We start from the raw sequence: 112,408 nt of genomic DNA, 5'->3' as shown, positions 1-112,408 counted from the left end.
GGCGGCGTTTCGAGGGTGAGATCGCAGCTCGCGGCAGCCCTGCTTGCAGGGCGAAACTGCCGGAGCTGCCCCTCCGTGGAGGCGTGGACCCGACCGGCGGCGTTTCAGGCGAACAAGGCCGCGAGGTACGAGGCGACAAGCACCGCGCACACGGCGGCGGGTACGACTTTGGCAACCGGGTCGCCCTTGCGCAGGTGTACGACGACAGCTCCGGCGAGCAGCAGGAGAAGCCCGACCCCCGCGACGCCGCCGAGGGGCGGCACTGCGAGGCCGAGCGCCACGCCGGCGGCTCCTGCCAGTTGCAGCACGCCGATGCGGCGGTAGGCGGCGACGGAGAAGCCGGTCTCGGCGGCCAGCTCGCGCGCCTTCGGCAATGCGAGTGCATTGAGCACTCCGATCGCCCCGAAGATCAGGGCGATGGCGCAGGCGAGGGTGATAGTGAGGATCATGCGGTATCTCCAGGGTGCCGGCGTCGCACGCGGCGTGGGCATCAAGGGTGACGGCCTGCTGGGGGGCGGGTCGCCGCGAGACCGTTACGGGTGTGCCGCCGCGGTGATGCCGAGACGGCTGCCGAGTCTTCGCATGGTCAGACCTCGATGCCGCCCCCGTCCAGAAGGGCGATGGCCGCCTGGACGATCCGCTCTTCGTGCAGGGCGTCGCGGGGCATCCCCGCGGTCGTAAGCGTGGGGCTGCTCGGGGCACTTTCTTGCTGTGGGAACGAGGCCGCGGTGTGCGGCTTTGGGGGCGCATGAACCGTACGTCGACGAGGACGGGGTGTCGTGCGCGTCGGCGCGCGGTTCATGCGTGGGGGCCGTTGCGGTAGGTCAGCCGAGAGATCCCGCGGGCCGGATGCTGCGCAGCAGCCGTACTCCGGACTCGCGCAACTGGTCCTTGACCTCGTCTAGGCCCAATGCCGGTGACTTACTGATCGTTTCAGAATGAGTTGAGCTGTGGTCTTGCACTTGGCGATCTTGATCGGCAGAGTGTCCGGGGTGCCTGCTGATCTTGTTCCTGATGACCTGTGGGGGCGAGTGGCGCCGTTGTTGCCGCCCGCTCCCGAGCGGCGCCGCCGTCACCCCGGACGGCTGCGTGTTCCGGACCGGGCCGCACTCGCCGGCGTCATGTACGTACTGCGGACCGGTGTCGCCTGGCGTGATGTCCCCGCGGAGACCGTGGGCTGCTCCGGGGTGACGGCCTGGCGTCGGCTGCGGGACTGGACCGAGGCCGGCGTCTGGCCGCGCTTGCACGCGGCCCTGCTGACCGAGCTGCGCCGCGCCGGCCTGTTGGATCTTGAGCACTGCGCTGTTGACGGCTCGCATGTCCGGGCCCTGAAAGGGGGGATCACGTCGGCCCCTCGCCAGTCGACCGCGCCCGTCCCGGTTCCAAGCACCACTTGATAGTCGACCGGCACGGAACCCCGCTCGCCGTCACGCTCACCGGCGGCAACCGGCACGATGTCACCCAGCTGCTGCCGCTGCTCGACGCGGTTCCGCCGATCCGGGGGCTGCGAGGACGGCCCCGCCGCAAGCCGCGGTACCTGTATGCCGACCGGGGCTATGACTTCGACAAGTATCGCCGCCTGCTGTGGAAGCGTGGCATCAAGCCCATGATCGCCCGACGTGGTGTCGCCCACGGCTCCGGGCTCGGCAAAGTCCGTTGGGTGGTGGAACGGTCCTTCGCCTGGCTGCACCAGTTCAAACGACTCCGGATCCGCTACGAACGACGCGCCAGCCTCCATCAGGGCCTGCTCGAACTGGCCTGTAGCCTCATATGCCTCCGTCGCCCACGCACTTCATTCTGACATGATCATTAAAGGTCCGCGTGCTGCGGACCGGTGTCGCATGCTGGGTGAACTACGCCGTCGACCGCCACGGAACACCGCTCGCCGTCCCGCTCACCGGCAGCAACCGCCGCGACAGCGCCCAACTCCTGCCACTGCTGGACGCGGTCACACCGATCCAGGGACTTCGCGGACGCCTCCGGCGCAAGCCCCGACGCCTGGATGCCCCGTCAGGTCTGCGCTCAGCCTCTTCGGTGACTGCGGCGAGGGGCGCCGGTGCCGGGCGTGCGGGCCGACGCAACGTTCTGAGACTCGCTCGTGTATGCCGTGCGCCTAACGCCGAGGCCGCCCCGTGTCGGAAGGCCGGACACGCGCATGCGAAGGGATGACCGGCCCGAATCAAGTGTGGGGCCGGAGCCGGTCGTTGAGTGCGGCACCGACGTCGGGGCAGTTCTTCCGGATGGTGTCGAGGAAGGCGCGCAGCACCGGGGAGTGATCGCGGGCCGCGAAGGACAGGACGAGATCGGGCAGGGGCGTGCGCGGGGTCACTTCACAGAACCGCACTCCCGGACGCGGGACCGCCTTCATGCGGGACGGCCCCAGGCCGACGCCCACACCCGAGGCGGCGAGGCCGATGATCGTGTGCACGTCCCTCGCGACGGTCGCGCCATCGAGAGCCGATGAATCCGTGCCCAGCAGGGTGCGCAGTCCGGCGACTACAGCGGGCTCGTCCTCGCCGGCCGACACGATCAGCGCCTGTCGCCGCAACTGGTCGACACTTACCGACTGTTGACCCGCGTACGGGTGCACCGTACTTACCACAGCGATCACGTGGTCGCGTCCGACCGGGACGGACACGAGATGCTCGGCTCCGGCACCCCGTGGCGGGCCGAGGGTGAGGGCCACGTCCAGCTCCCCGGCGACGAGAGCTGAGCTGCTGCGGCTGGTCGCCATCTCGTGCAGTTCCAGTCTCACGTCGGGCCGTTCACGGCCGAACCGGCTCAGGACGCCCGGCAGCGGGTCGAGCAGTGCCGAGGCGATGAAGCCGAGGCGCAGACGTCCCGTCTCGCCGCGCGCGGCCCGGCCCGCGTCGGCCGTGGCCGCCGCGATCTCGTCGAGCGCCCGGCGTGCCCGCGCGAGGAACGCCTCACCGGCGGCGGTCGGGAACACCCCCTGACGTGTGCGGTCAAACAGCCGGGCCCCGACCTCGCGCTCCAGGTCGGCGATCTGCTTGGACAGCGGCGGCTGCGCAATGCCCAGCTCGCCGGCCGCCCGGCCGAAGTGTTCGTGCTCGGCGAGAGCAACCGCGTACCGCAGGTGTCGCGCTTCCACGACTCGCCCTCCATCCCATCGGCTGCTGGCAATACCTCAAAGATATTGCCATGCCACTTACCAGATCTATGAATGGATGGCGCTGTGGTTCCTGTCTGGAATGGAGCCATGAAGTACGTATCTCTGACCGACACCGTCTTCGTTTTCGTGCACGGCGCCTGGCACAGCTCCGGACAGTGGGCAGCGACGCAGCGCGCGCTGGCCGGACTGGGCGCTGCGAGCGTGGCCGTCGACATGCCGGGGCACGGCTTCGATGCACCCCTGCCCACCGGATACCTGCTGCCCGGCCAGCCGGGCCTGCTGACCGAGAAGTCACAGCTAGCCACCCTGACGATGGACGACTGCGCCGAGGCAGTACTGAGCGTCCTGCACCAGGTGCGTCACCATCGCACTGTCGTGCTCGTCGCGCACAGCGCGGGCGGCGGTCCCGCGTCCCTGGCCGCGGAGCGGGCGCCGGAGCTGGTGGACCGGATGGTCTACCTGTCCGCGTTCGTCCCGGGCGGGCGGCCGCGGTTCTTCGACTATCTGGGCTCACCCGAGAACGCCACCGCGCTGGGCCAGAACCTGAACCTCGGCGACCCCGAAGCCCTGGGCGCCGTACGGATCAATCCGCTCTCATCGGATCCCGCCTACCTCGACGAACTGCGGGAAACTCACTACCACGACACCCCCCTGGACCGCTTTGACCGGTGGCGGTCCGCGCTGACCCCTGACCTGCCCCTGGCGATCCCGACGACTCCAGTCACCCTGACCGCAGCACGGTGGGGACGAATTCCACGAACTTTCCTGCGCTGCGCCGAGGACCGGGCACTGGCACCGGCCGCGCAGGACCTCATGATCACGGAAGCCGACCGGGCCTTCCCCGGTAACCCGTTCACCGTGCATACCCTGCCCGGCAGCCACAGCCCGTTCGCAGCCCGGCCGGGCGAACTCGCCGCGGCCCTCGCCTCGTGAGCCGGCATCGGCCCGTGAAGGGTTCCCCGTCCCTGAGCGGGGGACGGCTCGCGGCCGGTGGCGGCGGGCGGCTCGTACTGCCGGTCGTGCTGAGCGCGACATTCGTGCAGTTGCTCAACGTCACCGTCGCGCAGATCGCCGCCCCGGCGATCCGGGCCGACCTGGGTGCCGGCTCAGGTGCCGTGCAGCTGATCCTGGCCGGGTACACCCTGACCTACGCCTGCTTGCTCATCACGGCCGCGCGCCTCGGCGACCGGTACAGCTACCACCGGCTGTTCGTGCTGGGCACCGTCGTCTTCATGGCCGGTTCAGTAGCGGCCGCGTGTGCTCCCGATGCCACGTTCCTCATCGCGGCCCGGCTGGTCCAGGGCGCGGGCAGCGGCTTGGTCGCCCCGCAGGTTCTGTCGATCATCCAGGTCGTCGTCCCCGCTGCCCGGCGCCCACGGGCTCTCGGCCTGTTCGGTGCCACGATGGGAGTGGCGTCGCTGGCCGGGCCGCTGATTGGCGGACTTCTCGTCGGCGCCGACCTCTTCGGTCTCGGATGGCGCTCGGCGTTCCTGGTCACGGTGCCGGTGGCACTCGTCTCGCTCGCGGGCGCGACCGTACTGCCTCGCACGCGAGGCGCGGCCGGGCAGCGCGTGGACGGGGTGGGCGTGTTGCTGACCACCGTGGGCTTCGGCTCGCTGGTGCTGCCGCTCGCGCTGGGAGGGGAAGCCGGCTGGCCCTGGTGGACATGGGCCACGCTGGCCGTGTCCGTGGCCGTTCTCGGCTGCTTCGCGCTGACTCTCCCGCACCGGCCGGATCCCCTGGTGCATCCGTCGCTGTTCCGCGACCGGAGGGCGCGTGCGGGGGTGCTGCTGATGTTCGTGTTCAACTCCGGGGTGCCGTCCTTCACGTATCTGCTGTTCCTGCATCTACAGTCGGCCATCGGGTATCCCGCCCTCACGGCCGCGCTGACGTCGGCTCCCTTCGCGGCTGCGGCCGTGCTGGGCAGCCGTGGCGCACCCGCGCTGGCCCGCCGACACGGGTCGGCCGTGCTCACGGTCTCGGCGCTGGTATTGGCGGGGACGGCCCTGGCTCTCGCGCCGCTCATCGGCACGGCGGCCGGACGCTGGGCGGCGTTGCCGGTCCTGGCTCTCGGCGGCGCCGCGTTCGGCTCGTTCACCGCCTCGGTGTTCGCTCTGGTGCTGGCGAGGGTGGACGGCTCCGCGGCCGGTTCTGTGTCCGGGCTGTTGCCCACGGCTCAGCAGCTGGGCGGGTCGATCGGGGTGGCTGCGGCGGGGCTCGTCTACTTCGCACCCGCCGCCGGCCCGGGCGCCGCGTTTCGGCACGCCATGATCTACGAGGCCGCCGTCTTCGCCGTCACCGCGCTGATCAGCCTTCGGATGCGCGATCGGAACCGACCAGCCGCGCCACGGGCAGATTCGGCGCGTGCTGCGGGGATGTTCGAAACACCTGGATCGTGAGCCCGGCGAAGCGCCGGGATGCGAGGCAGCAGGCTCGTAAGCCCAGACGCCGAGCCGGCCTGCGGCCTCATCTGCCTCCGCCGTCTGCGAACCTCATTCTGAAACGATCAGTTAGGTTGTGTCGGCTCTGGTGATCGTGATGACAGTCGGGAGCGGTGGTGGCCAGTCTCGGTGTTGGGCGCGTTTGAGGGGCCAGTTGGACATCTTGCGTTTGATGACGCGCGGGAAGGTCCGCTGGCGGCGTTCGGGTAGCAGACGTTCGGTGATCTCAGCCAGGGTGCGGGTCAGTGCTCTGGCGAGTCTGCCGGGGGGAAAGCGCCGCCTGGGCTGGGACCTGGCGGCGCACGACCCGCAGACTGCGGGTGAAGGAGAGCCGGTCGGGGTCCAGGCCCTCGTGGAGGGCTGCCTGGTGCATCAACTGTCGGATCGCGTGGTGGACGAGCAGGAAGCCGTAGACCTCCTGCTCGACGCCCCACGGGTACTTCGATCGCAGGACGAGCTTGGGCCCGCGCTGGTGGGTCTTGATCTCGTCCAGCGTGGTCTCGATCTCCCAGCGCTGTGCGTAGAGCGCGGCCAACTCGGCGGCGGGTGCCTCCTCGGGGTCGATGAGGGTGGTGACCAGACGGTAGACGGTGGTGTCCCCGGTGCGGGCCAGGGTGTATTCGATGACTCGGACGGTCACCGGGTTGCGGCGGCTCCTGCGGTCGGGCTCGGCGTGGACCGTGCTCAGGTAGGAGCCGTCGTCGAGGACTCGAACGACGGGCAGGTTCGCGCTCTTGCGCACCCGCCACAGCAGGTCCGCTCCGGTGGCCCGCGCGTGCTGCCACAGCTCGAAGCCGTAGAAGCCCCGGTCCGCCAGCAGCAGCATCCCGGCTTCCAGACGGTCGAACAGCCGCCGGGAGAGCGTCTGCTCGCTGACCGACAGCGGGCCCACCTCAGCGGCGAACACCGCGTGGGTGCCGCACTCGGCCAGCCCCACCACCCGGGCCTGCGGGAACGCGCCCGTCCCGCGACCTGTACCCGGACGGCCGAAGAAAGCGTCGTTGTCAGCGGTGTCCGCCAGGTCCAGCGTGCTGCCATCGACCGCCACAACGCGCCAGCGCTGGTACCAGGCGCCCGCCGTCTCGGGCACCGCCACCGGATGGCACACCCGCGCGAACAGCAACCGCAACGGCTCGACACCCAGCCGACGACGGGCCCGGCCGATCGCGGCGGTCGTGGGCACCTGCCACGACCGCCGCCCGCCCCCCAGCCCCTCACCCAGCAGCCGGGCGACCTCCTCATAGCCCTGTCCGAAGAACAGGCACATCGCCAGCACGAAGTACACGACTACCCGCGCCGGCAACAGCCGTCTCCGCTTCTCGACCCGCCCGGTCTCCGCGATCACCTCATCGACCAGACCCGGCGGAAACGCCTGCGTCAGCACCCCGATCGCGATCCGATCCGACAACCGCTCACCCGCAGGCGACTTGACCTGCCCCACCCTCGCCACACCACAACCAACGAGAGCGACAAGACAAAGTCACCGGCATTGGGGCTTGGTCAGGTCCGTATGGGTGTGGGGATGTCGCGGTGGCAGGTGGGGCAGGCGCCGGCCCAGGTGGCGAGGAGTAACTGCAGCTCGCGGACGACTTGGTAGAGGCTCAGGCCGGCGCCGCGTCTTTTGGGGCGGTCGCCAGTCTGCGCAGGGTGCAGAACGCGTGGGCGAGGGAGACCAGCGTGACATGGTGGTGCCAGCCGGTGAACGTACGGCCCTCGAAGTGGGCCAGGCCCAGGGCCTGCTTCATCTCGCGGTAGTCGTGCTTGATGCGCCAGCGGAGTTTGGCCAGCCGGACCAGGGTGGTCAGCGGAGTGGTGGCGGGCAGGTCGGAGAGCCAGAACTGGACCGGTTCGGCCTCGGTGGCGGGCCATTCGGCCAGCATCCAGCACTCGGCGAGTTCCACGCCCTGGGTGGCGTCGCGGATCTCCCGTCCGGCGGGACGGATCCGCAGGGCCACGAAGCGCGAGTACATGCGCTTGTAGCCGGTGCGGCCCTTGCCCGGCCGCGAGCCCTCACGCCACTGCACCGGACGTGCCGCTTTCCGGCCGGCCTCGATGACCAGGGCTTTGACCGAGCGGGGCGGGTCGGGATACTTGGGCACCGGTGGCCGCCCGGTGCCGCTGTAAGGCGGCGTGACCGGGCGGGCATCGGCGGGGTGGGCGGTGGGTGTGGTGGAGATCCCGACCACGTAGTTCAGGCCGCGCCGGTTCAGCCCGAGCCGGAACGCGACGCTGTCGCCGTAGCCCGCGTCCGCCAGGACCAGCGGGACGTCCACGCCCCACGAGCGGGTTTCGTCGATCATGTCGAGCGCGAGCTGCCACTTCTCGACATGGCCCAGGTCTGCCGGGATACCGCAGCGTTCCCGGCGGGCGACCTTGACCGGGTCCGCCAGAACCGAGCCGGGATCCCAGGACTTGGGCAGGAACAGGCGCCAGTTGACCGGTGCGGAGGCGTGGTCGCGGGCCAGGTGCACCGACACTCCCACCTGGCAGCTGGTGACCTTGCCCGCGGTGCCTGTGTACTGCCGTGACACGCACGCGGAAGCGTCGCCGTCCTTCAGGAGTTGGGTCGGGGACGGGACGCCGTGCACCGTTTCGGGTGTCGGTCTTCCCGTCCCCGCCCGCCGAACCGGACGTGCCCGTTGGCCGAGCATCCGGCTCTCCACGCGATCCGATGAGTCAGGCGAGGTATTCGCTGACCTGGCCGACGAAGGCCACATCGTCGTGGGTGGTCCGGCGGAAGCGCGCTCCGGCCGGGTTCACCTCGTCGACGTTGTAACGCGTGCTGATCTGCGCTCCGCGATAGCGGTAGCGTTCGACCCGCATCCTCGCCGGGCTGTAGAGGACGATCCCACCCTCGGTGATGCAGTCGGCTCCGAAATACAGCCGCCGCAGCCGTTTCCAGGTCATCCGGGGGTGCTTGCGGCGTATCCAGAGGATCATCCTCCACCAGGCATAGTGGCCGAGGTAGGAGAACGTCTTCTTCGATGCGCCGTAGCGGAAGTAGGCAGCCCAGCCCCGCAGGACCGGGTTGACCGTCCGCAACACCGCCTCCAACGAGAGCAGGGTCGTGCCCCGCCGCCCCCACATCATCCGGCCCCGCCGGGCGAAGGCCCTGCGGTTCGAGATCGGCGCCCGGGTCGTCTACGCCCGCCTCGTTCATCACCCGGGCAGCCGCCCGAACAACTTCCTCCTCAGGGCGCTGAGGGAAGGCCGTTGACCGGCCTATGGCGGAGGAGCGAGGGCGGTGAGAACGACGGGCGAACGTGATGGGCCGACGAATGCAGGAGGCCCTAGCCTTTTCCCTTCGGATAGCTGCGGCTGATGCGCGGGTCGCTGTGCCAGGTCTTGAACCGCAGGATCTCCTCACCAGTGACGCGGCAGATGGTGTATTCGTCCTGGCGAAAGAAGTCAGCTACGGCGAGGTCGTCGTTGTCGGGAGGTGACACCTCGTACTTATCGCCCAGCTTCTTGGAATGGGACTTCATGCGCTTGCTGCTCGTCTTGATGTTCAGTTCCTCCCCATATGTCCCGCTTGCTTTCGCCCCGATTCCGCCGTATGAGAAGCCGGCTTCCGCAGTGACGCTCCAGTGCGTCTTTTTGTCTACTTCTTGCCCGTACTCCTCTGAAGTGCCTTCCATTACTTCCCAGTACTTCAGCTCCTTGACGCCGCGTGCGTAGATCTTGAAATTCTTATCCGACAGGTGCCAGCACGACTCCCGCCGCATAAGATAGTAGGGCGAGTTTTCCCCCTGCCACTCCTGACTGTGCTTTCCATCGGTGACGAGGTAGTAGGGGATGGCGCAGACTCCCGCCAACTGCGTGCCCTCCACTGGGTCCTCCGGAGGGGTTTTGTGTACGTTATCGTAGAGCGCGCACTCTGGCGGCTGCTTCTTGTTGGTGATCAGATCGGGAAGCGCAAGGCTGCGCTTGGGCTTCTCCTTGTATAGGTTGATGACGCTTTCGTACGTGGAGATTTCCCTGAGGCCGAAGCTGGCCGCCGTCTGCTTGCTGTCACAGAAGTAGAGGATTTGGCGGTTGCCCGTCTCTTCTTTCACCGCCAGGTACTGCGCGCGCCCGGCGTTAAACAGCAAGTAGCTGCCTGCCTCTTCCGGGATGAATTGCCAGACCGCCGCATCCAACTTGTCGCCCGACATTTCCCAGACAGGCCGTGTCCACGGGAGGTTGTTGTGCGCGGTCGCGAGGTATCCGGGGCGGCAGGATCCGGTAGCCCCGCCCCGGACGACGGCCAGAATGCACTTCCCCGTCTTCTTGTGCGCCCAGTGGACGACGAGGTGAGCGGGTGAGGCGTCCTCGGTGTAGTCCACCAGCGAGTTGGTGCCGTCGAACACCCAGCCACTGTGCGTCAGTGTGTAAACCTTCCCGGCCTGCGGCAGCTTATCCTCGTCGACGTGCTGCTCGCGGACATCCGCGACGGATTCGTGCGTTACCATGCCGTTTTCTCCATAGGTTTGCGAGTGATGGTGGCCGGATTGAGGCGGCGTCGGGACGGTGTATGTAAGTCCCAGTCGGGCCTTCGAGTGACGGCTCCTCTGGCGCTGGTTGAAGCGGTTCTCCTGACGGCCGGTCCGACTCAGTGACGACGCTATCCATCAGTCGGCCGGGACTGCGACCCGGCTAGGGCATTCGTATACATTCCTTTGCGCTGGTCGAGCGTTCTGTAAATTTCGGGCGACCGCTCGGTCGCCTGTTCTCCACGAAGCAGCTGCGCTCCGGCTACCCTTGCTCGCGCACGCGCTGACTGGTTGTGGGCCGGGCGTTGGTGCGGAGCCAGAGCAGGAGCCTGCCATGCGCCGTTCTTTCACGATCAACACCGAGCCGCACATCGCCGAGGTCGGCGACGTCGAGCTCGCCTTCCTACCGGAGGTCATGGGCGACGAGTTCCTGGACCACTACGAGCAGCTCCGGGACGCGCAGGCCACCCTCGGCGTCGACGTCGGCGACCTGGCCAACGTCGACCCGAAGCAGCTGCGCCAGGTCACCGCCGCGCTGCGGACGTTCCTGTGCCGCGTGATGCTCCCCGAGTCCGCCGAAACCTTCACCTCGATGCGGATTCCGGACCGGGTCCTCATCGAGCTGCTGGAGTGGGTCGTGGAGCTGTACGGCGGCGGGGCGCGCCCTACTACGTCGTCCAGCGGCTCTGCGCCTGCATTGCCGAGTTCTGGGACGCGTGGGAGGGCGGCCTCGCGCTCCAGGGAGTAGACGTCCACTCCTGGCCGCTGCCGCGGGCACGCTCGTCACGACGAACCCGGACACGGCCTACGACGGCTGCGTGACGCCGAGGGACTGCCTGGAGGACCCGCTGTGCCCGTCGCCGGCGCTGCCGAGCCGCGTGCCGGTCGACCCCTGCTACCCGACCGGGAGCGCCACGTTCCGGCGGACCGTGCTCTCGGTGCCGACCTCCAGTGTCCCCAACTCCTTGGAGATGGTGCCGGTGCTGGAGCTGGAGGTCGGCTCGAAGGATCTGCGCCGCCTGGTTGTGCGCTTCCGGGCTTCCCTCACCGGGACGGACTGTGCCGACCCGCTCGCCGACCCGTGCGCGATCTGCGGGGACATCCAGATCCCGTTCCTGCCCGCCGGGTCGGTGCTCACCGTCGACGGGCGCACCCAGCGGGCGCAGCTGGAGTGCGCGACCGCGAAGGTCGGCTCCTCGACGGCGGCGCCGACGCTGTACGGCGCGAAGGGAGCCGCCTTCCAGTGGCCGGTGTGGCGCTGCCCAGAGGGCATGTGCATCGAGATCCTGACGACCTCGGCGACGACCGGGGCAGGCACCCGGGCCCGCGTGCTGATGGTCACCAGGTCGGACGCGGGGTGACGTGACATGGGCGTTCTCGGGTGTCCTCAGCAGTACGGAGCGGTGATCCACTGGCGGGGCGGGTCCCGGCCGTACACCTCGCCCCGGGTCGACAGCCTCACCTCGGTGGCGTGGAACCGGACGGTCAACGACACCTCCGAGGCCACGATCACGATTGCCAAGGCGCGGGCGCCGGAGTGCTGCGGCCTCCTCGGGGACGTCGAGCCGTACATCCACGAGCTGTCGATCTACCGGGACTCGGATCTCGTGTGGCAGGGGCCGATCAAGCGGGTCGTCGAGACGAGGAGCACCTGGCGCATCGAGGCGAAGGACGTCACGGAGTACCTGGAGCGGACGATCACAACGAGCACCGGGTCGTCAGGAACGGCCCCGGGTCCATCGCACCGGCCTGGCCTGGTCTGCAGGGCACCGCGTTCACCTCCGGCATCGACGCCGCCGCGGAGATCACCGGCAGCTCCACCGACCTGTACCTCTTCAAGGGCGCGGACTTCGTCCGCTACAACGTGGCCACCGAGAGGATCGTCAACGGCCCCAAGCCGATCGCCGCCGGCTGGCCGGGTCTGCAGGGCACCGCCTTCGCCTCGGGTGGCTTCACCGAGGCCGTGAAGGTGCCCGACACCTCCACCACCGACGTCTACCTGTTCAAGGGCGCCGAGTACGTCCGCTACCACATCGGCTGACCCGCACTCCCGGGCGGCCGCGGCCTCGCACCAGGGGGTGCACCGGCGGGCGGCTCGCCCCAGCCCATGGCAGTTCACCGGCGGAAGGAACCCGCTCACCGGTCCCTGCTATTCGACCCCGGCCGCCGGTTTACCGACGGGCCGGGTGCGCCTGGGCGACGCCCTCTTCCGCGAGGGCGTCGCGCCAGGGAGTGCGCCGGAGGGGCGCACCGAGGCAGTCGCCGCAAGCCCCGGCAGCGTCCCGGCTGCCGCGTGAGCGCCCCTGCCACCGAGATCCGGTCTCCGCACCACGGAACCTGCTGCCGGGAAACCGGGGTCACGACCAGGCCTGGCGACCCGCCCTGCGGGAGGGCCGCCGTGTCACGTCAACTTGGCGGGGGAGACGGTGAGCGTGGCCGAGTTCCGCTGCGTCGCGACCGGGGACTCGGCGCCCACGGATCCGGCCGTGACCAGCGCGTAGGCGTGGGCGAGGGTCTCCAGGGCGGCGGCCCCGTGGCCAGGGTTCCTCTCGGCGACGGCCTGCGCCTCGGAGCCGATGGCGGCCAGGAGCTGCTCGCGGGCCTGCACGCCGGCGGGCGAGAGCGGAACCCGCTCCGCTACCACCAACGGGATCTGCCGGATCCCCTCGTCGATCGCGGCGTTCCCGGCCGGCACCACGGTGTCGTCACTCACGTGTCTTCCTCCAGAACAGAAGCCGATCTTTCCTGGTCACCGTAACCACCCCGCTTGCGGCACACCCGACCTGCCGGGGCGCGACCGAAAACATGGCCAGAACCGTGCGACGTTGTCCTGTGCCAACGAACATTGATCGCGCGCCATTGAGGTTTGAGCGCCCTGTCAGGGGCTGCCGGCTGGTGTGTGTAGTCGCGCCCGAGGGGAACACGCAGGCGCGACTACGCGCTGAAGGGCTATTCGGGACGGACCTGTGCGGCCTGCATACCCTTCTGGCCTCGTTCTGCGACGAAGGACACCTTCTGCCCCTCCGTGAGGCTCTTGAAGCCGTCAGTCTCGATGGCCTTGAAGTGAACGAACAGGTCGTCGCCCCCACCGTCAGGGGTGATGAAGCCGAACCCCTTCTCGTCGTTGAACCACTTCACGGTGCCGGTCTGTCGGTTGCTCACGCTGCCGCCGATCTCTCTGAGGGTGATGATCAACCCCAATCACACCACCCTTGCCACTCCGGCGCAGGCAGATCGGGCCATTGATCCAGCGTGATCAACCTTCGATGGCACAGACTCGCGTTCGTCAGACTCCGATGGCACGTGATCAAAGTTCGTTGGCACGGGACAGACGCCGCGGGTCAGCGGCCACTCGTGGTAGCCGACGACCTGCTCGTCCAGCAGCGCACCGGGGACCCGCAGCAGAGGACGCGCCAGGAACGTCAGGCCGCGCTCGATGGTGGCCACGGTGACCTTGAGGCGCTCGGCTCGCTTCTCGCTCGCGTTGATGTCCTGCTTCGCAAGGGCGCCCTGCAGGACGCCGTTCAAGTGGTCGAAGGCCGCTCCGCCGCTCATGGGAGCGTACGGGTACCGGAGCGCTGTCTGTGAGCGCCCGGGCAGAAGTCCGCCGGGAACCGTGTTGCCAGAGGGTTGTCGGTGGATCGCTGCCGAGGCCCTGCGGCGGTCAGCTCTGCGGTCGCATCACGGCCGCCACGGGATCGTGAGCGCGGGCGCCGGCGTCTCCCGCAGCGTTCCGCCGCTGCTCATGGTCATGTCTCCGCGCTGGAAGTGCATGACGCTGGCCGTCACTTCGCTGAGTATTGTGGCCGGCTGAGACGCGGCCAGAGGCGAGGCGTTCAGCGGCACGACGGTCCACTGGCCCTATGCGGCGGGAGCAGGAAGCTGCTCGCTCAGGTACTCCGGCACCTTCCCAGGGGCGAGCCGGTACCAGCCGGTGTCGGGAGCGGTCCACGTGTTCGACATGCCGGTCATCTTCTCGCACCGCCATCCGCATCCGCTGGCCATTTTCAGCTGGCCGCGAGGGTCTGCGGGCGGTCAGCTCTCGGAGCGGAGCTTCCGGGCCACAGCCCAGGGGTTGTCCTTCTTCTGGTTGATCTTGCGGAAGTAGCGCTGCATCGCCTTGCTGTCCTTCGCCCAGTCGCCGAGCTCGGCGATCTGGGCCTCGGCGACGCCGGCTTCCTTCAGCTCGGTGGCGCCGCCCGCGCGAAGCCCGTGCGCAGTGACCTTGGCGGCCGTGGGCGCGTTGAGCAGCGCGTTGAAGCCGCGTTCCGCTCGCTCGGCTTCGTTCAGGTCGGCAATGCGCCGCTCTGCGGCTTTCGCCCGGGCTTTCACGTAACCATTGATGGCCTCACCGCTGAGGAAGGACAGCTCGGTCCACTGCGCGTCGGTCAGCTCATGCGGCTGCCGTGGGTCGCACGCGCCGTCTTCGTGCAGGGGGCAGGTCTGCGGTGTGAGGCGTACGGCCAGGCGGCCGGCCTTGTCGAGCGCGCGGAACGCGGCCTGCGTCTCGGGCTGCCGGATTCGGCGGCCGTACTCCAGCCAGGCGCGCATCCGGCGGACGGGGCACAGGTGCGGGGCGTCGTCGCGGGCGGGCACCCAGCCCTCGTACACCGAGCCGTCCTTGCGGGTCTTGCGGTCGACCAGGCGGACCTCCATGCCGTCGGGGTAGGGCGTGAGGTGGGTGACGACCAGGCGGGCAAGCTCGACTCGACGGGTCAGCAGGTGGAAGCCGAGGGTCAGGATCGCCGCATCCCGTAGGTCTGCTGGCCGGCCGCGGTCGTCACAGACTGCGAGCATGACCTCCAGATCGGCTTCCCGAACCGCTGGGGACTGCTTCTCCGTATTCGTCCTCGACCACTTCATGCGGAACGCCGCGATCATCTCGCGAACTTTCAGGGTGCCGGGCCGGGTATGTCCTGGGGTCTCTTGTTCCTGCCAGGTGACGACAGCGCTGGTGTAAACCTGGACCGTGTTCGGGTCGTAGGTGCCACTACGGATCATCCAGCCGACGTACTCGATCAAGGTGGCGGTCGTGCACGGGAGCGCGACCCGGTTGTGCTGCGCGCACCACCGCTGGAACAGGCTGACCTGGTTGTTCTTGTTGCGGGCGGTGTTGGGTTGGCGTGCGGCCTTCAGCAGCTCCTCGGTCTCGGGGGAGATCACGAAGTCGGCAAGAGTGTAGGTCGGCGCGACGGCCTGCGGCAGCGGCCGGCCGGCGACCAGCACGGTGTCGCGGTGGAAGCCGCTGAGGTCCAGGCCCAGGGGCTCGCGTACTGCGGGAAGGGCTTGCTGATCCTCGTCCAGCAGTTCGGCGTCGACGACGTCGGCGAGAGGTGACTGGTCCAGGTTGGTCACGAAACCTCCTGTGCGACGGGGCCGGGCTTACCGGTGGGCGGTGTTGGTGTGTTCGGGAGGGCCAGTGCGCCCGGTGGCGGGCCAGCTTTCAGGACCACGTCGTTGACGTCGGTTTGGCGTTCTGCTCAGCGCGTCAGCTCGTAGGTCTGCTCGTAGCGCTTCCACGCGTCCTCGAAGGCGTCCATCACATCGAGGCACGCATCCACGGATTCGAGGTACTCGTTGTAGAACTCGAACGACTCGACCCCGTCCTCGGGCTCGGGCCACTCGTCGTCGTCCCGCACGTCGCGGGCGAGGTCGCCGACGGGCGACTGATCGTCAACCAGGCGCAGGAGCCAGGCGGTGAAATCCAGCGGTCCGTCGGACACGCGTACTCCCTCGGGCGTCGTGACACCGGCCCGGACGGCCAGCATCCCTCGTCGGGGGCCCGCCGCGCGGTGCGGGCAGGCTGACGGGACAAAGCTTCCCACAGCGGTTGCCTCGTATATTGCCCGTTATATGAGGCTAACGATGGTTAACTCACGTCAGAGGCCCCCGACGTCGGCGTGGCGCGCCACGAGGGAACGCACGCCCGGCCGCGGTGCTGGCCACAAGCACGTATGAAATTTCGTACGTGTCCATCGAGCGGCACGGTCGGGCCCGAGGGCCGGCCCGTCGCTCGCCGCCTCGACGCCGGCCAGACCCTAGAGGTCGCCCGCACCGACACGACTGCGTGCGCAATGCCAACCGCCTGTTGTTCGAGACGAGTTGCGCGCCGCCAGGCCCTCGGCTACACCTGCCCCATCACCTACACTCAGGCTGGCGAGACTGGCGCCAGCCTGCGCGCCGCCGGCCGGCGCGTCCTCGCCCACCGACCGCCCCGGCCCGGCTGGCACTGCAGCAACCGGTCCCGCCGCCCGCACCCTCTGGGAAGCGGTCCAAACTGACAGCGGACACCTTGCGCGACTTCGCATCGCAACACTGCACCGGAAGTTCCGCGGAAGAACAGCGAACGCTGTGGATCGTAGAAATCTCGGCGGACGACTTGGAACGGGAATTGTAGACGCCGTTTGTCTAACTCCGAGCTTCCGGCTAGACTCAACTGCATTGAAACGCTCGATGTCGTCCGCCACCGACTTCGAAACTTCTTGTCACGCGCCACAGTGAATCAACCAGAACGATCGAAATCAGTTTCTCTGAAAACTGGAATGCATCGTCCCCAATGACTTCCGGTATGGATCCGCCGGAGAACATGGTGAAGTGCCGTCCGGGCGGACTCCGTGGCAGGAACGGCCCGGACGGCAGGCAAACCGCCAACGGCGGCAATCACCCAAGGCGCGACCGAGGATGGCCATCCTCGGTCGCGCCGCCCCCTTACAGCAGGCGAAGAATCTCCCGCAGCAACTTCAAGAGCTCAATGGCGATCGCGCACCACTGCCGGCGGCGTCCCTGGTCATCCTTGGGGTCCGGCTCATCGCCACCCGCCCTCGTCCGAACCGTCATGGAACGCTGCTCCCTCCGAGATGGACGCGCAAGCCGCGTCCGGGCTCTGGACCTGAATGAGCCCAGAATGCGTGGAGGGTCCAGGGGCGTAAACCCTGGAATGCAGTGCCATGGGTAATCGTAGAGCCCCCTGTGGGCGGCTAGCAAATGCACCCCTGGCGCTATTCGAAAGCCTTGAAAAGGTCGGACAAAATCAACCCTCTGACCTGCGGAATCGTGAATTCCGTAGCGCCGCCGTCAACGCCGCTGGGGAAGGGCGTGACACACACGCGAGCGGGCCGGTAAGCAGGTCCCCGGCGTGCGGAGTGCGGCGGCAGGCAAGCTGCCCCTGGAGGGATACCCCCCGTCCAGGGGCACGGTCGGGGGCACGGCACACCGCCGTGCCCCCGACTCGTTCAGCGTGCGGTGTTGCCGTGGACGACGGTGCGGCCCGGGTAGCGGGCGTCGAGGTATGCGCGGGCGGCCTGGAGGTCTCCGACGACGCCGACCGTGGTACGGCCGGCCTGGTCAGCGCCGGTCTCGAAGACCTGGAAGCCGGGCTCGTGGAGGCCCTGGATCGCGGCTTCCAGGGGGTAGTCGTGGCCGCGGCGCCACACCAGGTCGGAGGTGATGGTCCCTCGCACAACCCTGGTCTGGCCGGGGAAGCGCTGGTTGAGGGTACGGCGGGCGTCGTCGAGGCTGCCGATGACGGCGACGGTCTGGACGACGTCGCCGGGGTGGGAGGTGACGTTGTCGACGTGCCAGGTGGCGGGGCCGACGCCGGCCTGGTGGATCGCCTGCTGCAGATCGGCCAGGGCCCGCCCCTGGGGTGGTGGGGTGTGGGCGGCAGCGGCGGCGATGGTGGCCAGGGCCCGACTGGTAATCGCGACGTTCACGATGGCGGCCCCTTTCGTTAGGCGAGCGAGATGCCGAACTTGTTCATGATCGCGCTGATGGGCACGAAGAACACGGTGTCGTAGCAGGTGGTCGAGGCGGCGACGTCGGAGCCCCAGCCGCAGACGATGGTCTGGCCGCCGCCGGCGCTGATGATCCCTCTCGCCTGCATGTCCTCGCCGCCGTTGACGCTGGCGACCACCGGGCCGCCGGAGTCGCCCTGGGCGACGGTGATAGTCCTGTCGTGGGTGCGCACCGCGGAGTCGAGGTCGCTGTGCCAGACGCCGTTGATGGTGCTGGCGACGTCGGTTGCGGTGATCTTGAGGCCGCAGTGCACGCCGGACATCGCCCCCGAGTCGCACACGAGGGCGCCGGTGTTGTTGTGGCCGGCGCCGAAGACCCGCTTCTTGTAGTCGGTCTTCAACGACCACACGCCGTCGTAGAACTGCCCCGAGGGCGTTCCGTGGATGTTGATGACGGTGGTGTCCAGGGCGGTGTCGGAGTCGCTGGCCTGTCCCACCTCGGTTCCGGTGCCGGTCTTGTAGGTGCCGGAGGTGCCGCAGTGCGCGGCGGTCAGTAGGACTGCTGTCTTACCGCGCCACCCGCCGAACCCGCTCGTGCAGAAGGCGTTGCCGGGGGTGGTGAGCTCTGCGCTGGCGCTCCAGGGGCTGGCATCAGAGTGCCGGTTGGCGTGCTGCGGGGCGACGGCGGGCTTGGCCTGGACCGGTACGTTGGCCAACTCGGTGGCTCGCTCCGCGACCCGGCGCTGCTCGGCCTCACCACCGGTCCGTACGGCTGCGGCGGGGGTGTAGGCGACGGTCAGGCCGGTACCTTCGGGCGCGGGGGCGGCCAGCGTCCACGCCGCCCCCACTTCGCCTGCGGTGGCGGCCGCGACCAGGCGGTCCCGGACGGTGCGCAACTGTGCGAGCGTGTACGGGGCCGACTTGAGGTCCGCGATGATCCCGGCCGGTGGATGCTGCAGCAGACGGGTGACGTACGCAGGCGGGGTGTCGTGCCAGTAGACCGTCAACCGGCCGTGTTCCGGGTCGAGGGTGAGGCCGGCGTAACCGGGGATGGAGCACGCTCGGCCTCCGGCAGCGGAGCGATCGCGTTCGCCAGGCGCTCCAGCGTCTCCTGACGCCCCACCACATCGCGGCTCACCGAGACCGCGACCGATGGCGTCTTCGGTGCGGGGGTTCTGGCGGCAGCTGGGTGGGCAGTGGTTAGGGCGGTGAGCATGGCGCCGCCGATCAAGGCCGTTCTCCTGCGCACGATCCGCCGCCCCTTCCTCTGCGGGCAGGACCGATGCGGGGCCTGCTTCGCGAGGTGCGGTGGGCCCGCACCGTACCCAAGTAGTCCACGCCGCCCAGCCGGTCCGCCAGCCAACTTGCTGGTAGTCACTCAGACGAGCGAGGCTCCTACCCGGAAGGGCAACCCCGTCCCAGCACCGACTTCGCCGACACCGCTCCTCAGCGGGGCGGGGAGCCAGCTGGCACCACGGTGCCGGGCCGAAGGGCGCGCGTTGCCCGGGTAAGGTGGAAGGCGGCTGGACACGGCCGTTGGTCGAGTTGTAGGCCCCGGAGAGCGTCATCACCACCGACATCCTGACCCGCGCCCCGGTCACCCTGAGCGCCAGCAACGACCCAACTCCGGTGGAGAAAGCCGTCACCGAGGGCATCGCCGCCGACTTCGAGCCCGAGACGTTTCTGTGGATCGTCTTCCGCCGCCCCGACGGTGGTGCCAGGATCTGGTACTCCTGGACCGCTGGCGGCGCACCGCTGGGCAACCGCATCGACCAGGCCGCTCTCACCGCCGAGCTCGACTGCGCCGACTGCTTCCACATCTGCCCTGCGTCCGGTCCGGAGGATGGAACGGCCCCTACCCGCGGGAACTCGCGGTCTGCTCTGCCGAGTTGATCTTTAGAGCCACCCGCGGTCCCAACGCGCCGGCGGGGCCGTCGACGTCCGATTACGGGACAGAGCCGTTGATTGGGCGGCCTTGACTATCCGGTGCCGTTGCTTCGAAGCCGACGGCAGGTGTGCGGGTTCGGCGGAGGGTCTCACCGTCGGGGTCGGCTGGTTCGAGTTCGATGGCGCGGCGTAGTTGTTCCATGCGTCGGGGTAGGGGGTGCCAGCCGGGTTCTGTGGCCATGTCGGCGTTGAGCTCGTGGATCGCGCGGGCGTAGGCCCGGGCCAGGCCGCGGAAGTGCAGCGGCAGACCGGGGCGGGGGTGGCCGCTGGGGGCGGTGCTCACCCACAGCGCGTCGGTGGTCTCGTTGTTCGGGCCGGCGGGTTGGGTGGTGTCGCGTGCGACGAGGTGGCTGCGGACGGTGAGCCAGTGGCGCAGCGCGGCCCGGGTGGGCCCGGACAGGGCGACGGTCTCGGTGGCGGGTGTGGTGCGCGGGTTGCGGTGCTGGGGGAGGCGGGTGAGGCGGATCGTGCCGTGGTGCAGGTCGAGGTCGTCCGTGCGCAGGGCGCAGAGTTCGCCGGCGCGGCAGCCGGTGTCCAGCACGGTGCCGATGATCGCGAGGATCCGGCTGCGGGACGCGGACCGGCCGAGGCGGGCAGAGTGTCCCAGGTGGCCGAGGAGGATGCTGCGCGGGCGGGCGGCGACCACGGGCCGGAGCGCGACCTGCGGCCGGTCGCGGTCCGGGAACGTGACGGTGAGGCCGGCCCGGGCGGTGAGGATGCGGAGGCAGTCCTCCCGGACGCGCATGGATGCGGGTGAGGCTTGGCCCGGTCGTGCGGTGGGCTTGCGCCGCAGCAGGCCCCGCTCGGCGGCGGTGAGATAGGCAGCGAGGGTGTCCGGCGCGAGAAGCAGGGCGAGTGAGCCGGCGGCTGTCTTCGCGATGGCGCCTCGCTCCAGGGCGGTGCGCAGTTCGCCGGCGATCCAACGCAGTTGCTTCGCCCGGGAGGTGCCCGTGGGCGGTTCGCAGGCCCGCTCGACCAAGGCGTCCAGCGCCGCGATCGAGGGTGCCGCTGCCGCTGTGACGTCCGTCATGGGGTCACCCTAGCGACGGGGACGGTCGGACCGGCGGGTTCTTTCCGTCGGCGAGCTCTTGGAACCACTTGCGGGGTCCGTCTAATAACTGGCTTGAAGCAAGATCATCGGTGGGGTGCGGGCGGCATGGTGGCTGTCTCCTCCGGCGCAGCCCGTCCGGGGTGGTGACCGTCCTTTGGCAACGAGGGAGGGGGCGTGCCGGGGCGTCCGCAGGCCCTCACGGCGGCACCCTCCGGGTGGGCTGCCGCTGCGGGTGCGAGCCGTCGAACGTTGCGAACCGGAAGGACTGCGAAGTCCCGGCACGGGGCAACGTCGCGGCAGTGCGGTCGGCACCGAATCGACGATCCGGGCTGGGCGCCGTGGTGGCGACTTCCGCAAGCTCCGCGAGTGCGTGGCGTGGACCGTCCTGAAGGGTCTGACGGAGCGTCAGCAAAGTCAGCATTAGGTCAGCATTGGTCCTGGCAGACGCTGTCACAGATGGTCGAACCGTGTCATGCGTCGAGGGCGGAGGCGGGTGTCGACAGGGCCGCTTCGGGGTGGGCGTAAGGGGGCTCCGGCTCGGGGGTGCGGTGGACCCGACCGCCGCGCCCCCGATCGGCAAACACCCAGGTCAGCGCGCGCGTCCGCGCGGTTTCAGGGGGATTCCGGGGAGTTCCGGGGCGGGCAGGCGGCCGCCCGGGTAGCCGTCGACGGCGCCGAAGCGGTCGGGGTTCGCGGAGCTCATCCATTCCTCGCGGGCTCGGGTGATGTCTTCCTGGGACCGGCCGATGAAGTTCCACCACATGATGATCTGTTCCTCGAAGGGCGTGCCGCCGAGGAGGACGAGGCGGGCGGGAGTGTCGGTGCTGTTGGTGACGGTGAGGCCGGTCGGGCCGGGGGCGAGGTAGCCGAGGTCGCCACGCTGGAGGGCGGTGCCGGCGAGGCGGACCTCGCCGCGGTCGACCAGGACGCCGTGTTCGAAGGCGGGGTCGACGGCCAGAGTCACGGTGGCGTGCGGACGGAGGGTGAGTTCGGCGCCGAGGAGCGGGGTGAAGGTCGGCACGGGGGAGGTGCGGCCCGCCAGGGTGCCGAGGAAGACGCGGGCCTCGCCGCCGTCCAGGGCGACCGGCTCGGGGACGTGATGGTGGAAGTCCCGTGCGGTGTGGCGGTGTTCGTCGGGCAGGACGACCCACAGCTGGACGCCGTGCAGCACCGTGGTGGCGGGGGTGGAGACCTCGGAGTGGCAGATGCCGTGGCCGGAGGTCATCAGGTTGAGCTCGCCGGGGCGGACGAAGGCGTGGACGCCGAGGCTGTCGCGGTGCTCGATCTCGCCGGTGAAGAGCCAGCTGACGGTCTGCAGGCCGGTGTGGGGGTGCGGGGCGACGTCCATGCCGCCGGTCAGCGCGACGTCGTCGGGGCCGTAGTGGTCGACGAAGCACCAGGCGCCGATGAGCCGCCGCGAGCTGTGGGGGAGGGTGCGGCGTACCGTCATCGCGCGTGGACCGCCGAGCGGGACGTCCCGGGCGGACAGGACCTCGACGTACGGGACCTGCGCTTCCTGCGCCTCCTGCGGCATCTGCGGCTCGTGCGACTCGTGGGGTCGAGCGGTGGGGTGCGGCCCGGTCTCGGCGGTGCTCACGGCTGTGGTCCCTCCCTGTGCGGATTTCGGTTCAAGATAGTTCTAGATTCAACTATTATGGCATGGCAGAGTGTCGAACGGCAGTGAGCCGACAGTGTCCGTGGGAGTCGAGGAGTTCAGGTGAGTGATGTGACGGTGGTCGCGCCGGAGCGACGGGTGTTCATCGACAAGCGGAGCCCCAAGGCCTACCAGGCGCTGCTGGCGGCCGCCGAGGCGGCTCGGGAGGTCGCGGCCGAGGCCGGGCTGGACCGGCGGCTGGTGGAGCTGGTCAACCTGCGGGTCTCGCAGATCAACGGCTGCGCCTACTGCCTGAACGTGCACACCCGGGCCGCGCTGCGCGAGGGCGAGACCACTCAGCGGTTGGGCGTGCTCCCGGCCTGGCGGGACACCGAGCTGTTCACCGCGCGGGAGCGGGCGGCGCTGGCCCTGGCGGAGGCGACCACCGACCCGTCGGACGCCGCCGCGCAGCAGGCCGCCTACGTGCTCGCGCGGGAGGCGCTGACCGAGGAGGAGATCTCGGCGGCGATCTGGGTGGCGATCGCGATCAACGCCTTCAATCGGGTGTCGATCATGAGCAAGCACCCGGTCCGCCCGACTCCGGGGGTGTAGGCCCGTGCGGGGTGGCCGGTCGGCTCCCCCGTTCGGCGTAGTGCCTACGTTGGTCGAAGTACGACCGGTTCCTTCCGCTGGAGGATGACGGAGTATCAGTCCTGCGACCAGGCTGTGGTCCAGAGGCGGGCGCGTGCCCGCCGTGGACGAGGGGGTCGCATGGTGCGTCGTACGGTTTCCGGGGTGGCGGCGGCAGTGCTCTGCCTGGCGCTGGCCGCACCCGCTGCCTCGGCGGGCGCCGTCGAGCGAGGCGGGGCAGGCAGGGGAGGCCGGGGAGGCGAGGCTTCGCCGGTCACCGCGGTTGCGGACGGGGGCAGGGCCGCTGCCCGGATGGCGGCCCTGAAGGCGGTGACCGGGGCCGGGGCGGCCGCGGCGATCGCCGAGGTCAGGGACGAGGACGGGGTCTGGCGCGCCGGTACGGGCATCGCCGACCTCGCCACCGGTGCCCCGGTGCGGGCGGACGGACGGTTCCGCGCCGGGAGCATCACCAAGGTCTTCACCTCCACCACCGTGCTCCAGCTGGTCGGGGAAGGCCGGATCGGCCTGGACGACCCGGTCGAGCGGTACCTGCCGGGCACGGTCCCGAACGGCGGGCACATCACGGTCCGCCAACTGCTCAACCACAGCTCGGGCCTGTGGGACCCGACCAACGAGAAGGGTGGGCTGTTCCCGGATGCGACGGACCCCGCAGCGATCCGGGGCTGGCTCGACCGCGGTGGCCTGACCTGGACCATCACCCCGGCGCAGGTGGTGGCCGCCTCGGTGGCGCATGCGCCCAACTTCCCGCCAGGGGCGAAGTTCAGCTACTCCAACGTCAACTACACCCTGCTCGGCATGATCATCGAGCGGGTGACCGGGCACGGCTACGCCCAGGAGATCAGCGCGCGCATCCTGCGGCCGCTCGGGCTGAGCGGGACGTACTTCCCCGGGCGGGCCACCGACATCCGCGGCCCGCACGCCCACGGCTACTGGACGCTCGCCGAGGGCCCGACGCCGGACGGCCGGAGCGACCGGGACGTGACGGTGGCCAGCGTCACCTGGGCGAACTCGGCGGGCGAGCTGATATCCACGCTGGGCGACCTCAACCGGTTCGAGCAGGCCCTGCTCGACGGGAAGTTGCTGTCGCCCAGGCTGATGCGGGAGATGAGGACGACCATCCCGGTGGCCGAGGGGCAGCACGCGCTGGAGTACGGGCTGGGGCTGGCCCGACTGCAGTTGTCCTGCGGGCCGGTCTACGGGCACGACGGCGAGGTGTTCGGATACAGCTCGCAGCTGTGGAGCTCCGGCGACCGGCAGGTCGCGATGTCCGTGACGTCCAGGGGCGACTCCGGACAGGCCGTGGCGCAGCTCATAGCGCAGGGCGGCTTCCTGGAGGAGGCCTTCTGCGGCGCCCACCGCGGCGGGGGTGATGCCCAGCCGAAGCTCGGCTGAGTCCAGCCCCGCCCGGGAGCCAGGGGTAGGACGGCTCGCTGCCCGTCGTCAGGCCGAGCGGCACTGCTCCGTGAGGTAGTCATGCACCGGGGCCACCGGGGCCAGGGTCAGGTCGGTGACGATGTGGCTCGCCGAGACGACCTCCAGCACCGGCAGGTCGGACGAAAGGGCCGAGTTCCCGGAGGACCTGCTCCACCGTGTGGTGGACGGGCTGTTCCACCCCGCCGCCCGGTAGGGTCCCGCACGCCGGCCGTTGGCGCCGCGGCGGTGCGCGCCGACCTCGGGACGGCGGAGGCGGAGAATGACGGGCGTGACAGACATGACGCTCAACCTCTGGCGCCAGCCGCTCGGTCCGGTGGCCGCCGAGGTGCTCAGCTCGGTGTGGGACCGCGACGAGCTGACCGTGCTCATCCTCGCCGAGGGGGCACTCTCCGAACTCCCGCCAGGCATCAGCAGGCTGGGGAGACTGCGCACCCTCGATCTCGGCCACAACCTGTTCACCGAGGTGCCCGTCGAACTCACCGGGCTCACCTGGCTCAGGGACTTCCTCTACCTGCACGACAACCGGCTGACCAGCCTGCCGGACTCGATCGGACGGCTCACCGAGCTGCGCTACCTCAACGTCGGCGAGAACCGGCTCACCGAACTCCCCTTCTCCATCGGAAAGATGGCCGAGCTGGTCGAACTGCGGGCCCAGCACAACCGGCTCACCGCGCTGCCGGAGTCCATCGGCGCGCTCGGGGAGCTGCGCGAACTCTGGCTGCGAGGCAACCGGTTGACCGGTCTGCCGACGTCCTTCGGGCTGCTGTCCGAACTGCGCGAGCTGGAGCTGCGCGAGAACGCCATCGCCGAGTTCCCGGCCGTCCTCGCCGGGTTGCCGCGACTGCGCCGGATCGACCTGCGCAGCAACGAGATCGCCGAACTGCCTGGCTGGCTGGCCGACCCGGCCGTGCTGCCCGCGCTGGAGAAGCTCGACCTGCGGTGGAACGACGTCCAGATGCCGGAGCGGGTGCGGGAGGCGCTCGCCGAGCGCGGCTGCGTCGTTCTTCGGTGAGCCGGTCCGATTCGAGCCGGCCCGATCGGAGGCGGCTCGATCCGAGGTGGCCTGATCCGAGGCGGCTCGATCCGGGCCGGTTTGCCGGGATCCCGCCCAGGAAGATCAACGCGCTCGCCGAAGAGCTGCTACCGTGGAACACATGAAGCGCGCTGCACTCGTGACGACGACGCCGGAACAAGTCCCGGCGCGCTGACTGCTGACCAAGTCCGAAGCCCCGGGGCGAGTGCCCCGGGGCTTCGTCGTTCCCGGCTCCACTCGCCCCGCATCCCGAGTGGAGACCACTCCGTGAACGAGCAGCTCAAGAACGACCACCTCAACGACGGCCACCTCAACGACGGCCACCTCAGGAACGACCACCGCAGGCTCGGCCGCGAGCTGGACCTGTTCGACACCGATCCGCTGATGGGCTCCGGACTGCCGTACTGGCTGCCCGACGGCGCCGCGATCCGGCACACCCTGGAAGAGTTCATCCGCGGCCGCGAGCGCCGGGCCGGCTACCGTCACGTCTACTCGCCGGTGCTCGGCAAGCGCGAGCTGTACGAGATCTCCGGCCACTGGGACCACTACCGCGACGACATGTTCCCCCCTATGGAGCTCGGCTCGGAGGAGATGGTGCTGCGTCCGAGCCTGTGTCCGCACCACGCGCTGATTTTCCGCTCCCGCTCCCACAGCTACCGGGAACTTCCCTTGCGGATGGCCGAGTTGGGCGGAATGTACCGCTCCGAGCTGTCCGGTGTGCTCGGCGGTCTGACCAGGGTCCGGGCGATCCAGCTGAACGACGCGCACGTCTTCTGCACCCCCGAGCAGGCCGCCGACGAGGCCGTCGCCGCCCTGGAGCTGATCCGCGAGGCGCACCGCGCGCTCGGCGTGGTGCCCGTCCGCTACCGGCTCTCGTTGCCAGGTGAGGGCGGCAAGTACGTCGCCGATCCCGGGCTCTGGCGGCGGGCCACCGCGCTGCTGACCGACGTGCTGGAGCGTTCCGGGGTGCCGTTCGAGGCGGCGGAGGGCGAGGCCGCGTTCTACGGTCCCAAGATCGACGTGCAGATCGCCGACGGCGCCGGGCGCGAGTTCACCCTCTCCACCGTCCAGATCGACTTCCACCAGCCCGAGCGCTTCAACCTCCACTACATCGGCCCGGACGGCGCCAAGCACCGCCCGGTGATGGTGCACCGCAGCGTGATCGGCAGCGTCGAGCGGGTGGTCGCCCACCTGATCGAGCTGTACGGCGGGGCGTTCCCGGCCTGGCTGGCGCCCGCCCAGGTGGTGCTGCTGCCGATCTCCGACGCCGAACTGCCGCAGGCCGAACGCCTGCGGCAGCGCTGCCTGGACCTCGGGCTGCGGGCCGAGGTGGCCGGTCCTGAGCACGGCAGCCTCGGCGCGCGGATCCGGGAGGCCCGGCTGGTGCCGTACCAGGCGGTGGTCGGCGCCAAGGAGGCCGTGGACGACCGGGTCGCGCTGCGGCTGCGGGACGGCCGCCGGCTGGAGCCGATGCCCGCCGAGGAGGCCTGGTCGCGGATCGGCGGGCTGGTCGCGGACTGCAGCGCCGAGCTGTGGCGGGCCGAGCCCGCCCGGTGAACCGGGGGCATACGTACGACTAGTGCGGTGTCCGGTGTGTCGGCGGGGCCGGGGGCGGCGGCCGCCCGTCGAATGGGCGCGGCGGCCGAGTCCACGGCCGTCACTGTCCCCATGGTTCCGGAGGTACCCATGCGCAGACCGCGCAGGCTCGTCGTTCCCGTCCTCACCGCCTGTCTCGCCCTCGCCGGGGCGCTGGCCGCCGCCCCGGCGAGTTCGGCCGGGCTTCGCCCGCTGCCCGTACCGGAGGTGCAGTACTGCGCCGCCGTCCTCGGCCACCTCCCCGGCGCCGACGGCGTCTCGCCGGTGCTCGGCCGGGCCTGCTCGCCGGACTCCGCCGCCGACGCGCTCGCCCGGGCCGACCACCGCCCCCGCACGGCGGAGCAGCCAGCCGACCGGACGCTGCTGCTGGAGGAGTACAAGGACGTCAACTACGGCGGCGGCGTCATCTACTCCTTCTTCGGGGACGCCGGCGGCTGCGACTCCACCGGCTACCACCTGGTCAACTACTTCGGGGTGGCGCTGAGCGTCTCCTCGATGAAGGGCTACAACAACTGCAACACCGTCCACCTCTGGTCGACGCTGGGCAAGGAGGAGACGCTGGGCCTGCCGGCCTCCTACCTGGGGCCGGACTTCAACGACGCGGTCCGTGAGCTGCAGGTCTTCCACGGCTGAGCGGCCCCGGGTTCGGCCGGCCGCCGGGGGAGGGGGCCCCGAGGAGGGGCCTCGGGGGAGTGGGCCTCGGGGGAGGGGCCCGGGCCGGCCGGACGTCCGGGCAGGCGTCGGGTCCGACGTACGGCGGGCCGTGGACGGTCAGTAGGACTGCAGCTCGATCAAGTACCCCTCGGGGTCGCGTAGATGGGCGCTGCGCAGGGTGGGGCCCCACTCCGGGCGGTCGGTCGCCGGGGCGACGAGCGCGCCGCCGTGCCGGAGGCAGAGGGCGAGCGCCTTGTCCACGTCGTCGACCCGGAACACCAGCATCGCGCCGTCCTGAGCGGGGGCGGTGGGGTGGGCGGGCAGCCCGTCGGTGCCCAGGGCGGCGGCCATCGCGGCGCGGTCGTAGAGCGCCAGGGCGGCCTGCTCCTCGACGTCCCAGTTGGCGTACGGGCCCTCGGGGGCGCCCCTGACCAGGTCGGCTCCGGTGAGCGGGGGCAGCACCGCGCGGTAGAAGTCGAAGCACTCGGCGAAGCGGGTGACGAGCAGGCGCGGGTAGAGGGCGTCCACGGTCGAACTCCTGGCGTCGAAAGTAGTGGGTCGACACCCACTATAGGAAGAGACCCTAGAATGCCGCCATGGCCTCCGAGACCCCTGCGCCTTCCGACGGGCTGCCGCCGACCCTGCTGGAGCTCAGCACCTTCCTGCTCGCCCGGATCGGCCGGACCGCGCGGGCTCGGCTCGGCGAGCAGTTGTCCGAACGGGGCCTGCGGCTCTGGGACATGGCGGTGCTCGCGGCGCTCGCCGACTTCGGGCCGCAGGCCCAGCGGGACCTGGTGCGGCGGCTGGGCATCGACCCGAGCGACCTCGCGAAGGTCGCCGACCAGCTGGGCGCGGCCGGATACGTCGAACGCACCCGGGACCTCGCGGACCGGCGACGGGTCTCGGTCTCCGTCACCGCAGCCGGGCGGGCGCTGCTGGCCGAACTGGAGGAGCAGGCCCGGGCGGTGCAGGACGAGGTGCTGGCGCCGCTGGACGAGGATGAACGGCGGGTGCTGCAGGGGCTGTTGCGGCGGGTGAACGAAGGGGCGGCGCTGCGGCGAGGGCCGGCGTGAGCTCAGGCGGTCGGCGGCGCCGGGCGGCGGGCGCCCGCGAACTCGCCCGCCCAGCGCGGGAGGTCGAGCGCCTTCTCCACCTGCGTGACCAGCGTGCCGGTGCGCTCGGCGTGGATCATCGCGCCGTCGCCCGCGTAGATGCCGACGTGGTGCAGCGGCGCGTCGGGGCGGGAGAAGAACAGCAGGTCGCCGGGGGCGAGGGCGTCGCGCTCGACCGGCGCGCCGCGGTTGAACTGGGCGACGGTGTAGTGGCCGAGCTCGACGGTCCCGTGGCTGGCGCGGTACCAGCAGTAGAGGGACAGGCCGCTGCAGTCGAAGCCGACCGTGCTCTCGCCCAGGCACACGCCGTTGAGGTAGCCGTTGTCCTGGTCGCAGAAGCCGAGGCCCGGCCCCAGTCGGTCACCGCCACCCCAGGCGTACGGGACGCCGATCTGCGCGGCGGCGACGGCGGCGACCCGCCGGCCCAGCGCGGCGGCGGTCTCGGACGGGGCCGCGGCGTCGGCGGGTTGGGCCGCGGGGCCGAGGGCCGGGACGAGGCTCGCGCCGAGCGCGAGGCCGAGTACGCGGCGGCGTCCGACTCCGGAGGCCTGGTCGTGGCCGGGCGGTTGGTGCTCCATCGGTCGGCTCCCGGGGGCTGTCGGCGGCGTCGGCCGCGGTGCGGGTCGCCCTGGTGGCGTGGGCGGGAACCAGGATCGCGGTCCGGCGGCTCGGTCCGCCATCACCCGCACAGGTGAATCACGCGAACACGGGCCTTGGCGGGGCCGGGAGTTCACCGTAAATCGGTTTGACGCTCGTTCGTGAGGGGCCAACGATGAGCGCGAACGTTCGGTCACAATCCTTGGAGGGCCTTATGAGCAACGCCGTCAAGCTGGTCCGCAGCGCCCGTCTGACCCCGGCCGTCGACTACGCCTACGCCGCGGTCGTCGACGCCCCGGCCCGCTCGCTCTGGCTCGCCGGGGCCTGCCCGTTGGACGAGGAGGGGCGTACGGTCGCCGTCGGCGACTACGAGGGCCAGACGCATCAGGTGATGCGCAATCTGATAACCGTGCTGGAGGACGCGGGCGCGGGGCTCACGGACATCGCCCGGACCACCGTGTACGTGGCCTCCAGCGATCAGGCGGACCTGGTGAAGGTGTGGAACGTGTACCGGGAGTACCTGGGGGAGCACGACGCCCCCAGTACCCTGCTCGGCGTCACCGTGCTCGGCTACAGCGACCAGCTGGTGGAGGTGGAGGCGGTGGCCGTGCTGCCGTGACGGCGGTGGTGGGCCCGATGTTCCGATGCCGACGCCGTGCGGGCGGCAGCGGTTCGGGCCGCAGCGGTGCGGACGGCTGCGGTTCGGACGGCTGGGGTGCGGGCGACTGCCGTTCAGGAGGATGTGCCGGCCAGCAGGGCGTCGAGCTTCCGGTAGCCCTCGACCACGCCGTGCTCCATGCCGCTGGCCAGGATCGCGTCCCGGGCCGCCAGGCTGTCGACCACCGACAGCACGGTGACGCGGGTGCGGCCCTCGCCGACGGGTTCGAAGACGGCGGTGTCCAGCGAGACGCCGTCCGGCACGCCCTCGAAGGTGAAGGTCTGGACGAGCCGGGTGGCCGGGCGGACTTCGTGGAAGGAGCCGTAGAAGGCGGCGACCTCCTGGCCGTCACGGTGCATGGAGTAGCGGTAGTGGCCGCCGGTGCGGCCGTCCCAGTCGTCGATCTTCATGTCGAGGTCGTCGGGGCCGAGCCACTGGGCGACCAGCTGGGGTTCGATCCAGGCCCGGAACACCCGCTCCTGCGGGGCGTCGAACTCGCGGACGATCCGGATGGTGGGCAGCGTCGGGTCCGCTTCGATCCGGGTCTCGTGGGCGGGGTTGGCGGTCATGACGGGGCTCCTTCGGCGGGTTCGGGGGCGGGGTTGTGGTCGGCGTGTGGTTCGGGTTCGGGTTCCAGTCGGTCGCGGTGGGACCGGGTGCCGGCATCCGTCGGACCGGGCGGGTCCGGGGCCGGACGGCGGTCCGGGGCAGCGGGTGTGTCGGTGTCCGGGTCGGGGTCGCTGTCGCCCATGGCCGCGAGCACGGCGTCCAGGCGGCTGAAGCGTGCCTCGGCCTGGCGGCGGTAGCGCTCGATCCAGCTCGTCATCAAGTCGAACACCTGCGGCTCCAGGTGGCACGGTCGCCGTTGGGCGTCCCGGCTGCGACTGACCAGCCCGGCCTCCTCCAGCACCTTGAGGTGTTTGGAAACGGCCTGCATGGACATCGCGTAGGACTCCGCCAGTTCGCCGACGGTCGCGTCCCGGACGGAGAGCCGGGCGACGATGTCGCGCCGGGTCGGATCGGCCAGGGCGACGAACGCCCGGGAGAGCTGGTCGACGGCCACCGCACACACCTCTGTTCATCCTCAACCACTTGGTTGAGAACAACGGTACTCCGGCTGCGCCACGTATTCAACCGATTGGTTGTGGACTCCCTTGGGCAGTGCCTGCCGACAAGAAACCGATCGTTCGGTTTGCTTTCGTCGGTCGCGGCGGGAGGGTACTCGTCGGCGGACCGTCCAGGAAATCCGGCTTCCGGGTGCTCCTAGCCCAGGGGTGACGGCCCGTTGGGGCTCGCACAGAGGGGGTGGCGGCTGAGGGAGCAATGGAGTTGATGATCCGACATCGTCTTGTCGCGCGTGAACGGCCCGTAGCTAAGATGCGGGGTGTTTGGTTTTGTTTCCGGAGCTCAGGGCGGGGTGGTTGCGGTGGTACGGCAGGAACGGGCGCTCCGGACGCGTCGGCTCATCCTGGAGGCCGCGGCGTCGGTCTTCGACGAGTTCGGGTACGAGGGCGCCACCATCGGGGAGGTGGTCTCCCGGGCGGGCGTGACGCGCGGTGCCGTGTACTTCCATTTCGCCTCGAAGCGTGATCTCGCGCAAGGTGTCGTCGAGGAGCAGTTCGTCCAGGACGGCGTGCCGGAACGCAACTGCAAACTCCAGGAGTTCGTGGACACCGGGATGGTGGTCGCGCACCTGATGCCGCGTAACCCGCTACTCAGTGCCGGCGCCCGGCTCTCGCTCGGCCACGACGCGTTCGACGACTTCGGCGGTGGGGCGATCCCCGGCTGGATCAGCCGGATGGAAGCGCTGCTGGCCGCCGCCGGCGAGCGTGGCGAGTTGCTGCCGCACGTCGTCCCGGCCGACACCGCGTGGCTGATCACCGCTGCCTGGACGGGTGTTCAGGTCCAGTCGCACAAGCTCTGCGGCCGGGCCGACCTGGAGCAGCGGGTGTCCGGCCTGTTCCAGCACCTGATGCCGAGCGTCGCGGTGCCCGGCGTGCTGGGCTCGCTGCAGATGGGGCCGGACCGCGGCGCCCGGGTGGCCGCAGAGGTCGCGGCGGCCCGAGTGGCGGACGAAGTCGGCGTGGGCTGACCGCGCCGGCCCGAAGCGGCTCGGGCGCGGCCGGAAGTGCCCCTGGTCGGTGCCGGGTTGAGCGGCTTGCGGTCTCCCGCTCGTGGGACAAGACCGGGGCCCGGAAACAAGGCTGATCGGTTTGTTTTGTGCCGACAAACCGCGCGCTCCATCGGGCGTGGTGATCCGGACGGCCCTCACCGCGGACGCGACGGCCGCACGTGGCAGGCGGCAACCGGTCCGGCCCAGCAGCCGCCCGGCACCTTCGTGGGGCAGGCGGGGGCTTCCACGGCCGCCGGGCCGACGCCGTACCGGATTTGCTGCCCGGCGCCCACCGGGCCGGCGAGTGTTGACTCGTCCCGCCGGGCGCCTCCGGGCGGGTGCCGCGCCAGGCCGACAACGCCGCAGCCGGCCCGCCCGGGCCCACCCGGTGTGCGCCCATCCTGCGGACAGGTCGAATGTCAGTGCGGCTCGCCATGATGGCGGTATGAAGGACGCAGCCACCACGGCCACCCCCGCCGCTCTCGCCTCTCCGGAGGCCTACGCCGACGCCGTCGCCACCGCCGTACGGGCCGCCGCGGCGTACTACGCCGACGGCTCGACCACGCTGGGGGACGACGAGTACGACGCCCTGGTCCGGGCGGTCGAGGCGTACGAGCGTGAGCACCCCGACCAGGTGCTGCCCGAGTCGCCCACCGGCAAGGTGGCCGGCGGCGCGGCCGTGGGCGACGTCCCGCACAGCACGCCGATGCTCTCGCTCGACAACGTCTTCTCCGCCGAGGAGCTGGAGTCCTGGGCCGCAGGGCTGGAGCGCAGGCTCGGCCGGCCGGTCGCCGCCTGGTGCGTCGAACCCAAGCTGGACGGCCTCGCGGTCGCCGCCCGCTACCGGAAGGGCCGCCTGCACCAGGTGCTCACCCGGGGCGACGGCCTGGCCGGGGAGGACATCACCCACGCGGCCGACGCCGTGCTGGGCCTGCCCGCCCGGCTCGCCGAGCCGCTCGACGTCGAACTGCGCGGCGAGGTGCTGCTCACCCACGAGCAGTTCGATCAGGCCAACGCCGTGCGCACAGCCCACGGCGCCACCCCCTTCGCCCACCCGCGCAGCGGCGCCGCCGGCACCCTGCGCGCCAAGGACCGCCCCTACCGGGTCGAGCTGACCTTCTTCGGCTACGACGCCCACGGCCTGCCCGGCCTCGGCCACGCCGAACTGCTCACCCGCCTCGCCGAACTCGGCGCCAACACCGCCGCCAGCACCCAGGCCGCGCCGCTCCGCTGCGCCACCCTCGCCGAGGCCGAGCGGCGGATCGAGGAGATCGCCGCCCTGCGCGCCGCCCTGCCGTTCGGGATAGACGGGGTCGTGGTCAAGGCGGACGCGGTCGCCGACCAGGAGGCGGCGGGCTCCGGCTCCCGGGCGCCGCGCTGGGCGGTGGCCCGCAAGCTCCAGGCCCAGCACAAGGTCACCCGACTGCTCGGGGTGGAGTGGAACGTCGGCCGCACCGGCATCATCGCGCCCCGCGCGGTGCTCGACCCGGTGGTGATCGACGGCGTCACCGTCACCTACGCGACACTGCACAACCCCGCCGACATCGAGCGCCGCGGGCTGATGATCGGCGACCAGGTCTTCGTCTACCGCGCCGGGGACGTCATCCCGCGGGTCGAGGCGCCGCTGGTGGACGAGCGCACCGGCGCCGAGCAGCCGATCACCTTCCCCGAGGTCTGCCCGCGCTGCGGCGACGCCATCGACCGCGCCGAGCAGCGCTGGCGCTGCGTGCGCGGCCGGGGCTGCCAGGCCGTCGCCGCGGTGATCTACGCGGCCGGGCGCGACCAGCTCGACATCGAGGGCCTCGGCGGCACCCGGGCCGTCCAACTGGTCGAGGCCGGACTGGTCGCTGACCTCGCCGACCTGTTCACCCTGACCAAGGAGCAGCTGCTCACCCTGGAGCGGATGGGCGACACCAGCGCCGACAAGCTGCTCGCCGCCATCGAGACCGCCCGCACCCGCCCGCTGAACCGGGTCTTCTGCGCGCTCGGCATCCGGGGCACCGGACGGACGATGTCGCGCCGGATCGCCGCCCACTTCGGCAGCATGGCCGCGATCCGGGCCGCCGACGCCGTGGCGCTGGCCGGCGTGGACGGCATCGGGGTGGAGAAGGCGGCCGTGATCGTCGCCGAACTCGCCGAGGTGGCGGGCCTGTTGGACCGTCTGGTGGAGCAGGGCGTGGGGACGCAGGTGTCCGAGCCGGTCGTCGCGGCGGCTGCGGCCGGCCTGGCTGCGGCCGTCTCGGGCGAGGGCGTCACCGGGGAAGCCGTCACGGGCGAAGGCGTGGCGGTCGGCGGCGCGGCGGCCGGTCCGCTGGCGGGGCAGAGCGTGGTGGTCACCGGCAGCATGACCGGCGCCCTGGCCGAACTCTCCCGCAACGAGATGAACGAGCTGATCGAGCGCGCGGGCGGCAAGGCCTCCTCCTCGGTGTCCAAGCGCACCAGCCTGCTGGTCGCGGGCGAGAAGGCGGGCTCCAAGCGCGCCAAGGCGGAGGAGCTCGGGGTGGCGATCAGCACCCCGGAGGAGTTCGCCGTGCTGGTGGCCGACTTCCTCGGCTGAGCCAGCCGCCGAGCCCGCGGCCGGAGCGCCTCGGCCCCGGTGTCCTGACCGGGAGCCCGGGCCGGGGCAAGGAGGTTGATCGCACGGGGGGTGATCGCACGCGGGGGTTGATCGCATGCGGTGTTTGATCGCGGGCGGGGCGGGTGCGGTAGGGTACCGACGCTGAACACGACCGCGAGCCAGGGAGGTGAGACCCATTACCGGTATGTCCGAGCGGGTGCTCCCGGAGCGCGGCCGTGCGGGCGCACCGCGCGCGTAGCGCGGGTGCACCGACGCGGCGTCGGCCCTGGCGGGAGCCCTGACGGAGTCCTCCGTTCTCCTCCCGTCGTCCCCAAGGGGTCCCCTTGCCCGTCTTCTCCTCCGCCGCTCTCCGTTCCTCGGTCGTCTCCCAACTGCGCTCCGCCGGTTGCGTGTTCGCTGAGGACGAGGCGCGCATCCTGCTCACCGCCGCCACCACGACCGCCGAGCTCGCCGGAATGGTCCGCGCCCGCGCCCAGGGGCGGCCGCTCGAACACGTCGTCGGCTGGGCCGAGTTCGCCGGTCTGCGGATCGCCGTCGACCCGGGCGTGTTCGTCCCACGTCGGCGCAGCGAGTTCCTGGCCGCCGAGGCCGCCAGGCTCGCCGGACCCGGCGCGGTGGTGGTCGACCTGTGCTGCGGCAGCGGCGCACTCGGGGCCGCCGTCGCGGCCACGGCCGGTCACCCCGTCGAGCTGTACGCGGCCGACCTGGACCCGGTGGCCGTCCGCTGTGCCCGCCGCAATCTGGCCGGGACGGGCGCCGGGGTCTTCGAGGGTGATCTGTTCGCCGCCCTGCCCGACGCGCTGCTCGGCCGGGTGGAGGTGCTGATCGCCAACGTCCCGTACGTGCCGACCGGCGACATCGAACTGCTGCCGCCCGAAGCGCGGTTGCACGAGGCGCGGCCCGCGCTGGACGGTGGGCCGGACGGGCTGGACGTGCTGCGCCGGGTGGCCGCGGCGGCGCCCCGGTGGCTGGCGGCCGGTGGGGCGCTGCTGTTCGAGACCAGCGAGCGGCAGGCGGACGGCGCGCTGGCGGTGGCGCGGGCGGCCGGTCTGACGGCGGGGGTGAGCCGCGCGGAGGAGCTGGACGCCACCGTCGTCACGGCGACCCTGGGCTGACCGGCGACGGATCCCGCAGGGCGGTCCGTCCGCCGCTCCGGCCACCGGAACCCCGTGCCGGTGGCCGGACGGCCGGAGGAGCGGACGGCCGGGCGAGCGGACGGCCGGAGGAGGCCCGACGAGCGGTCAGATCCTTGCGCCGTACACGTGGTCGACCGGGATGGTGAGCAGCACCCGACGGTCGGCGACCATCGTCTCGCGGTACTCCGCCCAGTCCGGGTGCTCCCCGGCGGCCCGGCGGTAGTAGTCCACCAGCGCGTCGACCTCGGGTCCGTGCGGGTCGGTGCCCGGGCCGGTGAGGGTGGCGACACCCTCGGCGGTGGCCCAGGACCGACCGTCCGGCCCGGTCACCTCCAGGCTGACCCGCGGGTCCCGGCGCAGGTTGGCGGTCTTTGCCAGCCCCTCCCGGGTGGAGATCAGGATGACGTTCGCCTCGCGGTCGTAGAAGGGCATGATCGGGGAGAGCTGGGGCCGTCCGTCCGCCTTGATGGTGGCGAGGATGCCGAGGCGGCTCTGCGCGAGCAGGGCGTGAGGATCGTGAGCAGTGGTGGTCATGCGGGCCATCATCGGGCTTCACACCGGTGTGAAGGTCAAGACCCGGCAGGCGTGTCGCACCCGTTGACCCCGAAGGGCGGGGGTCCGGGGAACCGCCCGTGGCGGCGGCCGCCCGGGGCCAGGGTTTGGAGACGACGGAGTGTGACGATCCGTCACCGAGTGCTGATCCGAAGCGAAGGAGTACCGCACGACGGCCGCTGACCCCCGCCTCCCGCCGCTGCCCGCCGCCCGCCGCGCGGGTCAGGCGGTCCCGAGCTTGTGGACGGCCACGGCGAGCGCCTCGGCCGTCCGCCGCACGTCCGCCTCCGTGGTGCGCCAGTTGCTGAACGCGGCGCGCAGGGCAGGCAGGCCGGCGTAGCGGGTGGGGGTGAGGAAGGCCTCGTCGGAGATCTCGGCGGCGAGGGCGGCGAGGCGCTCGGGCGTCGGGTCCTCGGCGAGGGTGAAGCACACCACGTTGAGGCGTACCGGGGCGAGCAGTCGCAGGCCCTCGATCGCGCCGATCGCCTCGCCGAGCGCGTGGGCGCCGGTGGTGCAGCGCTCCACGATCTCGCGGTGGCCGGCCCGGCCGTAGGCGCGCAGGGTGAACCAGGCGGCCAGGGCGCGGAGCCGGTGCGAGTTCTCCGGGGTGAGGTGCACGAGGTCGGGGTGCTCGCCGATCGGGCCGAGGTAGGCGGCGGCGTTCTGGAAGACCCGGGCCTGGAGGTCGCGGCGGCGGGTGAACTGCACGGCGCTGTCGTAGGGCACGTTGAGCCACTTGTGCAGGTCCACGCAGACCGAGTCGGCCCGGTCCAGCCCGGCGACCAGCTCCGCGTGCTCCGGGGAGAGGGCCGCGAAGGCGCCGAAGGCCGCGTCGACGTGCAGCCAGAAGTCGTACCGTTCGCGGAGCGCGGCGATCGCGCGCAGGTCGTCGAAGTCGACGGTGTTCACGGTGCCCGCGTTGGCGACCACGATGCACGGGCCGTCGGCCTCGGCGAGGGCCCGCTCCAGCGCCGCCACGTCCACGGCCTCCCGGCCGGGCAGGGCGGGGACGGCGGTCAGCGCGGTACGGCCGAGGCCCAGTACGGACAGCGCCTTGGACACGCTGGAGTGCGCACTGCCCGACAGCACCCGCACCCGCCCCAGCGCGGCGACCCCGTCCTCGGCCACGTCCACCCCGAGCCGCTCGCCCAGCCACTCCCGGGCGATCGCCAGCCCCACGGTGTTGGACATGGTGGCGCCGCTGACGAAGGTGCCGCTGTGCGCGGGGGAGAGCCCGAAGAGTTCGCGCAGCCAGCCGACCGTCTCCCGCTCCAGATGCTGACCGGCCGGGTCCAGCGAGGAGTTGGAGTTCTGGTCGGCGGTGGCGGTGAGCCAGTCGCCGACCAGCGCGGCCGGGGTCGCCCCGCCCGTCACGAACCCGAAGTAGCGCGGCCCGGCACTGGCCGACAGCCGCGGCTCCCAGCGCTCGCCGAACTCGGCCAGGGCCGCCCGCAGGCCCCCGCCGTCCTCGTGCAGCGGCCCCGCCGGCGTCGGCCGGTCGGCCTGCGGCGGGATCACCGGCCGCTCGTCGAGTCCGGCGAGGAAGCCGACCGCCCGCTGCCGCGCCTCCTCCAGGAGGGCGGGCAGTTGGTCGAGGTCGGCGGCGAGGTCGGGGTGCATGCGGGTTCTCCGTTGATCGGTTGTCAGGCCGAGGGTAGCGACGCACGGAGACCTTGTCGCGGGCCAATCCGCGGCCGGTGGCCTGGCGTGCGCCCGGGGTGGGGCCCGCTCGCGGGTGGTAGCGGTGCGTGAGGATTCCCCGGCCGCGGTTGGGGAACGCGCGATGCGACCGAAGGAACCGGTACGGGACGAGGAGGCAACGGTGAACGACATCGCGCAGGGAGGCGCCGGAGGTGTTCCGCTGCACCACGGCTCCGACCAGGACGGCCGCGACGATCCCCGCGCTCCGGGGACGAACGGCCGGGGCGACGACGGACCGGGCGGGGCCGGTGCGTCCGGGCAGGCCCCCGAGGACCCGGTCGAGGACCAGGGGGACGCGACCACCGCAGAGCCGGGCCGGGCGCGCCGGCTCGGACCCGACGAGTTGGAGGAGACGGACGGATCGGAGGAGGCGTGATCCGCTCGTCGGACGCCTTACGGAGGCCTGACGGCCGTGGCCGGGTACCCCGGCCACGGCCAGGCCGTCGGACGACCGGCGCCGCGCCGGGTGCCGCGAAGTGCGCCGCGTCCGGTCCGCACCGGGAGGGTTTGGCCCGTTCTCGCGGCGGTAGACGCGTGCCCGGGGCGGCTTCGAGCACCGGACCGCACCGGCCGCTCCGTGCCGAGACGAGAACCGTCCGGTCGACTTCGGGAGGACCCTGTGATCGTGCCCCGTGTCATGGCCCGGCCGTCCGCGGCCCCGGCGGCGGAACGGGACGGGCGAGTACGTCGTGACGGCTACGCCCGGTTGAGCGCCGCCGATCTCGGTATCGACACCGAGGCGCTGGCGGCGGACTTCGTCGGCCTCGCGGACGCCTACCGCGACCTGCCCCCGGACCCGTACGCACGGCGGACCAACCGGTTCCGCCGCTACTCCCACGCCGTCCACCTGCCGTGGACCGGGGAGCTGTCCTACATCCCGGGCGCTCCCGACGACGAGTTCGGCACCGCCACCGAGTACTGGCAGGACGAGCACAACCCCGAGTACCCGCGGATGCGCCGTCGGCTGCCCGACATCCCGCCAGCCCTGCACCGCAACCGCCTGCTGGACGCCCTGATCCGGGCCGATCTCGATCACGCCCTGTGGCTGGATGACCTGCACCGCGTCCCCGTCTACGTGGGCGTCCACCTGATCGCGCTCGCCGTGCGGGACCGCGAGCAGGTCGCGGTGTCCTCGCCGAACTGCCTGCACCAGGACGGGGGTTCGCCGGCGACGTTCACCTTCGCCCACCTCGTCGGGCGGCGCAACGTCGAGGGCGGCGAGAACGTCATCGCCACTCCGGAGAGCGCCGGTCGGCAACCCGATGACCTGCCCCCCGGGGCCGTTCACGACCGGTTCTTCCTGACCGAGCCCCTGGACGGCTACGGAGTGCACGACCGGCGGGTGAGCCACTACGTCGGCCCGGTCCGTCTCGGTGACGAGGAGGGCGACGGCCGGCGCGAGATCCTCATCGTCGGCATCGCCCCGTACGAACCCGGGCTGTAGCCGGGACGAGGACTGGTCCAGCGCGCAGAACGACGGCTCGGCGATCCTGGTCGCCGAACAGGGCGTGGCCGTACGGCGGTTCGGCTACGTCCCGGGCGAGGAGACCGCGCATCTGGAGCTGGGTGCGCCGCTGCCCTACGAGCAGCGGCGGCGTGCCGAACTGGGGCTGCCTCCGCTGGGGTCGGGCCACGTGGACTCCGAGGAGCAGGCCGACGAGTGGGTGTGGGAGCTGTTCGAACTGGCACCCCGCCTGGCCGGGGAGCTGAGCCTCGACCCCGGTTCGATCGGACCGGACACACCGGTCCGGGGCGCCGGCGTGCTGGCCCTCACGGAGTACGGGCGCCGACCGGGCGCGGCGCGGTGACCGGAACCGTCGGCGAGGACGCTCAGCGCACGCGCCGGGGCAGTTCGGCCTGCCGGACCGGGCGGCAGGCCAGGGCGTGGGCGGCGCCGAGGCAGGAGAGGCCGCCGCAGGCGAGGAAGACCGGGGCGGTGCCCCAGGCGCCGATGGCGGCGCCGACCGCCGGGTAGCTCAGCGGGGCGATGCCGACCATGGTGAGCATCACGACGGAGGTGACCCGGCCGAGGTAGGCGGGGTCGGCGGTGGTCTGGACGAGGGCGCCGTCCAGGCTGCCGAAGACGCCCGCGCTCAGGCCGACGAACGCGGCGAGCACGGCGGCCGACCAGAGGGTGGGGGCCACGCCGATGGCGGCCGCGCCGAGGCTGCCGAGCAGCAGGGTGACGGCCATGGTGAGGCCCGCCCGGGGCAGTCGGCCGGCGACGGCGAGCAAGGTCGCGCCGGCGGCGGCGCCCGCGCCGAAGCAGGCGACGATCAGGCCGAGGCCGGACGGCCCCCAGCCGCGTTCGGCGTTGAGGAGCACCATGCCGACGTTGAGGGTGCCGACGAGACCGAGTTCGCAGACGGCGCCGACCAGGACCAGCGGTCCGAGCAGGCGGTGGCGCCGGATGTAGCGCAGGCCGTCGAGCAGCTCGGCGCGGGCGGTGCCGCAGCCGCCGGGCGCGGCCCCGCCGTCGGGCGGGTCCAGCGGCCGGATCCGCACGGACAGCAGCAGGGGCAGCGACAGGGCGAACAGCCCGCCCGCGACGGTGAAGGCGACGGCCGGCCCGCCGAGGCCCATGGCCAGGCCGCCGATCGGCGGGCCCGCCACCTGGCCGAGGCGCATCGCGAGCGAGCGCAGACCGGTGACCCGGGCCAGCTGGTCGGCGCCGGTGATCCGGGGCGGCAGGGCGCCGACGGCCGGGACGAACAGGGCGTCGACCGCGCCGAAGACCAGGGCGACCGCGACCAGCAGCCACAGAGCGGGCGTGGTCAGGGCGACGGCGGCGGCGACGGCGAGGATGAGCAGGCAGCGCAGCGCGTCGCTGCCGAGGATCACCCGCCGCGGGTCGAGGCGGTCGGCGACCACCCCACCGCCCAGCATCAGCACCGCCCGGGGCAGCGCACCGGCGGCCATCACCAGGCCGACCTCGGTCGGGCCGACGGCCTTCTGGGCCGACCAGCCGAGGGCGAGGAAGTAGACGGTGTCGCCGACCAGCGAGGCGGTGTAGGCGGCGAGCCAGCGCAGCACGTTGGCGTCGCGGTGCGCGGGCAGGGCGGGGCGTATGGACCGCGGTGTCACCGACGTGGCCATGGCGGCGGGCTCCTGTGGATCGGCGGATGCGTCAGGGGCGGAACGGGAAGCCGTACAGGTGGACGGACACGTGCTCGCGGTTCGCGCTGTCACCGGCCGCCTTGGCGGCTTTGCCGCGCTCCCGCCAGCGGCGGCCCAGGGCCTGCAACTCGTCGTTCAGTTCGGCGAGTTCGGCGGCGGTGAGATCGAGCAGCCACTCGGAGGTGAAGGCCGCGTCCGTCCACTCCCGGCCCCAGGCGGCGCCCTGGTCCAGGTAGGTGCGGACCTGGGCGGCGCGGCTGTCCAGCAGGCCGCGGGTGACGGCGCCGACCGCCGCCGCGCCCTCGGGCGTACCGGTGAGGTCCGACTCGCGGAAGCCCCAGCCCTGCTCGGAGGCGACCTGCCACCACCGCTCCCGCCCGTCGGTGCTCTGGCCGGTCGCCTCGACGACGAAGTCGAGCTCGGCCAGCTTGCGCAGGTGGTAGCTGACCAGGGACGGCGCCTGGTCGACCTGCTCGGCGAGCTGCGAGGCGGTGGCGGTGCCGGCCGCGTAGAGCAGGCGGTAGAGCTGCATCCGCAGGGGGTTGGTGAACGCCTTGAGGCGGGAGAGATCGGTGATCAGCTCCGGCTCGGGGATTTCGGGCATGCCTCCAATCGTAGACAGGAAAGGAAAGTTGCGCAATGAAAACTGCGCAATAAATCTTTCGGACTTCGGACTTCGGAGTTCGGACCTGGCCACGGCCTCGGGCGAGCCGCCGGGCGGCACCGCCGGTGTGGGCCGGTGCTCCGCCCGGGTGCCGCCGGTCGCGGGAACACGCCGGGCGCCCGGGGCCGGATCCGGGCGAACCGTTTGTCCGGACGGGGCCGGGGTTACCCGAGGAGGGCAGCCCCGAGAACGAGGAGTCCATCGCATGCAAGAGCCCGGCCCGCTGAAGAAGATCGCCGACAAGGTCGTGGACGTCGTCCAGAACGCGGCCTCCGGGGAGCGTCCGGAGATCCCCGGAGCGCCCGGCGCGGCCTCGCCGAGCGTCGCGGAGCCCGTCGAGCCGAACGGTCCGCTGCCTCCCAAGCCCGACCAGGCCGCGCCCCGGCCGGTCACCGCGACCGGCCGTGACACGGGCGCCGGAGCGACCGTCCGCTCCCAGAACGGCCAGTTCCTGACCAACGCGCAGGGCGCCCGACTGCCCGACAGCGACCACTCCCTCAAGGCCGGCCCCCGCGGCCCGGTGCTGCTGCAGGACCACCACCTGCGCGAGAAGATCACCCACTTCGACCACGAGCGCATTCCCGAGCGCGTCGTCCACGCCCGGGGCGCGGCCGCGCACGGCGTCTTCCGCGGGTACGGGACGGCCGGAGCCGTCTGCAAGGCCGCGTTCCTCGCCGAGGACGTCGAGACGCCGGTGTTCGTGCGCTTCTCCACGGTGCTCGGCTCGCGCGGCTCCGCGGACACCGTCCGGGACACCCGCGGCTTCGCGACGAAGTTCTACACCTCCGAGGGCGTGTTCGACCTGGTCGGGAACAACATCCCGGTGTTCTTCATCCAGGACGCGATCAAGTTCCCCGACGTCGTCCACGCGGCCAAGCCCCACCCGGACCGGGAGATCCCGCAGGCCCAGTCCGCGCACGACACCTTCTGGGACTTCGTCACCCTCCACACCGAAGCCACCCACCACACCCTGTGGAACATGTCCGACCGGGGCATCCCGCGCTCCTTCCGCACCATGGAGGGCTTCGGCATCCACACCTTCCGCCTGGTCAACGCGGACGGCGCGAGCACCCTCGTCAAGTGGCACTGGAAGCCCAAGCTCGGCGTGCACTCCATGGTCTGGGAGGAGGCCCAGCTGGTCGCCGGGGCGGACCCGGACTTCCACCGCCGGGACCTCGCGGACGCGATCGAGGCCGGGGCCTTCCCCCAGTGGGAGCTGGGCATCCAGACCTTCCCCGACACCCCCGAGCAGACCTTCGAGGGCATCGACCTCCTCGACCCGACCAAGATCGTGCCGGAGGAGCTCGCACCGGTGCGCCCGGTCGGGCTGCTCACCCTCAACGCCAATCCCACCAACTTCTTCGCCGAGACCGAGCAGGTCGCGTTCCACCCGGGGCATCTGGTGCCGGGGATCGACATCACCGACGACCCGCTGCTGTCGGGGCGCCTGTTCTCCTACCTCGACACCCAGATCACCCGGCTGGGCGGCCCGAACTTCGCCCAGATCCCGATCAACCGCACCCACGCCCCCGTCAACGACATGCTGCGCGACGGGTTCCACCAGCACGCCGTCCACTCCGGCGTCGCGCCCTACAAGCCGAACTCGCTCGACGGCGGCTGCCCGTTCTTCGCCGGGGCCGGAGAGCACGCCTTCATCGAGTACCCGACGCCGGTGGCCGCCGCCGCCAAGGTGCGCGAGGCACCGGCGTCGTTCGCGGACCACTTCAGCCAGCCGCGCCTGTTCTGGGCGAGCATGAGCCCGGTGGAGCGCGAGCACATCATCGCCGCGTACACCTTCGAACTCGGCAAGTGCTACGAGCAGGCCGTCAAGGAGCGCGGCCTCCAGGTGCTGGCCCGGATCGACGCCGACCTGTGCGCCCAGGTGGCCGCCGGCCTCGGCCTGCCCGTGCCCGAGCCCACCGAGCCGCCCGCACCGGTGCAGCCCAGTCCCGCCCTCTCCCAGCTCGGCCGGACCTGGCCGGTGGACGGGCGGGTCGTGGGCCTGGTCGCCGGGAACGACCACGGAGCGCTGGCCACCGTGCGCCGGGCCGTGCTCTCGGCCGGCCTGGTCCCCCTGGTGATCGCCGGCGTCGGGGGCGAGCTGCGGACGGGTGGCGACGGCGAGCCCCTCGCCGTGCAGCGGACGTTCGACACCGCCCGCTCGGTGGAGTTCGACGCGGTCGTGCTGGTCGGCGCCCCGGTCCCGGCCCGGGGCGCGAACCCCGCCCGCGACGCCAAGGCGGGCACCCCGCAGCCGGACTCCTCCGGCATCGACCCCCGGCTGGTGCTCATGCTCACCGAGGCCTACCGCCACTCCAAGCCCCTCGTCGCCGTGGCGGGCGGGCAGAGCGCGCTGCAGGCCGCGGGCATCGCCACCAACGCCCCCGGCGTCCTCGCGGGCCTCGGACCGGACGAGGCAGTGCGACCGCTCATCGAGCTGCTCGCCGGCCACCGGGTGTGGGACCGCTTCCCGCCGTCCTCCGACCTGTAGGCCTGCCGGCACGGCCGTCCGGCGCGGTGCCGGTCGCGCGCCCGACCGGGTGGCGAGGTGGGGCTCGTCGGCTCAGCGCCGCGTGCGAACAGCAGGCCGGGCGGTGACGCTGGCGAAAGCCGGCCGTACATCCGACGCCGGATCGGCCGGGCCGCAGACCGGGAGGACACGGGACCATGGCTCTCCGTCATCCGTCCGAGCGCAGCCGTGACGGGCGGGGCCGGTTCGAACGGTTCGCGGAAGCCGCCTCGAACCTCACCAGTTCCCCGCTCTTCTACCTCTTCTCCGTGCTCCTGGTGCTCGCCTTCGCGGCCGTCCACGCGGCAGGACTGTCCCTGGAGTGGCAGATCCTGGTCGGGGACATCATGACCGCGCTCAACCTGCTGCTCCTGACCCTGCTGAAGAACGCCGAACGCCGCGCGGAGCACGCCGTCCAGCGCAAGCTGGACGCGATCGCCACCGGTCTGCTGCGGCAGATCGACGGGCGTGACCCGGGCGATGCCCGCACGGCGCTCGAAGAGGCCATCGGCATGGAGGAGGAGGTCTGAGCCGACCTGCCGTCCCGCACCGGGCCCCGGCCGTGGCCGCGCCCGGGCCGGGATCGGGTGCGGGTCGTCCGGTCGCGGCGTCTGCGGACCGGGTGAATACGCCCGGGGCCGCGCAAGGTCCGGAGCCCGGGCGCCGATGGTTGAAGAGCAGGTCCGGACCGCTGGTGGTTCGGCCGACGACACGGAGGCGGATTCTGATGGCTCGGTTGCTACACACTCGTCCCGCGGCCACCGGCGCCCACCGGCGTACGGCGCTGGTGGCGGCCGTGCTCGGGTGCGCGGTTCTGGTGGCCGCCGGCTGCTCGTCCTCCTCCCCGTCCCCGTCCGGCTCCTCGGCGACGGCGAGTCCGCGCCAGCCGGAGGCGAGCTCCTTCTCCGGGGAGCTTCCTTCGGCGCTCGCATCGGCGAAGGCGTCGGTGCTGGAGTCGGTGTCGGCCGCCGCGGCCTCCGCGTCGGCCGCGGCGGCCTCGTTCGAGGCTTCCGTCTCGGCGCAGATCGCCGCCGGACGCGACGAATCCAAGGCCGTACTGGACAAGACGCAGGGCGCGGGGAACGCGATCTCGGACGTCACGATCACGGGACTGCCGAAGGCACAGGCGGCGGGCTTCAACGCGGCGCTGGTGACGGTGCTCAACAGCACCTCTGCCAAGGCCTCGTACGCGATCAAGGTGGAGTTCTCGGACCAGAGCGGGAAGGTCGTCGACACGACCTACTTGAACGTCAAGGACCTCGCGGCGGGTGCGACCGCCACGCCCACGGCATTCAGCTCGCTCGACCGGGACCAGGCCCTCGTTCCGCGGGTGGTCCAGGCCCAGCGGTACTGACCCCGACCGCCCGGGTGGCCGGCTCCGCCGGTCCGGGCGTCCTGGTCGACCGTGCCCCCGTCCGCAGCCGCGGACGGGGGCACGCGGGCTCAGCCCGCCGCTCGGGGCCCTGTTCGGTGAAGACCGCCCGGGCAGCTCGGATGATCTTCTCCGCGTTGCGGGCGGCGGCGTCGGCGCGCAGCAGCCGGGGGAGTCGGCGGCCATCCCGGCAGTCTCTCCGAGCGCCGCTGCGGCGGCGCCGATCAGTACCGCGCCCGGCGGTACGCAACTTCTTCGCCTTAAGCTGGTGTCATGAGTTCGCGACCGACCACCCGCCCCGGCGGGCGCAGCGCCCGTGTCCAGCAGTCCGTGCACCAGGCCGTCCGTGATCTGGAGGCGGAGGTGGGCCGGGACGCGCTCACCGTGCCGCTGATCGCCGCCCGCGCGGGGGTGACGCCGTCCACCGTCTACCGGCGCTGGGGGGACCTGCGGGAACTGCTGTCCGACGTGGCCGTGGAGCGGCTGCGCCCCGACGTGCCGCCGGCCGACCAGGGCAGCCTTCGGGCGGACCTGGAGGCGTGGGCCGTGCAGTTCGCCGAGGAGATGGGCTCGACGGCCGGGCGCACGTACATCCGCGACGCCCTGCTGGGCGACCCGGAGCAGGGCAACGCGGTCCGCTGCTCCGACTACGCCGCCGAGCAGTTGAAGGCCATCGGCGTGCGCGCGGCCGGGCGCGGGGAGGCGGTGCCCGACGTGGAAACCCTGCTGGACGTCGTCGTCGCCCCTCTGATGTACCGGATCCTGTTCCGTCCCTCGGACCTGTCCGCGGCCTACACCGACGGCCTGGTCGCGGCGGCGCTCGGCCGCATCGCACCACCTCGCATCGCCTAAAAGCTAAATATTTGCGTTCCGGCTGGGCGCGGGCCTAGAGTGCTTAATGCAAAGTATTCGCCTTAAGGCTCTGAGGTGCTTCCATGACCAGCGTCACGGCCTTGCCATCCCGCTCCCGCCGCCCGCCCCTGCTGAGCCGCCGCGGCGCCTTCCGGCTCCATGCCTCGATCCTGGTCGGCCTGCTGGCCGCCTCCAGTGCGCCGACCCCGCTCTACGCGATCTACCAGGCCGCCTGGCACTTCTCGGCCATGACGCTGACCGTCGTGTTCAGCGCCTACGCGCTCGCCCTGCTGGTGGCACTGCTGACCGCGGGCACGCTCTCGGACCACCTCGGCCGGCGCCCGGTCCTCGCTGGAGCGCTGCTGGCCGAAGCCGTCACGATGGCCCTCTTCGCCACCGCCCAGGGGGTGCCGGCGCTGATCGCCGCCCGGATCCTGCAGGGCCTGGCCACCGGCGTGGCCACCAGCGCCGCCGGAGCCGCCCTGCTCGACTTCGAGGACCCCGACCGCCCGGGCCGGGCAACGGCCGCCAACGGCGTCACCCCCGTGGCCGGCATGGCGATCGGCGTGCTGGCCGCCACCGCCCTTGTGCAGTACGCCCCCGCCCCCACCCGCACCGTCTACCTACTGCTGCTCCTGCTCTTCACCGCGCAGGCCGCCGCCGTCCTGCACACTCCCGAGACCTCCCGCCTCAACTCCGGTGTCTGGCGCTCACTGCGTCCCGCGATCACCGTCGCCCCCGCCTCCCGGCCGGCCATGGCGCTCGCCGCGCCCGGCATCGTCGCTGTCTGGGCACTGGGCGGCTTCTACTCCTCCCTCGGCCCCTCGCTCGCCCGGCTCATCGCCCCGCACGCCGACCGCGCGACCGGCGGCCTGGTCTTCTTCACCCTGACGGCCGCGGCCGGCCTCGCCGGCCTCGCCGCCCGCGCGCTGCCCGCCCGTACCGTGAGCCTCGCCGGCAGCGCGCTTCTGATCCCGGGGGGCCTGCTGACCCTGAGCGGCCTGTACCTGCACAGCCTGCCCGCGCTGTTCGTCGGCACCGCCTCGGCGGGCGCGGGCTTCGGCGCGGTCACCCAGGGGGCCCTGCGCCTGCTGCTGCCTCCGGCCGCCCCGGGCGAACGCGCCGGCACGCTCGCCGCCTACTACGTCCTCAGCTACCTGGCCATGAGCATCCCCGCGGTCGTCGCCGGCCTGCTGACCAACCTGTGCGGCCTGGGGACCGCCGTCTCGCTCTACGCGGTGACGGTCATCCTGCTGACCCTGATCGGCCTCGCCCGCGCCCTGCGGCAGCAGCGCACCGCCTGATCGAACCCCAACCCCCCACAACCCAAGGACCTTCCCATGAGCACGCCCCGTCGGACCACCCCCGCCACCAGCACCGGATGGAGCCTCGGCGACATCACCGTACGCCGTGTCGACGAGATCGAACTGCCTCGGCAGACCGGACCCTGGCTGCTGCCGGACGCCACCAAGGAAGTGCTGGACGAGGCGTCGTGGCTGCGCCCGGACTTCGCCGATGCCGACGTCCCCCGTCTGGCGAGCCACAGCTTCGCGGTGGAGACGGGCGGAGTGCGGATCGTCGTGGACACCGGCATCGGAAACGGCAAGACCCGTGCCAACCCGGCGTGGAACGGTCTCGACACCGACTTCCCGGAGCGCCTGGCGGCGGCCGGCTTCCCGCCCGAGTCCGTGGACCTGGTGATCACCACGCACCTGCACACCGACCACGTCGGCTGGAACACGCGCCTCGTCGGCGAGGACTGGGTCCCCACCTTCCCCAACGCCCGCTACCTCACCGGCCGCACCGAATGGGACCACTGGGCCGCCACCGACCTGGACGAGGCCCGCCGCCAGATGTTCCGCGACTCCGTCCACCCCGTCCGCGACGCCGGACAGTACGACCTTGTGGACGTGCCCGAGCAGGGGCACGAGGTGGCGCCGGGCGTCCTCCTGGTCCCTGCCCCGGGCCACACCCCGGGGCAGGTCGCCGTGGAACTGCGCGGCAGCGACCGCCGGGCGCTGATCACCGGCGACAGCATCCACCACCCCGTCCAGCTGTCCCACCCCCACGTGAACAGCTGCGTCGACATCGACGCCGCCCAGGCGGTCCGCACCCGCAGCCGGCTGCTCGACGCCCTGGCGGACACCGACGCGTTGCTCCTGGGCACCCACTTCCCGCGGCCCACGGCCGGCACCGTCCGCCGGGAGCGCGGCCGCTACCGGCTGCTCGCCGAGCCGGGCGCCGAGTTCCCGGCCGGCGCGGCCTGATCACGGGGCTGCTGCCGCCCCTTGCGCCGGCCGCAGAGCGGCCGCGGCGCCCGCAGTCCCCCGAGCAAATCCCTGGCCTTCACGGCCTCGGCCACCCGCCACTCCGACCGAACCCCGACCGAGAAGGAGAACACCCATGTCCACCGTCGAACTCACACCACCGGAGGCCGCCCGCTGGGCCGCCCGCGCCGGACTCGTCCTGCCCGCCGAGCGCCACGCCGCGGTGGCCGCGGTCGCCGACCACATCCACCAGGTCGTCGCCGTCCTGCGCGAACTGGACTTCGCGGACGTCCCGCCGGCCGCCGCCTACCGCGCCGGAGAGGAGAACCACGATGCAGCCGTATGAGCTGTCCCTCGCCGCAGCCGCGGACGCGATCCGGGCCCGGCGACTGTCCCCCGTCGAACTGGTCGACTCCGTCCTCGACCGCATCGGGAACGTGGAACCGCACCTCGGCGCCTACGTCACCGTCACCGCCGAGCGGGCGCGCCGGGCGGCGGCCGAGGCGGAGCACGAGGTGGCCCACGGCCGCTACCGGGGACCGCTGCACGGCATCCCGATGGGGCTCAAGGACCTGATCGACGTCGACGGGATGCCCACCACGGCCAGTTCCCGTGTCCGCGCGGGCCACCGCGCGGGAGCGGACAGCACGGTCGCCGCGCGCCTGGGTGCGGCCGGCGCCGTCCTGCTCGGCAAGACCCACACCCACGAGTTCGCGTTCGGTCTGACCACCCCGCAGACCCGCAACGCCTGGGACCGCACCCGGGTCGCAGGCGGCTCCAGCGGCGGCTCCGCGGTCGCCGTCGCCTCGGGCGCCGCGACCTTCGCCCTGGGCACCGACACCGGCGGGTCGATCCGGGTGCCCGCCGCGCTCAACGGGGTCGTCGGCCTCAAGCCGACCTACGGCCTCGTCCCCCGGCACGGCGTCACCCCCCTCTCCTGGTCCCTGGACCACGTCGGCCCGCTCACCCGCACCGTCGAGGACGCGGGCCTGGTGCTGACCGCACTGGCCGGACACGACGCCCGCGACCCGGCCTCGCTGCTCGTGCCCGCCGCCGACTACCGGCCCGGCCCCGACACCGACCTGACGGGGCTGCGCGTCGGCGTGCCGCGCACCTACTACTTCGACCACGTCCACCCGCGGGTGGAGGCCGCCGTCCGGGACGCCGTCGGGCGGCTGGAAGCCCTGGGCGCGCGGCTCGTCGAGGTCGACATCCCGATGGCCCGCTACGTCCGAGCCACCCAGTGGGGCCTGATGGTGCCGGAGGCCGCCGCCTACCACGAGGGCACCCTGCGGACCGTCCCCGAGCTGTACCAGGAGGACGTCCGCATCCTCCTGGAGGCCGGCGGGCTGATGAGCGCCGGCGACCACATCCGTGCCCAGCGCTCGCGCACGCTCATGCGCGCCGCGTGGGCCCGGATGCTGGCGGAGGTCGACGTGATCGCGGCCCCGAGCGTCCCGATGCCCGCGGTCGGAAGGGACGAGGAGACGGTCACCTGGCCCGACGGCACCGTGGAGGGCGTCTCCGACGCCTACGTGCGCCTGAGCGCCCCGGCCAACATCACCGGGGTGCCCGCCCTGACCGTCCCGGTCGGCCAGGACCCGGCCGGCCTGCCGATCGGCCTGCAACTGCTCGCCCGCCCCCTCGGCGAGCCCGTGCTCCTACGGGTGGGCCACGCCTACGAGTCGACGCAGCCCGCACGGGCCCTGGCCGCAGCGGCCTGAGCAGGGTCGGTGCCGGCCGTCCGAGGCCCAGCGGTCAACTCCCCGCAGCGGCTAGCCTGTTCCGCATGACGACCACCCGCCCCGCGAACCCGGCGCCCGCGAGCCCCGGCGGCCCCACCGTCCGCGACCGCCTGCTCGCGCTCGGCTCCCCGCGCGCGGCGGCGGCCGTGCTCACCGGGACGAACGCGCTCTACCTGCTGCTCGTGGCCTTCGGGAACGTCACCGACTTCGCCACCAACCAGCGGTTCGTCCAGCACGTGCTGGCGATGGACACCACCTTCCGCGACCAGGACCTGATGTGGCGTGCCGTCACGTCCCCCGGGCTGCAGAACGCGGCGTACGTCGCGATCATCGCCTGGGAGGCGCTGAGCGCCCTGGTGCTGACGGCGGGGGCGTTCGCCTGGTGGCTGCGGCCGGCAGTGGCGCGTCGGCTCAGCACCCTCGGCCTGCTGCTGATGCTGCTGCTCTTCGGGGCCGGGTTCATCGGGATCGGCGGGGAGTGGTTCGCGATGTGGCAGTCGAAGGCCTGGAACGGCCTGGACGCGGCGATCCGCAACGTCACCCTGGCGGGACTGGCCCTGCTGGTGGTGAACCTGCCGCAGCGCACCCACGCCCCGGTGGACTGAGCGAACCCGCGCCCCGGCGGACTGTGGGGACCGCGCCTCCGCTGCCCGCGGCGGGTCCGGACGGACTCAGGCCCTAGGGTGGCCGGTATGCCGCTCGTCGACGTGACCTACGCGCCCACCGTGCCCGAGTCCTCCCTGCGCGAACTGGGTTCGGTACTGCCGCATCTGGTGTCCCTGGCGGTGGAGTGCCCCGAGGAACCGTACGACGGCGGTCTGCAGCCCGGGGACGTCGAGATCCGCTTCCGGCCGCTGGGCCCGCTGGACCGCAGCGGGCTGGCGGTGGTGATCGAGATCAAGTCGAAGTGGTTCGCCAGCAGGGCGGCCGACCGGCAGGAACGGGTGGACGCGCTCCACGAGGGCATCCGCGCCGCGACCGGGCTCGTCGACTTCGGCGTCTACCTGTCACTGCCGGTCGCCGCCTGGTCCCAGGGCGACTGACGCCGCCGGACGGACCCACGGGGTAGCGGCCGGAGCGGACATCACGTCCCCTGGAGGAATGGCCGACCCGACACCGCCGCTCAGCCCCGTCGAACAGCTGCTGGAACGGTTCCTCGCCTCGGGGCGCACCCTGGACCCCCGGGACGTTCCGGCCATCGCCCAGCACTACACCCGGGCGCTCGGCATCGGCTCCGGCACCGTCTACCTCGTCGACATCCAACAACACCGGCTCGTCCCCCTCACGGGCGGTCCGGGACTGCCGATCGACGGCACCAGCGCCGGCTGGGCCTTCCGCACCGCCTCCCTGCGCGTCACCGAGGACGACAACGGACTGGTGGCCTGGTTCCCCCTGTCCGACGGCGCCGACCGGCTCGGCGTCCTGTGCCTGAGGACCGACCGCCTGAACCGCGAGGCGCTGCACCGCTGCCGACTGCTCGCCGCACTGCTCGCCATGGTGATCACGTCCAAGCGCGACACCAGCGACAGCTACGCCCTGGGCACCCGCGTGGAGCGCATGAGCCTCCCCGCGGAGATGCTGCGCGCCTTCCTTCCGCCCCGCACCGTCCGCACCGACAGGGTCGTGTCCACCGCCGTCCTGGAGCCCGCCTACGACCTCGGCGGGGACGCCTTCGACCACTCGCTGGCCGCAGGCGTCCTGCACGCCACCGTCCTCGACGCGATGGGCCACGACCTCGCCTCCGGCCTGACCGCCGCCGTCGCCCTCGCCGCCTGCCGCAACGCCCGGCGCAACGGCGCCGACCTGCCCGACCTGGTCGCCACCATCGACGACACCCTCCAGCACTGGCTGCCCGACCGCTTCGCCACCGGCATCATGCTGCGCCTGGACGTGGCCGCCGGGGCACTGGAGTGGATCAACTGCGGCCACCCGCCGCCCCTGCTGATCCGCGACCAGCAGGTCGTCGCGGATGCCCTCGCCCGCGTCTCGGAACCGCCCCTGGGGCTGGGCGCGCTCTCCGATGGTCCCCGCACCGCCCAGACCCTCCGGCTCCAGCCGGGCGACCGGCTGCTCGTCTACACCGACGGCGTCACCGAGGCCAGGGGTGCCGGCGGCGAACTCTTCGGCCTCGAACGCTTCACCGACTTCGTCATCCGGGCCACCGCCGCCGGCGAGGAGGCCCCCGAGGCGTTGCGCCGGCTCATCCACGCGATCCTGGAGCACCAGGACAACCCGCTCTCCGACGATGCCACGATCATGATGATCGAGTGGCAGCCCGCGGCCCCCTCCCCGGTGGACGCCTTCTTCACCGATCCCCCCTGACCTCGGCTGCCACGGTCGTCGACGGCCTCCCCCCTCGTGCCCGCCGGCCGCGGCCGGGGCCCGGAGCCAGGAGGAGGTGGTCTGGGGTGGCATGCGGCGCGCAGCCCGTACAGCAGGCGGTCGGCGCCGGTGGCTCAGCGTGATGGAGGTCGGCCGGTCGGTGAGACTCCCGGGGATCGCGTGGTGAGTGCGCTCACACGCGAATGCGGTGTACGACGACGGATAGTGGTGTCCGGCCCCGCCCTTTCGAGGACTGATCGGGGAGGAGGCGGGGGGCGGCTCGCGCAGATGCAGAGAGGGCTACCGGCCGGCCACCCGCTCGATCTGCTGCCCCGCCGTCGAATCGGCGCCAGGGTCTCCGGCTACGACGGGGGATCGTGCTGAGGGGGTCTTGGCGGCCGCGGATCCGGTCTGGCAGGTTTGCATTCGTCGTCGGCCGCACCGGCTCCTGTCCCGCCGGATGCGGCTAACCGCCGAGTCACGCCCCGCGACCGTTCGGCCCCTGTCCGGCCACGGTCGAGGCGGGGCGTGACACCGGCCCAACCCGATTGAGGTCTTGCTCTACATGCCCGCTTTCAAGCTCCGTATGCGTACCTCTGCCGCGATTCTTGCCGGCGCCGCCGGTGTGACCGCCCTGGGTGCCGCCGTGGTCCCCACCATGGCCTCGGCCGCGGACGCCTCCCCGCAGGCCGTCGCCGCCCAGATCGTCCCGGCGAACCAGCTGGCCTCGTTCAGCCAGATCATCTCGCACGAGTCCGGCTGGAACGTGACGGCGACCAACCCGAGCTCGGGCTCCTACGGGCTGGGCCAGGCGCTGCCGGCCTCCAAGATGGCCTCGGCCGGCGCGGACTGGAAGACCAACCCGGCCACCCAGATCAAGTGGGCGCTGGACTACATGAACACCCGCTACGGCAGCCCGAACGCCGCCTGGGCGTTCTGGCAGACCCACCACTGGTACTGAGCCGACCACATCGGCTCCTCCCGCCTCGGCGGTCGGACAGGGGTCGCCGGGGTGACCGTCGAGGGCCCGGGCCCGCGCGAACGAGCGCGGGCCCGGGCCCTCGTGCTTCCCTCACCCACGCCCGACGGCCGCGAACACCGAGCCGTCCTGCGAGCCCGCCGCCCAGGGCGGTCACGTCTACGGGCTCGACGAGCTCAGGCACTGCCTCGCGCACGGCTGACCGGCGTCCGGCGGGTGGAAGTAGGCGGTGACCGTCTTGCCGTTCTTCTGCAGCCGGGTGTGCCAGTGGTCGGCGAGCGCGTCGACCAGCGCCAGGCCGCGCCCCCCGGTGGCTTCCGGCGTCGCCGTCCGGCGGCGGGGCAGCCGGCTGCTGTGGTCGTGGACGCTCAGGTGGAGGCAGCGTCCGTCCCAGGTCAGCACCAGCTCCGCGTCGCTGCCGGCGTGGACGTGGGCGTTGGTGGTCAGCTCGGACACGGCCAGCACGACCGCGTCCGCGACGGCCGGGGCGTCCCGGTTCCAGCCGAGGTCCTCCAGGTGTCTCCTCGCCCACTCCCGGCCCGCCCGGACCCCCGCGCCGAGCGGAAGCCGCCGGGCCCATCCCACTCCGCCGCTACTGGACATGAAGGCCTCCCTCCAGGTAGGTGCGAGGTTCGTCTGCCCGCATCCGGCGACCGCATGCGACCGGGGTCACCTCCCGTCCGCTGACCCGTGCTCAGGAACGCTGACGCGTCCTGCCGGTGGCGGTCCCGCGCTCGGCGTGCCGGAGGCGGGGCGCGAGCCACCGGCATGGAACCCGAGCGCGCGGGAAGGCGGTCGTCACGGAGCGCGTCGCACGGGCGACGCCGCGACACGAGGAGAGCCATGAGCGTCAGCACGATCTGGGAGTTCCGTTCCGAATCCGGCCACGTCTCGGGCACCGACCTGGTCGGCTTCCACGTCGAAGCCTCCGACGGCCCGATCGGCAAGATCGACAAGCACTCCGAGGAGGTCGGTGCCTCGTACCTCGTGGTGGACACCGGCCCGTGGATCTTCGGCACCCGGGTCCTGCTGCCCGCGGCCACCGTCGCCAGGGTCGACCAGCACGAGAAGAAGGTGTACGTCGACCGGACGAAGGACGAGATCAAGAACGGCCCCGCGTTCGACCCCACCCACGGCACCGGTACCGACTACCAGGCGGGCTACAACGCCTACTACGGCCCGTTCTACGTCGGTCCCTTCCTCTGACCGGCCCGCCGGGGCTCCGGTCCCCGGTCCCGGTCGCGCCGGCTGACCGGACAGTCCGTCGCGTGGGTTCAGCAGGCCTGTTCGGCAGCCGGTGCCGGTGTGCGGGGCGCTTCCCGGACGGTGGGGAGCAGCAGGACGGCGAGATTCGCCGTGCCCACCAGGGCCGCTCCCAGGAACAGCGGCGCCGAGGTCCCGGTGGCTGCCGCGAGGGGTGCGGCGATCGCGAGGCCGAGCGGGCGGGCGGCGAAGGAGATCAGGGTGTCGAAGGATCCCACGCGGCCGAGGGTTTCCTGCGGGATGCGGCGTTGCACGGTGGTCTCCCACAGCGGGTTGAGGACGCCGACGCCGAACATCCCGGCGAAGTAGGCGGCCGCGACGACCGGGACCGGCAGCACGAGGGCGAAGGCCGTCAGCGGGAGTGCGAACACGGCGGCGCCGACGGCGACGCCGACCAGTGGCTCGCGGATCCGCAGCCGGGAGGCGGCCTGGACACCGGCCACCGTCCCCACCGTGCCGACCTCGGCGATGACGACCCAGGCGGTGTCCCCGCCCGGGTGGCGTGCGGTGATCATCGGGCCCAGGGTGAGGAGGACGCCTGCGGTCAGGTGCCACACGCCGTGGCCGAGGACGTTGGCCAGGAACCAGGGATGACGGCGGGTCTCGGCCCACCCCTCGCGCAGCTCCCCCAGGAAGGCGCTCCGCTCGGCGCGGGGGAGGGAGCGGTCCAGCCGCAACCCGCCCAGAGTGGTGGCGGACGCGATGAACAGGGTGCCGGTGAGCAGGGAGGACCAGCCGGCCCCCACCAGCAGCATCAGACCGCCGGCGGCCGCGGGAGCCGCGATCTGCGCGAGCCCCTGCGCGGCGCCGAGCCGGGCGTTGGTCCGAAGACGCGCCGGTCCGCTCACGACGGCGGCGACCAGCGTACGGACGGCCGGTGTCCCGAAGGCCACGGCCCCGCCCGTCACCGCCGACAGCACGGCCAGATCGCCGATCCGCACCCGGCCGACGAGCAGTTCCGCGCCGATCGCGAGTTGCGCGGCGGCGCGCGTCAGGTCCGCGGCGAGCACGACCCGTTGCGGCGGGAAGCGGTCGGCGACCACGCCCGCGACGGGCAGCAGGACGAGCATGGGGAGCAACTCGCAGGCCAGCACCAGTCCGAGGTCCGTGCCCGAGCCGGTGCGGACGACCGCGAGGGTGAGGGTGGTCGGGATCAGCGCGGTCGCGAGGGCGGCGACGGTGCGCCCCACCAGTAACCGGCGAATCGGAGAGGTCATGACGCGCACGGTACTTCGTGCCGGTCCGGCCGCCCGCGGCGGGCCGTGTCCCGTCACGCCGTCACCCGTCAGCGGGTGAGGGTCGGGACGGCACCGCACTCGGCGTGCTCGACGTGGACACCGGGCAGGCCGCGGGACCAGGCGGTGGCGATCGGTGTGAGCTGGGCGCGGGGGAGTGGGGTGGGGCCGAGACCTACCGGGAAGTGGATACGGCCGTCGCGGGTGCGGTAGGGGCGGGGCCAGGCGTGGAGACGGGTGGCTCCGGCCTCCTCCAGGGCGGCGAGCAGGGTGCGGAGGCGGCCGCGGACGGGGCCGGCGGACCCCTCGTCGGCGCTGATCACGGCCCAGGCGGCGTGCCGACGGTGCAGCGGGGGCGGGGAGAGCAGGGCGGGCCAGGGGTCGGGGTCGGTGGTGGTCAGCTCCCAGGCGCGGTAGAGCTCCTCGGTGATCAGGTCGCGGGTGTCCGGGCCGACCTGGGTGGTGCAGCTGCGGACGGGGGCGGAGGGGGTGAGGACGGTCAGCGCGGCGGAGCTGCGATCGGTGAACTCCCCGGTGAGGGTGACCGGTTGGCGCCAGTCCCAGGAGGCCCAGGTCTCGGTGAAGCGCTGGAACAGGTCGTCCTCGGAGGCGTCGGAGGCATCGGAGGCGTCGGGGGCATCGGAGGCGTCGAGGGCGTCGGGGGCCGACAGGACGGTGCGGGCGGCGAGCACCGACCAGGCCAGCGAGGGCAGTTGGCCGAACGGCGCACCGTCCAGCCCGCGCGCCCGGGCCCAGGCCTTGACCTGCCGGGCCAGCCGGACGAAGCGGGGGTGCCGCTCCCCGAGTACCGACAGGATCGCCTCGGCGTCCGTCACCGCGCTCAGCGCGACGGCCGCCGCCTCGCCCAACTCGGCGCGCCGGGGCACGGCTTGGGCGGGATCCAGGGCGCCGGTGAACACCAGGGCGAGGTCGACGGTCAGCCCGTCCGTCTCCAGTCGCAGCCCCGGCACCCGGGCGCCGCGCACCTCCCGCACCTGCCGGGCCTGCGGCACCGCGGCCCTCACCCGGGCCAGCACCCCGGGCAGGTCGGCCGGGCCCGGGAGCGCGGCCACCAGGTCCAGGTCGCCGCCGTCCAACTGGCAGCCCAGGCGCCGCGAGCCCACCGTGTGGACGATGCCTTCGGGCAGCGCCGAGGCGATCCGCCGGGCCAACTCGTCGGCAACGGCGGTGCGTTCGGGTGCTTCGGCGCGCAGCGACACCGCCGGGTCCTCCGGCAGCAGCCGCACCTCGCCCGTGCCCAGTGCGACCACCGCGCGTGGGCGCATCGGCTCGTCACCCCGACGGGAGAGCACCACCAGCTCGCCGACCCGGGCGTCCGTGCCCGTCAGTCGGGCCGCGCAGTCCGCGGCCACCCGCTGCGGGTCCGCGCTGCGCCCGAGGCTCAGGTGCGGGGTGAAGCCCTCGGCGCGGCCCCGGCAGCGGGGGAAGCGGCGTTCGAGGGCGTGCCGGAGTGCGGCCCAGGGTTCCGGTGCCGCGGCGGCCGGGTCCAGCCAGATGGTGGCGTCCTCGCGGTGCCCGAAGGTGTGCACGCCGTCCAGCCGGGCGGTGAACGGGGAGACCTCGGCGGCGGCCGCGCCGAGCAGCGGCAGGGCGCGGTCGAACGCGGACTCCGGGACGAAGCCGAACAGCAGGTTGACGTGCGGGGGCCAGCGCCGGATCTGCGGGTCGTGGGCGGTGCGCAACTGCTGGATCGGCGGCCAGAGTTCCTCGGGCGGCAGCCAGGCGACGGCGGTCCGGGGGGTGGGCGCGGCGTCCAGCGTCTCCGGGGAGGAGGCGTCGTCGAGGGTGAGGTCGACGGCGACGCCGTAGTGGTCGGAGGGGTGGAGCCCGTCGGGGGCCGGCCGGTCGCCGAGCAGGGTGGCCGCGGTGGCGCGGGCGCGGTCGGACCGGTGCAGCACGCGGTCGATCCGGCCGGGCCGGCCGGTGAGTGAGGAGACGGCGGCCAGTGGGTTGGCGGTGGGGTCGAAGGTGGGGGTGTCGTCGGCCGGGCCGTGCACCTGGGTCCAGGCGTCCCGCAGGCCCAGGGCGGCGGCGGGGCCGTCCGGGCCGGAGCGGGCGTCGTTGAAGTCCCCGAGCAGCAGCAACTCGCCCTCGACGGCGGACAGTCCCTCCGCCAGCCGGGCCAGCTCGGCCTGGCGGCGGGCGGGGCCGTCCGTCGAGTGGTCGCTGCTCAGGTGGACGGCGGCGACGGTCAGCGGGCCGTCGGCCGTCCGGGCGGTGACGGCGATGACGGCCTTGTGCGAGCCGAGGACGTGCCGTCCGGCTTCGAGCACCGGGAGCCGGCTCAGCAGCAGCAGTCCGTACTCGGCCACGTCGCCGCCGGACGGGTCGCCGCCGAGGGTGTAGCCGTCGCGGACCCAGGGGGCGGCCAGCAGCTGGGCGGCCAGGGCCGGTTCGACCTCCTGGAGGGCGATCACGTCGGCGTCGGCGGCCTCCAGCTCGGCGAGCAGCAGCGGCCGGCGGCGGGCGGTGAAGATCCGGTCGGCGTCGTAACGGTCCCACAGGGTGTTCCAGGTGACCACGCGAAGGTTGTCCGAGCCGGCCGCTTCGGTGCGGGCCTCGTGCGGCTGCCAGCCGCCGTCCGGCCGCCAGGCGTACGGGGTGACGGTGGTGAAGAAGGGTGAGGGGAGGTGGCGGGGTTCGCTGCGGCGCCCCGCCTCGGTGGTGTCCAGGACGTCCACGCCGGTGGTGCGGTCCCACACCACGACGCCGTCCGCCTCGACCCAGCGGACCCGGTGCCAGGGAACCTCGCCGGCGGCGGCGAAGGCCTCCAGCGGGACGCGCTTGGTACGGTCGTCGCGCTGGCGCACGCCCAGGGTGAACCGGGCCGGGTCGAAGCGGGCGTCCCAGCGGATGCGCTGGCAGACCTGTTCGATGGGGCGCATCACTCCTCCTCGGAGTCGAGCGTGCCCGCCGTGTCCTCCACGGTGCCACCCGGGCCGACGTACCAGGTGCGGTGCGCCTGGCCGGGGTGTGGCGGGCTGAAGCGGTGCAGTTGGGCGGTGAGCACCTCGGACGGCACCGGGTGCGGGCGGACGGCGTTGCGGCGCAGCAGTTCCTGCTCGCCGACCATCAGCACCACCTGGGTGACCAGGGCGTCGCGGCGCCGGGCGATGCCGTGGACGTGGGAGCGCTGCTCGCGGTTGAGCGAGGTGGCGTCCCAGGCCACGGTGGCGGCCGGGTCGGCGAGGGCCGCGTCCAGCCGGGCCAGTCCGGTGCGCAGCACCTCGGGGTTGTGGCGCTGGTCGGAGCGCGAGCCGAGGGCGGCGCGCAGGTCGTCCAGGCTGATCCGGGTGGAGACGCCGGGCAGCGCGGCGGCGAAGGTGCTCTTGCCGCTGCCGGACGGCCCGCTCAGGTGGACGAGCCGGGGGAAGCGGCCGTCCCGCCAGCGCCAGGTGGCGGCGACCGCCTCCTCGACGGTGGTGATCCGGCCGAGCGCGTAGGCCTCGCGGGCCTGGGCCCAGCAGCGGTCGGCGGCGTCCGGGGCGAGGTCGGCCAGGGCCTCGCGCAGGCCGGTGCGCAGCCAGGCCAGCGGGTCGGCGTCGAGCAGTCCGGCGTCCTCGGCGTGCAGGGCGGACCAGGCGACCTGCTCCCGCTCGGCGGGGCCCGGGGCGGCGGTCGCGGCCACCGCGTGCAGGACGCCGAGGTCGGCGGCGGCGGTGAGCCGGACCAGGCCGGCGCGACGCTCCTCGTCCGGGTACGGCTGCTGGAGGCCGGAGTGGAGGGCGACCAGGTCGGCGACCCGGCGGGCCAGCGGCAGGCCGAGGCGGTCGGCCAGCCGGGGGGCGAGCTGGGGTGCGGCCGGTCGGGGGGCGAGCTGGGGCTCCGCGGGGCGGGTGGCGAGCGGGGAGGCGGTGGTTCGGTTCCGATGGGTGGTGCGACGCAGCGCGGTGGCGAGCACGCCGGCCAGCCGGGCGTCGCCGGTGCGGCCCAGCTCGTCCAGCCGGGCGGATACCTCCGCCAACTCCTGTTCCGGGCAGTCGAGTTCTGGGAACGCCAAGGCTTCGGCCAGCAGTGGGAGGTCCGGCAGCTGGCCGGCGCGTACGTCCCAGAGCGCGGCGTTCGGGCCGAGGCCGTTCTCCACCACGGCGGCGTGCATCCAGTGGGTGTCGGTACGGACGTGGTGCGGGCGGACCCACTTGGCGATCCGTTCGCCGAACTCGGCCCGGGGGAAGCCGCGGACCGTTCGGACGACGTAGCCCTCCTGCCGGTCCAGGTCCAACCGCAGGGCGCGCAGCGCCCGTTCGTCGTAGCGGCCGCGCCAGAGCACCCGGGGTGTCGGGATCCCGAGGCGGCGCAGGAAGCGGACGGTGTCGTCCCAGTCCAGGCAGCGGTCCCGGTCCGTCCAGACCGAGAAGCCGTGGAACCAGCTGTCCAGGTCGGTGTACGGGATGGAGTGCCGGGCGAACAGGTTCTCGCCGCAGACCCGCCAGCCGGCCGGGATCCGGGGACCCACCCGGCTCTGCAGGCCCTTGACCCAGGCCCGGGACAGGTGGTGGGCGGAGTCCAGCGAGCGGGCGTGGAGGCCGTCGGCGTAGAGCGTGGTGTTCTCGCCGTCCAGCTTCTCGGTGACGACGACCTCCGCCCCGGTCAGGCCGGAGAGGTCCCCGGTCCTGATGTCGTCCGCCGCAGCCCCCGGTGACCAGGGGAGATGCGGCGTCCGGGGGTAGTGCACACGCATGTTCCGCTCCCTGCACGTCCTTGATCCGGCGGCCACTGTAGGAGCGGACGGAAAGGGCGGGCCACCGAATATCGGACTGCCGTGCGGCTCAGTCGATGCGGTGCTCGCGCCAGAAGGGCGTCAGGTCGACGGAGGTCGCGGCCTGGGCGGCGGCCTTGAAGTCGGCGGTGGTGGAGACGCCGTACCAGTGCGCGCGGGCGTAGTCGCGCAGCAGGGTGGCCATGGTGTCCGCGCCGATCAGGCGACGCAGTTCGTGCAGGGCGCAGGAGCCGTGGTCGTAGATGACCGGCACGTAGCGGTCCGGGTGGTTGTCCCAGTAGCTCATCGGGTTGGTGAGGCGTTCGTCCGCGGACCGCCAGGGCGTCCTGGCGGCGCAGCCCTCGCCGGTGTCGCCCATGGCGACGGCCATGGCGTACTCGGCGAAGGACTCGTCAAGCCAGGGCGCGCGGTACTGGTCGTCGCCGACGATGCCGTACCACCACTGGTGCGCCAGCTCGTGGATCACGGCGGAGGGCCGGATCCAGTCGAGGACGAAGCCCGGGTACTCCATACCGGCGAAGTCGAACCGGTTGTCGAGCACCAGGGCCAGGTCCCCGTACGGGTAGGCGCCGTAGCGGGCGGAGTGGGCGTCGATGGTCCGCAGGGAGAGGTCCAGCATGTCCTGGGCGTCCTTGGCGGCGATGTCGGCGACCGAGTAGACGGCGATCCGGACGCCGCCCGGGGACCGTCCCTCGATGCGGCTGAACGGACCGGCGGCCCAGGCGAATTCGCGGACCTTGCGGGCGCTGATCCGGGTGACCGTACGGCCGGGCTCGCCGGGGGTGTCGACGGCGGTGCCGGTGGCGGGGACCAGCAGGCCGCTGGGGTGGTCGAGGGTGACGGCGAAGTCGGAGCTGAGGCCGTAGAAGGACTCGCCGAGTTCGGAGTACGGGTCGAGGTGCCAGCCCGCCTGGTCGCGGACGGCGAGGACGGGCAGGGCGTTGCCGATGAAGCTGAAGGCGCCGTCGCGGCCGAAGCGGTCGATGCCGTCCGGGACGTCGACGGTGAGGTCGAAGTCGACGGTGCCGGAGGCGCCCTGGGGCAGCGGGCGGGGGAGGGGGACGCGCAGGGCGGTGCAGTCGACCTCGTAGCCGTCCTGGGTGGCTTGGGCGTCCTGGGTGGCCGGGATGGTTTGGGCGGCTCGGCCGGCCTGGGCGGCCTGGGTGGTGTTCAGACCGGTCACCCGGACGGACGGGCGCGCGCAGCCGCCGCGGAAGTTGTCCCAGAGGCGCAGGTAGACCTCGTCGAGGGGGGCGGGCGAGGCGTTGCTGAAGGTGATCCGCTCGTGGCCGCGCCAGTGGGCGCCGGTGGCGTCGCTGCTCAGATCGACGGTGTAGGCGGGGGTACCGGGGGTGCGCGTCGGGTCGGTGGCGGTGGCAGCGGGGGCAGCAATGGCGGTGGTAGCGGCGTGGCCGGGCGGGGCGGTGGCCGCCGTCAGCAGCACGGCGAGGACGGCGAACAGGGGGTGGAGGCGTCGCACGCCGTGGTCTCCTGTCGTTGGAAGGGAGGAACGGTGGGGAAAGCAGGGGTGGTGCCGGGCGAGGCGGCGGTGGACGGTTCGGCGGGCGGCGACCGAGTCGCCGACACCGATCGTGAGAACGGCCTCGACCCCCCTGGGGACACGCACCGGCTCCTCCGTCGGAGTGATCCGCCGGACCGTGGTGCCGACCTTTCGTCGGAAAGCGGCTCCTGTGCTCAGAGCATGAGACCGCGCAGAGCGTCGGCGACCTGCGCGGCGCCGGCGGTGCCGACCGACCTCGTCATCGCCGTCCAGTCGGGGACGGAGTTGCCGGGGTCGGACGTGCCGGGGTCGGACGCGCCGGCCCCGGACCCGTCGGCCAGGCGTTTGAGCTTGTCGATCAGCCCCTGCCGTACGGCCTTCGCGGTTCGGTGGCGGCCGAGGTCGGCGGCTCGGGCGATGCCGCCGTAGATCAGGTCGAGGGCCTTGCCCACGCCGTGGGTGCGCAGCGCCAGCACCTCGTCCTCGTCGAAGACCTCCGTCGGCCAGCGGAGGCGCACGTCGGTGCCGAGTGCCCGGCTGTGGAAACGGCCGTTGAAGATCTGGCTGAGGTTCTGCGGCGGCAGGCAGAGCGTGGGGGTCCCGAGCTGCCCCGCCTCCAGGAGGGTGGTCAGGCCGGGGGAGGTGAGCAGTACGTCGCACTCGGCGAGGCGGCGCAGGAAGTCCTCGTGGGGGAGGGCGCCGACCGTGGTGGTGGCCGGATGCGCGCAGGAGTCCACCAACTGTGCCGCCAGCCAGGCGGGCAGGTTTCCCGCGATGTGCACCTCGGTGATCCCGCTCGCGGTGAGCGCCTCCAGGGCCGGGGGCAGGACGAGCCGCGGATAGCCGGCCCAGTCGGTGAGTCGGGGCGCGCGCAGCCCGCCGAGGTTGAGCAGGGCTCGACGGGGGTGCCGCGTCGGCGCGGTGCTCCGGGAGACTCCGCCGTCCGCGATCACGGCGTCCACCCAGCGCAGATGGTGTACGTCGGCCAGCACCCGGGCGCCCTCGCGCGGAAGCTCCACGCACCGCTGGGCGCAGTACACCTCGGCGTCCAGCGGGAGGTCGGGGCGGTCCCCGTCCGTCCACAGGAACGGCAGGCTGTCGACGAACACCACCGGCACCCCGCAGGCCTGCAGCGCCTTCGCCAGCCCGCCGTCCAGCACCACCAGCGCCGCCTCCACCCGCTGCGCCTGGACGATCCGTCTCAGCTCCGCCTCCGACCGGGTGTCCGGGAGGTCGAACCAGCGCTCCACCGGCTGCTCGGCGAGCACCGATCTCCCCAGTCCGGAGGCCAGCCCGATGAATCTCAGCCGGTCGCCGCCGGTACCCCGGAGGGCGGACAGCACCGCGCTCAACTTCCCCGAGCTGCCCCAGCCGAACTCCACCCCGGCCACGGCAACCGTCCTGGTCTCCGCCTTCGCCCGCATCCGTGTCAACTCCCCCGCCCGTACCGGATCTCCTGTCGTCCGTATTCGTACCAGGCGAGAGGTCCCGGCTTGGTTCGACTACCTATCGAAAAGTGAAAGCTAACCACCCCACCAGGTGAAGCTGCCTGTCGGCGTATTGACGAAGGGCGGTCCAGTGATCGGGCAGGTCGCCCCGCCGTGCCAGCAACACGCGGGCAGGAACGTCCCTGCGCTCCGCGGGCGCCGTCCCGGGCTGCAATGGGCGCCGACCCGGGCCGAGCGCCGACCGCAGACCACAGGAGAGAGCCGCCCGATGGAGCAGCCGACGACCGCCGACACCGATCCGGTCCGCGTACTGGAGACCGCGGGCACCGACTACCGCCGGGCCTTCGACCTCTTCCTCGCGGGCACCGACGAGAAGCCCCGCACCCACGCCCGGCTGAGCGAGATCGCCACGTCCCTCCCGCACCGCCGGGTCCTGCTGGACCTCGGCGCCGGGGACGGCCGCACCACCGCCCACCTCGCCCGGTACTTCGACCGCACGATCGCCGTCGAGCCGAGCGCCGCCATGCGCGAGAGGCTCGCCGCCGCCTGCCCGGACGCCCTGGTCCTTCCCGAACCGCTGGAGCGCGCGGCCCCGCCCGAGCCGGGCGACCTGGTCCACCTCTCCCACGTGCTCTACTACGTCCCGGAACCGGACTGGTTCCCCACCGCCACCCGTGCCCTCGGCTGGACGGCACCTGGCGGTGCCCTGCTGATCGTCCTGCAGAACCCCGACAGCCCCTGCATGCGGATGGCCGCCCACTTCACCGGCGTCCGCTACGACCTGCGCCCCCTCCTGGACCGCCTGCGCGCCGAGCATCCTTCCCACGACTACGCCCTGGAGACCCTCACCCTCCACTACCGCACGCCCCACCTCGCCGATGCCGTCGACGTCGCCGAATTCATGGTCAACGTCGCCGATCTCGCCACCCTCGACGCCCGCCCGACCAGGGCCGCCGTCGCCGCCTACGTCCAGCAGCACTTCGCCCGTCCCGACGGCGGCTACGCCATCGGCCACACCCAGGACATGCTGGTCGTCCGCCGCGTCCGGGAGTGACCGCCTCTCATCGCGCCGGGTGCCGGGCGCGGTTGAGGGGAGAGTCCGGCGGGGCGCTGGAGGATCCGGAGACGGACAGCGGCTCCGACGGGACGGTGTCCTTGGCCACGGGCAGTGGGATGGAGAGCACTCCTCGGCCCTGACCTCCGCGTGGAGTCCGGCGTGTGCGGGTTGGGGGAAAAGTTTGGCGGGGCGCCCGGGAAGTCTTGTATGGTTCGTCGCGAATCATCCAGAGGGGTGGAGGGACCGGCCCTACGAAGCCCCGGCAACTCCCCGTTCGACCCGGCGTCCGAAGTACGCGCCGTGCCGTCCGGGATCAGTGCCAACTCCGGCCTGTCGCCAACGTGGCGCGGGAAAGATGAGGAGACACGGTGCTCTCTGTGCTGTCCTTCGCCCGGGCGCTTCCCGCCCCGGCCCTTCCGCGTACCCGTCTCGTGCCCGGCGCAGGCAATCGGCCGCATTCGCAGGCCCGTCCTCGCTGACCACCCCGCTCCCCTTCCCACCGGAGCGTCCGTGAGCCGGACCCACCCGCGGCCCACGGGATTCGAGACTGGAGTACCCGTCCATGGAGAACATGGAGATCACGAGCGGCGTCGGAGTGCTCGACAAGATCACCTCGATCCTCGGCACCCTGGAGGCCGGTCCGGCCACCCTGGCCGGACTGGTCGACGCCACCGGCCTGGCGCGGCCGACCGCCCACCGGATCGCCGTCGCACTGGAACACCACCGCCTGCTCGGCAGGGACGTGCAGGGCCGGTTCGTCCTCGGCCCGAGACTCGCCGAGCTCTCGGCGGCCGCCGGTGAGGACCACCTGCTGGCAGCGGCCGGCTCGGTCCTCACCCAGCTGCGCGACCTCACCGGCGAGACCGCCCAGCTCTACCGCCGGCAGGGCGACGTGCGGATCTGCGTGGCGGCGGCGGAGCGCCTCTTCGGGCTGCGCGACACCGTGCCGGTGGGCCTCGCCCTGCCGATGAAGGTCGGGTCGGCGGCCCAGGTCCTCCTCGCCTGGGAGGAGCCCGAGCGTCTTCACCGCGGCCTCCAGGGCGCCCGGTTCACCGCCACCGCGCTCAGCGGTGTGCGGCGTCGCGGCTGGGCCCAGTCCATCGGCGAACGTGAGCCCGGGGTGGCCTCGGTGTCCGCACCCGTGCGCGGCCCGTCCAACCGGGTGGTGGCGGCGGTGTCCGTCTCCGGTCCGATCGAACGGCTCACCCGCCACCCCGGCGCCCGGCTGTCCCAGGCCGTGGTCGAGGCGGCGGCCCGGCTCACCGAGGCCCTGCACCGAACCTGACCAGCCCTCCCCCCGGCGTCTCCTACTCCTCCTCGTCCAGCAGGGCGGCGAACCGCGCCAGTGGGTCCCCGGTGAAGGGGCGCAGCGCGGGGGCGAGGAGGCGCGCGCCGGGGAACCGCAGGCCGCCGAGGAAGGCGAAGCGGGTGGTGCGGTCGGTCTCCGGGCGGGCCGCCATCCCGCCGAGCACCAGGCGGCTCTGCATCAGGCACCAGCCGGGTGCGAGGTCGATCCCGAACGTCGCCCGGAGCCGGGTGTGGCCATGGATCCGGGCCTGGAGCGAAGTCGTCGGCAGCGAACCGGATGGTGCGGGGCGGACGAGTCGCACCGTGCGGACGTCGGGGATCCAGAGCGGCATGGTCCGCTCCAGGTCCTGGGCGAGCGCCCAGACCCGCTCGAACGGCGCGTCGAGGACGGTCTCGCCGATCCGAGCCGCGCCGGGCGCGGTCGCGGCGATCACGTGCAGCCGCCGGACCGGGTCGAAGTCGGCGACGGGCCACTGCGGCATCGGGGTGTCGGTCACTGCTGCCACGCCTTTCGGAAGCTGAGTCGGGCCCGGGAGAGCCGGGACTTGACCGTCCCGGGCGCGACCGCGAGCAGCGCCGCGGTCTGTCGTTCGTCCAGCCCCTCCAGGTCGCGCATCAGCAGTACGGCGCGGTGCTCGGGGGAGAGCCGGGCAAGCACGTCGCGGATGTCCGCGGCGAGCTGGGGATCACCGGGCGCGGGGACCTCGCCGAGTTCGGCCGGCCGCGAGCGTGCCGCCCGGTTGGCGCACCGGACCGCCTCCCGGACCGCGATGGCCCGGACCCAGCCGTACAGGGCTTCGGGGTCCTGGAGTTGGCGCAGTTTGCGGAAGACCACGATCAGCGCCTCCTGGGTCGCGTCGGCGCCGTCGTCCAGCGCGATCGGGCCGCAGAGCCGCCGGACGTACGGGGTGATCAGGTCCAGCAGTCGGCCGACCGCGAGTTGGTCGCCGCCCTGGGCGGTTCTCACCAGCTCGGCGAGGCCGGGCGGTGGCTCCTGCATGGTGCTGTCTCCGCTCTTTCCACTGCTGACGGTCGTGGGTCGTGGGTCGTCGACCGGCGACCGGGTCCGGGGTCCGGGGTCCGGGGTCCGGGGTCCGTAGAGGGAGGACCCGAAGCGGCGAAACGTTCCCTGCGGATTTCGCCCGGAGGCAGTGTTCCTCGTCACAGGAACGGATCGCCCGGCGGGGCGCTCCTTCGGGTGTTCGAGCGTCCTGAGACCCCGTGAGGTGACGGCATGAAGTCGACGAAGATCAGCAACAGGGCCACCGCGGTCGGCGCGGTCCTGGCGGTGGACGGCCTGGTCCACCTCTACTGGGCCACCGGCCGGACCTGGCCGGTGGACGGCACCACCCGGCTCTCGCAGCTGGTGCTCAACACCCAGGTGCCGTTCACCCCGCAGGGGCTGGTGCCGCTCGCGGGGATGCTCTTCTCGGGCGCGACGCTGGTGCTGGTCCGGGGTGGCCGGCTGCCGGCCCTGGGTCGCCGGCTGCCCGCCCTGCTGCCGCGCTGGGGGAGCCGGGCGGTGGCCTGCGGACTGCTCGCCCGCGGCGCGGTCGGACTGGTCTGGGTGACCGGCGCCTGGGCGGACCCGGGCGACACCTTCTACTGGCTCAACCTGCTGCTCTACACCCCGCTGTGTCTGGTGCTCGGCCGGGCGGCCTGGCAGGTCGCAGCCGCGGGGACGACGCCTGCGGGCACGGCGCCGACGGGCACGGCGCCGACGGGCAGTTCGGCTTCGGGCATGGCGCGGGCCTGAGCCTCCCGGACCCGGACCCGACCCCAACCCGAACGGCGCCCCGCGGCTCCGCCCAAGAAGGCAGGAGCCGCGGGACGCCGTCCGTCCGCCCGGACCGACCGTGTCAGCGCCGCAGGTGCTGGACGGCGCGCGGGCCGGCGACGGGCGCCGCGGCGCGCGCGGCCTGTGCGCTCGGCGCGCCGCCGGCCGGGCTGCGCAGGGTGCCGGGCTGGAAGCGGCCGCTGTACACGTCGGTGGAGTTCAGCGGCTGGGCGTCGTTGGCGGTCACCATCACCGGGCGGATCTGGCGGCCGTCGTTGATCAGCGACTGGTAGTCGCCGAGGAAGTGGCCCCCGGCGAAGGGCGCCTGGAGCCAGTCGAACACCGGCGAGATCTGCCGCTCGACCGGGCTGTCCTCGCCGCCGCGCGGGAAGCTGAGCAGCCAGGCGGCCGTGGGCAGCGTGGTGGTGTTGCCCGGGGTGAGGTAGCGCAGGTCGTAGTAGCTGACGGCGACGGTGCCGTTGGCGGTCACGGTGATGGACGGGGTGAACGCCGGGGCGCCCGGGGCCTGGTTGATCCGGGTCGGGCCGCTCCAGGTCCGGCCGCCGTCCGTGGAGTGCACCAGCTGGATCGCGTCGTACTGGCCACCGGTGAACTCCGAGCCCTCGTAGGCGAGATAGAGCTCGCCGGTCTGCGGGTCGATGGCCACGCTCGGCAGTCCGGCGCCGGCCCGGAGGGACTTGGTGGCGTCGGCGGGCGCGTTCGGGTCGACCTCGGGCACGGAGGTGTCGGCGGCGACCCGGACCGGCTGGCTCCAGGTCCGTCCCTGATCCGTCGAGGTGACCATGCCGAAGTGCACGTCGCTGACGGTGGTGGCCGTCCCGTCGGTGAAGGTGATCGAGTCGAAGAAGTCGTACAGCGTGTCGGTCCGCGGGTCGACCACGATCTGGTTGCCGATGGTCTGGGTGTTGGGCGTCGTGCTGGTGACGACGAACGGCTTCGCCGGGCTCCAGGTACGGCCGTGGTCACGGGTGATGGAGATGTAGCCCGGCCCGTCGAAGTAGGGCACAGGGCTGCTGACCTGGTCGATCCGGTCCCAGACCTGGTAGGCGACGCCCGGGTGCACCGGGTCGGCGGTGACGGCGTTCTTGTCGTCGGTGATCGCCGGGTCGTTGTCGCCGATCAGCTCGGTGACGTGCTGCCAGCTGCGACCGCCGTCGGTCGAGGTGGCGGCCGCCACCGAGTTGCGCGGCGTGGTGGCGTCGAAGACCAAGGCGCTGGCGTAGGCGGTGCCGTCCGGGCCGAAGCTCACCCAGCCGTCGGAGGCCCGCTGGTAGGCCAGCCCGCCCGGGGCGCAGTGGGTGAACGGCAGAGCGGTCTGGGTGAAGTGCACGCCGTCCGTGGTGTAGCTCGAACTCAGGCCCCGGGCACCGCCGTTGGACCAACGGTCCTGCTGGTAGATGGTGATCGTGTTGGCCGGGTCGAGCGGGTTGGAGGCGGCGTACGGTTCGTCCTCGGCGGACGGGTGGTTGGTGCCCGGGCCGTCCGCGGAGAGGTCGCAGGTGGCGTACGGATCGCCGGGCGAGATCAGGGCGAGCGGTGGGCGGGCCGCACTCGCGCCGTCCGTGCTGCCATCGGTGGTGCTCGCACCGGCCGGTGCGCCGCCCGCGGTGGCGGCGAGGACGAGTGCTGCGGTCACGGTGGCGAGCGACGTTCTGGTGCGGAACTGCATGGAGGCCCCCATGGTCGTCGGCGGCAAACTGCCTGGTGTCCTGGGTGGTGCTGCGCTATTCCGGTACCGAACGGGAGTTGATGTTCGGTCGGCCGCGCGAGTCTATCCAGGCACGGGAGTCGCACCAACGGTCGGGACACGCTTCTTACCGTTCCGACACCACCCGCGTGGCCGACGGGCCTCCGGCGCGACAACCCTCCCGTACGACAAGGCCCCCGTAGGACAATGCCTCTGTACGACAAGGCCCCCGGTACGAGGAAACCGTCGGCCAGGGAGGGTTACCGTCCGCCCTCCCGCAGTGCACGTTCGACGGTCCGCAGGGCGGTGGCCGACTGCTCCCAGCCGTGCCACCAGAACAGCCCGCCGTCCCGGCTCGCCTCGGCGGCCAGCGCCGTCAGGTGCGCCCACGGGCCGGCCGGGATGCCGAACTGCGGTCGAGCGGCGAGGAGTTGAGCTTGCCCGGCGTCGACCGGCACCATGCCGACCAGCGGGAACGGTTCGTCGTCCGCCGTCCGCCCGGTGCCGTGGAGCATCGGGTGCAGGGTGATCGGGTCGAGCAGCAGGGCGAGGTCGGCGGCCGGTACCGGCTCCGGCCCGTCCTGCCAGCTGAGGCGCCGACCGCTCAACTCGGCCTTGTGGACGGCCAGTCCGTCGATCGTGACGCCGCCCTCCGTGATCCGGAGCTCCGCGCCGCCCGGCCGGGACGGCAGCCGCAACCGGTAGCCCCCGTACAGGCATGGCGGCACCTCGGGGAGCGCGCCGGCGAACGGGACGGTGACGCCGTCCACCGCGAAGCCCGTCGGCCCGAGCAGCACCGCCGCGGTGGCGGGCTCGCCGCCGACGGTGACGCCGACCCGCGGGCGCGGGACCGGGCCCCGGACGTCCGGTGCCACGTCGACGCGCACGCCCTCGGAGGCGTACCCGCCGACCAGGTCGGCGAGCGTCGGGAGTTCCGGCAGCGGGTACTCGGTCAGGGTGAGCTGTGGCAGACTTCGCCGTCGTTGGCGCGGCGTTCGGTCGTTCCGCCCAACGAGGCGAGACAGTAGACGGGATCTTCGGCCGGACCGACCCAAGGCCGTGCCGATATCGGAAGCCGGGCGTGTATCGCCGCCCGACCGCCCACTCGTCCGCAAGGAAACACATTGGTGACCGACACCGGCACGTCCTACCGTGATCTCCGCGCCCTGGTGATCAACTGCACGCTCAAGCGGTCTCCGGAGCGCAGCCACACCCAGGGGCTGATCGACATCAGCACCGGGATCATGGAGCGCCAGGGCGTCGAGGTCGAAGTGCTGCGAGCGGTGGACATCGACATCGCGACTGGCGTTTGGCCAGACATGACCGAGCACGGTTGGGAGACCGACGAGTGGCCGGTCATCTACTCGAAGGTGATGGCCGCAGACATCCTCACGCTAGCGGGACCTGTATGGCTAGGAGATAACTCCTCAATCATGAAGAAGGTCATCGAGCGGTTGTATGCCTGCTCGTCGATCCTCAACGACCATGGCCAGTACGCCTATTACGGCCGGGTCGGTGGCTGCCTGATCACCGGCAACGAGGACGGTGCGAAGCACTGCGCGATGAACGTGCTCTACAGCCTCCAGCATCTCGGCTACGTCATCCCACCTCAGGCCGACGCCGGCTGGGTCGGTGAGGCCGGCCCTGGCCCGTCCTACCTCGACTCCGGTTCCGGCGGCCCGGAGAACGACTTCACTAATCGCAACACCACCTTCATGACCTGGAACCAACTCCACCTTGCCCACATGCTCAAGGATGCTGGCGGGATCCCGGCTCACGGCAACCAGCGCTCCGAGTGGGACGCCGGCTGCCGCTTCGACTTCGAGAATCCCGAACACCGCTGACGCGAGGCAGAACGGGCGGGAGCACGGCCGGCGAACGGTCGCTCTGCCACGATCGGTTTGCAGGGTGCGGTCCGTGACTGCGCATCAACCTGACGCCGCCGGTCTCCGTCTCCGACGACGTCTACGGCCCCTACTGCGGGGAGTGTCACACCATGGGCGGCCCAACCTTTACAAGCGGTACGGTGGCATCAGGGGAATTCGGACGGGGAAAACGTCCGTTGGAGCGGTGTAGCGACGGCCACTCGGTGGTTCGGTTTCAGGCTACTGAACTTAATTGGGTGATGTCGTAGCCGGTCAGCCCGCTGCCCTGCGCGTATCTCACGATCCAGGGCTACCGGAATGAACCGGCCACCGTCGACATACCAATCAAGTTCAGTAGTCCGATGTCAGCGTCCTTGAAACCTTTCGTGCAGGGCGCGCATGTTGTGGATCACGAATCGATCGTCGTCATTTCCCACGGCGAGAAAGTCGTCAAGGTCCGGCCACTCGATGAGTTCGCTCAGCAGGGCAGCGGAGCGCATATCGCCAACCAGCAACGCCTCGGCACAGGCGTGGCCGGCGTTGCGGAGGAGGTCGATAACGGAGTGGCGAAACAGGCGGGGACCCTCAGTTGATAGCTTCCAGAAGCGAACCTCCTCGATGGCTTCACGCCACTTCGCCTGCCGGGCGAGAGCCTCAATCATGAAACGCCGGGTTTCCCCTGCAGTCGGGCCGACCAGTCCGTCGGCCAGTAGCTTCCGGCAGCACCGCTCTGCTTCGGCATACTGGCCCTGATGGATCAGCTGATTCGCGTGCTCGATAGTTCTGTGGCTGGTGGAGTAGGTGGACGGTTCGATTCTTCCCTCCAAATCGGCGAAGGCGAGCGCCAGCGGTGCAAGCCGTGCTGCCTCGGCCTGTGGCAGATGCGCGTACTGAATCGCTATCCGTGAGTCGATGGCCAGCTTGAGGGCGGCCTTCGGTGCGTCGAACGCCCATGCTCTGGCTTGCTGGAGTATGAACTCCAGGTGATCTACTGCCTCTTGGAAGGTGGTCGTGAGGTTGGCCTTCAGGTCACCGCCTATCTCTTGGGCCTGGATATAGATCAGGGCCAGGGATTGTCGAGTCTGTACAAGCAGCACATCATTTGTGGGGTTGAGGCGCCCCAGGTGCTGGAGTTCGAGGTTGTATAGCGCCTCTGCGCGGAGCACATCTCCCTGAGTGTGATAGGAGCCGGCGAGATTGCCATACAAGTGGGCAACGCGTGTGCTGGAGAAGCGCATCTGCTCGATGCGGGACAGTAAGGTCTCGGCATGGGGGGTGATCGCCCGTACCCGTTCGAGTTCTCCGAGCTGCATCGGCCAGTAGAGCCAGCGCTCAAGGTGCCCGAGGAGCCGGTTCAGGGCGGCGGGCAGGTCGTAGTTCGCCTGCAGCCGTGCCCGGAGCAGGGCCTGGCTGACAGTATTGACGGCGAAAGTTCGATCCGCGTCTGGCAGGGTTGTCCCGAGGGCGGTGGATGGCAGCGGGAGGTCGTTCTTGACCAGTGAGAATCGATTGAGTTCCCTAAGCGTCTCACCGAGATTGGCGAGTTCGGGCGAGACGAGGAAGTACCTGTGCTGCTCGCCTTCTTGTGAATCGATATCGGTGAGTGCGGCTGCTAGGAGCAGGTGTCCCGGGATGCGGTGTGACGCCAGATATGCAGATGCGTAGAGCATGTTCAGGGCCAGCGTCGGCAGGTCAGTGACGCCAGGCTGAGTACGGGCTTCAAGGCGGTCGATACAGAGGTTGAGTGCCGCCGCCAGCGTCTTGGGATATCCGAGAGGAATTGAGTCCTCGTCACTGAGGGAGCGAACCGTCAGCTCTTCCAGGTAGCTGTCGACGTACTCGAGCCCGTGATCACAGCCGTAGAGGTAGCCGGCCCCCAGTTCCAAGGCCAGCGGCCAGTCGCCCAACGTCTCAGCCAGGCGACCGAGAACCGGCTCCCACAGGGCATGCTCATCACCGTTGAGCCGAAGACGCCGGCTCAACAGCTCGACGGACTCGCCGCGCTCCGTCACCGGCACCGCGATGACTGCACCACCACCAGGGTGGGATGCCCCGTTGAGGGTGGTGATGACCACATCACCACGACCCACCTTCGGTACCCACCTCTCAACCTCCCGAGCCGAGTTCGCATTGTCGAGAACCAGCAGCCAGCGCCCCGCCAACCGGCCGAGAACATCCTGCACCGTTTGTTGGAGTACCCAGATCGGCTCCCCGGACAGGGCGTTCGCGGCACCTGGGTCAACTGCGGCGACGATGCGCTCGAAAGACGTTCGGGTTGAGGACTCCGTCTCACAGTCGATCCACCCGATGAGGTCGTACTCATCAGCGTGGGCCGCGATGAAGAGCGCAGCGGCACTCGACTTTCCGATGCCTGACGGGCCGACCAGCGTCGCACGGCGCACTGTCTGCCCGGTATCTACCTCGAACGCCCTCTCCAGCGGTGCGAGTAATCTAGGTCGTTCAACATCCGGGATTGTGGGGAGTGACCCGACAAGCGTGCCCCAATCCCGGAGTCCGATCGAGCGAGTCAAGGTCTCGCCGTCGACCAGCACGAGCTTGCGCAACTCCTCTACCGAAAAGCTCGCCCGGTTGCCGGTGACGTCAGCGGCTCGGCCCAGGATCTCGGAGATCAAATATCCGGTCAGTAGACCAGCGGACCGTTCTCCGAGCCCATGTCGTGCGCGGTTGCGCAAGACTCGTAGTGCCTCGCGTAGGTTCTCGAGTATCTCCTCGTCGCCGCGCTGGTCGTAGGCCACTCGGCAGCGCGCCAGCCGGGCGAGTTGCTGCTCGTTGAGGCTTTCCAGCTGCCTGCGACGCTGTGGAGCGGTACGGAACAGTTCAAGCAGGCGGCTGCGCAGCTGCGAGGGTTCCGGTTGTGAGGAGAGGATGTCATCGAGCTGGTCGCTGAGTGCACCGCGTCGGCCATTGGTCAAAAGCCAGTACTGGCGGGACTCTTGGTTGCCCTGCACCATGTCCAGGAGGATGCCCAGCGCCGTTGCCCCGCTGATCGCGCCACCTGAGACCTTGCTCTTGACCTGGACGACAGACCGCAGGGAGCCGTCGAGGTCGACGACGTCGAAGTCCACCTGCTCCTCGGCTCCCTCGGCAGCGGAGGGTCCCTCCACGCGGACGGACGCCACCTGCTCATCGTCGATCACTGCGATGAGCTGTTCCAACGTGCGCAGGTACTGGTACTGGTAGCCGCGTGCGGCAACACGCCCCCCGTCCACCCAGGATCCTCCTTCGCTGGCACCCGCCCGCCACTGAGAGGGTTCCGCACCCAGCCTTCCACTCTGGGGAGCGATGTGCTGGCACTTTGAGGGTCTTGTCGGATCCTGGTAATGAGACTGGTAGTGGCAACAGGATCGCAGCTGAGATTTGCTTCCCTAAATTCAGCTGATGGTGCGTCGGGCTTCCCGGACGTAGCTGATGAGGTCGGCGTCCTTCTGGCACGTACATCCGGGGGAGGGGGTCCAGTGATCGGTCATCTGGTCGGGTCGGGGGCCGAAGCGGGTGTCGTACTCGATGCGCCGCGCGGGTCCGGTGATCAGACCCGTGCTGCGGGCGATCCAGGCACCGACGGCCAAGCAGGCGGCCTGCTGGGCCACGAACGCGGCCGAGGGCGGGAAAGCGTCGTCCGTTCCGCCGCCCAACTCAGCGGAGTTGATCAGCCCGCACACCGGCCGGCCGAGGAGCTGTCGTACGAGCTGCCGCTGTTGGTCGTCCAGTCCTTCCAGGTCCTGTTCGGTCAGAGGTTCCTGACCGCGGGCGATCCGCGCCAGCGGGAGCCCGGTCAGTTCGTTGAGCCGCTGTTCCGCGCTCTTCCCAGAGTGGTCGGCCTTGTAGTAGCAGCACAGGCAGGGGCCGGTGGGCAGTGGCTCGTGCAGGGCGACGGTGGTGCCGACCGGGCCGCCGGTGCTGCCGTCCAGGGTGAGGTCGGCGTGCAGCCGCTGCAGGTCGTACCGGGCATCGACGCTGTCCAGTCCGCCGAGGACGGTCCGGGGCCACGACAGGCTGCCGGTGTCGACGGCCTCGATGGCGTCCTGGATCGTGTCGTGGAACGGGGTGACCTCGATCCGCCGCAGGCGTGCGGCGATCAGCCGCACCTGCGGCAGGAGCACGGCCGCGTCGATGAGGGTGCCGATGCTGTAGGAGGTGACGTTCGGCTTCTCGATCACCCGCCTCTGCGCCTGGCTCGGCGTTCCCCCGAATCGCTTCTTCACTCCGACTGCGACCCGCCGGATCTCACCTCTTGACCAGGCCATCACTCATCTCCACGCCGACCCCCGGCTCACTGGCGACGCGGCGAACAAGATCAGCTCCGTCCTGCGCGACCTCTACGACGCCCTCGCCAAAGAAGCGGTTCCCGCCACCCCCGCCCTCGCCTGCCATCTCCGCGCCGCCTCGGTACTGCGCCCCGGCGTCCCCCAGCGGCTCGCAGACTTGCTCACCGACATGAACACCGAACTCGAACGACTCGTCGAAGCGGGAGAACTGTGACCCTCCCCCGAGGCTTCAAGGCCAACGCCGAACGAGAAGCCCTCCGGCCGCGCCGGGAACTCCGCCTCGGAGACACCGACGCCATGGACGTCGATGATCTCGCCGAGCACCTCAAGGTCAAGATCATCAGTGGCGAGAAGCTTGTCACCCGCGACCGCCTGGAAGACCTTGAACGTGTCCAGGCCTATGCCTTCTTCGCCGCGACCTTCCAGATCGCCGACAGGAACATTGTCGTCACCAACCCGCTCCGCACCCCGGGCCGCAGGGCCAGCGACGTGGCCCACGAACTCTCCCACCTCGTCCTCAAGCACGATCTCACCGAGATCCGCGAAGTCAGCGGCATGCCCTTCAGGACCTGCCGGCCCGACGAGGAGGAACAGGCGACCGCCTTCGGCGGAACCCTGATGCTGCCCCGCCCGCTGCTGCTCAGCGCGGCGCGCCGTCAGTGGGGGCCGGCACAGATCGCTGAGCACTACGGGGTGACCGAGGAGATGGCCCGCTACCGGTACAACACCACCGGCGTGGCCAAGCAGATTCGAGGCCGCTGATAGCGTCGAAACTTGACCTGTCGGTCCCCAGGCGGAACCGCCTGGGGACGGCTGCTCAGGTTGAACTCGCGATGTCGGTAGTCACGGCGAGGTAAGGGGCAGCCCGGGGGCAGGCCAGGCAGCTGCCGATGAGATGCGGGCGGTACTGGCTCTTCCGTAAGCCTCGTCTGACCATCCGCACCAGGTGCTCCGGGTCGGCGAAGGTGACGTTGGATAGGAAGCCGCGTCGCAGCAGTGACCAGATCCCCTCGACCGGGTTGAGGTCGGGTGCGTACGGGGGCAAGTGGTAGATGGTGAGCCAGTCTGGGCGGCTATAAACTCATTCATACTGGCGGCCAGGTGGGGGTTCAGGTTGGACCAGGACGATTGAGCCGTCGTGCCGCTGTTGTGTGTGGGGCTTTCGGATCTCGTACACCCCTGGAAGGACCACGAAGGTCTCGATGTCTTTGCTGCAGGTCAGCTATGGTGCCAGAGTGTTCCGCCGATCTGGGTTGGGGGCAACACCCTGGCATCTGCACGTTGGCGGGTGCCGTGCTATGGGGTGTCGGGTTGCTGCTCTGACTTTGAGGACCCTGCGCACAAGGCTGTAGAGCCGCATCGTCCAGTGCCTCCTGGGTCAGGAAGTTCAGGGACTACCCGCATCCGGGGGCAGCCCTGGTGGTCGAGGCTGAGGCCCGCGACGTATGAAGCATCCCTGGACGAGTTACGGCACTGGCTGAACAGACCCCGGCCAGGCGCTGCGGGCGAGGAGTTGACTGGCCTCTGCGACCAGCGCGTCGCAGACGAGCTTCGACTGGAGGCGCAGATGCTCGGCCTCGGTGAGGTTCTCGGCATCCCTGATCGCGAAGGTTGCCCGGACCGCCTGCTCGGCAGCCGCCGCCAGCTCCGGGCAAATGATCCGCAGGGTGACGCTTGGGCCGGAGACCGCGCTGCGGGTTTGGTGAACGGCCGGGGTGTACTGCTCGTCGACCGTCGCGATGTCACCGGTCGCGGCGAGAGTCCGGGCCATCTCCTTGGCGCGTATCATCTGGGCTCGGCGATGGTCGTCTAGGGCTGCTACAAGAGCAGCTACGCTACTTACAACCTCACTACGCCGGGCCTTGGCATCGGCCAAAGCCTGCGCGGCGCGAGACGTGCGGCTATTCATCCAGCCGGCGAGCAGCGTCCCAGCGAGCGTGCCGACTACCGCTACCGCGCTCGTGCCGACCGTGACCCAGGTGTTGATGTCCATCGCTTGCTCCCCTCCGCTCCGTCAACAAGTCAGTTTTTACTCGTTTGCTGAGCCAGCCCGAGCCGGACTACCCCTATGACCTATACCACCAACCCTCCTAACCAACAGTCACCGGATTCGGGTGCTCCGCAGTACTTACGCGTTTTCCTTCGCACAGACAAGGCCAGTGTCGTTCCGCTGGCTATCGCTGCCAGGAGTGGGGCCATGGTCTCCGGGACATCCCGGAGTTTGCCTGCCGTCCGAACAGGGCTTTGCAGGGCAACCTGTCCGCAGCAAACGGCGAACCTTGGCTACGTCACGGGCAGGGACTGCCGCTGATCGAAGCCGCTGGCAGGAATGAGCCTGTATCCCGCCCGATAGGCGCGACCGCGCAGGTGAGCCTCGTCTTCGGTGCCTCGCAGGCGACGAGGGTGTCTTGATGCTCGTGGCGGTTCCGTAGTCCGCGTTCCAGCCGCACGTTGCCCACCACCGTCCCCGCTGAGCACCCCGGTCATCAGGTCCGGCAGCAACCGCATCCCGTGCCAACTCACTAACCAGCCTCCTTCCGGTGTTGCCTCTGGAACCTGCTGGCCTCCATGGAGGCCAGCAGGTTCTGCCCCTTCGCGGATGTTGTGGCGACTGTGGTGGGCCCGGCCCAAACGGCACCAGGTTCGGTCGACACTGGCCTGCGCCGGCCGTCGGGTGGGTGTCTTCGGTGACGGAGCCAACGCCGCAGGGATTCCTTGGCCGCTTGGGTGGGATGTCGATGGGCAATGGGGCGGCGGAGACGATGAGCCCGCTGTTAAGGCCGTTGTTGTTGATGCCGTGGCCAGGGCATCTCTGAGCGGTGGCCCCAGCCGGAGGCCCGATCTCTCCTTGCGGTCGCGCAGTCGAGCCGTGTAAATATCGTCAACTCGTTTTGTTTGCAATGTGATTCGAACAGAAAGAGGAAACAGGAAACCCAACCGATCCCTGCGCTAGCGGCACGATCGCATGCCAAGATTCAGGCGGAAGCGAGGAAGGTCTGCTTCCAGCTCACGACACGATGGGCGTCTGGGCGGTTGGAGTCGGGAACAGGGGGTTGGCATGAGTGTGCCCATGGAGCGGTGCGGCGAGTTCGGCCCAGAACTCCGCAAACGGCGAATCGCCGCGGGGTTGACGCTCGCCCGACTTGCTGAACTGCTCAGTTACAGCAAAGGCCACCTCAGCAAGATCGAACGTGGTCACAAGGCGCCGCCACCAGAACTCGCCCGTCGGTGCGACGCGCAGCTTGGCGCCGGTGGTGAACTCGAGCGGCTCCTACCGGCCGAGCCCCGGAGGCCTCGCCCTGCTGGGACCGCTGGGACCAACGCCGTAAAGGAGCCGCCGTCACTGGGCGAACACGGAGGTGCCCGACGCTCCGGAGGCCTTGGGCGGCGCCAACTGCTTGCCGTCGGGGCGTCATCTCTGCTCGGCGGCGACCTTGCTGTCTCGCTGCGGCCGACCGCACTCACGGCGACGGGCCGCGGAGAGACGGCGGTAGAATCCGCCCCAGCCGAGATCTTCCGGGACCATTTTGATCAGATGCGGCGCCTCGGTCAGATCAGCGCCCCCGGTACGTTGCTTCCGCTGCTCACCATCCAGACACATACGCTGGGTGACCTCGCCGCTCAAGCCGACGCAGTGAACCGCAGCCGATTGCTCGTGCTCGCCGCCCGGTACGCCGAGTACGCGGGCTGGATGGCCCAGGAGGCCGGCGACAACTCCTTGGCGCTCTGGTGGACCGCACAGGCTGTCGAACTCGCGGAGGCTGGCGGCGACCGCTATCTCGCCTCATACGCTCTGGTTCGGCGGGCTCTGGTCGCTTTCTACGCGGGCGACGCGACCCGGACCGTACAGTTCGTCGGGCCGGCGCAGGCCAGTGGCCTGCCGCCCAGGATCCGCGGCCTCGCCGCCCAGCGTGAGGCCCAGGGCCACGCCCTCGCCGGGGACGACTACGCCTGCCGGCGCAGCCTGGACCGCGCCCGGGACCTGCTGGCCATAGCCGATGCGGAGACTGATGGGGGTGCACCCGTCCTCGGCACTGTCAGCCTGGCCGACCCGGCTGCCATGGTCACCGGATGGTGCCTGTACGACCTCGGCCGAGCCGACCAGGCTGCCGAGGTGTTCGACCGTGAGTGCTCGAGGATTCCTGCACCCGCAGTCCGCAGTCGCGCCCGGTACGGCGTTCGGCGCGCCCTCGCACACGCCGCCAGCGGCGAACCGGAGCGTGCCTGCGATGTTGCTTCGGAACTGCTCCCGTTCGTTCCGGCGCTGCGGTCGGCCACCATCCAGGCCGACGTCCGGCGGCTTGCCCGAGAACTGCACCGCTTCCGGGCAAGCCGGAGCGTTCGGGATCTTCAGTCACTGCTCGCCACAGCGTTGCACCCGTAAACCGCGCAGCCGCAGCCCGCTGTCCGCCCCTCACTCACCGGAGGTGTAACCCGCCATGCCCGAAATCTTCGTCAACTACCGCACCAACGACGAGGACGCCACCGCCACCTTGATCGAGCGCGAGCTCTCCCGACGCTTCGGCACCGATCACGTGTTCCGCGCCAGCAAGTCCATCAGGATCGGCCGCGCCTTCCCCCAGGAGCTGGTCACCGCCGTCCGCCGTAGCAGTGTCCTTCTCGCAGTCATCGGCCAGCGCTGGGCCGCCGCCCGGACCGCGGACGGGCGACGCGCGCTCGACGACCCGGAGGACTGGACCCGCAGGGAGATCACCGAGGCCTTCGGGAGCGGAGCTCTGGTCGTTCCGGTGCTCGTCGGGCGCGCTACGCGGCTCGACCGGCACGACCTGCCGCCCGAGATCGCCAGGCTCGCCGACTGCCAGTACCGCCGCTTCGACCACCGTGATGCGGACTCCGGCCTCAGCCGTCTCGGCGACGACCTCGCTGAGGCGATTCCCCAACTTGCCGAAGCGGAGAGGAGGATCACTCAAGCAGGCGGCGGCCTCAGCGAGATGCCACACCAGGTTGGCCAGGGCGACGGCGACGTCGTCAACGCCCGTAGCAATCGGCACGATCAGAGCGGTGGCATCGGCAAAGTGGGCCGCGACGTAGGAACGTTCATCAACAACGCCAGCGGGCCGGTGCACACCGGAGGTGGCACGCAAAACAACACCATCCGACATGGAGGCGTCGAGTTCCACGGCGACGGCAGTAACTACGTTGAACGTGGCACCGTCAACAACCGGTTCGGCGGACGGCGCGACCGCGAGGGACGACGGCGGTGAGTGACGCAGGGGACACCACGTGGATCGGCCACGCTGCGGGGCAGACACACACCGGCAGTGGACCCCAGAACAACTACAACTACTACTACTTCGCCTCGGAGCGACTCATTCGCGGTGGTGCCGATCCGCTGCGCGTGGCGGTTGATCGGCGCCTATGGCTGAGTCAGCGGTTCGTCCCTCCGCCCGGGTACGGGGAGGCGGTCAGGAGGCTGGAGGAACCCGGAACGGCGGTTCTGCTCTCTGGCACCCCTGGCAGCGGTCGCCGTACCGTCGGCGTCGTGCTGCTTCACCGCATGGGCACTCGCGACGACCCGTTCCGCGAGGTCGTGTTGGACGATCAAGGGGACGAGTCCGCGGAATTGGCGGAAGGCGAGCGTGTCCTTGTCGACCTGTCGAGCGTCTCTGAACAGGAATTCGTCGACGCACAGGCCATGGTCAAGTCGTACTGGGACAAGGCTGAACGGTTCGGCGGCCGATTGGTGGTGGTCCTGCCCCGGGAACGAGAGCACCTCCTTCAGTCGGATCTTCGCCAGTTACTGGTGCGGACCGGCCGCCCCGACGGTGCCGAGGTCGTGGCACGGCACCTGTTCTGGGACGGCATCGAGATGTCGCTTCCGGAGTTACACCAGTCGGCCTTTGGCGAACTCTTGCAACATTCGCCGATGGGTGACCTGCAGCGGCTGTCGGAGCTGGTGGTCGAGGCGCGCTCACAGGGTGGATCCTTCGCCGCCTGGGCCGTGAAGGCCGTCGCCGCTCTTCGGGACCGCGGCCACGAGGTTGCCCAGCACATCGCTGCTCTGACAGACGGGCGCCAGCGGGCGCTGCTGTTCACGGCGGCGATGCTGGACGGGGCTCCGGCGGATGTGGTGTTCCGGCTCTCCACTGAGCTGTTGATGAAGCTCGGCCACCCGGAGGACGAGCGGCCCCGGCTTGACCAGACTGATCTGACCGAGCGCCTGACCGAGGTGCGGGTAAAGGTGAGCCAGGGGCGGATCGGTTTCGATGCCTTGGCGTACGGATCGGCGGTCCGGTCTCATTTCTGGCTCTACTACCCGGACTTGCGAGCAGCCTTCGGAGCCTGGGTGGAAGCCGCGGTCAGAGAAGCGGAGTGGCTGGACCAGATCGCGCGCCGGAAGTTGGTCCGCCGGTTCGCCGAACAGGCACTGAGGGCCGGCGACGTCTATGTCCTGACCGATCTGGTCGAGTCATGGGCGAAGGAGGGCAGATTGCTTCCCGAGGCGATGGCAGTACTGGACCAGGGGCTCAGAGATGAGCAATCGGGTGCAGCATTCAGGGTGAAGATCTACGCCTGGTCGAGGGAGCCGCGGCTGCAGCCGAATCTGGTACGAGGTCTGGCGAGAATCTGTGTCGACGTGATGGCGCCGTACCACCCTGACCAGGCGCTTGTCCGCCTGCACCAGCTTGCGCGGAGGGAGCCTGGGCGCGCACCGCGGTACGCCCGCGAGTCTCTGCTCGAACTGGCTCGCAGAGACCAGCGGTTGTACGAGAGGCTGCTTGGTCGAGTGCGCGAGGGAATGGAGCGAGGGAAATTCGGGCGCTCGGATGCCGGGATCTTCCTGCAGCTGATGGACCCACCCGCGTCCAAGGTGCGGCGGGAGGAGGTGGCTGCGGGCTGGCGCGGGGTGTTCACGGTGGCGGCGCCGGAGGAATGGGGGCCCGGAATCGCGGCATGGCTCTCGGCGGCCCGGTGGGAGCGGGACGGGGGCGAGCGGCTGATGGGAATCCTCATCGAGGCCGCCGACGGCGGGCTCGACGTTCTCAGCCGCTACTACCTGCTGGCCTGTCAATGGGCGGCCGAGTCGGACGATGAACTGGGGCCGACGAGTCGAACTGACGTGGCGGCGCGCTTCTGCCGGGAGATCGACCGCGCGCAGGGCATCGAGCCGCTGGACCTGGCCTCGGCCGGGATGAACGAGGGGAGAGACGTATGAAGGGCACGGGAAAGGCACCGCTCGTCGGTCTAGCCCTCGCAGCGGGCCTGATGACCGTGGTTCTCGGAGTGTCGGCCAGGTGGCCGGTCTGGCTGTGGGCCGTGCCGACTGTGATCGCCATGGTGCTGGCGATTCTGCTCGCATCGACGCGATCTCCGGAGCCGGAGCCGGAATCGGAGCCTGCGGACTCGGATGAGCCGCGGTGGGAGGAGACCCGAGTGGACGGAGTGGCACTGCCGAGCCGGGTGCCGGACTATGACTTTCGCTTTTCGGCCGCGGTGTGGTGGCGTCCGATCCCGAATGCGACCGGGCTGGTGCACGCGGACCCCGCCAGTCTGGCGATCGAGACAGTGCTGGCTCGCGCCCGCGAGTTGACCGAGCGTGAGGTTCCCCAGCGACTGGGCCTGCTACGGCACCGTCTGAACGGCGTGCTCGGTACACAGATCCGGGACACGTCGGGCCTGGTGGAGGCCATGGGAGGCCAGGTCGAACTGAGACTCTCGGAGGACGATCGGGAGCGGTTGGGAAGACTCTCCGAGGTGCGCAAGACCGAGGAGGTCTGGGAGCACGAACGGCGGTATGAGCAGAGCAAGCGGGCCTACCTCGGCGACGATGCCCTGAAGTCGCCTGGCAGTGCGGTGGTGTGGTGGTTGGCCCGTCACGAAGACCAGGTCAGGGAGGCGGTCGACATGATCGGTCCACTCGCGCAGCTCTCGGCGGCGGCCAATGACGAGGCTGTGGACGAGTTGTACGAGCACCTGATCCCACAGCCGAGGTCGCAGGCGATCCCGTTCTTGGACGAGGTGGCGCCTTCCCGGCGCCGCCCGGACGACGACGGGGTGGGCGGTGTCGAGACGGGGCCGTCCGGTCACCCGGGGCCTGCGGGGCCGAGCTCGGGGCCGATGGTGGTCGGTCCGCTGAACCAGCTGTTGGACGACATTGATTTGGCGAAAGACTCCCCTGCGAGGGAGGTCTATACCCGCCGGGTGGCGGAGTTCACCGATGCAATGGGCCTGCCGGAACCGGCCAGACTGATCCGGAAAGCTCTACTGGGCGATGAGGGAGGTTGCCCCGGGCGCTCGTCCGGTCACGAACAGCCAGCCGAGGCAGCGGATGACGGGCCGGGCATGGGCTGGACAGGGGGCAACGGCGCGGTGAACGGGACATCGTCGGGAGCCGGGCGCGGAACGCAGGACTAGCGAGACTCTGGCGGCTTGGTTCTGCTTGGCCGGGGCTGCACGATACTGCCGTGACGAGCACGGTGAATCGTGCGGTCCTCGGCCATCACCCTGATCGGTCGTCTCACGCCGGAACCCGGTAGAGGTGCACGCCAGCATGGAGCGGGCCGCAGGGTGGCCGCCAAGCATACTCGGCCAGCAACCGCCGACGTCGGACGTCCTTCCGGGCCATAGTCGCTGTTCCGGCTCCTTCCAGAAAGCTTTCCTGGTCAGGTAGGGTGCCAGTGCGTTCCGCCGATCTGGCTCGGGGACAACTCCTCCGTGATGAAGAAGGTCATCGAGCGCCTCTACGCCTGCTCCTCGATCCTCAACTCCAAGGGCCAATACGCCTACTACGGCCGGGTCGGGGGTTGCCTGATCACCGGCAACGAGGACGGCGCCAAGCACTGCGCGATGAACGTGCTCTACAGCCTGCAGCACCTGGGCTACACCATCCCGCCGCAGGCCGACGCCGGCTGGGTGGGGGAGGCCGGCCCGGGCCCGTCCTACCTCGACGAGGGCTCGGGCGGCCCGGACAACGACTTCACCAACCGCAACGCCACCTTCATGACCTGGAACCAGCTCCACCTGGCCCGCATGCTCAAGGACGCCGGCGGCATCCCGGCTCACGGCAACCAGCGTTCCGAGTGGGACGCCGGCTGCCGCTTCGACTTCGAGAACCCCGAACACCGCTGAACCGCATGCCTCAGCGGGCCTGCGGGGCAGCTGTCATTACGGATGGTTGGCGCCCTGCGCCCCCGTCGGTGGCAGAGCAGCGGGGAGGTCCGTCGGCCGCACCTTGAGGCTCGGCCTTCGCTCAGAACAGGGCGCTCTGCTGAAGGGTTTCGACCGTGCTGGTGCCGATGATCCGGCCGGGCGAGACGTCGATGTCCCGTTCGTCGCGCATCCGCTTCAGAAGGGGTATGACCTGGGCGGGGCGGTAGACGGTCTCCAGGAGGGTGTACTTCTTGAGCTGATCGACGGTGCGCGGGATCGGGTCCGTGTGCAGGTGATCGAGCAGGATGCGGCGCAGAGGTCCGGTGTCCGGTTCGAGTTCGAGGTCGAGGGCTTGCTGGTTCGGGCCCTTGGGGTCGCGGTAGCGGACACCGGAGGTGGTGTCTACGACCCACATCGCTTCCTTCATCTTCTCCACGCCCCGCCCGTGGCGGGTGCCGAAGATGAGGTAGAGCAGATGACTCGCCTCGTCGATCATTTCGAACACCAGGGTGTGCTGGAATCCTGCCCGGCCGAGGTCACCACCGTGTTCCGCCAGCGGCTCCTGGTACCGCTGCTCGAGCACGACCGGAGCAACTCCGTGTCGCTGCTGGACACTCTGGACGCCTTCCTCCGCCTGGGCGCCTCCTGGTCGAGGACGGCCGAGGCGCTGCACATCCACGTCAATACGGTGCACTACCGGATCAAGCGGATCGAGGACCTCACCGGCCGCAGCCTGCTCAAGCTGGAGGACCAGCTGGACCTGTGGGCGGCGCTTCGGTGCAGCTCGTAGGCGCTCCTCGGCGTCAGCTCGCGCGGCGGTAGCTGCTGCCGTCCTTGGCCCGGCTCAACCGGCCGCTCTCGACCAGGTAGCGGCGCAGCGCCGGGAAGTCGTCGTGCACCGTGCGGATGGCCTCGTTGACCTCGACCTCGCGGTAGTCGCGGCCGGGCTCGAAGAGCGTCGCGGCGAGGTGGTCGAGCAACGGGTCGCGGCGGGCGGCCTTGCGAGGGATGACCTCCAGGCGCCCGTCACGGAACAGGGCGGCCACCTTGGGCGGGAGGGTACTGGTCACGGGGTCTCCTGACATCGGCGTCGTCGCGGGGAGGTTCGCATGCCGCCGAGTGCCCGCTCAACTGATTTACGCTCAGGAGGGCCGCTGGTTGCCGGTGAAGAGCAGGGCGACCAGCGCCCCGTCGGCCGTGCGGCCCTCGCGGCAGACGGCGTTCTGGGCGAAGGTCGGGAGAGCGGGCAGGCTGATGTTCGGGGCGATCTGGCGGGCCAGCCAGACGCGCTGGTGGCGGCCCGGTCCGGTCCGGTGCTCCATGGTGGCGGCGTCCCACAGCAGTCCGAGGTCGGCGCTGAGAGCCTGCCAGTGCGGTGCGGCCGCTACGAACTCGGCCTCGGCGATCCGCTCGGGCGGGCCCAGCTGGACGAGCAGCAGGACCACGAACGCCTCCTCCGCCCCGACTGCGGCGTTGTCGATGATCTCGGCGCCGATGTGCACCGGGTGCGAGCCCGGCGGCAGGCCGGGCAAGGTCGCGTCACCGGCGTGGTGGTACTCCTCCGGCCGGTCCCAGGGGTCCTCGATGTACTCGTCGGCGAGCCGGCGCAGCAGCGTCTCCAGGTCCATGGCCACAGATCATGACAGGACGGGGCCGCACCCGTTCGGCCGCAGGGGCGTCAAGGGGACGTCAGGACAGGCCCGATGGGTGTAGACCGCGCGCCAAGGGCGGCGCTGGCAGCCCCGAACGGGTTGCACTGGAGCCGGGCTTGGAGCTGAGCCCTCAGGGCACGGTTGCGGTAAGGACAACCACAACGCGCCGACGGCCAATGTCCCGACCCGCGGGGATCCCCGCCTCGTCGGGTGCGGAGCGTGCGGGGGGTCACCTGGTCGGTGATTCCTGATCTTCGGCGCGGGTGGTGAGGCGTCCGGCGGTGTCGAGGCGGGTGAGGCGGGCGTGTTCCTTCTCCGCCCACCGGCGGACCCGGTCCGGGTCGAGGGCGGTGCCGTGGCCGACGTGGAGGGCGGTGGGGTTGAGGGCGAGCATGCGGCGGAGGCTGGCGAGGTTCTGCCGGGGGTCGTCGTGGAAGGGCGGGTTGGCGGGCCTGCCGGGGATCAGGCCCATGAAGGAGCCCGCGATCAGGTCGCCGGCGACGAGGTCCCCGTCGTCGGTGAGGACGGAGACCGACCCGGCGGTGTGGCCCGGGGTGGGCATGATGCGCGCGGCGACGCCGTAGTCCTCCAGGCTCGTCTCGCCGCGGACGAGAACGCCGGGTTCGACCGGCTCGGCCTGGACGTGGAGGTTCTGGTTGCGGGCCATGAGGCGGCCCATCGGGCCGGTGGGCAGGTACGGCTCGCGGACCCGGCCGGAGCGGTACGGCCCGAGGTCCGCGACGTGGCCCGCGACGGGCGCGCCGGTGAGCCGGTGCAGTTCGGCGGCGGAACCGAAGTGGTCGATGTGGCCGTGGGTGAGGACGATCAGCGCGACGTCGGCGGGGTCGACGCCGTGGGCGGTGACCTGGTCGAGGATCCGACGGCCGCTCCCGGGGGTCCCGGCGTCGACGATGACGGGCCTGCGGCCGAGCAGCAGGTAGGCGTTGATGTTGTGCCGGCCCATGACCGGGACCGGGACGACCTTCGTACGGGACATGGCTCTCCTCGTGGGGTGGGGGGGTGTCTGGCTAGAAGCGGCGGCGGTACTCGGCCGGGGTGGTGCCCAGCCGTCGCCGGAAGACGCGGTGCAGCGTCTCCACGGAGCCGAGGCCGCTGGCGGCCGCGACCTCGGGCAGGCTGCGGTCGCTCTCCTCCAGCAGCCGCCGGGCGGCCTCCAGCCTGGCCGCCTCGACGTAGGCGGCCGGTGTCGTGGAGGTGCGCTGCTGGAACAGCCGGGTGAAGTGGCGCACGCTCAGGTGCGTCCGGGCCGCCAGGGCTTCGAGGGAGAGGTTCTCGGTGAGGTGTTCGGCGATCCACATCCGCAGTTCGTCGATCCGGTCGTCCTCGGAGCCCTGGACGGACAGCGGCACGCTGAACTGGCTCTGTCCACCGGAACGTTTGACGTACATCACCATCATCCGGGCGGTCGCGAGCGCGAGGTCCTGGCCGTGGTCCTCGGCGACCATGGCCAGCGCCATGTCCATCCCGGAGGTGACGCCGGCGCAGGTCCAGACCTGTCCGTCCCGGATGAAGATCGGGTCCGGGTCGACCCTGACCCGGGGGTGCTCGGCGGCCAGCCGGGCGGCGGTGAGCCAGTGCGTGGTGGCGGGCCGGCCGTCGAGCAGCCCGGCCGCGGCCAGCAGGTGGGCTCCCGCGCAGACCGAGCCGACCCGCCGGGCGCGGGAGGCCGTACGGCGCAACCAGTCGGTGACCTCGGGATCGATCACCGGCTCCACGCCGCCGTCGACGATCTCGATCGCCCCCGCCACCAGCAGGGTGTCGATCGGACCGGCCACGTCGTCGAGGGCCAGGTCGGCCATCAGCCGGACGCCGCCGGAGGTGGCCGCCGGGCCGCCGTCCGCCGTCGCGATCCGCACGAGGTAGCCCGGCCGGTCGGCTCCGGCGACCCGGGTGGCGACGGAGAACACTTCGGCCGGGCCGGTGACGTCCAGCAGCTCGATTCCGGGGAAGGCGGCGATCACGACGCGGTGCGGTGGGGGCATGCCCTGATCATTCCGCCGGGCCGGCCATGGCCGCAATGACCAGGATCTGTCACATCAGGCCATCGAGGAGGGTGGCCGGCAGGTCCGGCGGCCAGGGGGCGACAGATCTCGTCGGCGGGCGGCGACCTGGCCGGGCGGCCGGCAGGTCCGGCCAGGGGTCGGAGCCGGTGGCCGGGTCGACGGGAATTGCCAGGACCGGGCCCGGGGCAGCGAGAATACGGCCGGTGCGAATCGAGTCGGAAAGGAACGAGATGAGCGGAATCCCGGTGGAGATCGACACCCCGGACATCGTGGTCGAGCTGGACGTGCTCCAGAGGAACATCGAGCGCATGGCGGCCGCCCTGTCCGCCAAGGGCTTGCGGCTGCGCCCCCATGCGAAGACCCACAAGATGCCCGAGGTCGCCGCGCGGCAGCTCGCGGCGGGGGCCGTCGGGCTGACGGTGGCGACCATCGGCGAGGCCGAGGTCTTCGCCGAGCACGGCGCGACCGATCTCTTCATCGCCTATCCGCTCTGGATCGGGCCCCGCCAGGCGGAGCGGCTGCGCCGGCTCACCACCCGGGCCAGGATCGCGATCGGCACGGACTCCGTCGAAGCGGCCGAGGCGGCGGGCCGTCAGCTCGGAGCCGCGGCCGGTGACGTCGAGGTCCTGGTGGAGATCGACAGCGGCCACCACCGCAGCGGCGTCCGTCCGGCCCGGGCGGTGGAGGTCGCGGACGCGGCGGCCCGTGCCGGGCTCCGGGTCGGGGGAGTGTTCACCTTCCCAGGCCACGGCTACGCGCCCGACATGCCCGAACGGGCCGCCGCGGAGGAGGAGAAGGCCCTCGGCGAGGCCGTCGAGGCGCTCACCGCCGCGGGCTTCGAGGTGACGCGGGTGAGCGGCGGCTCCACCCCCACCGCGGAGCTGACCGGGAGCTCGGCGGTCACCGAGGTACGGCCGGGCGTCTACGTGTTCGGCGACGCGCAGCAGCTGGAACTCGGCCGGTGCTCCACGGCGGACATCGCGCTGACGGTCGCGGCGACCGTCGTCAGCCGTCACGAGGGGGACGACACCACGCCCCGGCGGGTCGTCCTCGACGCGGGCAGCAAGGTCCTCGGCGGCGACCGGCCCGCGTGGGCGACGGGCTTCGGCCGGCTCATGGACCACCCCGGAGCCCGCATCACGGCGCTCTCCGAGCACCATGCCACCGTGGTCTGGCCCGCCGACAGCGACCTTCCCGGGCTCGGCGAACGGCTGCGCGTGATCCCCAACCACGTCTGCGTGGCGGTGAACCTGGTCGACGACGTGGCCGTGGTCAGCGGCGGCGAGCTCGTCGGCCGCTGGCGTGTGGCCGCACGCGGCAGGAACGCCTGACGGCGTGGCCGCGGCGGGCCGCTGAGCCCCGGGAGCCCGGCAGGGATCCACGGGGCACCCTCGCCGAGGTCGTCGGCCGGGCGGGCGCGGGTGGGGGTGCGGGGGAGGGGGGAGGAGCGGCCCCGGCCGACGGGAGGGTCGAGGGTCAGCGCTGGGTGCGGCGGAAGGTGCCCGGGGACTGGCCGGTTTCGCGGGTGAAGAACTTGCCGAAGTTGGTGGGTTCGGTGAAGCCGAGGGTGCGGCCGATCGTGGCGACGGGCAGGTCGGTGTGGGCGAGGAGGCGTTGGGCCTGGAGGGCGACGCGGGCGTCGACGAGCTGCTTGGCGGTGCGGCCGGTGGCGGCCAGGCAGGCGCGGGTGAGGGTGCGCGGGGAGTAGCCGAGGCGGGCGGCGTAGTCCTCGACGGAGCGGGTGGTGGCGAAGGAGCGCTCCAGTTCGCGGCGGAAGGCGAGGTGGAGCTCGGTGCCGGGGGCGGGGTGCGCGGCCGGGCCGGGGAGGCGGGCGATGCGGATGAGGAGCGCGCCGAGGAGCTGGCGCAGGAGGGCACCCGTCAGCTCGGCGGTCTCGCGGGCGGCCTGGAGCGTCGCGTACTCCGCGGCCAGTTCTGTGGTGGCGCGGTCGAAGGCGGCCTGGTCGCCGGGTGACAGGTGCCATGCGACGGGCCCGAATCCGTCGAGCGCGGAGCGGGTCGAGGGCAGGGGCGGCGGGAAGTCGGCGGTGAAGAGGACCAGTACGGCGTCGAACTCGGCGGGGTGGCCGCCGGGGTCGTGGGGCAGCCGCTGGACCTGGCCCGGCCGTAGGTGCAGCAGGGTGCCGGGGGCGCAGGGGTGGGTGACGAAATCGACCATCGCCGTGCCCTCGCCGCCCCGCACGAGGAGCAGCTGGTGGAAGTCCAGGCGGCTCGGCCGACGGGCCACCGAGCTCTTCAGCCGGGATTTCAGGGCGTCGAAGGTCAGCACCTCGATGCCGGTGTGCAGTCGGTCCGGGTTGTCGTAGGCGATGTCGATGACGTCGCGCTGTCCAGTTTCGACCATCACGAGTCCCGACCCTACCTCGCCTGCGGGGCGGCCGCGGCGGGATCGTGGAGTCACGGCGGCAGAGCGTCGCCGCCACTGTCAACTCTTCGAGAAGCGAGGCCCGTTCATTATGTCCACCCCCCTCATCACCGACCCCGCGCAGCTGCCCGTCGCCTTCGAGTACGCCCTGAACGCCGGGGACGTCGACGCAGTCCTGGCCCTGTTCGCGCCCGGTGCGGCCATGCGCACGGTCTCCGGCGACCTGATCACCGGTCCCGGGGCGCTGCGCGCCGAGATCGGTGGGACGGTCGCCGCCCGCGGCCGGCTCACGAACGTCCAGCGGCACACGCTCGTCGGTGCGGGCACCGCGCTGCTGGTCACCGACTGGACCATGGAGATCGACACCCCCGCCGGCGAGCGCGTGGCGCCGACCGGCACCACCGCCAACATCGCCCGTCAGGACCCCTCCGACGGCAGCTGGCGCTTCGCCCTCCTCAACCCGCTCGGTACCGCCTGAGTCGGGCAGTCGGGCAGGCGGGCAGTCGGGCGGCCGGGCGCGGGCAGGCGGGCGGCCGGGCAGTCGAGCGGTCGGGCAGTCGGGCGGCCGGGTCATGGTGACGTGATCCGGACGCCCGCCCGGGCTCAGGCCCTGTAGCGGCCGGGAGCGGTCGTCGGCGGGGTGTCCAGCACCCGGAAGGAGATGCCCGCCGCGATCAGCCGGTCGATCAGCGGTCGACCCATCGCCACCGCCGTGGTCAACTGGCCCGCCAGGGGCGGCAGATCGACGTACGCCAGGCAGAGCGCCGACTCCGCGAGCATCTTCGCGGTCTCCTGGTAGCCGGGGTCGCCCCCGGACACCTCCGTGAGGACCGTCCGCCCGTCATGTGCCCGTGCCGCGAACCGGACGGAGAACCAGGATCGTGCCCGCTGCTCCGCGCTCGGGCCGTCGCCGGGCCTGCGCAGCCGCCCCAGGGCCCGGCGCAGCAGCGGGAGTTGGGCGGCGACGGCGAGTGCCGTGACGGCCGCGACACCGCCGAGGGCGATCGGCAGCCGGCGCACCGCCGCGTAGTGCGCGTAGCCGAAGTCCGGGCCGTACTCGTCCAGCGCGGCGGCCGAACGGGACACCACCTGCGGGTCGATGGTGGGCAGGGGCAGCGCCCAGGCGCGGGCCGCCCGCGACCGGTGCGGGCGGCCGGCCGGGGTGCGGACCAGCCGCCCCTTCGGCCGGGGCTCCACCGCGCGGCGCGCCCGGGCGGCCCGGGCCATCGCCCGCGGCCGGGAGAAGGCCGTCATCGCCGAGGCGAAGGTGCCGCCGGAGACGGTGCCGCCGGCGCGGACGAAGCCCTCGACCGAGATCCGGGCCGCCGGGCCGCCGCGGCGCAGCAGCTCCTCGACGGTGAACAGCACGCCGAGGTCGTGCGGCACCGAGTCGAAGCCGCAGGCGTGCACCAGCCGCGCACCGGTGGCCAGCGCCCGCTCGTGGTGCCGCAGGTACATCCGGTCGACGAACTCCGGCTCGCCGGTGAGGTCCACGTAGTCGGTGCCGCTGTCCGCGCAGGCCGCCACCAGGGGCTCGCCGTGCTGCAGGTACGGGCCGACCGTGGAGATCACCACCCGGGTGTCGGCGGCCACGGCACGCAGCGCCTCGCGGTCGGCGGCGTCCGCGACCAGGAGGGGGAGTTCGGCGCAGCGCGGGTCGATCCGCGCCAGCTTCGCCCGGACGGCGGCGAGCCTGCCCTCATCCCGTCCCGCGAGTGCCCAGCGGCACCCCTCGGGCGCGGCCCGGGCCAGGTACTCGGCGGTGAGTCCGCCGGTGAAGCCGGTGGCACCGAACAGGACGAGGTCGTACGCACGGGGCTCGGCCATCAGCAGTCCCTACTTGCGGGTAATCGAGTGCGCCACGCTAGGAGCCCGTCGTGGCACTGTCAACGATTCCGGCGGTCGGACGGACGGACGGACGGGCGTCGTCGGGGCCAGGCCGCGCGACCCTCCGTGGCCGACCCACTATTGTTGATCTTCAACGTGATCGGGGGTGGGTCCCATCGGTGGGAACAGTGGCGCGCTGGGTGCGCTCGGGGCGGATGAACCGCGGGAGATCGCCGGCTACCGGCTGCTCGCCAGGATCGGCGAGGGCGGCATGGGGTCGGTGTACCTGTCGTGCACGCGAGGGAAGCAGCCGGTCGCGCTGAAGGTGATCCGCCGGGAGTTCGCGGAGGACGCGGAGTTCCGCCGCCGCTTCCAGCACGAGGTGCGGGCGGCGCAGCAGGTGCGGGGCTACCACCTGGTGCCGGTGCTGGACCACGACGCGGGCGGCCGACAGCCCTGGCTGGCGACCGCGTACGTGCCCGGCCTGCCGCTGGACGAGGCGCTGGCGGCGTTCGGCCCGCTGCCGGTGCCCGTGGCGCTGGAGCTCGTCGGATGCGTGGCCCGCGGGCTGGCGTCGGTGCACGCGGCCGGGATCGTCCACCGCGACCTCAAGCCCGCCAACATCCTGCTCGGGGCGGACGGCCCCTGGGTGATCGACTTCGGGATCGCGCGGGCCGCCGAGGCCACCCAGCTGACGCGCAGCGGCGGCTTCATCGGCACCCCGCAGTACATGTCGCCCGAGCACGGTACGGGTGCCGAGGTCACCGCGGCCGCCGACGTCTTCTCGCTCGGCCTGATCGCCGCCGTCGCGGCCACCGGCCGGCACCCGTACGGCTCGGGCGGCGCGCTGACCGTGGCCACCCAGATCGCCAACACCGAGCTGCGGCCGCCGGACCTGACCGGGTACCCGGAGGAGTTGCGGCCGCTGCTGGAGCGTACGCTCACCGCCGACCCGGCGGCCCGGGCGACGCCGAGTGAGCTGGCGGAGCTGTGCGAGCGCGCCCTGGGCCGCGCACTGAAGCCCGGCGAGGGCTGGCTGCCGGCACCGGTCGCCGCGGCCGTCGCCGAGCGCGGGTTCGAGACCGAGCGGCTGCTGGCGGGGGCGGCGCCGTTCGTACCGGCAGCGGAGGGCCGGGCGGGTGCGGCCACGTACGTGCCCACCGAGGTGTCGAGCCATCCCGGCGGCGGTGACGTGCACAGCGCGCCCACCCAGGCCGCGCCCCCGGCGGCGGTGGAGCGGCCGTCGCGTCGACGGACGCCGATGGCAGTCGCCCTCGTGGCGGCCCTGGCCGTGGTCGCCGCCGGTACGGCCTGGTTCCTGTCCGGCGACGACACGTCAGGTACCACCGCGGCCACCGGCACGCCGACGACGACCGCGCCCGCCTCAGCGGCCGCGACCGGGACCCCGGGCCCGCGGCCCGCCGACGCCCCGCCCGCCACGGCGTCCGCCGCCCCGCCCGCCACGGCGTCCGCCACCGCCACCCCGAAGAGCGGCTACGAGCCGGTCTTCGTCGACCGTCCGCTGCTCGTCGGCCCGCCGGTGATCGGCGCGGTGATCACCGTCGATCTGGACACGCCCAAGGTGGTGCCGAGCGGCGATCTCGACGACCACCAGGCCGACTTCTACTACCTCCTCCAGTGGATGCACTTCCGCACCCCCATGGCCAAGAGCCCGGGCACGTCACCCGAGCAGTGCCGTCAGTCGGTGGACACCTCACCCCTGCCCGCGGAGCTCAGCAACACGGCGCTGATCGACCAGAAGGCCCTGAAGAAGGGCGACGTGCTCTGCACGGTCACCGACAAGGGGAACCTCGCCATGCTCAAGCTCACCGACGTGAAGCCGACCGGGCAGCCGTTCGACCCCCCGGCGTACAGCTTCCTGCTCACCCTCTGGAAGCCCGCCGGCTAGGGAAGTTCGGCGGACGGCCCCTCGGAACTCCGCTCGGACCCGACGCGGGGTCAGTCCTGCTGCGGCCGAGGCCCGCTGTAGAGGCCTCGGGCGCGCATCCGTAGGGGCTCCTCTCGGTACTCCTCCACCGCGTGGGCCAGCCAGCCCGGGGTGCGGGCGACGGCGAAGACCACCTCGCCGGCCTCCGGCGGGAGGCCGGCGGCGAGGGCCATCGCGGCGAGGGCGAGGTCGATGTTGGCCCGCAGGGCCGGCCGACCGGCGGGCCCCGCCGCCGCTTCCACCTCGGCGACCGCCGCCACCACGGCCGCGCCGCCGTCGAGCCGGGCGACGGCTTCGAGCAGGGCGACCGCCCGGGGGTCGCCGTCCGGGTAGAGGCGGTGGCCGAGGCCGGGGATCGGCCGGCCGGTGCGCAGGTAGTCGGAGACCACGGGTACGGCGCCGTCGGCCAGTACCTCGGCGAGCATCCGGTGGGCCAGCGGGCTGGCCGCGCCGTGCAGCGGGCCGTCGGTGGCGCCGAGGCCGGCCGAGACCACCGCGTACGGGTGGGCCCGCGCCGAGGCCGCGACCCGGGCCGCCACGGTGGAGACCGCCAGCTCGTGGTCGATGAGCAGCACCAGGGCGCGGTCCAGGCAGGCCAGCGCCTCGGGCGTGGGCGCGGTGGTGGCGAGGCGGCTCCACAGCCGGGCCGCGAGGGTGGCGTCGGGCCCGGGGTCGGGCGCGGTGCGGGGCAGGGCCTCGACCATGGCGGCGATCAGGGCGGAGCCGGCCGCCAGTACGGTCTGTTCGCGCAGGTCGAAGCGGAGCGGGTCGAGCGCGGCGGCGACGGTGGCCGAGATCCGCAGCCGGTCGGGCAGCCGGATCCCGTCGGGGAGCGCGGCGGCGGCCCGGGTGAGGGCCTCGGCGGTGGCGGGCGGCACCCGCAGGGAGACCGGTGCGTCGGTGCCCAGGCCCCAGAGCCAGGCGACGGCGGCCTCGAAGCCGTGCTCGGCGGCGAGCCGGACAGCGTCCCGCCCCCGGTAGTAGAGCCGGCCGTTCTCGATCAGGGTCAGCGCGCTCCGCACCGTGACCGGCCCACCGGGCCAGGCCTCGGCGCCGGAGCGGTCGACGGCCGGGGCGTCGCCGACCGACGCCGCGCCCGCCGGGCGCACCGGTGCGCGGCGGCCGCGGGCGGCCAGTTCAGCCACCTCGCGGGCGTCGAAGGTGCTGCCCCTGCCGCCCGGGGCCCGCTCGCTGCTGAGCTGGCCGCGGCTGGCGTAGGCGTACACCGTCTCCACCTTGACCCCGAGCTGCTCGGCGACCTGCTGGGTGGTCAGGCGTTCGGTCATGGTCTGCCCTCGTCCTCGTCCCGCGACTTGATGGTGATCGATCCCGATCCACAGTATTCCACATTGATTACAGTCAACATTGACAATATGGATCAACAGTCGGAGAGTACAGAACGTCAACGGGAACGAACACCCCCAGGAGGACTCCCGCCATGTCGAACACCCCGAGCACCACCGAGATCGAGGTCCCGCGCGGACTCAAGGGCGTCGTGGTCACCGAGACCGAACTCAGCGACGTCCGCGGGCTGGAGGGCTTCTACCACTACCGCCAGTACTCGGCGATCGACCTCGCCGAGCAGCGCACCCTGGAGGACGTCTGGCACCTGATGCTGCTCGGCGAACTCCCCGACCCGGCCGGGCGCGCCGCCTTCCTGGCCCGTACCGCACCGCTGCGCCGACTGCCCGACGCGCTCCGCCCGGTGCTGCCCACCCTTGCGGCGAGCACCGCCCACGGCGGCCCGCTCACCGCCCTGGGCGCCGCGCTCTCGATCGCCGCCGCCGACCGCGGCATCCGGCCGCTCTACGACACCGCCCCCGAACAGCGCGTCGAGGACGCCCTGTTCGCCGCCGCGCTGGTGCCCACCGTGCTCACCGCGCTGTACCGGCTGCAGAAGGGCGAGCAGCCGGTCGAGCCGCGCGAGGACCTCGGCCACGCAGCCAACTACCTCTACATGCTGACCGGGAAGGAGCCCGGGCCGGCCGAGGCCCGAGCGATCGAGCAGTACCTGATATCCACCGTGGACCACGGCTTCAACGCCTCCACCTTCACCGCCCGGGTGATCGCCTCCACCGGGGCCGACCTGGCGGCCTGCCTGGTCGGCGGGCTCGGCGCGCTCTCCGGACCGCTGCACGGCGGCGCCCCCAGCCGGGCGCTGGACACCCTGGACGCGATCGGCACCCCGGAGCGGATCGACGGCTGGATCCGGGAGCGGGTGCTGGCCGGCGACCGGATCATGGGCTTCGGCCACGCCGTCTACCGCACCGAGGACCCGCGCTCCCGGATGCTGCGCGGCGTCGCGCAGTCCTTCGGCGGCGAGCTGGTCGACCTCGCGGTCCAGGTCGAGGCCCAGGTCGAGGCGATCCTGGCGGAGCTGAAGCCGGGGCGCGAACTCCACACCAACGTGGAGTTCTACGCAGGTGTGGTCATGCACCTGTGCGGCCTGCCCCGGGAGATGTTCACCCCCACCTTCGCCGCGGGCCGAGTGATCGGCTGGAGCGCCAACATCCTGGAGCAGGCCGCCGATTCGAAGATCATCCGCCCGTCGGCCCGCTACACCGGCCCGGCCGCCCCGGCACCGCTGCCGACGGCCTGAGCGGCCTGCCCGCGCAGCCCGCACGGCGGCCAGTGGGCGGGCTCCGAGCAGGCGGGCGCGGAGGGGACAGGCTCCGAGGGGGCGGCGGCGCGCGGTGGACGGGTTGAAACCCCGTTCGGACGGGGCGTGCGGATGTTCGGTGCCGCGCCCCGGCCTTGGTTCGCGCCCGATCGATCACCACCGGGTGCGATCCGGGCATTTCACCACCTTTCGTGCTGCGGGTGTCGCCCGCACGCCCTCGTGCGTATAAAAACGATCAGTCACCCTGAGGCTCGGTAGTCGCACGCACCACCGGCCCGAAGGGGAACGACCGTGACCACGCCCGTCCCGTCCCGCATCGCCCTCGTCAACGGCAGCTTCGAGCAGCCCACCGTCACCACCGGGGTCGGGTTCTTCCCCGACGCCTCCCAGACCCAGGCCCCCAACCACGTCCCGGGGTGGCTGACCACCGCGACCGACCACGTCATCGAGATCTGGCACGACGGCTTCAACGGCGTCCCGGCCGCCCATGGCACGCAGTTCGCCGAGCTGAACGCCAACCAGGTCTCCACCCTCTACCAGGACCTGCCCACCACTCCGGGCGCCGTCCTCTACTGGCGCCTCTACCACCGCGGACGGCTCGGCCAGGACACCATGGCGCTGGACATCGGGGCCCCCGGCGCGGTCGTCCAGCAGCGGCAGTTCACCGACGGCAACACCGCCTGGGGCTTCTACACCGGCACCTACACCGTCCCGGCCGGGCAGACCACCACCCGCTTCGCGTTCCGTTCCGTCTCCGCCGCCGGCGGCAACCAGTCGGTCGGCAACTTCCTCGACGGGATCTTCTTCGGCACCGCCCCCTCCGTCACCCTCACCAAGTACGCCATCCCGGTCGGGCCGGTGCGGGTGGGCGACGTCATCACCTACCGCGTCGTCGCCGAGAACCAGGGCGGCGGCAACGCCGAGAACCTGGTCGTGACCGACGCCATCCCGGCCGGCACCACCTACGTGCCCGGGTCGCTGAACATCGTCAACGGGCCCAACACCGGCCCGAAGACCGACCGGGCCGGTGACGACCAGGCGTTCTTCGACGCCGCGAACAACCGGGTGGTGTTCAACCTGGGCAACGGCGCCACGGCCGGCCAGGGCGGCAGCCTGCCCAACGCCGACACCCTGCCGACCGGGACGACGGTGGAGTTCCGGGTCACCGTCGACGAGGCCGTCGCCGCCGGCACCGTCGCCAACACCGCCACCGCCAGCTACGAGAACCGCCTCGGCCCCACCCCGCAGCCCCTCACGGCGACCTCCAACGTGACCGACACCCAGGTGCTCCCGGCCGCCGACCTGGCCGTGACCAAGTCCGCCGATGCCACCACCGCCACCGTGGGACAGACCGTCAGCTACCGCGTCGCCGTGCACAACAACGGCCCCGACCAGGCCACCGGAGTCACCGTCGACGACCCCCTGCCCAAGGGCCTCGCCTTCCTCTCCGCCACGGCCACGGCCGGGGACTACGACTCCGCCACCGGGGTGTGGAGCGTCGGGACGCTGGCCGCGGGCGCCACGGCCACCCTGACCCTCCGGGCCAAGGCCACCGTCACCGGGCGGGTCGTCAACACCGCCACCGCCCACGGCAACGAGACCGATCTCCACCCCGACAACAACACCGACTCCGTGACCGTCTGCGTCCAGCCGGCGCCCACCTGCCCGCCGTGCCCGCCCGCCACGTGCCCGGCGCCGCCCACCGATTAGACCGGCCTCTCACCCCGGCCCGTCGTCGGTACCGGGCGCTCCGTCGGCGTCGGCGTGGCTACCTCGACCAGCGACTGACCGGGTGCCCGGTGCGTGGGAAGTCGGCCCCTCCGACGTCCCGCGCACCGGCTCGCACAGCGTCAGGAGGCGTTCCCCGCACCGCGCGCCGCCGTCCGGGCTAGACCAAGTCGCTGACGACCGGGTGGTCGGGGGAGCGGGGGCAGGTGAAGATCCGCAGGGTCTCCAGGCCCCCGAGGACGTCGGTCGGTTCCTGGCGCCGGCGGCGGTCGCCGGGGCGCCCGTCCAGGGACCCCACGGGGGCCCAGCTCTCCGTGCCGCCGTCCCATTCGTTACTGGCGACCGCCGCGAGGAAGTGCATCGCGCTGCCGCAGCTGCCGCAGCGGACCGGACCGAAGTAGCCCTGGTAGTTCCAGGGTTCGTGGCCGCCGAGCTTCCAGCCGGGGGCCGTGGAGAGGTCCCAGGAGTAGCGCGGATCGTAGTCCTCGGGGTCGTCGGGCAGGGGGAAGGTCGCCTGCTCCCATTCGTCGACCCGGGTCTCGAACTCCTCGCCCAGGGCGCCCGGGTGCGGGTACTCGGTCACCGGCTCAGGGCGCAGCAGGCACGGGGTGGGCAGGTAGCCGGGTTCGCCGATGGCGAGGGGTTCCGGCGGGGTGGCGAAGCGGTCTCCGAGGTCACTGCTACGGCGGTGGCGGACCTGGACCCATGGCCCGGCGATGCCGTTGTACGGCGCCGCCGGACCGCCGTAGGTGTGCTGGAACGGACACCACAGGATCTGCAGCACGTCCGTGCCCGCCGGGAACCCGTCGTACCAGGGCACGTCACGCGCGTACACCTGCAGTACCGGCAGCAGCGGCCACGACGTGTCCTCGGGTATCGCGTCCCAGCTGATCTCGCCGTGGTGGGCGGACCGGGTCGACCGCTCGCCCCGGACGTTGGCGGGGCGGTGCGGCCGGGAGTGGCTCAGGTGGGTGCCGCCCGGGCAGGTCGGCCACGGCTCGTCCTCGGGCCAGGCGAGCGGTCCGCCCACCGAGCTGTCGCGCGGGCCCGGCTCGGCCGGTGCCGGGTGGAGGCGGACCGCAGTCCTGGCGTGGGTCGCGAGCTCCGGGAAGATCGCGATGACGTCCAGGGGGCGCGGCGGGGTGACGGCGGCGTTCGCGGGCTCTTCCTTGATCACCCGCAGCATCGTACGGGGGTCGTGCTCGCGGAGTCAGCGGCCCTGGCGGGCGGTGGGGGGGCGAGCGTTGCCGAGGGGAAGACGGTGGCCCAGCGGCGGAGGCCGTAGCGCGGGCGCCAGTTGCGCGGTTCGGTCGCGATCGGGACGGCGTGGCCCGCGAGGGCCATCCCGCGAAATTGGTCCAGACCTAAATGGTCCAGACCTATTGACCGACTCCGCCCGCCCTCCTACGATCCGGTCCGGCACAGCCCCACATGTCCCCACCTCACCCACAGCCGGGCGGCACGCCCCCACGCGCCGGTCACTCCCCCTTGGCGCCCGGCGGGAAGGGAGCACAGCATGTTCCGTCGGAGGCCGCGCGCCACGCGCGCGTCGTCGGGTGGTTTCCACCGCAGCCCGGATCCCGGCCGCACCGAACAGGGCCCGAGCGTCCTGATGCGTTCCCTCGCCGGGTTGAGCGCCGCCGCCGTCATCGGGGCCGGAATCGCCGCGGTCGGCCCGGTCACCGCCGGAGCCGCCACCACCAACCTGGTGTCCAACCCCGGCTTCGAGAACGGACTCTCCGGCTGGACGTGTTCCGGCGGTTCCGGGACGGTCGTCGGCAGCCCGGTCCACTCCGGCGCCTCCGCGCTCCAGGCCACGCCGAGCGGCCAGGACGACGCCCAGTGCAGCCAGACCGTCAGCGTGCAGCCCAACTCCCAGTACACGCTGAGCGCCTATGTCCAGGGCAGCTACGTCTACCTGGGCGCGACCGGAACCGGTGGCGGAAGCGACCCCTCCACCTGGACGGCGGGGAACGCCTCGTACGGCCGGCTCGGCGTCGGCTTCACCACCGGCCCCACCACCACCTCGGTGACGGTCTACCTGCACGGCTGGTACGGGCAGCCCGCGTACTACGCGGACGACGTGTCGCTCACCGGCCCCGGCGGCAGCAGCCCCTCGCCCACCGCCACCCCGACCAGCGCGCCGCCGACCACCCCGCCCACCACCCCGCCGCCCACGACGCCCCCGCCGACCAGCACCCCGCCCACCACCCCGCCGCCCACGACACCGGCGCCGGGGGATACCTGCCCCACCAAGCCCAAGCCCGCGGGCAAGGTCCTCCAGGGCTACTGGGAGAACTGGGACGGCGCCTCCAACGGCGTGCACCCGGGCCTGGGCTGGGTCCCCATCACGGACAGCCGCATCGCCGCCCACGGCTACAACGTCATCAACGCGGCCTTCCCGGTGATCCTCTCGGACGGCACCGTCCAGTGGCAGGACGGCATGGACACCAACGTCAAGGTGTCAACCCCCGCCGAGATGTGCCAGGCCAAGGCCGCCGGCGCGACGATCCTGATGTCGATCGGCGGCGCCGCCGCGGGCATCGACCTGAGCTCCAGCGCCGTCGCCGACAGGTTCGTGGCCACCGTCGTCCCGATCCTCAAGAAGTACAACTTCGACGGGATCGACATCGACATCGAGACCGGCCTGTCCGGCAGCGGCAGCATCAACACGCTGTCCGCCTCCCAGGCCAACCTGATCCGCATCATCGACGGCGTACTGGCCCAGATGCCCGCCGGCTTCGGCCTGACCATGGCCCCCGAGACCGCCTACGTCACCGGCGGCAGCGTCACCTACGGCTCGATCTGGGGCGCCTACCTGCCGATCATCAAGAAGTACGTCGACAACGGGCAGCTGTGGTGGCTCAACATGCAGTACTACAACGGCAGCATGTACGGCTGCTCCGGCGACTCCTACCAGGCCGGCACCGTCCAGGGCTTCACCGCGCAGACCAGCTGCCTCGCCAAGGGGCTGACCGTCCAGGGCACCACGATCACCGTGCCCTACGACAAGCAGGTGCCCGGCCTGCCGGCCCAACCCGGTGCGGGCGGCGGCTACATGGATCCGGGATCGGTCGGCCAGTCGTGGAGCGCGTTCGGCGGAGCGCTGAAGGGGCTGATGACCTGGTCGCTCAACTGGGACGGCTCGAAGGGCTGGAGCTTCGGCGACAACGTCAGGTCGCTGCAAGGTCGTTGAGCCACCGCCAATGACCCGCCGATGACCCGCCGATGACCCGCCCGCCATCTGCTGACGACCCGCGCCCCGGCCTGTCCCGGGCGCGGGTCGTCGAGGACGGCCGCGATCAGGTCACGACGGTGAGTCGGTCAGACCGGTGGGAACCTGCCAGTCGCGGCGGCGGCCCTGGTTGGTCAGCAGCAGCCCCTCCTTGAAGACCAGCAGCCCCAGCTGGCTCGCCACCTTCGCGACGATCGGCACGGTGTCCCCCGCCTTGCCGTAGCCGAAGTTGGGAAGCGCGCCGGCGCTCACCCCGAGCCGGCTGACCGGGTCGGCATGGGGCACCTTGACGAGGTCGGCGGACCTGTCGCCGATCAGGTGCCGGATCAGCGTGGGACCCGCTCCAGGCGGGACCGGCAGCACCTCGCGGATGAAGTCCAGGACGCCCTTCGTCAGTGCCGTGCCGGCTTCCGAAGGGTGCTGCTGGCGGTTGAGGATGACGTCCATCAGGGCCGAACCGTCGCCGAACTTGAGGGGGTTGAGCTGCTCGTGCACCCCCAGGACATGGCCGATCACCCGCCAGATGTGGAAGTAGGCGTCCCGGTCCTCGGGCAGCAGCTCGACACCCAGCTTGGCCAGGCCCCGCGGGATCACCACCGAGAAGCTCATCAGCGTGCCGGCCAGGTCCTCCTGGTTGATCGGCATTCCCAGCCGGGCGGCGTCCCAGTCGCCGAGCTGGGACACGTGGTAGCGCATGGTGGCGTGCAGCAGGCGGATCTTCTGGGCCGAGCGGAGCCCGCGACCGCTCGGCCCCAGGCCGTCGTCGTCGAGCACGTCCACGACGAACTGGGAGGTCTCCATCAGCCGCCGGTACACCCCGGAGGTGAGGCGCTGGGAGCGGGCGAGCACCTCGGCCCCGTTGCCGCAGCTGTAGCACACCGGCAGCGAGCCGCAGAGCAGGACCGCGGCGATCAGCGGCTGGTAGCGGCCGAGCAGTTCGTGGCCGCGCTCCATCAGCGCCCGGTCCGCCCAGGGCGGCAGCACGGCCGTCTCCTCGAAGTACCGCTGGAGCTGGGGCGGCAGCCCGGGCGGCACGGTGTCGGTGTTCCGGCCGAAGCCGAGCAGTGCCTTCCGCACCTGCTCCTGCTGTCCCAGCGCGTACGTCTCGGCGATCGCGGTGTCCCCGAGCGGGTCGCCGGTGGCGCGCATCCGGTCGAGCAGTTCATCCGTCCAGCCGTTGGCGGTCGTCATGTGGGCCTCCGTCGAGTTTGCGGTGACACGTACTGGTACCACCGCCCTCAGGCCCGGGCGGGCAGCCTCACACGAACGAGGGCGCGTCGCGCAACGGTCAGGGCATGCGGGCCAGGGCGCAGGAGATCAGCCGCTCCCACACCGTCAGGTCGCCTTCGTCCGAGGGGGCCGCGGTGCCGTCCGCCTCGGGGTCCGGGCGCCACAACGAGCAGGGGAGCAGGCCCGGTTCGAGCAGTTCGAGGCCGTCGAACAGGCCGAGGATCTCCTCGTCGGTGCGCCAGCGGCCGCGCCCGAAGCTGTCCTGGAGCTTCTGCTCGGCGATCCGGGTCTCCTCGTTCCCGCCGGAGCGGAAGTGCGAGATGTAGACCAGGCTGCCCGGGGGCACCCGGTCCACCCACCAGCGCACCAGCTCGGCGGGCCGCTCGGAGTCGTTGAGGTGGTGCAGGACGCCGCTGAAGACCACGGCCACCGGCTCGTTGAAGTCGATCAGGCGCCGCACGTCCGGGTGGTCGCGGATCGACTCCGGTTCGCGCAGGTCCGCCTGGACCAGCGTGCTGCGTCCGGCGGCGGCCAGCAGGGCGCGGCCGTGGACGAGCACGGTCGGATCGTGGTCGACGTAGGCGACGCGCGCCTCGGGGTCGTGCCGCAGGGCGACCTGGTGCACGTTGTCGGCGGTCGGCAGGCCGCTGCCCATGTCGACGAACTGCTGGACGCCCTCCCGGGCCATCGCGCCCACCGCCCGCACCAGGGCCCGGCGGTTGGCTTGGGCGATCGCCACCGAGCCGGGCAGGTCCCGGAGGAAGAAGTCGCCGATCTCGCGGTCGACGGCGTAGTTCTCCTTGCCGCCGAGCAGGTAGTCGTAGACCCGGGCGATGCTGGGCTTCGACCGGTCGATCAGGGCGCTGTGATCGGTCACGGGAGTCAACTCCGTTCCTGGGGGCCGATGTCGCCCTGATCGTAGGAGAACCGGGCGCGGATGCCGCGCACCTCACCGGCGCGTTGGACGGCGTGGGCGGCATCCGCTCGGTCGGGCCGGTCAGGAGTGGTCGTGCCAGGCCGCCCGGCGGTCTCCCGCTCGGAGAACTCCACCGCCCGGCCGTCCGCCAGGAGCAGTTCGCGGGCCGAACGGCGCGCCGCCGCACCGGGATTCGGTGTGGCGGCGCGTTGCCCGTGCCCGGGTCGGCGGCCATCCTCGGCAGGGCCGGGAATACCTGGCAGCCGGTGCCTCGACGCCGGATCAGATCGCTCAGGTCGCTCAGGCCACTCAGGCCGCGGCGTCGAGGTCGGAGGAGAGCAGATCGGCGAGCGCCTGAAGTGCCTCCTCGGCCCCGTCGCCGGAGGCGGTGAGTTCCAGGGTGTCGCCGCACCGGGCGGCCAGGGCGAGGACGGACAGCAGGCTGCGGGCGTCGACCGGGGTCTGGCCGGGGCGGCCGACGGTGACCTTGGTCTGCTGGCGGGCGGCGGCCTGGACGAACAGGGATGCCGGGCGGGCGTGCAGGCCGCTGCTGGAGCCGACGGTGATCTGGATCGAGGGCATGGGAGTCCTTGAGGGAGACGGAGGAGATGGTCGCCGACCCGGGTGGGAACCGGGTAGGTGGGACGGGGATCCGGTGGCCCGCGCGGAGGGTGGAGCGCGGGCCACCGGGGCAGGGTGCCTGGTCCTCGCGGTACGGGGGCGGTCGCGGGGACCGGGCAACCTGTGGTTTCACGCCCGTTACGGCGTTGTTTCGGTTGGTTCTACGCCCGATTGTGCGGCGATGTCAACACATTCGGGCGTCATCCAGAAATTGGACGAGAGGCGGAACGACCTCTTGCTTTTTGGCGCGGAGCGCGTATGGTCGGGCTTCACCAGGCGTAAACGGACATGAAACGGACCCGAACCCACATGTATGCACCGGAGCGGCAGCAACAGATCCTCCGCCTCGCCCAGGAGCGGGGCAGGGTGGACGTGCCGACCCTGGCCGAGGACTTCGGTGTCACGCAGGAGACCATCCGGCGTGACCTGAGCGCCTTGGACCGGGCCGGCCTGCTGCACCGGGTGCACGGCGGGGCGCTTCCGGTCGGCGCGCTGCACCTGGAACCCGGCCTGGCCGAACGGGACTCCACCGCCGCGGCCGAGAAGGAGCGCATCGCCAGGGCTGCCCTGGCCCTGCTGCCCGGCGAGGGCAGCGTGATCCTCGACGCCGGGACGACCGTCTCCCGGCTGGCCGCCCTGCTGCCCGTCGACTGCGCCCTCACCGTCGTCACCAACGCCCTCCCGGTCGCGGCCCGGCTGGCCGACCACCCCGCCCTCGCCCTGCACCTCATCGGCGGGCGGCTGCGCCACCGCACCCAGGCGGCCGTAGACGCCTGGGCGCTGCGCGACCTGGCCGACATCCACGCGGACGTCGCGGTGGTCGCGACCAACGGCTTCTCCCCGGAGGGCGGCCTGTCGACGCCGGACCTCGCCGAGGCCGCCGTCAAACGGGCGATGCTCGCCGGGGCCCGCCGAGTGGTCCTGGTGGCCGATTCCTCCAAGTACGGTGCCCGCCACTTCGCCCGTTTCGGCTCGCTGGACCAGGTCGACGTGCTGGTCACGGACACCGGACTGAACGACGAGCAGACCGCCGAGATCGAGAACCACGGACCGGAGGTCGTCCGCGCATGATCGTCACCATCACCCCGAACCCCAGTCTCGATCGCACGTACGAGCTGGCGACGTTCACCCCGGGCGAGGTCAACCGCGCCGCGCACGACCGGCTCGACCCCGGCGGCAAGGGCGTCAACGTCTCCCGGGCGCTGACCGCCGCGGGCCACCGCACCACGGCCGTCCTGCCGCTGGGCGGCCTCTCCGGCGGTCTGCTCTCCGATCTGCTGCAACGCCAGGGCATCGACGTGGCGGCCGTCACGATCGCGGGCGACACCAGGATCAACGTCTCGATCGCCGAGGACGGCGGCGGCCTCACGAAGATCAACGCCGTGGGCCCCGAGCTCAGCGCCGCCGAGTCGGCAGCGCTGCTGGCGCTCGTCCGCGACACCCAGCGGATCGGACGGGGCACCGGGAACGGCGTCGACTGGCTGGCCTGCTGCGGCAGCCTGCCGCGCGGGCTGGCGCCGGAGTGGTACGCCGAGTTGGTGTCCCAGGTGCACTCGGGTGGCGCCCGGATCGCCCTGGACACCTCCGGCCCCGCGCTGCTCGCCGCGCTCTCGGCCCGTCCCGACGTGGTCAAGCCCAACCGGGAGGAACTCGCCGAGGCGGTGGGCCGCCAGGTCACCACCGTCGGCGACGCCGTGGACGCGGCCGGGGAACTGCGCAAGCGCGGTGCCCAGCAGGTCCTGGCCAGCCTCGGTGCGGACGGGATGCTGCTGATCGCCGAGGAGGGCGGCTGGTACGGCAGCGCACCGGTCGCCGCCGTGCGCAGCGACGTGGGAGCGGGCGACGCCTCGCTCGCGGGCTTCCTCGGAGCCGGTGGCACCGGCCCCGAGGCACTGGCGGCGGCGCTGGCGCACGGCGCCGCCGCCGTACAACTGCCGGGGAGCGTCATGCCGACCCCGGCCGATCTGGACCCGGCCGCCGTGGTCGTGACGGCGGACATCCCGCTCGAACGACCGCTCCGCGGTTGAGAACGGCCTCCTGCCGGAGGCAGCACGCCCGACCGTGTGGGACGGAACGGCGACCATTCCCGGGGGCAAGGGAAGACTGTCAGGCACCAGTTGAAGGACCGACACGATGAGCGACACCAGCGGACTGACCACACCCGCACTCGTTGATCTCCACCTCGCCCCGACGGACAAGGGCGAAGCCCTCCGTTCCCTCGCCCAGCGGCTGGTCGCCGAGGGCCGGGTGACCGACCTCGACGGCTTCCTCGCCGACGTGGCCGCCCGGGAGGCCCAGGCCCCGACCGGGATGGGGGACGGGATCGGCATCCCGCACTGCAGATCGGCACACGTCACCGGGCCGAGCCTGGCCTTCGGCCGCAGCACCAGGGGCGTGGACTTCGACGCCCCGGACGGCCGGCCGGCCGACCTGATCTTCATGATCGCCGCACCGGCCGGCGCGGACGACACCCACCTGCAGATCCTCGCCGCGCTGGCCCGCCGACTGATGGACCCGGCCTTCACCGGCGCACTCCGCGACGCCGGGAGCCCGGGCGCGGTCGCGGCCCTGATCAACGGCGAGGAGGCGCCGGCCGTCACTCCGGAGACGGCCCCGGCCCCGGAGGCAGCCCCGGAGGCGGCCCCGGAGGCGGCCCCTGCCCCGGCCCCGGTGGCGGCCGCTCCGGACGGTGGGCTGCGGCTGGTCGCCGTGACCTCCTGCCCGACCGGCATCGCCCACACCTACATGGCCGCCAAGGCCCTCGAACTGGCCGCCGCCCGGGCGGGTGCGCGGATCGAGGTCGAGACCCAGGGGTCGGCCGGGACGACGGTGCTCGCGCCCGAGGTGATCGCGGCCGCCGACGCGGTGATCCTGGCCCATGACGTCGAGGTACGGGACCGTGCCCGCTTCGCCGGCAAGCCGACCGTGGACGTGGGGGTGAAGGCCGCCGTCAACCGCGCCGACGACCTGATCGCCCGGGCCGCCGGGCTGGTCGCCGAGTCCGGCGGGGGCACGCGCCCGGCCGCCGCGCCGGTTCCCGCACCGAGCGCGCCGGCGGGTGAGCACTGGGCCCAGCGGCTGCGCAAGTACCTGATGACGGGCGTCAGTTACATGATCCCCTTCGTCGCGGCCGGCGGTCTGCTGATCGCCCTCGCCTTCGCCGTCGGCGGCTACCAGATCGCCTCCGCGCCGTCCGTGCTGGGCCACTTCGACTGGACCTCCTCGCACAGCTGGGCGGCGATGCTGTTCCAGACCGGCAAGGCCTCCTTCGGCTTCCTCGTCCCGATTCTCTCCGGGTACATCGCCTGGGCGATCGCGGACCGGGCGGCACTGGCCGCAGGCGTCGCCGGCGGCGCCATCTCGGTGGCGGTCGGCGCCGGCTTCCTCGGCGGAATCGTGTCAGGTCTGGCCGCGGGCTTCCTGGTGCTGTGGATGATCCGCTGGAACGTGCCGCGCGCGGTCAGGGGCATCATGCCGGTCGTGGTGATCCCGCTGGTGTCGGTGGCGGCGGTCGGTTTCCTGATGTTCGTGGTGGTCGGCTCGCCCATCGCCTCGGCGATGAACGGCCTGACCGACTGGCTGAACGGCCTCTCCGGCTCCAACGCGATCCTGCTCGGCGCGCTGCTCGGCGCGATGATGGCCTTCGACATGGGCGGTCCGCTCAACAAGGTGGCCTACACCTTCGCGGCCGGCGCGCTCACCACCGCGGGCACCACGCCGGACGCCGGCAGCCTCAAGGTGATGGCCGCCGTGATGGCCGCCGGCATGACCCCGCCGCTGGGCATGGCCCTGGCCACCGTCGTCCGGCGCACCCTGTTCACCGCGGAGGAGCGGGAGAACGGCAAGGCCGCCTGGGTGCTCGGCGCCTCGTTCATCACCGAGGGCGCGATCCCGTTCGCGGCGGCGGACCCGCTGCGGGTCATCCCGGCGAGCATCGTCGGCAGCATGACGGCCGGCGGACTCGTGATGGCCTTCGGCTCCACCCTGCGGGCCCCGCACGGCGGGATCTGGGTGCTCCCGCTGATCGGCAGCCCGTTCCTGTACCTGCTCGCGGTCGTGGCGGGCACGGTGCTCACCGCGGCGGTGGTCGTCCTGCTCAAGGGGATGCGGAAGGCTGCCGCCGCGGACCTTCCGGAATCCCCGGCCGCCGAACAGGGGCTGGCCCACGCCTGATCCGACGGCTCGTGCGACGAGCCCTGACCGAGCCGGTCCGCCGGCGCGGTCAGGGCTCGACCGGTGCAGGGCGCCCGCTCTTCGGAGCTGGCGCCCTGCACCGCTTGGCGACAGGAGCGCCCTCATTCCCGCCCGACGCCGATCCGAGGGGGACCGACTGCCGGGTGCGGAAAGGGACTACGCCGGGCCGAGACTCTGGGCGCACCAGATCGTCTTGCCGTTGGTGGTGTGGCGGGTGCCCCAGCCCTGGGTGAGCTGGGCGACCAGCATGAGGCCGCGTCCGCCCTCGTCGAAGGTGCGGGCCCGGCGCAGGTGCGGGGCGGTGTCGCTGCTGTCGGAGACCTCGCAGATCAGTGCGGCGTCGCGGATCAGCCGCAGCCTGATGGGCGGTTGACCGTACTTGATCGCGTTGGTGACCAGCTCGCTGACGACCAGCTCGGTGACGAACGCCGGTTCCTCCAGGCCCCAGACGGCCAGTTGGTCGGCGGCCAGCTGCCTGGCGCGCGCCACCTGTGCGGGGTCGTGCTCGATGGCCCAGTCGGCGACGTGGTCGGGGTCCAGCGCCCGGGTGCGGGCGAGCAGGAGGGCCGCGTCGTCGGTGCGGTGCTCCGGCAGCATGGCCCTCATCGCCGTGTCGCAGAGCGCCTCCAGCGAGGTGCCCGGCTCGCTCAGGATCCGGAGCAGGGCTGCGGTCCCCCGTTCGGCGTCGCCCTCGCGGCTCCGCACCAGCCCGTCGGTGTAGAGGGCGAGCAGGCTGCCCTCGGGCAGCTCGAACTCCGTCGCCTCGAACGGCAGGCCGCCGATGCCCAGCGGGGGCCCCAGCGGTGCTTCGAGCGGGACGGGGGTGCCGTCCGGCGCGATGATCAGCGGCAGCGGATGGCCCGCGCTCGCCAGGGCGCAGCGGCGGGCGACCGGGTCGTACACCGCGTACAGGCAGGTGGCGCCGGTCTCGCCGGTCGGTTCGAAGCGGTCGTCGGGCCCCGCGTCGTCGGGGAGGTGGAGGACCAGGTCGTCCAGGTGGGTGAGCAGCTCGTCCGGCGGCAGGTCGACGTCGGCCAGGGTGCGCACCGCCGTGCGGAGCCGGCCCATGCTGGCGGAGGCGTGCACGCCGTGGCCGACGACGTCACCGACGACCAGGGCGACCCGGGCGCCCGACAGCGGGATGACGTCGAACCAGTCGCCGCCCACGCCGGCGCCCGCCCCCGCGGGCAGGTAGCCGGACGCCACCTCGACCGCCCGGTGACTCGGCAGCCGCTGCGGCAGCAGACTGCGTTGCAGGGTCAGCGCGGTGGTGTGCTCGCGGGTGTACCTGCGGGCGTTGTCGATGGCGATGGCGGCCTTGGCGGCCAGCTCCTCGGCGAGGATCAGGTCGTCGGCGGTGAAGGCCTCGGGCCGGTCCTTCCGGGCGAAGGCGACGACGCCCAGCACGGCGCCGCGTGCCAGCAGCGGCACGGTGATCCGGCCGGTCAGTCCCTGGGCGGCGATGGTCCGGTCGATCAGCGGGAGGCCCGGCGGCCAGTGGGCGGGGTCGGCGGCCAGTCCCGGACCGAAGGCCCACTCGCCGCCCTGGTCGGCTTCGGCGGCGAGCTGGACCATGGACGTGCCGGCGGCCATGCAGCGGGCGGCCACGGAACCGGGGGCGTACCCGACCGGCGTCACCGGGCCGGAGGGCCCGTCGGGGTCCTCCTGCGCGCTGTGCCGGGCGGCGCGGCTGAGCATGACGGTGCCACCGGTGGGCACCGCGGCGGCGGGCGGTTCCTCCCCGCGCAGGACCTCGTCGAAGAGGTCGACGGTGACGAGGTCGGCGAAGCCCGGCACCGGGGTGGTCGCCAGTTCCCGGGCGGTGCTGATCACGTCGAGGGTCCGGCCGATGCCGCTGCTGGCTTCGTTGAGGAGGAGCAGGCGTTGGCGGGCCCAGTACTCCGCGCTCATGTCGAATCCCCAGTTGGCGACCGCGCGTACCCTGCCCCCGGTGTCCCGGACGGGCCACATGCTGGTGGCCCAGGCATTGGCGTAGGCGCTGCCGAGCGGCCGGAAGACCGTGATGAGGCGCGCGGGTTCGCCCGTCCTGGCCACCTCGGAGAGCCGGTTGGTGTACGCGGCGTCGTCCAGTTCGGGAAACAGCTCGCGGTACTTGTCACCGAGCACCTGGGCCTCCGAGTGCGCCATCACCCGGCACGCGGCGGCGTTCACCCACAGGAAGCGCAGCTCGGGGTCGTACACCCCGAGGGCGAAGGGGCACTGTTCGAAGGCCCGGTCGGCGATCACCGGACGGCGGTCCCAGCGCTGGACGGTCAGCACCCGGCCCAGCGGCCGTCCGTCGCCGCCGTTCAGGGGGTGGGCCGTCACCGCGGCGTCCACCGTGGACCCGTCCCGGTGGCGCAGCGTGAGCGACGTGGTGCCGGGGCCGGCGTCCCCGGGACAGCCGCGCCGGGGATCGACCAGGAAGTCCGTCACGGGGCGCCCGACGGTTTCCTCCGCGCTCCAGCCCAGCAGCAGCCGCCCGCCCTCGCTCCAGCCGCTCACCACCCCGTCCGGACCGACCACGACAGCGGCGGTGGGTGCGTCCTGCTCGCCAGTCGTCTCCACGCGCGCCTCCGTCCGGGCAGCGGTGCAAGCCGGAACGGATTCCGGCGGCCTCGCTCCACCCTAGGGCCGGCTCCCGCCACTCGCGCTCCCAGCCGGGAGGGCACGGTCGGTCAGGGCTCGACGACCAGCTTGCCGCGGGTGTGACCG

At 71.9% G+C, this 112,408-nt stretch carries 104 protein-coding genes, 5 pseudogenes and 1 riboswitch (1 of these 110 only partly in view); of the genes and pseudogenes, 56 read left to right on the top strand and 53 right to left on the bottom strand.

The genetic code is table 11. From position 1 onward, the window contains the following. Positions 1-104: 104 nt before the first annotated feature. Positions 105-449 carry a DoxX family protein gene (locus tag ACZ6Z8_RS02750; protein ID WP_465605628.1) on the bottom strand — a complete coding sequence of 115 codons (345 nt, stop codon included), beginning with the start codon at positions 447-449 and terminating at the stop codon, positions 105-107. A 543-nt stretch (positions 450-992) separates the two neighbouring features. On the opposite strand from ACZ6Z8_RS02750, the gene ACZ6Z8_RS02745 reads away from it, so the two are divergent. Further along, positions 993-1,801 (top strand): IS5 family transposase gene (locus tag ACZ6Z8_RS02745; protein ID WP_465606318.1). Its coding sequence is split into 2 segments (ribosomal slippage): positions 993-1,332 and positions 1,332-1,801, totalling 810 coding nucleotides; the frame shifts between segments, so codons are not numbered across the junction. Between the two features lie 378 nt (positions 1,802-2,179). Here the strand turns inward: ACZ6Z8_RS02745 and ACZ6Z8_RS02740 are convergent. Next, the gene (locus ACZ6Z8_RS02740) at positions 2,180-3,112 is read right to left on the bottom strand and encodes a LysR family transcriptional regulator (RefSeq protein ID WP_465605626.1); all 933 of its coding nucleotides are present in this window, start codon (positions 3,110-3,112) and stop codon (positions 2,180-2,182) included. A gap of 108 nt (positions 3,113-3,220) precedes the next feature. Here ACZ6Z8_RS02740 and ACZ6Z8_RS02735 point away from each other — a divergent pair, with 108 nt between their 5' ends. Together ACZ6Z8_RS02735 and ACZ6Z8_RS02730 are read left to right on the top strand one after the other, a co-directional pair. After that, a complete protein-coding gene (locus tag ACZ6Z8_RS02735; protein ID WP_465606316.1) occupies positions 3,221-4,066 on the top strand; it encodes an alpha/beta hydrolase in 846 nt (281 codons plus the stop codon). Positions 4,067-4,152: 86 nt separating this feature from the next. After that, a complete protein-coding gene (locus tag ACZ6Z8_RS02730; protein WP_465605624.1) occupies positions 4,153-5,532 on the top strand; it encodes an MFS transporter in 1,380 nt (459 codons plus the stop codon). Between the two features lie 268 nt (positions 5,533-5,800). Here the strand turns inward: ACZ6Z8_RS02730 and ACZ6Z8_RS02725 are convergent, their stop codons facing one another. The 4 genes and pseudogenes from ACZ6Z8_RS02725 to ACZ6Z8_RS02710 form a co-directional block, all read right to left on the bottom strand. Continuing rightward, on the bottom strand, positions 5,801-7,024 hold the full coding sequence (locus ACZ6Z8_RS02725; RefSeq protein ID WP_465605622.1) for an IS4 family transposase: 1,224 nt from the start codon (positions 7,022-7,024) through the stop codon (positions 5,801-5,803). A gap of 151 nt (positions 7,025-7,175) precedes the next feature. Next, positions 7,176-8,141, bottom strand: a pseudogene (locus ACZ6Z8_RS02720) (IS701 family transposase); the annotation flags it as partial. 109 nt (positions 8,142-8,250) lie between these two features. Next, positions 8,251-8,619, bottom strand: coding sequence for a group II intron maturase-specific domain-containing protein (locus tag ACZ6Z8_RS02715; protein ID WP_465606314.1), 369 nt, complete (start codon positions 8,617-8,619; stop codon positions 8,251-8,253). 245 nt (positions 8,620-8,864) lie between these two features. After that, the gene (locus tag ACZ6Z8_RS02710; RefSeq protein ID WP_465605620.1) at positions 8,865-10,025 is read right to left on the bottom strand and encodes a hypothetical protein; all 1,161 of its coding nucleotides are present in this window, start codon (positions 10,023-10,025) and stop codon (positions 8,865-8,867) included. Between the two features lie 355 nt (positions 10,026-10,380). Here ACZ6Z8_RS02710 and ACZ6Z8_RS02705 point away from each other — a divergent pair, with 355 nt between their 5' ends. Continuing rightward, entirely contained in the window at positions 10,381-10,794 is a 414-nt protein-coding gene (locus tag ACZ6Z8_RS02705) for a hypothetical protein (RefSeq protein ID WP_465605618.1), read from the top strand. A 70-nt stretch (positions 10,795-10,864) separates the two neighbouring features. Beyond that, positions 10,865-11,407 carry a hypothetical protein gene (locus ACZ6Z8_RS02700; protein WP_465605616.1) on the top strand — a complete coding sequence of 181 codons (543 nt, stop codon included), beginning with the start codon at positions 10,865-10,867 and terminating at the stop codon, positions 11,405-11,407. A gap of 26 nt (positions 11,408-11,433) precedes the next feature. Here ACZ6Z8_RS02700 and ACZ6Z8_RS02695 read toward each other — a convergent pair whose 3' ends face one another. Continuing rightward, on the bottom strand, positions 11,434-11,568 hold the full coding sequence (locus ACZ6Z8_RS02695) for a hypothetical protein (protein ID WP_465605614.1): 135 nt from the start codon (positions 11,566-11,568) through the stop codon (positions 11,434-11,436). An 87-nt stretch (positions 11,569-11,655) separates the two neighbouring features. Here ACZ6Z8_RS02695 and ACZ6Z8_RS02690 point away from each other — a divergent pair, with 87 nt between their 5' ends. Continuing rightward, complete coding sequence (locus ACZ6Z8_RS02690) at positions 11,656-12,087, top strand: hemopexin repeat-containing protein (protein ID WP_465605611.1); 432 nt, start codon at positions 11,656-11,658, stop codon at positions 12,085-12,087. Between the two features lie 360 nt (positions 12,088-12,447). Here the strand turns inward: ACZ6Z8_RS02690 and ACZ6Z8_RS02685 are convergent, their stop codons facing one another. The 5 genes from ACZ6Z8_RS02685 to ACZ6Z8_RS02665 all read right to left on the bottom strand — a co-directional run bounded on the left by ACZ6Z8_RS02685 (position 12,448) and on the right by ACZ6Z8_RS02665 (position 15,769). Beyond that, the gene (locus ACZ6Z8_RS02685) at positions 12,448-12,759 is read right to left on the bottom strand and encodes a hypothetical protein (protein WP_465605609.1); all 312 of its coding nucleotides are present in this window, start codon (positions 12,757-12,759) and stop codon (positions 12,448-12,450) included. A gap of 236 nt (positions 12,760-12,995) precedes the next feature. Beyond that, on the bottom strand, positions 12,996-13,208 hold the full coding sequence (locus ACZ6Z8_RS02680) for a cold-shock protein (protein WP_465606313.1): 213 nt from the start codon (positions 13,206-13,208) through the stop codon (positions 12,996-12,998). Between the two features lie 39 nt (positions 13,209-13,247). Next, positions 13,248-13,601 (bottom strand): hypothetical protein, encoded by a 354-nt coding sequence (locus tag ACZ6Z8_RS02675; protein ID WP_465605608.1) that lies wholly within the window; start codon positions 13,599-13,601, stop codon positions 13,248-13,250. Between the two features lie 480 nt (positions 13,602-14,081). Beyond that, positions 14,082-15,401: a site-specific integrase gene (locus ACZ6Z8_RS02670; RefSeq protein WP_465605606.1), complete on the bottom strand. Its 1,320-nt coding sequence runs from the start codon at positions 15,399-15,401 to the stop codon at positions 14,082-14,084. 125 nt (positions 15,402-15,526) lie between these two features. Next, the gene (locus ACZ6Z8_RS02665) at positions 15,527-15,769 is read right to left on the bottom strand and encodes a YozE family protein (protein ID WP_465605604.1); all 243 of its coding nucleotides are present in this window, start codon (positions 15,767-15,769) and stop codon (positions 15,527-15,529) included. Between the two features lie 231 nt (positions 15,770-16,000). On the opposite strand from ACZ6Z8_RS02665, the gene ACZ6Z8_RS02660 reads away from it, so the two are divergent. Further along, positions 16,001-16,327 carry an XF1762 family protein gene (locus ACZ6Z8_RS02660; RefSeq protein WP_465605602.1) on the top strand — a complete coding sequence of 109 codons (327 nt, stop codon included), beginning with the start codon at positions 16,001-16,003 and terminating at the stop codon, positions 16,325-16,327. A gap of 951 nt (positions 16,328-17,278) precedes the next feature. Here ACZ6Z8_RS02660 and ACZ6Z8_RS02655 read toward each other — a convergent pair. Together ACZ6Z8_RS02655 and ACZ6Z8_RS02650 are read right to left on the bottom strand one after the other, a co-directional pair. Further along, complete coding sequence (locus ACZ6Z8_RS02655; RefSeq protein ID WP_465605601.1) at positions 17,279-17,758, bottom strand: hypothetical protein; 480 nt, start codon at positions 17,756-17,758, stop codon at positions 17,279-17,281. A gap of 17 nt (positions 17,759-17,775) precedes the next feature. Further along, complete coding sequence (locus tag ACZ6Z8_RS02650) at positions 17,776-18,786, bottom strand: chymotrypsin family serine protease (RefSeq protein ID WP_465605599.1); 1,011 nt, start codon at positions 18,784-18,786, stop codon at positions 17,776-17,778. Positions 18,787-19,408: 622 nt separating this feature from the next. On the opposite strand from ACZ6Z8_RS02650, the gene ACZ6Z8_RS02645 reads away from it, so the two are divergent. Continuing rightward, entirely contained in the window at positions 19,409-19,672 is a 264-nt protein-coding gene (locus ACZ6Z8_RS02645; protein ID WP_465605597.1) for a hypothetical protein, read from the top strand. Between the two features lie 52 nt (positions 19,673-19,724). Here ACZ6Z8_RS02645 and ACZ6Z8_RS02640 read toward each other — a convergent pair whose 3' ends face one another. Then, positions 19,725-20,756, bottom strand: coding sequence for a site-specific integrase (locus tag ACZ6Z8_RS02640; protein ID WP_465605596.1), 1,032 nt, complete (start codon positions 20,754-20,756; stop codon positions 19,725-19,727). Positions 20,757-21,366: 610 nt separating this feature from the next. After that, positions 21,367-22,311 (bottom strand): pirin family protein, encoded by a 945-nt coding sequence (locus ACZ6Z8_RS02635; protein WP_465606312.1) that lies wholly within the window; start codon positions 22,309-22,311, stop codon positions 21,367-21,369. 183 nt (positions 22,312-22,494) lie between these two features. Between ACZ6Z8_RS02635 and ACZ6Z8_RS02630 the strand changes: the two genes are divergently transcribed. After that, on the top strand, positions 22,495-22,983 hold the full coding sequence (locus ACZ6Z8_RS02630; protein ID WP_465605594.1) for a carboxymuconolactone decarboxylase family protein: 489 nt from the start codon (positions 22,495-22,497) through the stop codon (positions 22,981-22,983). Between the two features lie 330 nt (positions 22,984-23,313). Continuing rightward, positions 23,314-24,414: a serine hydrolase domain-containing protein gene (locus tag ACZ6Z8_RS02625; RefSeq protein ID WP_465605591.1), complete on the top strand. Its 1,101-nt coding sequence runs from the start codon at positions 23,314-23,316 to the stop codon at positions 24,412-24,414. Positions 24,415-24,462: 48 nt separating this feature from the next. Here the strand turns inward: ACZ6Z8_RS02625 and ACZ6Z8_RS02620 are convergent. Continuing rightward, a pseudogene (locus ACZ6Z8_RS02620) lies at positions 24,463-24,576 on the bottom strand (acetoacetate decarboxylase); the annotation flags it as partial. A 157-nt stretch (positions 24,577-24,733) separates the two neighbouring features. On the opposite strand from ACZ6Z8_RS02620, the gene ACZ6Z8_RS02615 reads away from it, so the two are divergent. From ACZ6Z8_RS02615 to ACZ6Z8_RS02605, 3 genes are all read left to right on the top strand, one after another. Then, positions 24,734-25,468 (top strand): leucine-rich repeat domain-containing protein, encoded by a 735-nt coding sequence (locus ACZ6Z8_RS02615; RefSeq protein ID WP_465606310.1) that lies wholly within the window; start codon positions 24,734-24,736, stop codon positions 25,466-25,468. A gap of 288 nt (positions 25,469-25,756) precedes the next feature. After that, on the top strand, positions 25,757-27,046 hold the full coding sequence (gene thrS, locus ACZ6Z8_RS02610) for a threonine--tRNA ligase (RefSeq protein WP_465605589.1): 1,290 nt from the start codon (positions 25,757-25,759) through the stop codon (positions 27,044-27,046). A gap of 129 nt (positions 27,047-27,175) precedes the next feature. Beyond that, on the top strand, positions 27,176-27,718 hold the full coding sequence (locus ACZ6Z8_RS02605) for a hypothetical protein (protein WP_465605587.1): 543 nt from the start codon (positions 27,176-27,178) through the stop codon (positions 27,716-27,718). A 138-nt stretch (positions 27,719-27,856) separates the two neighbouring features. On the opposite strand, the gene ACZ6Z8_RS02600 is transcribed toward ACZ6Z8_RS02605, so the two are convergent. After that, positions 27,857-28,267, bottom strand: a complete 411-nt coding sequence (locus ACZ6Z8_RS02600; RefSeq protein WP_465605586.1) for a VOC family protein — start codon at positions 28,265-28,267, stop codon at positions 27,857-27,859. 68 nt (positions 28,268-28,335) lie between these two features. Here ACZ6Z8_RS02600 and ACZ6Z8_RS02595 point away from each other — a divergent pair, with 68 nt between their 5' ends. Then, entirely contained in the window at positions 28,336-28,812 is a 477-nt protein-coding gene (locus ACZ6Z8_RS02595; protein WP_465605584.1) for a MarR family winged helix-turn-helix transcriptional regulator, read from the top strand. A 2-nt stretch (positions 28,813-28,814) separates the two neighbouring features. Here ACZ6Z8_RS02595 and ACZ6Z8_RS02590 read toward each other — a convergent pair whose 3' ends face one another. Further along, on the bottom strand, positions 28,815-29,429 hold the full coding sequence (locus tag ACZ6Z8_RS02590; protein WP_465605582.1) for a C40 family peptidase: 615 nt from the start codon (positions 29,427-29,429) through the stop codon (positions 28,815-28,817). Positions 29,430-29,662: 233 nt separating this feature from the next. Here ACZ6Z8_RS02590 and ACZ6Z8_RS02585 point away from each other — a divergent pair, with 233 nt between their 5' ends. Beyond that, entirely contained in the window at positions 29,663-30,067 is a 405-nt protein-coding gene (locus ACZ6Z8_RS02585; protein WP_465605580.1) for a RidA family protein, read from the top strand. Positions 30,068-30,180: 113 nt separating this feature from the next. On the opposite strand, the gene ACZ6Z8_RS02580 is transcribed toward ACZ6Z8_RS02585, so the two are convergent. Both ACZ6Z8_RS02580 and ACZ6Z8_RS02575 read right to left on the bottom strand, forming a co-directional pair. Then, positions 30,181-30,675: an SRPBCC family protein gene (locus tag ACZ6Z8_RS02580; RefSeq protein WP_465605579.1), complete on the bottom strand. Its 495-nt coding sequence runs from the start codon at positions 30,673-30,675 to the stop codon at positions 30,181-30,183. Beyond that, the gene (locus tag ACZ6Z8_RS02575) at positions 30,672-31,169 is read right to left on the bottom strand and encodes an ArsR/SmtB family transcription factor (RefSeq protein ID WP_465605577.1); all 498 of its coding nucleotides are present in this window, start codon (positions 31,167-31,169) and stop codon (positions 30,672-30,674) included. The genes ACZ6Z8_RS02580 and ACZ6Z8_RS02575 overlap by 4 nt, the downstream gene beginning before the upstream one ends. Positions 31,170-31,532: 363 nt before the next feature. On the opposite strand from ACZ6Z8_RS02575, the gene ACZ6Z8_RS02570 reads away from it, so the two are divergent. From ACZ6Z8_RS02570 to ACZ6Z8_RS02560, 3 genes are all read left to right on the top strand, one after another. Next, on the top strand, positions 31,533-32,198 hold the full coding sequence (locus ACZ6Z8_RS02570) for a ScbR family autoregulator-binding transcription factor (protein WP_465605575.1): 666 nt from the start codon (positions 31,533-31,535) through the stop codon (positions 32,196-32,198). Between the two features lie 466 nt (positions 32,199-32,664). Further along, on the top strand, positions 32,665-34,776 hold the full coding sequence (gene ligA / locus ACZ6Z8_RS02565; RefSeq protein ID WP_465605573.1) for an NAD-dependent DNA ligase LigA: 2,112 nt from the start codon (positions 32,665-32,667) through the stop codon (positions 34,774-34,776). 344 nt (positions 34,777-35,120) lie between these two features. Further along, entirely contained in the window at positions 35,121-35,912 is a 792-nt protein-coding gene (locus ACZ6Z8_RS02560) for a putative protein N(5)-glutamine methyltransferase (RefSeq protein WP_465605571.1), read from the top strand. A gap of 126 nt (positions 35,913-36,038) precedes the next feature. Here the strand turns inward: ACZ6Z8_RS02560 and ACZ6Z8_RS02555 are convergent, their stop codons facing one another. Together ACZ6Z8_RS02555 and ACZ6Z8_RS02550 are read right to left on the bottom strand one after the other, a co-directional pair. Then, the gene (locus tag ACZ6Z8_RS02555; protein ID WP_465605569.1) at positions 36,039-36,467 is read right to left on the bottom strand and encodes a PPOX class F420-dependent oxidoreductase; all 429 of its coding nucleotides are present in this window, start codon (positions 36,465-36,467) and stop codon (positions 36,039-36,041) included. Between the two features lie 240 nt (positions 36,468-36,707). Further along, complete coding sequence (locus ACZ6Z8_RS02550) at positions 36,708-38,105, bottom strand: pyridoxal phosphate-dependent decarboxylase family protein (protein ID WP_465605567.1); 1,398 nt, start codon at positions 38,103-38,105, stop codon at positions 36,708-36,710. 202 nt (positions 38,106-38,307) lie between these two features. Between ACZ6Z8_RS02550 and ACZ6Z8_RS02545 the strand changes: the two genes are divergently transcribed. From ACZ6Z8_RS02545 to ACZ6Z8_RS02535, 3 genes are all read left to right on the top strand, one after another. Next, positions 38,308-38,562, top strand: a complete 255-nt coding sequence (locus ACZ6Z8_RS02545) for a hypothetical protein (protein WP_465605566.1) — start codon at positions 38,308-38,310, stop codon at positions 38,560-38,562. A 249-nt stretch (positions 38,563-38,811) separates the two neighbouring features. Beyond that, positions 38,812-39,630: a 2OG-Fe dioxygenase family protein gene (locus tag ACZ6Z8_RS02540; protein WP_465605564.1), complete on the top strand. Its 819-nt coding sequence runs from the start codon at positions 38,812-38,814 to the stop codon at positions 39,628-39,630. Between the two features lie 64 nt (positions 39,631-39,694). Further along, positions 39,695-39,994, top strand: a complete 300-nt coding sequence (locus ACZ6Z8_RS02535; protein WP_465605562.1) for a hypothetical protein — start codon at positions 39,695-39,697, stop codon at positions 39,992-39,994. Positions 39,995-40,016: 22 nt separating this feature from the next. Here ACZ6Z8_RS02535 and ACZ6Z8_RS02530 read toward each other — a convergent pair whose 3' ends face one another. Next, complete coding sequence (locus ACZ6Z8_RS02530) at positions 40,017-41,282, bottom strand: MFS transporter (RefSeq protein ID WP_465605560.1); 1,266 nt, start codon at positions 41,280-41,282, stop codon at positions 40,017-40,019. Between the two features lie 31 nt (positions 41,283-41,313). Further along, entirely contained in the window at positions 41,314-41,907 is a 594-nt protein-coding gene (locus ACZ6Z8_RS02525) for a helix-turn-helix domain-containing protein (protein ID WP_465605558.1), read from the bottom strand. Between the two features lie 265 nt (positions 41,908-42,172). On the opposite strand from ACZ6Z8_RS02525, the gene ACZ6Z8_RS02520 reads away from it, so the two are divergent. From ACZ6Z8_RS02520 to ACZ6Z8_RS02465, 12 genes are all read left to right on the top strand, one after another. Beyond that, positions 42,173-44,458 (top strand): catalase, encoded by a 2,286-nt coding sequence (locus ACZ6Z8_RS02520; protein ID WP_465605556.1) that lies wholly within the window; start codon positions 42,173-42,175, stop codon positions 44,456-44,458. A 176-nt stretch (positions 44,459-44,634) separates the two neighbouring features. Next, positions 44,635-45,006, top strand: a complete 372-nt coding sequence (locus tag ACZ6Z8_RS02515; protein WP_465605554.1) for a low affinity iron permease family protein — start codon at positions 44,635-44,637, stop codon at positions 45,004-45,006. A 206-nt stretch (positions 45,007-45,212) separates the two neighbouring features. Then, a complete protein-coding gene (locus tag ACZ6Z8_RS02510) occupies positions 45,213-45,830 on the top strand; it encodes a hypothetical protein (protein WP_465605552.1) in 618 nt (205 codons plus the stop codon). Between the two features lie 291 nt (positions 45,831-46,121). Next, entirely contained in the window at positions 46,122-46,700 is a 579-nt protein-coding gene (locus tag ACZ6Z8_RS02505) for a TetR/AcrR family transcriptional regulator (RefSeq protein ID WP_465605550.1), read from the top strand. A gap of 83 nt (positions 46,701-46,783) precedes the next feature. Then, positions 46,784-48,004, top strand: coding sequence for an MFS transporter (locus ACZ6Z8_RS02500; RefSeq protein ID WP_465605548.1), 1,221 nt, complete (start codon positions 46,784-46,786; stop codon positions 48,002-48,004). Between the two features lie 36 nt (positions 48,005-48,040). Further along, complete coding sequence (locus ACZ6Z8_RS02495; protein ID WP_465605546.1) at positions 48,041-48,967, top strand: MBL fold metallo-hydrolase; 927 nt, start codon at positions 48,041-48,043, stop codon at positions 48,965-48,967. 136 nt (positions 48,968-49,103) lie between these two features. After that, positions 49,104-49,313 carry a hypothetical protein gene (locus ACZ6Z8_RS02490; RefSeq protein ID WP_465605544.1) on the top strand — a complete coding sequence of 70 codons (210 nt, stop codon included), beginning with the start codon at positions 49,104-49,106 and terminating at the stop codon, positions 49,311-49,313. Then, positions 49,300-50,691 carry an amidase gene (locus tag ACZ6Z8_RS02485; protein ID WP_465605542.1) on the top strand — a complete coding sequence of 464 codons (1,392 nt, stop codon included), beginning with the start codon at positions 49,300-49,302 and terminating at the stop codon, positions 50,689-50,691. Before ACZ6Z8_RS02490 ends, ACZ6Z8_RS02485 begins: the two co-directional genes overlap by 14 nt. 65 nt (positions 50,692-50,756) lie before the next feature. Next, complete coding sequence (locus tag ACZ6Z8_RS02480) at positions 50,757-51,317, top strand: DUF2165 domain-containing protein (protein WP_465605540.1); 561 nt, start codon at positions 50,757-50,759, stop codon at positions 51,315-51,317. Positions 51,318-51,404: 87 nt separating this feature from the next. Next, positions 51,405-51,755 carry a hypothetical protein gene (locus ACZ6Z8_RS02475; protein ID WP_465605538.1) on the top strand — a complete coding sequence of 117 codons (351 nt, stop codon included), beginning with the start codon at positions 51,405-51,407 and terminating at the stop codon, positions 51,753-51,755. Positions 51,756-51,813: 58 nt separating this feature from the next. Continuing rightward, the gene (locus ACZ6Z8_RS02470; protein ID WP_465605536.1) at positions 51,814-53,034 is read left to right on the top strand and encodes a PP2C family protein-serine/threonine phosphatase; all 1,221 of its coding nucleotides are present in this window, start codon (positions 51,814-51,816) and stop codon (positions 53,032-53,034) included. Between the two features lie 586 nt (positions 53,035-53,620). Then, entirely contained in the window at positions 53,621-53,995 is a 375-nt protein-coding gene (locus ACZ6Z8_RS02465; protein ID WP_465605534.1) for an aggregation-promoting factor C-terminal-like domain-containing protein, read from the top strand. A 177-nt stretch (positions 53,996-54,172) separates the two neighbouring features. Here ACZ6Z8_RS02465 and ACZ6Z8_RS02460 read toward each other — a convergent pair whose 3' ends face one another. Beyond that, the gene (locus ACZ6Z8_RS02460; protein ID WP_465605532.1) at positions 54,173-54,616 is read right to left on the bottom strand and encodes an ATP-binding protein; all 444 of its coding nucleotides are present in this window, start codon (positions 54,614-54,616) and stop codon (positions 54,173-54,175) included. 240 nt (positions 54,617-54,856) lie between these two features. Between ACZ6Z8_RS02460 and ACZ6Z8_RS02455 the strand changes: the two genes are divergently transcribed. Then, entirely contained in the window at positions 54,857-55,219 is a 363-nt protein-coding gene (locus tag ACZ6Z8_RS02455) for a PRC-barrel domain-containing protein (protein WP_465605530.1), read from the top strand. A 68-nt stretch (positions 55,220-55,287) separates the two neighbouring features. Here the strand turns inward: ACZ6Z8_RS02455 and ACZ6Z8_RS02450 are convergent, their stop codons facing one another. The 5 genes from ACZ6Z8_RS02450 to ACZ6Z8_RS02430 all read right to left on the bottom strand — a co-directional run bounded on the left by ACZ6Z8_RS02450 (position 55,288) and on the right by ACZ6Z8_RS02430 (position 64,177). Then, the gene (locus tag ACZ6Z8_RS02450; RefSeq protein WP_465605528.1) at positions 55,288-56,493 is read right to left on the bottom strand and encodes an MFS transporter; all 1,206 of its coding nucleotides are present in this window, start codon (positions 56,491-56,493) and stop codon (positions 55,288-55,290) included. A 68-nt stretch (positions 56,494-56,561) separates the two neighbouring features. Then, positions 56,562-59,417, bottom strand: a complete 2,856-nt coding sequence (locus ACZ6Z8_RS02445) for an RNA repair domain-containing protein (protein ID WP_465605527.1) — start codon at positions 59,415-59,417, stop codon at positions 56,562-56,564. Next, entirely contained in the window at positions 59,417-61,213 is a 1,797-nt protein-coding gene (locus tag ACZ6Z8_RS02440; RefSeq protein ID WP_465605525.1) for an RNA ligase family protein, read from the bottom strand. The genes ACZ6Z8_RS02445 and ACZ6Z8_RS02440 overlap by 1 nt, the downstream gene beginning before the upstream one ends. Positions 61,214-61,301: 88 nt before the next feature. Next, positions 61,302-62,732, bottom strand: a complete 1,431-nt coding sequence (locus tag ACZ6Z8_RS02435) for a M1 family metallopeptidase (protein WP_465605523.1) — start codon at positions 62,730-62,732, stop codon at positions 61,302-61,304. Between the two features lie 215 nt (positions 62,733-62,947). Further along, the gene (locus ACZ6Z8_RS02430; protein WP_465605521.1) at positions 62,948-64,177 is read right to left on the bottom strand and encodes a hydroxymethylcytosylglucuronate/cytosylglucuronate synthase; all 1,230 of its coding nucleotides are present in this window, start codon (positions 64,175-64,177) and stop codon (positions 62,948-62,950) included. A 292-nt stretch (positions 64,178-64,469) separates the two neighbouring features. On the opposite strand from ACZ6Z8_RS02430, the gene ACZ6Z8_RS02425 reads away from it, so the two are divergent. Both ACZ6Z8_RS02425 and ACZ6Z8_RS02420 read left to right on the top strand, forming a co-directional pair. Then, positions 64,470-65,255 (top strand): class I SAM-dependent methyltransferase, encoded by a 786-nt coding sequence (locus ACZ6Z8_RS02425; RefSeq protein WP_465605519.1) that lies wholly within the window; start codon positions 64,470-64,472, stop codon positions 65,253-65,255. A 222-nt stretch (positions 65,256-65,477) separates the two neighbouring features. Next, a riboswitch (SAM riboswitch) is annotated at positions 65,478-65,620 on the top strand. Between the two features lie 209 nt (positions 65,621-65,829). Further along, on the top strand, positions 65,830-66,543 hold the full coding sequence (locus tag ACZ6Z8_RS02420) for an IclR family transcriptional regulator (protein ID WP_465605517.1): 714 nt from the start codon (positions 65,830-65,832) through the stop codon (positions 66,541-66,543). A 22-nt stretch (positions 66,544-66,565) separates the two neighbouring features. Here the strand turns inward: ACZ6Z8_RS02420 and ACZ6Z8_RS02415 are convergent, their stop codons facing one another. Both ACZ6Z8_RS02415 and ACZ6Z8_RS02410 read right to left on the bottom strand, forming a co-directional pair. Continuing rightward, positions 66,566-67,063, bottom strand: coding sequence for an SRPBCC family protein (locus ACZ6Z8_RS02415; RefSeq protein ID WP_465605516.1), 498 nt, complete (start codon positions 67,061-67,063; stop codon positions 66,566-66,568). After that, entirely contained in the window at positions 67,060-67,566 is a 507-nt protein-coding gene (locus ACZ6Z8_RS02410; RefSeq protein ID WP_465605515.1) for an RNA polymerase sigma factor, read from the bottom strand. The genes ACZ6Z8_RS02415 and ACZ6Z8_RS02410 overlap by 4 nt, the downstream gene beginning before the upstream one ends. A gap of 234 nt (positions 67,567-67,800) precedes the next feature. On the opposite strand from ACZ6Z8_RS02410, the gene ACZ6Z8_RS02405 reads away from it, so the two are divergent. After that, positions 67,801-68,322: a DUF3995 domain-containing protein gene (locus ACZ6Z8_RS02405; protein ID WP_465605513.1), complete on the top strand. Its 522-nt coding sequence runs from the start codon at positions 67,801-67,803 to the stop codon at positions 68,320-68,322. Between the two features lie 103 nt (positions 68,323-68,425). Here ACZ6Z8_RS02405 and ACZ6Z8_RS02400 read toward each other — a convergent pair whose 3' ends face one another. Continuing rightward, on the bottom strand, positions 68,426-70,033 hold the full coding sequence (locus ACZ6Z8_RS02400) for a sialidase family protein (protein ID WP_465605511.1): 1,608 nt from the start codon (positions 70,031-70,033) through the stop codon (positions 68,426-68,428). 278 nt (positions 70,034-70,311) lie between these two features. Next, the gene (locus ACZ6Z8_RS02395; protein ID WP_465605509.1) at positions 70,312-70,938 is read right to left on the bottom strand and encodes a hypothetical protein; all 627 of its coding nucleotides are present in this window, start codon (positions 70,936-70,938) and stop codon (positions 70,312-70,314) included. A 240-nt stretch (positions 70,939-71,178) separates the two neighbouring features. On the opposite strand from ACZ6Z8_RS02395, the gene ACZ6Z8_RS02390 reads away from it, so the two are divergent. Beyond that, entirely contained in the window at positions 71,179-71,895 is a 717-nt protein-coding gene (locus tag ACZ6Z8_RS02390; protein WP_465605507.1) for a flavodoxin family protein, read from the top strand. 386 nt (positions 71,896-72,281) lie between these two features. On the opposite strand, the gene ACZ6Z8_RS02385 is transcribed toward ACZ6Z8_RS02390, so the two are convergent. Both ACZ6Z8_RS02385 and ACZ6Z8_RS02380 read right to left on the bottom strand, forming a co-directional pair. Further along, complete coding sequence (locus ACZ6Z8_RS02385; RefSeq protein WP_465605505.1) at positions 72,282-75,146, bottom strand: hypothetical protein; 2,865 nt, start codon at positions 75,144-75,146, stop codon at positions 72,282-72,284. Between the two features lie 162 nt (positions 75,147-75,308). Further along, positions 75,309-76,094, bottom strand: coding sequence for a hypothetical protein (locus ACZ6Z8_RS02380; RefSeq protein ID WP_465605503.1), 786 nt, complete (start codon positions 76,092-76,094; stop codon positions 75,309-75,311). Here ACZ6Z8_RS02380 and ACZ6Z8_RS02375 point away from each other — a divergent pair. Continuing rightward, a complete protein-coding gene (locus ACZ6Z8_RS02375) occupies positions 76,072-76,416 on the top strand; it encodes a hypothetical protein (RefSeq protein ID WP_465605501.1) in 345 nt (114 codons plus the stop codon). The genes ACZ6Z8_RS02380 and ACZ6Z8_RS02375 overlap by 23 nt on opposite strands. A gap of 83 nt (positions 76,417-76,499) precedes the next feature. Beyond that, complete coding sequence (locus ACZ6Z8_RS02370) at positions 76,500-76,964, top strand: ImmA/IrrE family metallo-endopeptidase (RefSeq protein WP_465605499.1); 465 nt, start codon at positions 76,500-76,502, stop codon at positions 76,962-76,964. A 55-nt stretch (positions 76,965-77,019) separates the two neighbouring features. Here ACZ6Z8_RS02370 and ACZ6Z8_RS02365 read toward each other — a convergent pair. Beyond that, a pseudogene (locus ACZ6Z8_RS02365) lies at positions 77,020-77,324 on the bottom strand (transposase); the annotation flags it as partial. A gap of 343 nt (positions 77,325-77,667) precedes the next feature. After that, entirely contained in the window at positions 77,668-78,195 is a 528-nt protein-coding gene (locus tag ACZ6Z8_RS02360; protein ID WP_465605497.1) for a hypothetical protein, read from the bottom strand. A gap of 1,065 nt (positions 78,196-79,260) precedes the next feature. Here ACZ6Z8_RS02360 and ACZ6Z8_RS02355 point away from each other — a divergent pair. The 5 genes and pseudogenes from ACZ6Z8_RS02355 to ACZ6Z8_RS02335 form a co-directional block, all read left to right on the top strand. Continuing rightward, the gene (locus ACZ6Z8_RS02355) at positions 79,261-80,586 is read left to right on the top strand and encodes a helix-turn-helix domain-containing protein (protein WP_465605495.1); all 1,326 of its coding nucleotides are present in this window, start codon (positions 79,261-79,263) and stop codon (positions 80,584-80,586) included. Positions 80,587-80,641: 55 nt separating this feature from the next. Further along, positions 80,642-81,427, top strand: a complete 786-nt coding sequence (locus ACZ6Z8_RS02350) for a toll/interleukin-1 receptor domain-containing protein (RefSeq protein WP_465605494.1) — start codon at positions 80,642-80,644, stop codon at positions 81,425-81,427. Next, the gene (locus ACZ6Z8_RS02345; RefSeq protein ID WP_465605492.1) at positions 81,424-83,379 is read left to right on the top strand and encodes a hypothetical protein; all 1,956 of its coding nucleotides are present in this window, start codon (positions 81,424-81,426) and stop codon (positions 83,377-83,379) included. Before ACZ6Z8_RS02350 ends, ACZ6Z8_RS02345 begins: the two co-directional genes overlap by 4 nt. Beyond that, positions 83,376-84,578, top strand: coding sequence for a hypothetical protein (locus ACZ6Z8_RS02340; protein WP_465605490.1), 1,203 nt, complete (start codon positions 83,376-83,378; stop codon positions 84,576-84,578). The genes ACZ6Z8_RS02345 and ACZ6Z8_RS02340 overlap by 4 nt, the downstream gene beginning before the upstream one ends. Before the next feature lie 273 nt (positions 84,579-84,851). Beyond that, positions 84,852-85,292, top strand: a pseudogene (locus ACZ6Z8_RS02335) (flavodoxin family protein); the annotation flags it as partial. 121 nt (positions 85,293-85,413) lie between these two features. On the opposite strand, the gene ACZ6Z8_RS02330 reads toward ACZ6Z8_RS02335, so the two are convergent. After that, positions 85,414-85,896 carry a hypothetical protein gene (locus ACZ6Z8_RS02330; protein ID WP_465605488.1) on the bottom strand — a complete coding sequence of 161 codons (483 nt, stop codon included), beginning with the start codon at positions 85,894-85,896 and terminating at the stop codon, positions 85,414-85,416. Between the two features lie 15 nt (positions 85,897-85,911). Here ACZ6Z8_RS02330 and ACZ6Z8_RS02325 point away from each other — a divergent pair, with 15 nt between their 5' ends. Then, positions 85,912-86,103 (top strand): PucR family transcriptional regulator, encoded by a 192-nt coding sequence (locus ACZ6Z8_RS02325; RefSeq protein ID WP_465605486.1) that lies wholly within the window; start codon positions 85,912-85,914, stop codon positions 86,101-86,103. Positions 86,104-86,116: 13 nt separating this feature from the next. Here the strand turns inward: ACZ6Z8_RS02325 and ACZ6Z8_RS02320 are convergent, their stop codons facing one another. From ACZ6Z8_RS02320 to ACZ6Z8_RS02305, 4 genes are all read right to left on the bottom strand, one after another. Beyond that, complete coding sequence (locus ACZ6Z8_RS02320) at positions 86,117-86,383, bottom strand: DUF2087 domain-containing protein (RefSeq protein WP_465605485.1); 267 nt, start codon at positions 86,381-86,383, stop codon at positions 86,117-86,119. A 72-nt stretch (positions 86,384-86,455) separates the two neighbouring features. Beyond that, positions 86,456-86,941: a hypothetical protein gene (locus ACZ6Z8_RS02315; RefSeq protein WP_465605483.1), complete on the bottom strand. Its 486-nt coding sequence runs from the start codon at positions 86,939-86,941 to the stop codon at positions 86,456-86,458. Positions 86,942-87,194: 253 nt separating this feature from the next. Beyond that, positions 87,195-87,962: an MBL fold metallo-hydrolase gene (locus ACZ6Z8_RS02310; RefSeq protein WP_465605481.1), complete on the bottom strand. Its 768-nt coding sequence runs from the start codon at positions 87,960-87,962 to the stop codon at positions 87,195-87,197. Between the two features lie 31 nt (positions 87,963-87,993). Beyond that, complete coding sequence (locus ACZ6Z8_RS02305; RefSeq protein ID WP_465605479.1) at positions 87,994-88,968, bottom strand: GlxA family transcriptional regulator; 975 nt, start codon at positions 88,966-88,968, stop codon at positions 87,994-87,996. Positions 88,969-89,219: 251 nt separating this feature from the next. On the opposite strand from ACZ6Z8_RS02305, the gene ACZ6Z8_RS02300 reads away from it, so the two are divergent. Continuing rightward, the gene (locus ACZ6Z8_RS02300) at positions 89,220-90,320 is read left to right on the top strand and encodes an alanine racemase (protein ID WP_465605477.1); all 1,101 of its coding nucleotides are present in this window, start codon (positions 89,220-89,222) and stop codon (positions 90,318-90,320) included. A gap of 145 nt (positions 90,321-90,465) precedes the next feature. On the opposite strand, the gene ACZ6Z8_RS02295 is transcribed toward ACZ6Z8_RS02300, so the two are convergent. Continuing rightward, positions 90,466-91,353, bottom strand: a complete 888-nt coding sequence (locus ACZ6Z8_RS02295) for a helix-turn-helix transcriptional regulator (RefSeq protein ID WP_465606308.1) — start codon at positions 91,351-91,353, stop codon at positions 90,466-90,468. Between the two features lie 112 nt (positions 91,354-91,465). On the opposite strand from ACZ6Z8_RS02295, the gene ACZ6Z8_RS02290 reads away from it, so the two are divergent. Further along, the gene (locus ACZ6Z8_RS02290; RefSeq protein ID WP_465605475.1) at positions 91,466-91,852 is read left to right on the top strand and encodes a YybH family protein; all 387 of its coding nucleotides are present in this window, start codon (positions 91,466-91,468) and stop codon (positions 91,850-91,852) included. Positions 91,853-91,977: 125 nt separating this feature from the next. Here the strand turns inward: ACZ6Z8_RS02290 and ACZ6Z8_RS02285 are convergent, their stop codons facing one another. Beyond that, positions 91,978-93,201 (bottom strand): saccharopine dehydrogenase family protein, encoded by a 1,224-nt coding sequence (locus ACZ6Z8_RS02285; RefSeq protein WP_465605474.1) that lies wholly within the window; start codon positions 93,199-93,201, stop codon positions 91,978-91,980. A 166-nt stretch (positions 93,202-93,367) separates the two neighbouring features. On the opposite strand from ACZ6Z8_RS02285, the gene ACZ6Z8_RS02280 reads away from it, so the two are divergent. After that, positions 93,368-95,110, top strand: coding sequence for a serine/threonine-protein kinase (locus tag ACZ6Z8_RS02280; RefSeq protein WP_465605472.1), 1,743 nt, complete (start codon positions 93,368-93,370; stop codon positions 95,108-95,110). A 50-nt stretch (positions 95,111-95,160) separates the two neighbouring features. On the opposite strand, the gene ACZ6Z8_RS02275 is transcribed toward ACZ6Z8_RS02280, so the two are convergent. Further along, positions 95,161-96,435 (bottom strand): citrate synthase, encoded by a 1,275-nt coding sequence (locus ACZ6Z8_RS02275; RefSeq protein ID WP_465605470.1) that lies wholly within the window; start codon positions 96,433-96,435, stop codon positions 95,161-95,163. 152 nt (positions 96,436-96,587) lie between these two features. Between ACZ6Z8_RS02275 and ACZ6Z8_RS02270 the strand changes: the two genes are divergently transcribed. After that, positions 96,588-97,748, top strand: coding sequence for a citrate synthase/methylcitrate synthase (locus tag ACZ6Z8_RS02270; protein ID WP_465605468.1), 1,161 nt, complete (start codon positions 96,588-96,590; stop codon positions 97,746-97,748). Between the two features lie 312 nt (positions 97,749-98,060). Beyond that, on the top strand, positions 98,061-99,479 hold the full coding sequence (locus ACZ6Z8_RS02265; protein ID WP_465605467.1) for a DUF7507 domain-containing protein: 1,419 nt from the start codon (positions 98,061-98,063) through the stop codon (positions 99,477-99,479). Between the two features lie 178 nt (positions 99,480-99,657). On the opposite strand, the gene ACZ6Z8_RS02260 is transcribed toward ACZ6Z8_RS02265, so the two are convergent. Then, a complete protein-coding gene (locus tag ACZ6Z8_RS02260) occupies positions 99,658-100,674 on the bottom strand; it encodes a hypothetical protein (RefSeq protein ID WP_465605465.1) in 1,017 nt (338 codons plus the stop codon). A gap of 339 nt (positions 100,675-101,013) precedes the next feature. Here ACZ6Z8_RS02260 and ACZ6Z8_RS02255 point away from each other — a divergent pair. Together ACZ6Z8_RS02255 and ACZ6Z8_RS02250 are read left to right on the top strand one after the other, a co-directional pair. Then, positions 101,014-101,538: pseudogene (locus ACZ6Z8_RS02255) on the top strand (carbohydrate binding domain-containing protein); the annotation flags it as partial. A gap of 42 nt (positions 101,539-101,580) precedes the next feature. Continuing rightward, positions 101,581-102,693, top strand: a complete 1,113-nt coding sequence (locus ACZ6Z8_RS02250; RefSeq protein WP_465606307.1) for a chitinase — start codon at positions 101,581-101,583, stop codon at positions 102,691-102,693. 111 nt (positions 102,694-102,804) lie between these two features. Here ACZ6Z8_RS02250 and ACZ6Z8_RS02245 read toward each other — a convergent pair whose 3' ends face one another. The 3 genes from ACZ6Z8_RS02245 to ACZ6Z8_RS02235 all read right to left on the bottom strand — a co-directional run bounded on the left by ACZ6Z8_RS02245 (position 102,805) and on the right by ACZ6Z8_RS02235 (position 105,460). Continuing rightward, positions 102,805-103,923: an oxygenase MpaB family protein gene (locus ACZ6Z8_RS02245; RefSeq protein WP_465605463.1), complete on the bottom strand. Its 1,119-nt coding sequence runs from the start codon at positions 103,921-103,923 to the stop codon at positions 102,805-102,807. 97 nt (positions 103,924-104,020) lie between these two features. Further along, complete coding sequence (locus ACZ6Z8_RS02240; RefSeq protein WP_465605461.1) at positions 104,021-104,839, bottom strand: SAM-dependent methyltransferase; 819 nt, start codon at positions 104,837-104,839, stop codon at positions 104,021-104,023. Between the two features lie 348 nt (positions 104,840-105,187). Next, positions 105,188-105,460 carry an HPr family phosphocarrier protein gene (locus ACZ6Z8_RS02235; protein ID WP_465605459.1) on the bottom strand — a complete coding sequence of 91 codons (273 nt, stop codon included), beginning with the start codon at positions 105,458-105,460 and terminating at the stop codon, positions 105,188-105,190. A 348-nt stretch (positions 105,461-105,808) separates the two neighbouring features. On the opposite strand from ACZ6Z8_RS02235, the gene ACZ6Z8_RS02230 reads away from it, so the two are divergent. From ACZ6Z8_RS02230 to ACZ6Z8_RS02220, 3 genes are all read left to right on the top strand, one after another. Then, a complete protein-coding gene (locus tag ACZ6Z8_RS02230) occupies positions 105,809-106,570 on the top strand; it encodes a DeoR/GlpR family DNA-binding transcription regulator (RefSeq protein ID WP_465605457.1) in 762 nt (253 codons plus the stop codon). Next, positions 106,567-107,526, top strand: coding sequence for a 1-phosphofructokinase (gene pfkB, locus ACZ6Z8_RS02225; RefSeq protein WP_465605455.1), 960 nt, complete (start codon positions 106,567-106,569; stop codon positions 107,524-107,526). Before ACZ6Z8_RS02230 ends, pfkB begins: the two co-directional genes overlap by 4 nt. Before the next feature lie 106 nt (positions 107,527-107,632). Further along, a complete protein-coding gene (locus ACZ6Z8_RS02220) occupies positions 107,633-109,672 on the top strand; it encodes a PTS fructose transporter subunit IIABC (RefSeq protein ID WP_465605453.1) in 2,040 nt (679 codons plus the stop codon). A 177-nt stretch (positions 109,673-109,849) separates the two neighbouring features. On the opposite strand, the gene ACZ6Z8_RS02215 is transcribed toward ACZ6Z8_RS02220, so the two are convergent. After that, entirely contained in the window at positions 109,850-112,261 is a 2,412-nt protein-coding gene (locus tag ACZ6Z8_RS02215) for a SpoIIE family protein phosphatase (protein ID WP_465605452.1), read from the bottom strand. Positions 112,262-112,371: 110 nt separating this feature from the next. Beyond that, positions 112,372-112,408 carry the end of an NADP-dependent oxidoreductase gene (locus tag ACZ6Z8_RS02210; protein WP_465605450.1) on the bottom strand. It continues 884 nt past the right edge of the window, so the window shows 37 of its 921 coding nt (coding positions 885-921); the start codon falls outside the window, past its right edge — the gene reads right to left on this strand; it ends in the stop codon at positions 112,372-112,374.

It is taken from the genome of Kitasatospora sp. NPDC101108 (assembly GCF_055584725.1).
The sequence above is the reverse complement of the archived record's forward strand: the minus strand, read 5'-3'. Positions and strand labels throughout refer to the sequence as shown.

Coding starts and splice junctions, on each gene's coding strand:
- ACZ6Z8_RS02420 (WP_465605517.1), top strand. CDS start 65,830: ATGGAGATCACGAGCGGCGTCGGAGTGCTCGACAAGATCACCTCGATC.
- ACZ6Z8_RS02270 (WP_465605468.1), top strand. CDS start 96,588: ATGTCGAACACCCCGAGCACCACCGAGATCGAGGTCCCGCGCGGACTC.
- ACZ6Z8_RS02635 (WP_465606312.1), bottom strand. CDS start 22,311: ATGCCGCAGGAGGCGCAGGAAGCGCAGGTCCCGTACGTCGAGGTCCTG.
- ACZ6Z8_RS02370 (WP_465605499.1), top strand. CDS start 76,500: ATGGACGTCGATGATCTCGCCGAGCACCTCAAGGTCAAGATCATCAGT.
- ACZ6Z8_RS02515 (WP_465605554.1), top strand. CDS start 44,635: ATGGCTCTCCGTCATCCGTCCGAGCGCAGCCGTGACGGGCGGGGCCGG.
- pfkB (WP_465605455.1), top strand. CDS start 106,567: ATGATCGTCACCATCACCCCGAACCCCAGTCTCGATCGCACGTACGAG.
- ACZ6Z8_RS02580 (WP_465605579.1), bottom strand. CDS start 30,675: ATGACCGCCAACCCCGCCCACGAGACCCGGATCGAAGCGGACCCGACG.
- ACZ6Z8_RS02675 (WP_465605608.1), bottom strand. CDS start 13,601: ATGAGCGGCGGAGCGGCCTTCGACCACTTGAACGGCGTCCTGCAGGGC.
- ligA (WP_465605573.1), top strand. CDS start 32,665: ATGAAGGACGCAGCCACCACGGCCACCCCCGCCGCTCTCGCCTCTCCG.
- ACZ6Z8_RS02485 (WP_465605542.1), top strand. CDS start 49,300: ATGCAGCCGTATGAGCTGTCCCTCGCCGCAGCCGCGGACGCGATCCGG.
- ACZ6Z8_RS02460 (WP_465605532.1), bottom strand. CDS start 54,616: ATGTCCAGTAGCGGCGGAGTGGGATGGGCCCGGCGGCTTCCGCTCGGC.
- ACZ6Z8_RS02735 (WP_465606316.1), top strand. CDS start 3,221: ATGAAGTACGTATCTCTGACCGACACCGTCTTCGTTTTCGTGCACGGC.
- ACZ6Z8_RS02245 (WP_465605463.1), bottom strand. CDS start 103,923: ATGACGACCGCCAACGGCTGGACGGATGAACTGCTCGACCGGATGCGC.
- ACZ6Z8_RS02440 (WP_465605525.1), bottom strand. CDS start 61,213: ATGCGTGTGCACTACCCCCGGACGCCGCATCTCCCCTGGTCACCGGGG.
- ACZ6Z8_RS02290 (WP_465605475.1), top strand. CDS start 91,466: ATGTCCACCCCCCTCATCACCGACCCCGCGCAGCTGCCCGTCGCCTTC.
- ACZ6Z8_RS02305 (WP_465605479.1), bottom strand. CDS start 88,968: ATGCCCCCACCGCACCGCGTCGTGATCGCCGCCTTCCCCGGAATCGAG.
- ACZ6Z8_RS02470 (WP_465605536.1), top strand. CDS start 51,814: ATGGCCGACCCGACACCGCCGCTCAGCCCCGTCGAACAGCTGCTGGAA.
- ACZ6Z8_RS02530 (WP_465605560.1), bottom strand. CDS start 41,282: ATGGCCACGTCGGTGACACCGCGGTCCATACGCCCCGCCCTGCCCGCG.
- ACZ6Z8_RS02360 (WP_465605497.1), bottom strand. CDS start 78,195: ATGGACATCAACACCTGGGTCACGGTCGGCACGAGCGCGGTAGCGGTA.
- ACZ6Z8_RS02550 (WP_465605567.1), bottom strand. CDS start 38,105: ATGCACCCCGACCTCGCCGCCGACCTCGACCAACTGCCCGCCCTCCTG.
- ACZ6Z8_RS02465 (WP_465605534.1), top strand. CDS start 53,621: ATGCGTACCTCTGCCGCGATTCTTGCCGGCGCCGCCGGTGTGACCGCC.
- ACZ6Z8_RS02490 (WP_465605544.1), top strand. CDS start 49,104: ATGTCCACCGTCGAACTCACACCACCGGAGGCCGCCCGCTGGGCCGCC.
- ACZ6Z8_RS02220 (WP_465605453.1), top strand. CDS start 107,633: ATGAGCGACACCAGCGGACTGACCACACCCGCACTCGTTGATCTCCAC.
- ACZ6Z8_RS02450 (WP_465605528.1), bottom strand. CDS start 56,493: ATGACCTCTCCGATTCGCCGGTTACTGGTGGGGCGCACCGTCGCCGCC.
- ACZ6Z8_RS02315 (WP_465605483.1), bottom strand. CDS start 86,941: ATGGACCTGGAGACGCTGCTGCGCCGGCTCGCCGACGAGTACATCGAG.
- ACZ6Z8_RS02355 (WP_465605495.1), top strand. CDS start 79,261: ATGAGTGTGCCCATGGAGCGGTGCGGCGAGTTCGGCCCAGAACTCCGC.
- ACZ6Z8_RS02595 (WP_465605584.1), top strand. CDS start 28,336: ATGGCCTCCGAGACCCCTGCGCCTTCCGACGGGCTGCCGCCGACCCTG.
- ACZ6Z8_RS02520 (WP_465605556.1), top strand. CDS start 42,173: ATGCAAGAGCCCGGCCCGCTGAAGAAGATCGCCGACAAGGTCGTGGAC.
- ACZ6Z8_RS02495 (WP_465605546.1), top strand. CDS start 48,041: ATGAGCACGCCCCGTCGGACCACCCCCGCCACCAGCACCGGATGGAGC.
- ACZ6Z8_RS02500 (WP_465605548.1), top strand. CDS start 46,784: ATGACCAGCGTCACGGCCTTGCCATCCCGCTCCCGCCGCCCGCCCCTG.
- ACZ6Z8_RS02430 (WP_465605521.1), bottom strand. CDS start 64,177: ATGCGGGCGAAGGCGGAGACCAGGACGGTTGCCGTGGCCGGGGTGGAG.
- ACZ6Z8_RS02480 (WP_465605540.1), top strand. CDS start 50,757: ATGACGACCACCCGCCCCGCGAACCCGGCGCCCGCGAGCCCCGGCGGC.
- ACZ6Z8_RS02605 (WP_465605587.1), top strand. CDS start 27,176: ATGCGCAGACCGCGCAGGCTCGTCGTTCCCGTCCTCACCGCCTGTCTC.
- ACZ6Z8_RS02710 (WP_465605620.1), bottom strand. CDS start 10,025: ATGGTAACGCACGAATCCGTCGCGGATGTCCGCGAGCAGCACGTCGAC.
- ACZ6Z8_RS02230 (WP_465605457.1), top strand. CDS start 105,809: ATGTATGCACCGGAGCGGCAGCAACAGATCCTCCGCCTCGCCCAGGAG.
- ACZ6Z8_RS02295 (WP_465606308.1), bottom strand. CDS start 91,353: ATGGTCGAAACTGGACAGCGCGACGTCATCGACATCGCCTACGACAAC.
- ACZ6Z8_RS02705 (WP_465605618.1), top strand. CDS start 10,381: ATGCGCCGTTCTTTCACGATCAACACCGAGCCGCACATCGCCGAGGTC.
- ACZ6Z8_RS02585 (WP_465605580.1), top strand. CDS start 29,663: ATGAGCAACGCCGTCAAGCTGGTCCGCAGCGCCCGTCTGACCCCGGCC.
- ACZ6Z8_RS02425 (WP_465605519.1), top strand. CDS start 64,470: ATGGAGCAGCCGACGACCGCCGACACCGATCCGGTCCGCGTACTGGAG.
- ACZ6Z8_RS02445 (WP_465605527.1), bottom strand. CDS start 59,417: ATGCGCCCCATCGAACAGGTCTGCCAGCGCATCCGCTGGGACGCCCGC.
- ACZ6Z8_RS02590 (WP_465605582.1), bottom strand. CDS start 29,429: ATGGAGCACCAACCGCCCGGCCACGACCAGGCCTCCGGAGTCGGACGC.
- ACZ6Z8_RS02455 (WP_465605530.1), top strand. CDS start 54,857: ATGAGCGTCAGCACGATCTGGGAGTTCCGTTCCGAATCCGGCCACGTC.
- ACZ6Z8_RS02400 (WP_465605511.1), bottom strand. CDS start 70,033: ATGCAGTTCCGCACCAGAACGTCGCTCGCCACCGTGACCGCAGCACTC.
- ACZ6Z8_RS02350 (WP_465605494.1), top strand. CDS start 80,642: ATGCCCGAAATCTTCGTCAACTACCGCACCAACGACGAGGACGCCACC.
- ACZ6Z8_RS02405 (WP_465605513.1), top strand. CDS start 67,801: ATGAAGTCGACGAAGATCAGCAACAGGGCCACCGCGGTCGGCGCGGTC.
- ACZ6Z8_RS02340 (WP_465605490.1), top strand. CDS start 83,376: ATGAAGGGCACGGGAAAGGCACCGCTCGTCGGTCTAGCCCTCGCAGCG.
- ACZ6Z8_RS02410 (WP_465605515.1), bottom strand. CDS start 67,566: ATGCAGGAGCCACCGCCCGGCCTCGCCGAGCTGGTGAGAACCGCCCAG.
- ACZ6Z8_RS02235 (WP_465605459.1), bottom strand. CDS start 105,460: ATGCCCTCGATCCAGATCACCGTCGGCTCCAGCAGCGGCCTGCACGCC.
- ACZ6Z8_RS02310 (WP_465605481.1), bottom strand. CDS start 87,962: ATGTCCCGTACGAAGGTCGTCCCGGTCCCGGTCATGGGCCGGCACAAC.
- ACZ6Z8_RS02285 (WP_465605474.1), bottom strand. CDS start 93,201: ATGGCCGAGCCCCGTGCGTACGACCTCGTCCTGTTCGGTGCCACCGGC.
- ACZ6Z8_RS02475 (WP_465605538.1), top strand. CDS start 51,405: ATGCCGCTCGTCGACGTGACCTACGCGCCCACCGTGCCCGAGTCCTCC.
- ACZ6Z8_RS02625 (WP_465605591.1), top strand. CDS start 23,314: ATGGCGGCCCTGAAGGCGGTGACCGGGGCCGGGGCGGCCGCGGCGATC.
- ACZ6Z8_RS02505 (WP_465605550.1), top strand. CDS start 46,122: ATGAGTTCGCGACCGACCACCCGCCCCGGCGGGCGCAGCGCCCGTGTC.
- ACZ6Z8_RS02555 (WP_465605569.1), bottom strand. CDS start 36,467: ATGACCACCACTGCTCACGATCCTCACGCCCTGCTCGCGCAGAGCCGC.
- ACZ6Z8_RS02750 (WP_465605628.1), bottom strand. CDS start 449: ATGATCCTCACTATCACCCTCGCCTGCGCCATCGCCCTGATCTTCGGG.
- ACZ6Z8_RS02640 (WP_465605596.1), bottom strand. CDS start 20,756: ATGACGGACGTCACAGCGGCAGCGGCACCCTCGATCGCGGCGCTGGAC.
- ACZ6Z8_RS02660 (WP_465605602.1), top strand. CDS start 16,001: ATGAAATTTCGTACGTGTCCATCGAGCGGCACGGTCGGGCCCGAGGGC.
- ACZ6Z8_RS02300 (WP_465605477.1), top strand. CDS start 89,220: ATGAGCGGAATCCCGGTGGAGATCGACACCCCGGACATCGTGGTCGAG.
- ACZ6Z8_RS02275 (WP_465605470.1), bottom strand. CDS start 96,435: ATGACCGAACGCCTGACCACCCAGCAGGTCGCCGAGCAGCTCGGGGTC.
- ACZ6Z8_RS02615 (WP_465606310.1), top strand. CDS start 24,734: ATGACGCTCAACCTCTGGCGCCAGCCGCTCGGTCCGGTGGCCGCCGAG.
- ACZ6Z8_RS02525 (WP_465605558.1), bottom strand. CDS start 41,907: ATGCCCGAAATCCCCGAGCCGGAGCTGATCACCGATCTCTCCCGCCTC.